Raw genomic sequence first — 113,909 nt, forward strand, 5'->3', positions numbered from 1 at the left:
ATACGCTGTCGAGAGGATCAGAAGCCCGAGTTGCGGTTGCGGCCATAGCGGCCACGATCGATTTCGCGCTGACGGCCTTCGAGGTCGACGAGCGAGGTGGCTTCGTTGAGGTAGGCGGCTTCGCGGTCGCTCTGGCGGGTGGGGCGAAGGGCTTCGCGCAGTCGAGCAGTGAGCTTCATCGTAGGGGGCCTTTGGCTTGCGTGTTGATCCAAGAATAGGATCGGCCGAGCTATGCTGCAATGCAGCGAAGCGCATACTTGCCATGCGACCTATGCAAACCGTTAGAGTCTTGGAGGCTTTCTAAATCTGATCGAAGGGTTTTGGGCGGGAATGAGGCATTGAGTTCTGCATTTGGCGCATGTCTTGGGCAGGTTGCTCAAAGGCGAGGCAGGGCGTGCCGTTCGCCCTCTCGCGAGTGGGGCCGATCACCCAAAGACCCCCTTCACGCAAAAGGGGCCGGTTCGAAAACCGGCCCCCATATGCTGTTTCGGATGGTCTCTATTCCGCCGCTGGCTGAAGCGTGCCGCCGCCGGCGTCCTTCTGGCCGCCGAACTCGGTGACGCGCTTCCAGGTCGGTCCCGCCTCGAACTCGGCCGCGAGCGGCGGCGCTGCGTGATGGGCGTGGGCGGGCGCCTCGCCATCGGCCCGGTTGGGCTTCAGGAGCCTGCCGAAGATGCGCCCCGTCAGGCCGCTCAGATCATCCATCAGCGTATAGAGCGAGGGGATGAAGATCAGCGACAGGACGGTGGAGACGAGCAGGCCGCCGATCACCGCGATGGCCATGGGCGCGCGGAACTCGCCGCCTTCGCCCGTCGCCATGGCCGCCGGCATCATGCCCGCCGCCATGGCGATCGTGGTCATGATGATCGGGCGCGCGCGCTTGCGGCCGGCGTCGATGATCGCGTCGCGCTGGCGCATCCCGTGCCGCTCCTGCTCGACCGCGAAATCCACCAGCATGATCGTGTTCTTGGTCACGATGCCCATCAGCATCAGAATGCCGATGACGACCGGCATGGACACGGCATTCTGCGTCAGCCAGAGCGCGCCGACCACGCCGCCGATGGAGAGCGGCAGGGCGGCGAGAATGGTGATCGGCAGGAAGACCGAGCCGAACAGGAGGATCAGCACCACCAGCACCATCATGATGCCCGCGCCCATGGCCGAGGCGAAGCCGGCGAAGACCTCGCCCTGGATTTCGGCGTCGCCCACCGCCTGAAGCCGCACGCCGGGAGGCAGGCTCTTCACCGTCTCGCTCTGGGCGATCCAGGCCGACCCCTCGCCGATCTCATGGCCGGGGGCCATGGACGTGCCGACCTTGGCGAGGCGCTCGCGGTCGTAGCGGTCGATCGTGGACGGGCCCTGGCCGAAGCCGATCGCGGCGATGGCGTCGAGCGGCACCGTGCCGCCCTTGGCCGTCTGGACGCGCAGGGACTGCACGGCGCCCAGATCCTGCCGCGCCGTTTCGCTGATCTGCACGCGGATCGGGATCTGGCGCGTGCCGATATTGAACTTGGCGAGATTGGCGTCCGCATCGCCGATCGTGGCGACGCGCACGGTCTGCGAGATGGCTTCTGGCGCGATGCCGAGATCGGCGGCCTCGTCCAGGCGCGGCACGATGCGCAGTTCCGGCCGCGCGAAGGACATCATGGCCGACGGATTGGCGAAGATCGGCTCGCGCCGCATCTCGCTTTCCAGCCGCGCGGCCGCCTCGCTCACCGCCGCGCCGTCGCTGCCGAGCAGGCCGACGGAGAGTTCACGCTCGCCTCGGTCGTTGACGAAGAAGGAGCGCAGGTCCGGGATCGCGGCGAGCTTGGCGGCGATGACGGGCTCGAGCTGGGCCTGGCTGCGGTGGCGGTCGAACTTGCGCACGAGATTGACCGTGAGCGCGGCGCGGCGCACCTCCAGCGTGCCGGTGGGTGATGAGCCGCCGATGGCGAGCACGGAACGCACCTCGGGCAGTTCGCGGATGCTGGCCGCCGCCCGGTCCACCGCGCGGCGGGTCGAGTCCAGCGTCGTGCCCGGCGGCAGCTCGACGGAGACCACGATGCGCGAGGCGTCTTCCTTGGGGATGAAGCCGGTCGGCAGATGTTTCGTGGCGTCCATCGACAGGAAGAAGAGCCCGATGCCGACCGCGAGCGTCAGCCAGCGCCAGCGCACGGTGAAGCCCAGAAAGCCCGTATAGGCCCGCATCAGCGGCCCGTCACGCTGCTCGGCGGGATGCGGGCGGTTGAGGAAGGCGAGGAGCACGGCGGCCACCGCCGCGCCGATGGCGATGCGCAGCGACAGCGCGCCGGCCTGATCCCAGGTGACGGCGGGGGCATGGAGCTTCAGCCAGTCCACCGCCGCGTTGCCGCCCGTGGCTTCCGGCAGGGCGGCGAGCGCGAAGAGCGCGCCGATGGCGAGACCCGCCAGCGGCGCGATGCGCAGGACATAGCGGCGCAGGAGCGGGGCGAAGCCCGGTCCTTCGTGTGTTTGCGGGCGGAAGAAATAGGCCGCCAACATGGGCGTGATGAGGCGCGCGACGAGCAACGAGAAGAACACCGCCACCGCGACCGTCAGGCCGAACTGCTTGAAATACTGCCCGGCGACGCCGCCCATGAAGGAGACCGGCGCGAACACGGCCATGATGGTGAGCGTGATGGCGATGACGGCGAGGCCGATCTCGTCCGCCGCTTCCATCGCCGCCTGATAGGGCGGCTTGCCCATGCCCATGTGGCGTTCGATGTTTTCGATCTCGACGATCGCATCGTCCACCAGAATGCCGGTCACGAGCGTGATGGCCAGAAGGCTGACGAGGTTCAGCGAGAACCCCATCATGCTCATGGCCCAGAAGGTCGGGATCGCGGCGAGCGGCAGGGTGATGGCGGCCACCAAGGTCGCGCGCCAGTCCCGCAGAAAGAGCAGCACGACCACGACGGCGAGGAACGCGCCCTCGGCGAGCGTTTCCATGGCCGATTCGAAATTGCCGTAGGTATAGGTCACGCTGTCGTCGATGCGCGTGAAGCGCACGTCGGGATGCGCCTTGGCAAGCTCCGCGATGCGCTCGGCCGCGAGACCCGCGACGGTCGTGTCGCTCGCGCCCTTGGAGCGGTAGATCGAGAAGGCGACGACGGGCTGGCCGTCGAGCCGGGCAAACGAGCGCGGCTCCTGCACCGTGTCGGTGACGGTGCCCAGCTCCGACAGGCGCACCTGACGCCCGCCCGACAGCGCGATGCGTGTATCGGCCAGAGCGCGGACGGTGCCGGCGGAGGAGAGGGTGCGGATCGCCTGTTCCTGGCCGCCGAACTGGCCTCGGCCGCCCGACAGATCGACATTGGTGGCGCGCAACTGCGCGTTCACCTCGGCCGCCGTGATGCCGAGCGCGCCAAGCCGGTCGGGGTCGAGCCGCACCTGGATCTCGCGCTTGACGCCGCCCATGCGATCAACCTTGCCGACGCCCTTGATGCCCTGAAGCGCGCGGATCACGGTGTCGTCCACGAACCAGGAGAGCTGCTCGGGCGTCATGCCCGGCGAGGTCGCGGCATAGGTGACGATCGACTGGTTCTCGACCTCGATGCGCTGGACGATCGGCTCCTCGATCGTGCGGGGGAGATTGCCCCGAATCTTGGCGAGCGCGTCCTTCACGTCGTTGAGCGCGCGGTCGGTGTTGACCTCCAGCCGGAACTCGGCCGCCGTCACGGACTGGCCGTCCGTCACGGTGGAGGTGATGTGCTTGATGCCGGAGACGCCGGCGACGGCGTCCTCGACGAGCTTGGTGACCTGCGTTTCCAGCTCGGCGGGCGCGGCGCCCGACTGGGTGACGGTGACGGAGATCACCGGCACGTCGATATTGGGAAAGCGCGTGATCGGCAGGTTCATGAAGCTGACGATGCCGATGGCCACCAGCACCACGAAGAGAAGGATGGGCGGGACCGGATTGCGGATCGCCCAGGCCGAGATGTTCCAGTTCATCGCTTGGCCTCCGCCGTTTCGAGCGTCTCGGCCGGCACGGGCGTGACCTTATCGCCATCGCGCACGAAGGTGCCGGCGACCGCGACGACGCTCTCGCCCGCCTGAAGGCCGGAGCTGATTTCCACCGCGCTGCCGGTGGAGACGCCCGTGGTGACGGTGCGCGTCGCCACGACGCCGTTCGAGACGACCTGAACGAAATCGCCCGTCGGCCCGGTGTTGACGGCGGTGCGCGGCACGGTGACGCCGGTGCTGCGATCGGTCTCGATCACGGCGCGGGCAAACGCCCCGACGCGCAGGGCAGCCTCCTTGGGCAGGGCGATGCGCACGCGCCCGAGGCGCGAGGCCTGCTCGACGCGCGGCGAGACCAGGCGCACCTCGCCTTGGCTCTTGATGCCCCCCGCTGCTGTCACTTCGGCCGGCTCACCCTTGCGAATAGTGCCGAGCGCGGTTTCCGACACGTCGGCGTCGAGTTCCACCAGCCCGTCGCGCGCGATCTCGAACAGGCCGCCGCCGGCCGCCGAGACGATCTGCCCGAGCTGGGCGACACGGCGCAGAACGAGGCCGTCCGTCGGCGCGCGGATTTCGGCCTTGGAGCGGCGAAGCTCCAGCTCGGCGCGCTCGGCGCGCGTCGCGGCGAGGTCCGCTTCCGAGAGGGCGACGTTCTGGCGTGCGGAGGCAAGGCGGGCCGCAGCCGTCGCGGCGGCCGAGATGCGCGTGTCCAAGACGTCCTGGCCGACAATGCCTTTGTCGTTCAGCGCCCTCGTGCGCTTCAGCGAGGCATCCGCCTCCACCGAGGCAGGCTCGGCTTCCGTGATCGCGGCCTTGGCCTGTGCGATCGCGGCTTCGGCGCGCGCGACCTGCGAGGCGGAGCGCGCCAGATTGACGTCGATCATGTCGGTTTCGAGCCGGGCCAGAACCTGACCGGCCTTCACTTCGTCGCCCTCGTCCACCAGAAGCTCGCGAACGCGCAGGCCATCGACATCCGCGCCGACCGTCACGGTCTCGCGCGGGGTCAGCGTGCCGGTGACGGTGACGCTCGCCACCAGTTCGCGCGGCTCGGCCGTCAGCACCGAGATGTTGGGCGGCGGGGGCGCGGCGACTGGTGCGGCCGGTTCGGCGGCCCATGTGGGAGCGGTCAGGCCGCTCAGCGCGACCGAAGCGGCAAGGGAGAGGGCCAGGCACCGAAGCATGGGAACACTCCGAAAGAAGCGAGGGAGGGGAGAGAGAGGAGCGCGCGCGATCATGCGGGGTCGGCCCCCAGAAGGCTGGCGATCATGCGGTGAAGATAGGGGCGCAGCGTTTCGGCCGGGCGCTCGGGCTCAAGGCGAAGCCGCATGACGAGGCCGTCGCCCATGCCCATGAGAAAGGTCAGCGCGAGGTCGAGGTCAAGGTCGGCGGCGATCTCGCCACGCGAGCGCGCCTCCTCCAGAACCACCTGAAACCGTTGGCGCACTTCGGCCTCGATCGCCTGGAAGCGCTCGCCGACGGCCGTGTTGCGCAGCGATTCCGAGCAAATCTCCACCATGAGATTGCCGGTCTCGGGGTCGCGGGCCTGCGCGAGATAGGTCAGCGCGACATCGGTGATGCGGCGGGCGATCGGGCCGGGCGCGGCGAGTTGGGCGAGGCAGGCGCTCGCGGCCAGCCGCTCCTCCTCGGCGATCGCCTCGATGATCGCGTCCTTGGATGGATAATAGCGATAGAGCGCGCCCGGGCTCATCTTCGCTTCGGCGCAGATTTCGCTCATCGACGCGCGATGAAAGCCCGAGCGCGAGAAGCAAAGCCGCGCGGCGCGAAGGATGTGGTCCTTGCGCGAGAGGGGCGCGCTCGCCGCCTCGGACGGTTCGATCGGTGCAATGATTGTCATGAAATCAGCCAGATGAGAGCGAACGATCGTTCTCATATCAGGCGAGTAAGATGCGGTCTACTGGCGATCACATCTTCGTTAGGTCCAGGCCGCCGTCGCTTGGTCGCTTTCGGATGAGGCCCTTACGATTCGGTCGGTCGGAACTGGTCGAGTATGGCGCGCACCCTGTCGTTGCGCGTCAGCAGCATCTCGATTGATGAGCGCTGGAACATCGTCACCGCCATGAGAACGCGCAGTTCCGGCTGGTTGGGCCCGGACAGGATCATGGGTGCCGGCTTGAGCGGCGGGTCTCGATCGTCGGCTTCCGCGCGCACGTCCGCGTCGGAGGGCCCAGATGGTCCTCCCGACGATCGGACAGTGGGAAAGCGCAGAATGTTCATGGTTCCAGCGTGCGGCGAAGCGAATGTCCGAAGACTACCTTCGGACGCTTAAGAAAGTGGCGACAGCGATGCGTATGAAATGGAATGCAACGCTTCTTCGCTCCAAAACTCTGCGAAAACGTGAACGAACGGGAGGCTTTCGCACGTGGAACGGAGCGAGGTCTTGACTTTTGCCCGCCGTCTCGACTTAAAGACCCAAACCTTGCGACCGTTCCGACCGCAATCCGCCGACCATGTCCCTCGTTTGCCGAGCCGCATGGAGGTCCCCATCCGCCAGCGAGATTCGCCCGCGGATGCGATCCGCTTTGGCGCTGTGGCTTGGAAGGGGCGCTTCCGGTTCCCATTCTTCCGCCGGTCGGAAGAACAAGGACGATGCGATGTTTGAATCCCTCCAGGACCGCCTCGGGTCCATCCTGAACGGCCTGACCGGCCGCGGCGCGCTGTCGGACTCCGACGTGTCGGCCGCGCTGCGCGAGGTTCGTCGGGCGCTTCTGGAAGCGGACGTGTCGCTGGAAGTGGTGCGCTCCTTCACCGACCGCGTGCGCTCCAAGGCCGTGGGCGCCGAGATCGTCAAGTCGATCAAGCCCGGTCAGATGGTGGTCAAGCTCGTTCATGACGAGCTGGTGGCGACGCTCGGCTCCGATCAGGTGGCGATCGACCTGAACGCGCCTTCGCCGGTCACGATCATGATGGTCGGCCTGCAGGGTTCGGGCAAGACCACGACCACGGGCAAGATCGCCAAGCGCCTGACGGAGCGCCAGAAGAAGCGCGTCCTCATGGCCTCGCTCGACACGCGCCGCCCGGCCGCGCAGGAGCAGCTGCGCATTCTGGGCGAGCAGACGGGCGTCGCCACCCTGCCGATCATCGCGGGCCAGGACCCGGTCGAGATCGCGGCCCGCGCCGCGCAGGCCGCCCGCCTCGGCGGTTACGACGTTCTTATCCTCGACACGGCCGGCCGCACGCATATCGACGAGCCGCTGATGGTGGAAATGGCCGAGATCAAGGCCAAGTCCGCCCCGCATGAAATCCTGCTGGTCGCCGATTCGCTGACCGGTCAGGACGCGGTGAATCTCGCCCGCTCCTTTGACGAGCGCGTCGGCATCTCGGGCATCGTCCTGACCCGCGTCGATGGCGACGGGCGCGGCGGCGCCGCGCTCTCCATGCGCGCCGTTACCGGCAAGCCGATCAAGCTGATCGGCACGGGCGAGAAGATGGACGCGCTGGAGGATTTCCATCCCGCGCGCATCGCCGACCGCATCCTCGGCATGGGCGACATCGTCAGCCTTGTCGAGCGGGCCGCCGAAAACATCGACGCGGAAAAGGCCGCGGCGATGGCCAAGAAGATGCAGTCCGGCAAGTTCGATCTGAACGATCTGGCCGACCAGATCGGTCAGATGCAGAAGCTCGGCGGCATGGGCGGCGTCATGGGCATGATGCCCGGCATGGCCAAGATGAAGGATCAGATCTCGGCGGCCGGTCTCGACGACAAGCTGCTCAAGCGCCAGCTCGCGATCATCTCGTCCATGACGAAATGGGAGCGCGAGAACCCGGACCTGCTCAAGCATTCGCGCAAGAAGCGCATCGCGGCGGGCTCGGGCACGGATTCGGCCGACATCAACAAGCTTCTGAAGATGCACCGCCAGATGGCGGACATGATGAAGGCGATGGGCGGCAAGGGCGGCAAGGGCGCCGGCATCATGGGCAAGCTCATGGGCGGCCTCGGCTCCAAGATGGGTCTTCCACCCGGTCTCGGCGGCGGTATGCCGGACCTCTCCAAGATGGACCCCAAGCAGCTCGAGGAAATGGCCAAGTCCCTTCAGAAGGGTGGCCTCGGGGGAATGGGCGGCTTGCCCGGCGGTTTGCCTCCCGGTCTCGGCGGCGGTGGGCTTCCCGGCCTGCCGGTCCTTCCCAAGCTTCCCGGTCTTCCGGGCAAGAAACGATAGGGGCCGGCGCGCCGGCTTCTCCTCGAAACACCAACTCCACTGTCAGACACCACGGCGCGGCCTCAAAAGGCGCCGGGATCAAGAACAAAGGACAAACCCATGCCTCTCAAGATGCGCCTCGCCCGTGCCGGCTCCAAGAAGCGCCCCTACTACCACATCGTCGTCGCCGACGCCCGTTCGCCGCGCGATGGCCGCTTCGTCGAGGCGGTCGGCGCCTGGAACCCGATGCTGCCGAAGGACGCCGAGCGCGTCACCCTTCAGGAAGACCGCATCAAGCATTGGCTCGGTGAAGGCGCTCAGCCGACCGACCGCGTGCTGCGCTTCCTCGACAAGGCCGGCATCGTGAACCGTCCGTCGCGCGAGAACCTCAAGAAGGGCCTGCCGGGCAAGAAGGCCCAGGAGCGCGAAGCCGAGCGCAAGCAGCGCGAGGAAGACGCCCGCGCCGCCGCCGAGCAGGCCGCTGCCGAAGCTTCGGCCGAGTAAGGTTTCGGAGCGGTCACTTGACCGATCTCTTAACATCTCGACTGTAAAAGTAAGGCGCGCTGGCTTTCCAGCGCGCCTTTTTCGTGGGGCAGCGAGTCGGCTTGGCCATGGCCGGAAGCGGCGCGCATCAGACTCTCGGCAGATGCCGCTTGCCCGCGGTCCGCCTTTGCCGTTCGATCCGCGCTTCGTTGGGAGACTGATGCCGATGGACCTGTTCGCCCTTGCCCCGATTCCTCTCTGGCTGGAGGACTGGAGCGGCATCCGCCGGCTCGTGGACCAATGGCGGGCCGAAGGGATGGACGATCCGCGCGCCTTTCTCTCAGCCGATCTCACCCGGGTTCGCGCGTCGGCCCAAGCGATCCGCATCATCGACGTGAACCCCGCGACCCTGCGCCTGTTCGAAGCGCGCGACACGGCCGAACTCGTCAACCGGCTGGGCGAAGTGTTCCAGGGCGCGATGCTGGAAAACCATCTTGAGGAGATCGTTCAGATCGCGGGCGGCTCGCCCGAGTTCACCAGTTCCGCCGTGAACCATACGTTGAGCGGCCGCCCGCTCGATATCCAGCTCAAGGGCCGCATCCTGCCCGGCCACGAAGACACCTGGGACCGGGTTCTGGTCGCGACCGAAGACGTGAGCGAGCGCGAGGGCGCGCGGCGGCGGCTCGCCGAGAGCGAGGTCTATGCCACGGCGCTCTTCGAGAACTCTCCGGTTTCGCTCTGGGTGGAAGACTTCTCGGCCATCCGTGAACTTCTGGAAGACGTGCGCGCGACCGGCGTGTCCGACTTTCGCACCTTTCTCGAAGTGCATCCCGATTTCGTCACACGCTGCGCCAGCGAAATCCGCGTTCTTTCGGTCAACCGGCAGACGCTCCAGCTCTTCCGCGCGCCCGATCTCGACACGCTCCTGTCGCGGCTGGGCGACGTGTTCCGCGACCGGATGCTGCAGCCCTTTCAGGAGCAGCTCATCGATCTCTGGAACGGCAAGCTCTTCCAGAGCCGCGAGGTCGTGAACTACTCGCTGGAGGGCGAGGAGATGCATTTCGTCCTTCAGTTCGACGTCCTGCCGGGGCATGAGAGGGATTGGTCGCTCGTTCAGATCGCGCTGACCGACATCACCGCGCGCAAGAAGGCGGAGGCCTATCTCGAATATCTCGGCAAGCACGACGTTCTGACCAAGCTCTACAACCGCTCCTTCTTCAACGACGAGATGAACCGCATCGAGCGCCGACGTACGGAAACGGTGAGCGTGCTGGTGGCCGATCTCAACGGGCTGAAGGCGCTGAACGACCAACTCGGCCATGCCGCCGGCGACACGCTTCTGCGCCGCGCGGGCGAGGTCTTTACGGAGGCCGTAAGCCGTCCCTGGACCGCCGCGCGTATCGGCGGGGATGAGTTCGCCGTGCTGATGCCGGGCGCGGGAGCCGCCGAGGCGGAGATGCTGATGGCTTCGATCGAGGAACTCTGCGAGGTCAACAACCAGTTCTATCCCGGCGAAGCCCTGTCGCTGTCCATGGGCGTTGCGACCATGCGGGCGGGCGAGCGGCTGGAGGAGGTGGCGCGCCGGGCCGATCTTCTGATGTATCAGGTGAAGCGGCGCTTCTATGAACGGACCCATCAGGATCGGCGTGGGGCGATGTCCTGACGGGTTTTCGGCCGGACGATTCGCGGCCCGTGGTTGACGAAGCCCGTTCGCGCGGTCAAACGATCTCTGGAGTTTTTTGAACTGGCCAGTTCCAATGCCCTCGGGCAGGCTGGCCGATCTTCCGTTCCTTCGCGAGTTCGCTGCCCCGTGTCCGATCCCCAAGCGCCGTCCGATCCCGTTCTTCTCGGCACCGTGGGAGGCGCGCATGGCATCAAGGGCGAAGTGCGCGTCAAATCCTTCACGCAGGACCCCGAGGATCTGGGCGCCTATGGCCCGCTCTTCGACGGCACCGGACGCCGCTTCACCGTCCAGTCGGCGCGGGTGCAGAAGAACGTCGTGGTGGTTCGCTTTGCCGAGGTGAAGGACCGCAACGCCGCCGAACGGTTGAACGGCACCGATCTCTTCGTGGATCGCAGCGCCCTGCCGGACGAAGAGGATGACGAGTTCTATCAGGCCGATCTCGTCGGCCTCGTCGCGCGCACGACGGACGGAACCGTGATCGGCGAAGTCGTCGCCTTTCACGATTTTGGCGCGGGCGACATTCTGGAAATCGCTCCCGACGGCGGCGCCAGCGTGATGATCCCCTTCACCGAGACGGCCGTGCCGGAGGTCGATCTCGATCTCGGCTTCATCCTGGTCGAGCCCGTCGCCGCCGGCTTGTCGGGCGCCGTCGAGGCGCGCGAGGGCGAAGGCGACGAGGATGGCGAGACCGAGGACAAGCCCACCGAGGCGTAAGCCCGGCTGCACGGCGCATCCCCCGGCGCGTTGCCATCCCCCGCGTCGCGCATTATCGCTGACCCACCCAAGAGGGCGAGGGAGGATTCATCATGATCATCGTGTCCGGTACGCTGAAAACCACGGATCAGGCGCTCGACGCGCTCACCGAACCCATGCGCCGCCTGATCGAGGCGACGCGCCAGGAGGCCGGCTGCAAGGTCTATGCCTTTGCGCGGGATGTCTCGGAGCCCGGTCTCGTGCGCATCTACGAGGAATGGGACAGCCGCGAAACACTGACCGCCCATACCAAGGCCGCTCACGTCGGCGCATGGCATGAAGCGCTGGACGCAGCCGGCGGCGCCGCCGTGACGCTTCAGATCGTCAACGTCGCCTCCGTCGAAGCGTTCGGCTGAGCGTCATGGTCTTTCGTGCGTCCATCCTCACGCTTTACCCCGAGATGTTTCCCGGGCCGCTCGGCATGTCGCTCGCCGGCCGTGCCTTGCAGCGTGGGGACTGGACGCTGGAGACGACCTTCATCCGCGAATTCGGCGAGGGGCGGCATCGTCTGGTGGACGATACGCCCGCCGGCGGTTCGCCCGGGATGGTGCTGCGGGCCGATGTTTTGGCCCGCGCCATCGATGCGGCGAGCCCCGAGGGCGATCCGCGCCCCCGGCTCCTGATGAGCCCGCGCGGCCGCCCGCTGACGCAGGGCTTCGTGCGCGACCTCGCTGGAGGGGAGGGGGCCGTGATCGTCTGCGGACGGTTCGAAGGCGTGGACGAGCGCGTGATCGAAGGGCGCGGCCTGATCGAAGTCTCGATCGGCGATTATATTCTCTCGGGCGGCGAAATGGCGGCGCTCGTGCTGCTCGACGCCGTGGTGCGCCTTCTGCCCGGCGTCATGGGCAACAGTTCCTCCGGCGAAACCGAAAGCTTCGAGAACGGGCTGCTGGAGCATCCGCACTACACGCGCCCGGCTCTGTGGGAGGGGCGCTCGATTCCTCCGGTTCTGACGTCGGGCGATCATGGCGCGGTGGAGCGCTGGCGGCGCGCCGAGGCCGAGCGGCTGACACGCGAGCGCCGCCCCGATCTCTGGAGCCGGTTTTCCAACCGGGACGACTGACGGCCAGTTCCTGGCTGCGTCGGGCGCTTCGGGCAGCCAGGAAGGGGCGGTCCCGCCGTCTCTGTTCCCATCCCTTGCCGTGGCGCGTGTCAGCCCAGGCTGATTTGGCATACCGGGCGAGAGGCCGAACAAGCTCTCAGCAATTGGGAACGAGACCGGAACGCTGACGCGAGCGCACGGCTTGGCTGTCGCAACCCTTGTTCTGTCCCGAGCCATAAAGGCCGTTTTCGCGATAGCGGCCGGTGCGCGGCGCGAGCGTGCCGTCGCTGCCTTGGCGCAGTGCGCGCGAGGCCGGGCGCGGCGCGGAAACACCGCCCGAATTCGTCCGGCGCGCGTTCTGCCGGCAGGCGGTATCGCCGGCTTCGCATTGGCGCACGGCTTGGGCGTGAAGCTGGCCGACGGGAAAGATCGTGAGCAGCGCGAGCACTGCAGGCAGGAGTGCGACATACCTCATGATGATCCTTTCGCCGGCTCGGCTCGAAGGTCGGGCCACGTCACGGGAGATAAGAACCGGGGACAGAACCCTTCGGGTCGGCGGACCGTGTCTTGTTCCCGCCTCGCATCGTTGCCGGTGCTCGCTCATGCGCTGCACGGCCTGCGCCCGGCACCTTGCCGGCAGAAACAATCGCTCGCTCGCCCTCCGCCGAATGGTCCTGTCCCCGGTTCACAGCCCGCTGTCGCGGCGCCGCTGGGGTGATATAAAGGTCAGCGAACTCCAAACGAAAGAGCGCATCCCTCTTGTTCGAGACCTTTCGCGCCTTACGGGACTCGGCCGCGGGCGCCATGTTCGTGCGGCTTCTGGTTTTGGTAGCGCTTCTGGGCGGCGCACTCGCCGCGCTCCAGCTTTGGCATCGCAACCGCGAGGCCTCCGGTCCTGTCGTGTCGCATAGCGTTCGCGCGCCGATGCTGATCCCGGTGGCCACACCGTCTCCACCGCCCGCGCCTGGGCCTAGCCTGACGCTCGCGGAGCAGCGGCGCTGGTTTCGTCCTCTGGAACTGGCTCGGATGACCTTCACCTTCCAGCCGAGGCAGGGCATCGCGCCCGGCGAAATCTGCGCCCGCTTGAAAGAACTGGGATGGAAAACGGATCGCGCTGGGGCTGCGCCCCGCAGCGGGCGCGAGGAATGCGCGATGGAGCGAACCTATCCGCGCCCCGGCGACGGGCCGCCGACACGTCTTTTTGCCATGGCCCGCAGCGCGAGGGACGACGATGACAATGCGCTCGACGTCCGTGTGAAGGCCAATCTCCATGACGAAGCGAAAGCCGCAGATACCGGGCGCGACGTCGCTGTCGTTCTTGCGGAACTGTTGTCGCGGGTCGGGCGCGCGCCGGGCGAGGCGCTGCTGGCCAAGGTCGCCGCGTTCGAGACCTTCGAGGCGGAGGTCGCAGGCGCAAAACTCTCGCTGAAACAGGAGCGTGCCGATATCAGACGCTTCAATCTCAGCGTGCTTCTGCCACGCCCGTTCGAGGCGGGCGACCCTTCACGCCTCACGCCCATCCCGCCCGAAGAGAAGCGCTTGATAGGGCGGCAGGGTCTTGTGCCTCAGGGCCTGTCCGCCGACGCCGGGCCGGCGGACAGGCCGTAAGCAAAACGTCAGCGCGCGTTGCGACGCGACAGGTTCTCTTCCCAGGACAGGGCATCGGCGACGATCCGGTCGAGATCGTCGAAGCGCGGTGTCCAGCCGAAGCGCTCGCGCGCGATCGAGGCATCGGCGACGATCGAGGTCGCATCGCCCGGCCGTCGGCCTGCGAAGCGCACGTCGAACTCCTTGCCCACCACGCGGCGCACCGTATCGAGAACCTGAAGCACGGAATAGCCGTGGCCATAGCCGCAATTGGCGATGAGCGACTCGCCTCCGCCGCGCAGATAGCGCAGGGCCTGCGCATGAGCGTCGGCGAGATCGCTCACATGAATGTAGTCGCGCACGCAGGTGCCATCCGGCGTGTCGTAGTCCATGCCGTAGACATCCATATGGGTCCGCTTGCCAAGCGCGGTCTCGCTCGCGACCTTGATCAGATGGGTCGCGCCCTTGGTGGACTGGCCGGTGCGGCCCTTGGGGTCGGCGCCCGCCACGTTGAAATAGCGCAGCGCCGCGAAGGTCAGCGGATGAGCCGCGGCTGTGTCGCGCAGCATCAGCTCCGTCATCCATTTGGACGTGCCATAGGGCGATTCGGGCGCGGGCGGCTGCGTTTCCTGCACCGGCATCTGGCGCGGCGAGCCGTAGACGGCGGCAGTCGAAGAGAAGATGAAATGCTTCACGCCGCAGCGCACCGCGCTTTCGATCAACGCACGGCTGGCCACCGTATTGTTGAGATAGTAGCCGAGCGGATCGGAGACGGATTCCGGCACGACGATCGAACCGGCGAAATGAATGATCTCGGTGACGCCGAATTCGGCGATCACGCGCTCCACGAAGGGCTGGTCGTTGATGTCGCCGACCTGCAACCGCGCTTCCGTGGGCACTGCCCATTCGAAGCCGGTAGACAGGCGGTCGATCACCACCACGTCCTCGCCGGCATCGACGAGATTCCAGACCATGTGGCTGCCGATGTAACCGGCACCGCCCGTCACGAGAACCGTCATGCTTGTCGCCTTTCCCCAGCCACGCTGGCGCCAGAGCTAGAGGCTTTGCCGCAGCGCGGCAAGCAGAGCGTGCATTTTGGGTTAAGAGCCGGGGGCAGAACCCTGCGGCGGAAAGCCGGCGAGGGACTTGCGTTGCCGACGAGGCGCCGAGCGCAGACGATGCAGCGCAGGGCCAAGCATCGGCAACGATGATCGGGGGCGCAAGGACCCGGCGGATCGACCCGCAGGGTTTTGCCCCCGGCTCTAAGCGAACACCCGCCACGCCTCTGCGAAGCGCGCGGGAGCGTCGTCAGGTTTCGCGGAAGGCGCGGCTGAAACTGTCCTCGAGAGGCTTCAGGAGATATTCGAGGAAGGTGCGCTCGCCGGTCTTGATGTAGGTCTCGACCGGCATGCCGGGATAGATCTGCGCGATGGCGACGCCGGGCGGCAAATGGTCCGACAGGCGCAGGCGTGCGACGTAGTAGGGCTGCTCGGTGCGCGGATCCACCAGCCGGTCGGGCGAAACGAAAGTCACGGTGGCGTCCACGGTCGGCGTCAGGCGGTTCAGCGCGGTGAAGCGCAGATCGGCATGCTGGTTGACATGAACCGCGTCGATGTCCTGCGGGGTCAGCCGCGCTTCCACGATCATGTTTTCGCCGGTCGGCAGGATTTCGGCCATGGGCTGGCCGGGCGAGACCACCGCGCCCTTGGCGTTGTAATTGACCTTGACCACGACGCCCGCGCTCGGCGAGCGCACGGTGACGCGCTCCAAGACGGCCTCGGCGGCCTGCAACTGCTCGTCCACGTCGGCGATGCGCGCGCGCGTCTCGTTCAGCTCGGCGGCAGCGGTTTCCACGCGCTTGCTCTGGAGCCGGGCGATCTGCTCCTTCTTTTCCTCGACCTGGGTCTTGGCCGACAGAACGCTGGAGCCGAACTCGCCGATCTGGCCGGTGAGCTGCGCCTGCGACAGGAGGAAGTCGGTATATTCGCGCCGGTTGGCGAGGCCCTTTTCGAGCAGAGCCTTGCGACGCTTCAGCTCTTCCTTGACCACGGCCAGTTGTTCCTGGGCGGCGCTTTTCTGCTCGCCAAGGCCCTGGATCTGCTCGCTCAGCGCGGCGATCTGCTGGCCGATGATCGCAACTTCGCGCCGATGGCCTTCGAGCTTGGTGGTGAATTCCTTCATCTGCTCGGACAGGACATTGGCGAGCGGCGCGTCGTCCGGCTGCTGCCGGAGCTTGGCCGGGAACACGAGGTCCGGCGCGCCGTCGCGCTCGGCCGAGAGACGCGCGGCGCGTGCTTCCAGCGACAGAAGCTGATTGCGCAGCCGGTTGCGCTGCGCTCCGGCCGAGGAGGATTCGAAGCGGAAGAGCGGCTGCTCGGCCGCGATCCGATCGCCCTCGCGCACCAGGATTTCGGAGACGATGCCCCCTTCCAGATGCTGGATCTGGAGGTTGCGCCCGGCCGCGACCACGAAGCCGTGGGCGATCGCCGCGCCCGAGAGAGGAGCTGTGGTGGCCCAGACGCCGAAGCCGCAGAGGAACAAGCCCGACAGGGCAAGGCCCGCCAGCGTCAGCTTGCGCGACTGGGTGGGCACCGCGTCGGCCCAATGGGCACGCGGCGGACGGGCGCGCGGGGCGCTGGGGCCGGCGATGCGTGGGGTCGTGCGGGCCTCGCTCATTGCATCCCTCCCTGCGCGCTGGTCGGCGCCTGACCTTGGCCAAACTGACCCTTCACCACCATGGATTCGATGCGGCGGCGGGCTTCGCCCTCGCGCTGGTCGGCCTCCGCCTTTCGGCGGGCAGCCTGCCTTGCGTAGACATCGGCCTTGGGGCCGACATCGTCGATCGCTCCGTCACGCAGGATCATGATGCTGTCGGCTAGTTCCGCGACATTGCGCCGCTGGGTGACGAGCAGAACGGTCACGCCGTCGCTTTGCGCGTTGCGCAGCGCCTGTTCGAGGGCCATGTCGCCCTCGTTGTCGAGATGGGCGTTTGGCTCGTCCAGGATCAGAAGACGCGGACCGCCGAAAAAGGCGCGGGCCAGCCCGACGCGCTGGCGCTGGCCGCCGGACAATTGATGTCCCGCAGGCCCCAGCAGTGTGTCGTAGCCTTTGGGCAGGCGCTGGATCAGGTCGTGGACCTGCGCCTTCTTGGCCGCTTCCACGATTTCGGCATCGGCGGCGTCCGGTTCGAAGCGGGCGATGTTCTGGGCCACGGTGCCCGGCAGCATTTCGACGTCCTGCGCGAGATAGCCGACGCGCCGGCCGAGCTGTTCGGGGTCCCAGTTGCGGATGTCGGCGCCGTCCACCCTGACGGAGCCTGCATGGATGGGCATGGCGCCGATCAGCGTGCGCGCGAAGGTCGATTTGCCCGCGCCCGACGGGCCGACCACGACCATGCAGGTGCCGGCCGGAATCTGCACCGAGACGCGCTTCAGCAGGGGTTCGGCGGCGGGATTATGCGGGGCGAGCACGACAAGCTGTTGGATCGTCACCAGGCCGGTCGGCTCGGGAAGCTCGGTGGCCTTGGGGCGGGGAGCTGCGCTGGACAGCGCCTTTTGCAGACGCTCCCAAGCCTTGCGCGTTTCCACGAACTGCTTCCAGCCGGCGATCACCTGATCGATCGGCTGAAGGCCGCGCCCGGAAATCAGCGAGGAGGCGAAGATCATGCCGCCCGACATTTCGCGCTGCAGCACGAGATAGCCGCCCGTACCGAGAATGGCGATCTGCAGTCCCAGGCGAAACGCCTTGGAGGCCCCCGCGAACCAGGCATTGGTGCGGTTCATGCGGTCCTGCGCGGCGAGCGAACGCGCTTCGGACGCGCCCCAGGCGTCGATCGTGTTCTCCATCATGCCCATGGCGCGGATGCTTTCGGCATTGCGCACGAAGCTCTGGGCCGACAGCATCGCGGCCATCGAGTTCTCGCTCGCCACGGTCGCGGCACGGGCCGAGGCCTGCTGGTTGCAATAGGCGAGGATGGCCAGAACCACGGCGCCGAACAGGGTCAGGAAGAACAGGGCCGGGTGGAGAAACCACAAAAGCCCGATGAAGAGGGGCGAGAAGGGCAGATCGAGATAGCCGAAGATCGAGCGCCCGCCGACGAAACCGCGCACGGTCTGGAGATCGCGCAGCGGCTGCGTGTCGCCGACGCCCGCGCGCGGCCCGTTCATGGACGCGATCATCGCCTCGTTGGCGGCCGCCACCTCGATCCGCGCGCCGAGGCGGCTGGCGATGGCGTTGCGCACCGCGTCGAGAACGCCGAGCAAGGCCAGCGCCAAGGCGGCCATGATCGAGATATAGATCAGCGTATCGACCGAGCCGGACGAGAGAACGCGGTCATAGACTTGAAGCATGTAGACGGGCTGGGTCAAAAGCAGGAGGTTCACCACGAAGGTGAAGCCCATCAGTCCCGCCAACCCGGCCCAGACCGTGCCGCGCACGCGCTCGATCGCATTCATGGAAAGCCGCAATCCCGATCGACCCGAGCCCAAGCGCGCCGGGTCGCCCTCATTCTCGCCGTAAGGCTGTTGGGGTAATCTTAAATGTCGGGAAAGGCTAGTATTATAGTTAAAATTTTCCGAACGGAAGCAGCCCTGACGGATGAGGTCAAGCCTGTTCTTTCTCGGTTGGTCCGATGGCGTTTACCGCAAAAGACTAAGACCGTGCTAATAACGGCTCAGTCTGTTGCGTTGCGGAAGCAGGTCGCGCACAAGAAGCACCACATAACCCTATCGGTAGCCGGTGATCATCACCCGAAAGGAAATTTATGAGCACCCTTGTGCATCCCATTATCATTGCCGGCGGCTCCGGGACGCGCCTCTGGCCCGTGTCGCGCGACACGATGCCCAAGCAGTTCGTTTCCCTTCTGGGCGAAGGGCGCACGACGTTCGAGGAGACGATGCTGCGCGTCGTCGGCCCGCGTTTTGCCAAGCCCATCGTCGTCACTCACTCCGACTTTCGCTTCACGGTCGCCGAGCAACTGGCGCGCAACGGCATTGAGGCCGACATCGTGCTGGAGCCCGAGCGGCGGGATTCGGCGCTGGCCGTCGCCGTCGGCGCGGTGATCGCCGGCCGGCGCGATGGCGATGCCGTCTGTCTCGTTCTGGCCGCCGACCATGTGATCAACGACGGCGAAGCCTTCACGCGCGACTGCCTGACGGCCGCCGAGGCGGCACGCGGCGGGCGCATCATGATGCTCGGCATTCAGCCGACCTGGCCCGCGACCGGCTATGGCTATATCGCGCCGGGCGCGCCGTTGGACGACAGCGGCCGCCTGTTCGAAGTGTCGCGCTTCGCCGAAAAGCCCGATGCCGAGACGGCCGAGCACTACATTCGCGAAGGCTACAGCTGGAACAGCGGCAATTTCGTCTTCCCGGCGGCGCTCATGGTCGAGGAACTGACCGCCAACGCACCCGACACGCTGAAGGCGGCGGAAGGGGCGGTGGATGGCGCGCAACGCGATCTGGACTTCCTGCGCCTCGACGCCGAGCGTTTCGCGAGCGCCCCGCGCATCTCGATCGACTATGCGGTGATGGAAAAGACCGCGCGCGCGGGCGTCCTGAAAGCCTCCTTCGGCTGGTCGGATGTCGGCTCCTGGGACGCGCTCTACGACATCAAGTCGCAGGATGGCGACCGCAACGTGCTGGAAGGCCCGGTCTCGGTGCTGGGCACGACGGGCAGCTTCGTGCGCTCCGACGAGGTGCTGACGACGGTGGTCGGCCTCGACAATGTCGTCGTCGTCTCGACGCCCGACGCCGTGCTCGTCGCCTCCAAGGACAAGGCGGCCGAGGTCAAGACGCTGGTCGCCAAGCTCCATAGCGAAGGCCGACCGGAAGCGGGGCAGCATCACAAGATCCACCGCCCCTGGGGCTGGTACCAGCGCATCGACATCGGCGAGCGCTTCCAGGTCAAGCATATCTGCGTGAAGCCGGGCGGTATCCTCAGCCTCCAGCGCCATTACCACCGCGCCGAGCACTGGGTCGTCGTGCGCGGCACGGCCGAAGTGACGGTGGACGGCACGGTGAAGCTCTTCCACGAGAACGAGGCCGCCTATCTGCCGATCGGCTGCACGCATCGCCTGCACAATCCCGGTAAGATCGACTTGAAGCTCATCGAAGTGCAGGTCGGCTCCTATACGGGCGAAGACGACATCGTGCGCATCGAGGACATCTACGCCCGCAACTGAGCGGCGCGTCCGGCCTCAAAAAGAAAGGGCCTCCCTCGGGAGGCCCTTTTTCGTTTGCGAAGGAGAAAGCTCAGAGCGCGCGGGCCGCGCGCTCCAGGCCCTCGTTCACCAGCGCCTTCGCGGCTTCGGGCGTCGCGGCCTCGGCATAGCAGCGCAGCTCGGGCGCGTTGCCCGAGGCGCGGAAATGCATGGTTTCGCCGCCCGACAGCGTCACATGAACACCGTCCAGACGATTGACCGCACCGGGCTGGCCCAGCCCTTCGAAGAACCTCGCGCGGAAGCCATCGTCCTCGGCGAGCCGCGCCAGAAACGCGCTGCTCTTCTCGCCCGGCACGTTCTGAAGCCGGTGCGAGGCGGCGGGCTTGGCGCCGACGCGCTCCACCAGAACCGAGAGCGGAACGCCCGCCTTGCGGCTCGCCACCAGCGCGCAGAGGAGCGGAAGCAGCGCGTCGCGCGTCGGCAGGGCGGGGATGGTGCGCCCGTCCACGATCGCGTCCGTGCCCTGAATGAAGCCGCCATTGGCCTCGAACCCGGCGACGCCCTTGCGCCCCTCGGCCAAGGCTTCTTCGATGCCGGCGATCACATAGGGCGAGCCGACGCGGGTGCGCAGAACCTTGTCCACGAGGCCGGAGCTTTCCAGCGCCGAGCCGGAGGTGACGGGCGTCACGATCGTGTCGAAGCCGAGCGTGCCGGCGGCGATCAGGCCGAGCACATCGCCCCGGATCACCTCGCCGCGCTCATCCGCCATGAGCGGCCGGTCGGCATCGCCATCGGTGGAGAGGATCGCGTCGAAACCGCCGGCCGCCGCGTCGCTGAGGATCTGGAGGTCTTCCGGGCGATGGGCCTCGGTGTCCACGGGGATGAAGTGATCGGCCCGCCCGAAGGGCACGGCCTCGCCGCCCAGCGCCTCGACCGCTTCGGCCAGGACATCGCGCGCAACCGAACTATGCTGATAGATGCCGATGCGCGCGCCCTTGAGCGCCTGCGGGCCGAAGGCATCGACCGCGCGCTGGAGATAGCGCGCGCGCGCGTCCGAACTTGCGATCCCGGCCGGGGGCGTCAGGCTTTCGCTCGCCACGGGGCCGAGCGCCTCGAAGGCGGCGAGAATGTCCGTCTCGTCGGCCTTGGTGATCTCGCCCTTGAGCCCGTAGAATTTCAACCCGTTGCGGTCTTCCGGGATATGGCTGCCCGTCACCATCACGGCGGGCAGGCCGAGCCGGGCCGCTTCCAAAGCGAGCGCCGGCGTCGGCACCGCGCCGGCGTCGATCGGCTCGAAGCCGGCGTCCCGCGCGGCCGCGGCGGCAAGCCCCGCGATCTCGGGGCTGCTCGCGCGCAGGTCGCGGCCGATCACGACGCGCTTCGGCGCGCCGCGCTCGCTCATCACCCGCAGAAAGGCGAGCGTATAGCGATAGCTGGGTTCGCCGACGAGATCGGTGACGAGACCGCGCAGGCCGCTGGTTCCGAACTTCAGGCTCATGAAGACCTATCCTGCCGTTGAGTTGGGTGAAGAATGAATGCGGCGCAGCCTTTGCGCCAGAGGGCGCGGAGCCGTTTTGTGAGGGCGTCGAGAAGGGGAGGGATCAGTGCGGCGACCGATCGCCCGAGCTGCCCGGCGGCTCGTCCATCGGCTGATAGGTGATGAAGAAGATCCAGATGCCGTAGGCGCCGATCGCCGCCGTGATCAGCGCCCAGGTCTGGCTGCCGGCATAAAGCTCGACCCCCGCCCAGACGAAGCAGACCGCGACAGTGACGACGCGCCGCCATAGCGGGCGAAAGAAGGGGTGGTGCTGGTCCTTCATGCTCGGCCTTTCCCGAAGGTCGGTTTGGCCGCCCTTATAGCCCATCCCCCGCAAAAGACGACCGCGCCGAGTGCCTGTCTTTCGCGCATTCGCGTGAGCGCTCAGCCGGCCCGGCCGAGCGAGGCGGGCGGCGCGACGGGCTCCGCCACTGCAGGGCGCGCCGGCGCTGGCGCCTTGGCCTTGCCGGCCTGGCTGACGCCGCGCCACCATTCGAGAAACAGGGCGAGCGCGTAGTGAAGCGCAAGGCCGGCTGCGATCAGCAGCGTGTCGAAGAGAAACGAGGGCTCGCGATGCAGGCGCAGGATTTGCGCGAGCAGCGACAGGATCGTGCCGGTCGCGAAGATCGGCAGAGAATGCCGGCCAATCAGGCAGAGCGGGTTCGCAGCGCCGATGCGCCGGAACACCGAGTCATAAGGCGCGTGGACGAAGACATAGACCAGCGCTGCCAGATGCGTGAGGCGCGGCAGCGTCACGAAGGTCTTGTCGAAGCCCGTCATCAGGAAGGGGCCGGGCACCATGGCCGACCAGTGCCAGAGCTGGAACTCCACGAACAGGAAGGACAAAAAGAGATAGGTGAGCGCGACGGCGTAGAGCGTCGGGTGATAGGCGACGAGCGCCCGCCCGCCGGCCTTGGCGAGGCCCGCCGCCAGCCCGATGGCGAAGACCATCTGCCAGGCGAAAGGGTTGAACTGCCAGCCGCCGGGGTTGGGATGGTTCGGCAGGTTGAAGCCCGTCGTGCCCGCCACGGCCCAGAGCGTCGCGGAGACAATCAAAAGCCCATAGACGCCGAAGCGGCGCACCAGCGCCAGCATGAGAGGCAGCATCAGAAGGATGACGCAGTACATCGGCAGGATGTTGAGATAGGCGAGCTGATGCATGAGCGTCGCAACGCCGGCCAGCGTCTCGATCGGCTGGGTCACGAAATAACCGATGCCGAGCTCCATGAGATAGCGCCCGTCGCCGGTAGTCATCGCGGCGATCGCGAAGAGCGCGACGGTGATCATCGTCAGCGTGATATGGACGAGATAGAGCGTGCCAGCGCGGCGCAACGCCTTGAGGCTCGCCACCAGCGCCGAGCCCTGAAGGAAGGACCGGCCATAGGCGAAGGCCGAGGCGAAGCCGGCCAGGAACACGAAAAGCTCGGCCGAATCCGAAAAGCCGTAATTGCGCGAGGTCAGGTGCTCCCACATCACGCCCGGCACGTGGTTGATAAAGATCGTCAACAGGGCGAAGCCGCGAAAGAAGTCGACGCGATGATCGCGTGCCGTGCCCGATACTCCAACCCTTGCCGATGTCATGCCCTGCCATTCCATTCTCTGCGTGGCGAAGCCGTCGCCGCGCTTCAAGCCTGGCCAGCGAACGATCCGCCGTCATGCCTGCGGCAGGCTGTTCGCCGGTCGCTTCGCGTGCCGCCTTCGTCCAAGGCCAGACAGCTCTTTCGCTCGGGGAGCTTTCCCGCAGCTTCCGGCTGCACCCGCGAGCGACCCGGCCTTCCGGCCGCTCGCTCGCTTCATGCGACGATGCGATGGGTGGGTGAGACCCATCGGTCATATAGACTTAGGATTAAGGTCGGCCAGCTGAACCGTTTCTGAACGCCATCTTCACGCAGTCAACCAAACAAAGCGGGCAAGACGGCGTGCGGGGGCGCCTTGGATTTGGCGCAGGCCCAAACGAAAACGCCGGACGGGGAGGGCCCCGCCCGGCGCGCGATCCTTGATAAGGCTTCGATCAGGCCGTGGCGATGGCCGCCGGCGGCAAGGGCGTAGCGCTGGAGTCCTTCGTGACGCTCGGTTCGCGCCCGATGGTCTCGTCGGTCAAGCGGCGGCGCCATTTCTCCGACGAACGGATGACCGGCTCGGGGTCGAGTTCGAAGGGCGTTGCGAAGACGCTCGTCTTGCGAACGAAGTCGCCCAAGGCAGGGTCGCCGGACAGCGAGATGAAGAGCGGCGCGATCAGCAGCGGAATGGCGATCGGGCAGACCCAGAAGAACAGCTCAAACGCATAGAAGAAAGTGAGGAACAGAAGCACCGCACCGGCGATCACCATCCACCAGGACGCTTGGAAGGCGGTTTTCAGCGGCAGGCCCTCGTCGTCGCGGTCGGTGGACGGCCAGCCGCTGTCGAGGCCGAGCAGGATCTCCGCCACCGCCTTGGACTGGAACATCATCATGATCGGCGCAAGCGCGCTGGTCAGGACAAGCTCGACGCCGCCGCCGAGCAACACAGTGAACAGGCCGCCGAAGGCCGTCGAGCGGCGCGTGAAGGCCGTGTAGCAGGCGATCAGCGTCTTGGGCAGAAGAAGCAGCAGCACGATGCCGAGCAGCAGGAGCAGCGCCTTGCCGGTTTCAGGCTGCGGGAAGACGGGGAACAGCGAATCGGCCGGGAAATAGTTCGGCGCGGGGCTGAGGATTGGGTCGAGAAGGCTGACGATCAAGAACAGAAGCCAGATCGGCGAGGCCGCATAGGCCATGATGCCGGAGATCATCGACACCCGGCTCCAGAAGCGGATGTTGGGCGCAGGGACAAGACGCCCGTGCTGAAGATTGCCTTGGCACCAGCGCCGGTCGCGCTTGGCATATTCGATCAGATTGGTCGGCGCTTCCTCGAAGGAGCCCTGAAGATCGGGGTCTACGCGGACCTTGAAGCCCGAGCGCGCGAGAAGCGCGGCTTCCACGAAATCGTGGGAGAGGATGTGCCCGCCGAAAGGCGGCTTGCCCGAGAGATTGGGCAGGCCGCAATGATCGGCGAAGGCGCGGGTGCGGATAATCGCGTTATGGCCCCAGAACGGACCTTCGCGCCCCTGCAGCGAGGCGATGCCGCGCGAGAAGACGGGCGAATAGAGTGCCGCCGAGAATTGCAGCGCGCGGCCGAACAGGGTGCGACGGCCGATGATGAGCGGCTGCGTCTGCAAAAGGGCAAGCTCGGGATCGGCGTCCATGCGCGCGACCATTTCGAGCATGGTCTCGGGCCGCATCAGCGAGTCGGCGTCGAGGATCAGCATATAGTCGTAAGCGCCGCCGCAATTGGTGACGAAGTCGGCGATGTTGCCGGCCTTGCGGCCGATATTCTTCTTGCGGTTGCGATAATAGAGATGACTGCCCGCTTCCAGCGCGGCCGCGACGGAGAAGGTCGCGCGCCGCTCGGCCGCCACGGCCTCGGCCTTGGTGGAGTCCGAGAGGATATGAACGTCGAAATTGTCGAGCCGGCGGATCGCCTGGAGGCCCTCGATCATGGCCGCGACGCGCGCCAGAACGGCGTCGGCGTCCTCGTTGTAGACCGGCATGAGAATGGCCGTGCGGCTCTGCGAGCGCCGCCCGTCGGGCGCTGCCGTCCAGCGCCGGCCGCGGCGCGAGAAGATGCCGACCACCGCCGTGTTGAAGCCCCAGGCGAGCCAGAGGCAGCAGACGATCAGCAAGAGCACCTGCACCACATGGAGCCAGGTCGTGCCATTGGCCGTGATCACCACGGCGAACAGGACGCCGGCCACGACGGCCAGGAGCAGCGCGAACAGCGCGAAGAAGAATCTACCCAATACGATCACGGACGCGCTCGCTGACAAGGATCTCGTGCGGGCGGCGACATCACCACGAGACCTTGACGGAATCATGAGAGGCGCGCCGGCCCGTCTCCGGCGCCAGGACGGATGCAACATCCGCCCGTGACGCCATGGTCTGATGAAATGGCTCGGCCGGGAGGTTGGTCCCGGCCGTCATGCGTTCAATGGCCTTCGCCGACCCCATGGGTCAGATGCTCGCGCAGGATGGGCCGCACGGGCATGGCGAGCGGCGAGCGGGGCTGCGGCAGCACCAGCTTGCGCAGAAAGGCCAGCGCCTTGCGCTTGCCCAGCCGCGCTGCCTCGATCACCACCTGCGGCTCCGGCCCGGTGCGCCCGTCGAAGGCCAGACGCTCGGCGATGGCGGCCAGAACCTCCTCCTCCGAAAGGTCCGGCCGGCCGACGAGATAGCCGACGGGGCGGGAGTCGAAGAACCGCTCGGCCTCGCCCGGAAGCGCAAGGGACGGGTTGCGCGAGATCACGGACGGCCCGTCCATTGGTACAACCATGTTTCGGAGATGATGCGCTGGTTGAAGGAGAGCTTGGCGCGCAGCTCCACCGGGCTGGCGTTCAGCTTTTCCAGTTCGATCGACAGGCGCCAGCCGCCGCCCGGCAGGCGCGACACGCCGCTATGAACGAGGCGTGCCCCATCGGCCGGCACATCGACGATCGGCACGACCATCGCGTCGAGCGGCAGGTTCTGCGCCGTGCCGGCCTCAAAATTGATTTCGAAGCGCCAGAGATTTGTGTCCGCCGTGTCGGCCCCGTTGCCGCCGACGCCCGCATAGGTGCCGCCGACCACGGCGACATGGCTCTGCATCTCGGTCATCGAGCCCCAGTGCATCCGGTAGCGGAACTCGAACTGCGAGCCGGCCTTGGGCTTTTCTTCCGGCACCCAGAAGGCGACGATATTGTCGTTCACCTCGGAATTGGTGGGGATTTCCACCAGCTGGACGCTGCCCCGGCCCCAGTCGCCGAGCGGCTCGATCAGGAGCGAGGGGCGAAGCTCGTAATGGGCCTCGACATCCTCGTAATGGGAGAAGTCGCGATCGCGCTGCAGCAGGCCGAACATTTTCGGCGAGGCTTCGGTGAAATAGGACAGGGCGAGATCGTCCGGGTTCTTGAGCGGACGCCACAGGCGCTCGCCGTTCGGACGCAGGATGAACAAGCCGTCGCTGTCATGCACCTGCGGACGGAAATCCTCGCGCTTGCTGTGGTCGTTCTCGCCGAAATAGAACATCGAGGTCAGCGGCGCGACGCCCAGCCGCTCCACCTCGCCGCGGAAGAACAGGCGCGCGGTGACGTCGATCACCGTCTGCGGGCCGGGCTTGAGCAGGAAGGCGTAAGCGCCCGTCAGGCTCGGGCCTTCCAACTCGGCGAAGATCTGCACCGTCTCGTCGGTGGGCTGCGGCTTCACGATGAAGAAGGAGGTGAAGCGCGGGAACTCTTCCGCCGTGGTGGTCGCCGTGTTGATGGCGAGACCACGGGCCGACAGGCCGTACCGGTTGTTCATGCCGAGCGCGCGGAAATAGGACGCGCCGAGGAACGAGACCAGTTCGTCGAAGAGATCGGGCCGGTCGAGCGGATAGTTCAGCCGGAAACCCGCCACGCCCGGAAGCTGGATGGTCTGAAAGAGCGAGGGATCGAGCGGGGCCAGGAATTCGAAATCGGCGCCCGAGAAGACCTGCGGCTGGAAATGCGTGCCGTCGCCCACATAGATGCGGGTGATCGCCTTGTAGAGAAAGCCCGGGAAATAGGCCTGCATCTGGAAGTTCAGCGGCTCGTTGGCCCAGACGGTCCGGTCCCGCCGGTACAGGATGCGCCGGTAATGGTCGTAGTCGAGATCCTGGATCACCTGGGGCAGTTCGTTGCCGGGATCCTGATAGGGCTGGGCCGCGCGATTGCGCATCGCCGCCGACAGATTGTCGAAGGAGAAGGCGTTCAGATCGACATGAATCGGGGGGGAAGCCGGCGCGGCGGCCGGTTGCGGCTCACCCTGCGGCGCGGGCGCTGCCGGCTGGGCTTGCGGGTCCTGGGCCCGAGCCTGCGTCCAGAGCAGCGTGATCACGCCGCCCAGACCGTATTTCAGAGCCGTGCGTCGGGAAAGATGCGAGGGTCTCGTCACGGGAATGGCGATCTTCTTCTCGTTGAATGCGCACGCCTTTGAGCATATGCGAAAAGCCGTGAATAGCCTAGCTTTCGCGAGAGGCTTCAACAAGTTCGCCGGCTTTCGCTTGGGTTAGGCGTCCACAAGTCCGCGTCGGGCCTGCCGCAACGGGGCCGCAAGCCATGCCAAGGCCCGCTGAACCCCGTTTGGGGCGGAAGTGAGGAAGAGCCTCGACGCCAACCGCGAGCGCCGTGTCGCTTGAGGTCGGCCGCCGCCGCGCTCAGCGCAGGCGGCGCAGTCTCACGCTCAGGAGTTGGTCCACCTGCTGGAGCGAACTCAGGAGCGCCGAGCGTTCGCGCTCCTCCATCGCGTTGCCAAGCTCGGTCTCCAGCCGCATCCACAGGGCGAGCACGCGCTCCTTGGCCGCCTCCCCCGCGCTGGTCAGCGTCACCATGGTGCGGCGCGCATCGCGGCTGTTGGATTCGCGCAGCACGAGATTCTTCTCGATCAGGCGATCCAGCATCTTCGAGACGGTGGACGGGCGCACGGCGAGTTGGTCGGCCAGCATGGATACGCTGACGGACTCGCCGGGCGTCAGGCGCACGAGGAGCTGATCCTGGCCGGGATGCAGATCGATCTGCGCCAGAAGCAGCGCCAGAAAGGCGCGGGTTGATTTGGCGATCGAAAGAAGGGTCGCGACCAGCTGCGCGTCTTCGTTCGTCGACTCGGAAGGTGAGGCCGTCATAGTGTCCGGCACGCCTGAGCCTCGCAGACTGATACGCTCGTTCATGCGAAACGATATGCAAGAACGCATTTCGTTTCGCATTTAAGTAATTATAAGCTGGCTTACGAAAGCGAAAGATGGTCGGGCGCGGATTGTCTCGCTTTTCGAAGGACTTGCGCCGGAAGTGGGGCTAACCCGTTGGTCTGCCTTATTATTGATGTGCGTACCTCGCGCTGGCGGGAGGTCGCCTCTCGTTTCAAACTCGTTTCCGGCCAATCAATGTCCTGAAATTGCCCAGAATCAGGAGGCCATCGGGCGTCAGGACTGATTCGGGGTGGAACTGAATCCCAAAGGTCGGATGCTCGCGGTGACGAAGCGCCATGATCTCGTTTTCTTCCGACCAGGCAGTAACGCGAAGATTCGTCTCCATTTCAACCGTAGATCGAACGATCAAGGAATGATAGCGCCCGACCTCCAAAGGATCGGCAAGGCCGGCGAAGAGATCGGATGCTTCATGGCGCACGGGCGAGGACAGTCCGTGCATGGGGCGCAGCGCTCGGCCCACCTCGCCGCCGAAGGCCGCGCCGATCACCTGATGCCCGAGGCAGACCCCCAGAATCGGAACGCGGCCCGAAAAGGCGCGCACGCAGTCGAGGCTGACGCCCGCTTCCATCGGGCCGCAGGGGCCGGGCGAGATGACGATGGCCTCGGGTTGAAGCGCCTCGATCCCGGCGAGCGTGATCCGGTCGCTGCGGATACTGGTGACGCTGAGATCTAGCCGTTCGAGATAACGGGCGAGATTGGCCGAGAAGCTGTCGTAATTGTCGAGAAGCAGGATCACGTCCGCGCCTTCGCCCCATTCGCATAGGCCTCGAAAGCCGCCAGGATGCGCGCGGCCTTGGTGCAGGTTTCGCGGTATTCGTCGGCACCTTCCGACAGGATGGTGACGCCGCCGCCCGCGCCGAAGCGCGCTTGGGCGCCTTCAAACTCCACTGTGCGAATGGCGATCGACAGATCGGCTGCGCCGTCGAATCCCAGATGCGCGATCGAGCCGCAATAAACGTCCCGCCGCCGCCGTTCCAACTCGGCGATGATGTCGCAGGCCCGGATTTTCGGCGCGCCGGTGATGGAGCCGCCAGGGAAGGTGGCGCGCAGAAGGGCGCCGGGGCCATGCTCCGGCTTCAATCGCGCGCGCACTTGCGAGACGAGATGATGCACGCCGGCAAAGCTCTCCAGCGCGCACAGCGCGGGAACCTCGACACTGTCGGGCTTGGCGACGCGCGAGAGGTCGTTGCGCAGGAGATCGACGATCATGACATTCTCGGCCCGATCCTTGCGTGAGGCGAGAAGCGCGGCGGCGGCGGCGGCATCCTCGGCCGGGTCGCTCGCGCGCCGCGCCGTGCCCTTGATGGGCCGCGTCTCGACCTCGTGGCCATGGAGGCGCAGGAACAGTTCGGGCGAGGCGGAGGCGATGGTGCGGTCCCCCACTTCCAAATAGGCCGCGAAGGGGGCAGGGTTGATGCGCCGCAACACGCGGTAGAAGCCGAACGGATCGAAGCCGTCGGGCAGAGCGGCTGTGAGGCGGCGCGCCACATTGGCCTGATAGATGTCGCCTGCGCGGATGAAGTCGCGCACTCGCTCCACCATGGAGGCGTAGGTGGCTTCGTCGAAGTCGGAGCGCCAGGCGGGCGCGACCGGCGGCGGGGGCGGCAGAGCAGGGGCGGGTCGGCTCAGCGCGTCGCGGAAACAGGCGATGCGCGTGCGCGCTTCGGCCTCTCGCGCCGCGCGGGGGGAGGCCGCGTCCAGCGCGGCGGAGAAGCCGGCGGAGACGAGATCGGCGCGGCCGGTCTCATGATCGAAGACCAGCGCCGTGTCGAAGAGCCCAAGCGCGATCAGTGGCCGGTCCGGGGCCAGGTCCGGCACGGCGCGCAGATGCTCCACGAAATGTCCCGCTTCGAACGCGAAAAAGCCGGCAAGGCCTGGGCCCAGGCGCGAAGCGTCCGTCGCCTCCGCGCGGTAGCGCCCGAGCAGAGCATCCAGCGCCGCGAAGGGCTCGTCCTGGATTCGCGCGCCGGCAAGGCGCGTCTCCTGCAGCGAGGCGGTGAATTCGGCGAAGGGCGCGGCGAGGATGGCCGATCGACGCCCGTTCGGCCCGCCCGGCGCGGCGCTGTCGAGAAAGGCGAGCCGGCCGAGCGGGCGCAGGCGCGCGGCCGCTTCGATCGGATCGCAGCCCTCGAAGGGTTCGGACCACATGGTGGAGCCTTTCCGTTTCAGCCGGTGCGCCGGCCTCGGCCGCAATACCCGCGCAGCGAGGCCGGAAGGCAGGCGCGCCGTATAAAGACAAAGCTCTGCCTTGTCAGCGCCGACCGCCGATCAATCCTCGATCAGGAAGATGTGCAGCGTCGCCGGGCCGTGAACGCCGATCACGAGACTGCCTTCGATGTCGGTCGTACCGCTCGGGCCGGTGACCACCACGAGATTGCGGCTGCGCGCGAGGTCGAAGCGCGCCACCGCCTCTTCCAGATGCGGCACGATATCGGCGGTGCGCACGGCCACGAGGTGATGCAGCGGCAGAAAGGCGTCGAGAATCGCCATATCGGGGCCGGAGCGAATCAGAAGGCTCGCGGTCTCGGCGACGGCGCATTCGGCGAGCGACAGGGCGATCCGGTCGTCCACCTCCTCACGCAAGGCCACGCCGGCCTTAGCGAAGGGCAGCGCCAGAAGCGCGGGCGTCGGCTGGAGTTTCAGCGCCGGCTCTCGGCCGCGCCTGGCGAGATGTGCCGCCACAGTGGCGGGCAGGGCGGCCCAGTTCGCCACGCGTTCCGACGAGGCGCCCGGCGGCAGGCGCGTCACCGCCGCTTCGAACAGGGTCGTGAGATCGCCATCAGGCAGGCGCGGGCGCACCCGCTCCGGCTCCAGGAGAAGCGCATCGGCGTCGGCGCGAATGCGGTCCTGCGCGCGGGCAGGACCGATCGCGTGTCGGATGGCGGCGAAGATGCGCTCGCGGGCGTCGCTCATCGCGCGCCCTCCCGCTGGCGCTTGGCCTCGGCCTGAAGGAAGGTCGGCCCGCTCGGCGGCGCGGGCATCTCGCGATGGCGCGTCCAGGCCCCGCCGACGAGCGGCAGGGACGAAATGCGCCCGCGCGCGCCGCCCATGAGATGCAGCGCCTTGGAGCCGAGCCCCATGGCCAGACGGTAAAGCGGGGGATGGGTCGCAAGCCAGCGCCAGAGCCCGATTCCGATCCGCATCGTGCGCGGCTCCAGTCCCTCGCGCCAGCTCGCCGTGCGCCAGCCCTTGAGCAGGGTCGGGAGCGGAATATCGACCGGGCAGACTTCGCGGCAGCGCCCGTTCAGCGTGCAGGCATGGGCGAGGTCGCGTGTCTTCTCGTTCAGCCCGTCGAAGATCGGCGTCAGCACCGCGCCCATCGGGCCGGGATAGGTGCCACCATAGGCGTGGCCGCCGATCTGGTTGAAGACGGGGCAATGGTTCATGCAGGCACCGCAGCGGATGCAGCGCAGCATCTCGCGCATCTCCTCGCCCGCCAGCATCTTGGTGCGTCCGTTGTCGACCAGCACGATATGGAACTCGTCCGGCCCGTCGAGATCGCCGGCCCGCTTCGGCCCGGTGTGAAAGGTCGTGTATTGCGTCAGCGCCGCGCCCGTGGCCGAACGCACGAGAAGGCGCAGCATCATCGCGGCATGGGCGGCCGAGGGCACGAGCTTTTCGATGCCGGCCGTCGCGATGTGAATGCGCGGCGGCGTGGTGGTCATCTCGGCATTGCCCTCATTGGTCACGGTGCAGACGCTGCCCGTGTCGGCGATGAGGAAGTTCGCGCCCGATATGCCGACATCGGCGTCGAGAAAGCGCTGGCGCAGATGCCGGCGCGCCGACGCCGCCATGGCCTCGGCGGTTTCCTCCCGATGCGGGTCGGCATGGGAGGCGCGGAACAATTCGGAAATCTGCTCGCGCGTCTTGTGCATGGCGGGCCAGATGATGTGGCTCGGCCGCTCGCCGGCGAGCTGCACGATATGTTCGGCGAGATCCGTCTCGACCCGCTCGATGCCGGCGTCCTCCAGCGCGTGCGGCAGGCCGATCTCCTCGCCGAGCATCGACTTGGAGCGCGTCACGCTCTTGGCGCCGGCCTTGCGACAGATGTCCACGACGATACGGCAGGCCTCGTCGGAGGTCTCAGCATAGTGGACCACCGCGCCATTGGCGCGCGCGTTGCGCTCGAACTCGGCGAGGTAATGGCCGAGATTCTCGACCACGTGATCCTTGATCGCCTTGCCGCGCTCGCGCGCCACCGCGAAGTCCGGCCATTGGCCGACGATCGCCGCGCGCTTGGTGCGCGCCGTGCCCGTGGTGCGGTCGATCGCCGTCTTCAGCCAGCGGTCGGCCAGCGCGCCGTCGGCGCGTTGCAGAAAGTCCGGTGTGGGTGTCGGGGCCGGGGCGCTCATGGCTTCTCTCCGGCGGGCGTTTCGCCGATGGCGGGGGTGCTCAGCCGGCCGGCAATGGCCTCCACCGTGTGGAACACGCGCACCGGGGAGCCGCGCCGTTGCAGCTTGCCGGCCATGTTCATGAGGCAGCCGAGATCGCCGCCGAGCAGAATGTCCGCGCCCGTCGATTCCACGGCCACGGCCTTTTCCTCCACCACGGCATTGGCGATGGCGGGATATTTCACGCAGAACGTGCCGCCGAAGCCGCAGCAGACATTGTTGCCGGGCAGGGGCACGAGATCGAGCCCCTCGACGCTGCCCACGAGGCGGCGGGGCTGGTCGTGGACGCCGAGTTCGCGCAGGCCCGAGCAGGTGTCGTGATAGGTCGCCTTCCCCTCGAAGCGCGTCGGCGCGGGGTGGAAGTCCATGACATCGACCAGGAAGCTGGTGATCTCATGGGTGCGGGCCGCCAGGTCTTCGGCGCGGCGCAGCCAAGCGGGATCGTCGCGAAACGTGTGGGGATAGTCGTGGCGGATCGTCCCGGCGCAGGAGCCCGAGGGCGCGACGACATAGGGGTACGACTCCAGAACCTCGATCTGGTGCCGGGCCATGGCGCGCCCGCTGGCTTCGTCGCCCGAATTGAAGGCCGGCTGGCCGCAGCAGGTCTGATCCAGCGGCACCTCGACATCGCAGCCCGCCGCCACCAGAAGATCGCGCGTCGCCTCCGCAATGCCGGGCCGCATGACATTCACGAGGCAGGTCACGAAGAGGGCGACCTTCGGCCGCTCGGATTCGGATTGGGTTTGCATGAAGGCCTCCGCCGCCTTGCCATTCCCTTTCCTATTGGAACTCCCGGCGCGCCGAAGCAAGGCTTCGAGTGCTTCTAAAAACATGGGGGAAAAGACTCGCTTGGCAGAGCGAGGAACTCGTGCTTAACTTTTCAACAATTCGAACGGAGGCCTCAAAAATGTACGTCGTGCGAATTGACTGCGATGATGCCCGCAAGTTCCAGGCCTTTTCGAAGCTGCGCGATGCGCGCGTCTTCGCGCGTGAGGCCGGCGAGTCCGAGGACCTCGAGGAAATGCCCGTTCTGTTCGAGGTGCCCGATACCAACGATGCCGAGATCGCCGTGATGGCGGTGCGCGATGGCATGGGCGTTCCGGTGATCGAGCCCGAGCCGGACGCGGCCGTGATTCTGGCCTCCATGGGCCTCGGAACGGGTCTTCGTATCTGAGGGCTGCCAAGCGCGCCGTCTCTGCCGCTTCCTGAGCGGACGCGGCGGTCTCGTGTCTTGGCGCTCAAGCCGTGAGCGCGAGGCCGAGAAGGAGAAGGCATTCCACGATCTGCTGGGCGGCGCCGAGCGTGTCGCCCGTCGTGCCGCCGAGCCTCTGCGCGATGAAGCGGCGAAACAACCAGAGCCCGCAGAGAGCGAGGGCGGTTGGTGCGAGCGCGCCGGTCCAGCCGCCGATCGCCGCCCCGCCCGCGACCGCGAGGCCGAGAGCTGCAAGCGCGACCTGACGCCCTTCATGCGGGAAGGGCGCTTCCATCCGATTCGACAGGCCCCCCGGCCGCGCCGAGGGCAGGCTGGACCAGAGCCAGGCCATCGCGCCCCGGCTCGCGCCCGCTACGACCAGCACCGCCAGCGCGCCGTGCGCGGGCGCATGGGCCGTGAGATCGGCCAGAAGCGCGGCGCGCAAGGAAAACGCGCCGATCAGCGCCAGCGCGCCATAGGTGCCGATCCGGCTGTCCTTCATGATCTCCAGCGCGCGCTCGCGCGTGGCGTGGCCGAAGAGCCCGTCCGCCGTGTCGGCCAGACCGTCCTCGTGCAGCGCGCCGGTCAGTCCGATGAGAAGAAGAAGAGCGATCAAGGCGCAGGCGAAGGGCTGGAGCCCGAGCGCGGCGAGGCCGAGAAGGATCAGGGCCGGAGGCAGCGCCACGGCCAAACCGACGAACGGAAAGGCGAGGGCATCGCGCCCCAGCGGATGCGGGCCACCCTCGAAGGCGCTGGTGCGCGCGGGGAAGCGCGTCAGAAAGGCGCTCGCGCGAAAGAAGCGATGGGCGGCGCGCTGCATGGATGAAGCCTTTTTCCCCTCTGTGTTCCGGCGCTTCTAACAGAGTTTTGCTGCGATGCTGGCCGTTGCGAAAGGTTGCCACCCTGCGGGTCGCCTCGGTGGATATGGCTCGTCGCTCGCAGAGCCTGTTCGACAACTCGGCCGGGCGTATCCCTTTCCCTCCTGCTTCGGCGCCGCTCTTCATCGATGCTGCTGGCATCGGCGGCGCTGGAGGCTTGTTGGGGCCTGCCATCCTGTCACCGCCCTTCCACGTGCGGATTTTCAAACACGTTCGGAATGCGTTCTCGCTCCGACGCGGGGCACTGGATCTTCGGGCCGGAAAACGCTGGGGGCTTTGGCATGCGCAACGGTTTGCGCGCTGGGGGCTTCTTGCCTATGGAGCTTGGCGTCGAACCCAACGCGCTCGCGCGGGCGTCTGCCTGCTGCGAGGCACGTCGGTTCGGCGCCGGACGCGGGCCCAGCTGTTCCGCCCGGTCCGCATTTCTTCGAGGAACCTCATCCCATGTCCGCCACCGGCCGCCCCTTCGATGACATCCGCGCGCTGCTTGCCCAGATGCCGGGACCCGACATTCGCGCCCGCCACGACGCGCGCCACCGGCAGGAGGAGCTGACCAAGCCCTCCGGCAGTCTCGGTCGGCTGGAGGACATCGCCGAATGGATGGCGGCGTGGCAGGGCCGCGCGCCGAGCGTCAACCGGCCGACGGTCGCGATCTTCGCGGGCAATCACGGCGTCGCCGCGCGCGGCGTCTCGGCCTATCCGACGGCGGTGACGCAGGCCATGGTCGAGAATTTCGCCGCAGGTGGCGCGGCGATCAACCAGATCTGCGCGACCTTCGACCTCGGCCTCAAGGTCTTCGATCTCGCGCTCGACTATCCCACGGCCGACATGTCCAAGGAGCCGGCGCTCAGCGAAAAGGACTGCGCGGCGACCATGGCCTTCGGCATGGAGTGCTTGGCGGGCGAGCCCGATCTCCTGTGCATCGGTGAAATGGGCATCGGCAACACGGCGGTCGCCGCCGCGATGTTCGCGGCCCTGTTCGGCGGCGAGGCGGCGGACTGGGTCGGCCCCGGCACGGGGCATGACGCGGCCGGTATGGAGCGCAAGCGCGCCATCGTGCAGGAGGCGATCGACCTGCACCGCCCACATTTCGGCAATCCGCTCGAAATCCTGCGCCGGCTCGGCGGGCGCGAACTGGCCGCCATGTCGGGCGCGATCCTCGCCGCGCGCCTCCAGCGCGTGCCCGTGATTGTGGACGGCTATGTCGCGACGGCCTCGGCCGCCATTCTTCAGGCGCTGGACCCGACCGCGATCGACCATTGCCTTTTCGGCCATGTCTCGGCCGAGCCGGGCCATCAGGCGGCCTTGGCGCGCATGGGCAAGGTCCCACTTCTGGCGCTGGGGATGCGCCTTGGCGAAGGCACGGGCGCCGCGCTCGCCGCCGCCATGGTAAAGGCGGCCGTCGCCTGCCACAACGGCATGGCGACCTTCGCGCAGGCCGGCGTTCCCGACCGGCAGTAGGCTCTTCCCGCAACACGACGGCATGGCTGGTGCGGCGGTCCGCCGCCAGCCACTGCGGCAAGGTGGGCTTGCGGTCAAGAAGCAGGCGCTACGAGGCTCTTTCGGTCGGCTCCTGCCGCTTGTCCGTGAGCCTGGATCTTAGGCCCTTACAGGAACCACCCTGCCGAGCCGCCGTCTCGCTTCTGAATCGGAGTCATGAGCCGCTCCCGGACGCCGAGCCGTGCCCGGCGGGTGAAGGTCTGTGCCGCCCTCCGCCATGGGCCGAACTCGCCGGGAAGGGATCGCCGAAGAGCGCTCACATCCTATCGCAGAGCGCGGCTGTTCACCGCACCAGCGTGTCATCCTCGTGGGTCAGACGAAGTTCGAGAAGGCGTTCCATGCCTTCCAGTTTCAGAGCGATGGCGGCCGGGTCGCGGGAGCGCTCGCATCGTTCGAGAGGATCGTCGACGAGATCGAAGAGGACCGGCGGCAGCGGGCCAGGGCATCGACGGCGCGAAGCTGGGCAAGAGTGGGCGCCATGCAGATGTCTCCGAGTTCGGCAGGGGGCCTTCCTTAGCATTGGTTCGCGCGCACGCGGAGGCGTTGCCCCCATCCGCCGTCAGGTCCGATCCGCTTGTGGGGCTGAGGCCGTCACGGACCATGGGCAAGGACCGTGATCGGCCTACTCCGTTTGGGCTTGCTTCGCCTCCCGTCAGCCGCTTGTCATCTCCATCGCCTAGGAATCCATCGTCCCGAACCGATCGGCAAAGGTCCCGGCATGGATTCTGCTTGTCAGCCCGAACTGGTGATCTTCGATTGCGATGGCGTTTTGATCGACAGCGAAGCGATCCAGTGCCGGATCGATGCGCAGGAACTGACGAAACTCGGATTTCCGGCCAGTCCCCATGACCTCGCGCGAGCCTTCGTCGGCCGAACCACAAGAGACATGATCGAGCATGTCGAGCGGTCGCTCGGGCGAACGCTGCCCGATCGTTTCGAAGCCGACCGGGATCATCTGGTGGAACAGGCCTACCGCACCGAGCTGCGGGCCATCGAGGGCGTCGTGGAGGTGTTGGAGGGCGTCGGTATCCCGACCTGCGTGGCATCGAACGCCGCGATGGGGCACCTGCGATATGTCCTGGAGTTGACCCGTCTTTTGCCTCATTTCGAGGGGCGATTGTTCGGTGTCGATCTGGTACCCCGTCCCAAGCCCGCGCCGGACCTCTTTCTCCTGGCCGCCAGAACCATGAATGTCGCGCCGGCCAGATGCCTCGTTATCGAAGACAGCGAAACCGGCGTTCGGGCCGCGGTCGCGGCCGGTATGCCGGTCTTCGGCTTTCACGGGGGAGGGCATTGCTACCCCGGCTATGAGGCGCGGCTGATGGATGCCGGGGCGATGCGGGTCTTTTCGGACATGAGAGAGCTGCCTGCCCTTTTGCGGCTTTAGGGCACGCGACGTCACGCCGTTCCCCTCGTCGCGCCGAGGGATCCGGCCGCTATCGCGCCTCTGTCATATGGGCGCGCTACGATCTCTCGTTCACAACTTCGAGAGGGATCATGACGATCACCGCTGAACGGACCGCCGCAGACGTCGCAGTAAGACGCCCCGATCTCGATCGTGGTCTGGGAGCCGCCGGACGATGGGGCTTCGTGGTGGCGACAGGGGCCGCCATCGCCTATGTCGCCTATAGCATCTACGCCGACGCCAGCGCCGCCGGAGTCCAGCCGACCACCTATCTGCCTTTCATTCTCCTGTTCGTCTCGCTGCTGATCGCATTGGGCTTCGAGTTCGTGAACGGCTTCCACGACACGGCCAACGCGGTCGCAACCGTGATCTACACCCATTCGCTGCCCGCCCATGTCGCGGTCGTCTGGTCCGGGGTCTTCAACTTCCTGGGCGTGCTCGTGTCGAGCGGCGCGGTGGCCTATTCGATCATCTCGCTTCTGCCGGTCGAACTCATCCTGCGCGTCGGGTCGCAGGCCGGGTTCGCGATGGTCTTCGCGCTCCTGATCGCCGCCATCGTCTGGAATCTTGCCACCTGGTATTTCGGCCTGCCCTCATCCTCGTCCCACACTTTGGTGGGCTCGATCATCGGCGTCGGTGTCGCCAACGCGGTCTTGAGCGGTCACGGCGGCACCGCCGGGGTCGAGTGGGGCGAGGCGGCCAAGGTCGGCTATTCCCTGCTTCTTTCGCCAATTCTTGGTTTTGCCCTGGCCGCCATCCTGTTCAAGGTCATGCGTGTCCTCGTGCGCAACGAGGCGCTCTATCGCGAGCCGAGCGCGAACACGCCGCCTCCGGCCTGGATTCGCGGACTTCTGATCTTTACCTGCACGGGCGTGAGCTTCCTGCACGGCTCCAACGACGGGCAGAAGGGCATGGGTCTCATTATGCTCATCCTCATCGGAACGGTGCCGACCGCCTATGCCCTGAACCGGGCCGTGCCCGAAAGCTACATGCCTGAGTTCCACCAGCGCGCCGAGGCCGTCGTCTCCGCGCTGGCCCCGCGCGGCCCCTACCGCGTCGACGCCGCGGTGACGGCCGAGGCGGCCTTGCAGCGCTATATTGCGCAGAAGACCCTTCAGCCCGACACGCTGCCGGCGCTTGCCTCGCTCGCCACCGACATCGACAACGAGGTCTCGCGCTACGGCTCGCTTCAGGCCGTGCCTGCGGCCGTCACGAAGAACGTGCGCAACGCCATGTATCTCGCGTCGGAAGCGATCAAGCGTCTTCAGGCCGACGAGACGGTTTCCCTGACTCCCGACGAGACCTCGGCCCTGTCGGCCTTCAAGGCCTCGCTGGATGCCGGCACACGCTTCATCCCAACCTGGGTCAAGGTCGCCGTGGCCTTTGCGCTCGGCCTCGGCACGATGGTTGGCTGGAAGCGCATCGTCGTGACGGTGGGCGAGAAGATCGGCAAGCAGCACCTCACCTATGGACAGGGCGCATCCGCCGAGCTGGTCGCCATGGCGACGATCGGCCTGGCGGACCGGTTCGGCCTGCCGGTTTCGACGACGCATGTCCTGTCGTCGGGCGTCGCAGGCACGATGGTCGCCAACGGCACCGGCCTGCAGATGAGCACGGTGCGCAATCTCGGCGCGGCCTGGCTCCTGACCCTGCCGATCTCGATGCTGCTGTCGGCGGGCCTCTACGCCCTGTTCCTGCAACTGGCCTGATCCCCGCGGGCCCGGCGGGTCGCCAAGGCCGATCGTGCCGCAGCACCGCCGGGCCAACCCCTGATCGACATCGGCCTTTCACGCCAAGCGGGCTTTCTGGCCCAAGAAAGCCGGAGCATTTCCCGCGAAAGCCGGGTCGGTTTTCGCGCCGGGACACTGCGAGAAACGGGCGCCGGGACTTAGAACCGGAAACAGAACACTCGGCCGATCCGAAGTGTTCTGTTCCCGGTCCCTAGACCCCGTTTCAGGCGAACACGTGGTGATCCGTCAGATCCTTGATCGTCTCGTTCAGGATCGTCACCTTGTCGCCGCCGTCGAAGAGCAGCACGACCGAGCTGCCGGACTGGATCATGCTTGGCAACTGCGCGCCATGGCCATAGGCGGACCAATCGATCCGGTCTTCGGCGGCGTTGAAGTCGCTGATCGTGTCCTGACCGCCGCCGGGGGCGAAGACGAAGAGATCGCGCCCTTCGCCGCCGGTCAGCCAGTCGTTGCCGCCGCCGCCCCGGATCGTGTCGTCGCCGGCCTTGCCGTCGATCACGTCGTTGCCCGCGCCCCCGGTCAGCATATTGCCGAGCCCGTTGCCGATCAGCGTCGCCGCTGTGGAGCCGGCTGTGGCGCGAAGGGCCGAGCCGGTGAGGACGAGCTGTTCCACATTGGCTGGCAGCGTGTAATCGATCGAGGCATAGATCGTGTCGCGGCCTTCGCCGGCATTTTCGATCACGCGGTCGCCGGGATTGTCGACATAATAGGTGTCGTCGCCCGTGCCGCCGATCATCGTGTCGGCCCCGGCCTTGCCGTCGAGAACGTCGTTGCCCGCCCCGCCCGACAGGATGTTGTCGAGCCCATTGCCGAGAAGCGTGTTGTTCAGGGCGTTGCCGGTGCCCCGGATGGCATTGCCTTCCAGAACCAGCATCTCGACATTGTCTGTCAGCGTGTAGTCGATCGAGGCGCGAACGGTGTCATAGCCTTCGTTCGGTGCTTCCACGACCTTGTCGCCGGGATTGTCGACGTAATAGCTATCATTGCCCGTACCGCCGATCATCGTGTCGGCCCCGGCCTTGCCGTCCAGAATATCGTTGCCCGCGCCGCCCGACAGGATATTGTCCATGGCATTGCCCGTCAGCGCATTGTCCAGCTCGTTGCCGGTGCCCCGGATCGCCTTGCCTTCCAGCGTCAGGTACTCGACATTGTCGGGCAGGGTGTAGTCGACCGAGGAGCCGATGCCGTCGCGCCCCTCGCCGGCCTTCTCGATGACGACATCGTCCACATTGTCCACGGAATAGAAGTCGTTGCCGGTGCCCCCGATCATCGTGTCGGCGCCCGCCCCGCCGATGATCGTGTCGTTGCCGCCGCCGCCGATCAGCGTGTTGGCCTCCGCATTGCCGAACATCTGGTTGGCGAGATCGTTGCCCGTGGCCTTCAGCGCGCCCGCCAGAAGCGTGATGTTCTCGACATGGTCGGGCAGGACGTAATCGACGCTGGCGCGTACCATGTCCTTGCCGCCATTGGCCTGCTCGACGATCGTGTCCTTCGAACTGGTGATCGTATAGGTGTCGTCGCCCTGCGTGCCCACGAAGGCCTGAGCGACCGGCTCCTTGACGACCACGGTCTGCTCGGCGGCGGGGTGGGCGAGGGGGCTCCCGTCGAGACTGTAGGCCCTGATATAATCCACCTTCAGGTCCGCCGCCTTGAAGGTCGAGAGATCGGCCGTCTTGTCGATCGCGAGATTCACCAGCATGTACATGGGGCCGTGCATGTCGGCCGGGGTCGCGATGGACTTCACCGCCGCGCCGTCGAGATACCAGGTGACGGTGGAGGCCGTCCACATCACGCCATAGGTGTGGAAGCCGGCGGTGAGGTCGGGCGTGAAGATCGTGCTCGACAGCGGCACGTCCTTGCCGGTGGAATAATCGTGGGTAGTGGCTCCCCAGGCGTCGGTGCCATGGCTTTCCATCACGTCCAGCTCGGAGCCGTTCTTGCCGGTCGTGTAGAGCCAGAAGGCGGGCCAGACGCCCTGGCCGGCGGGCACTTCCATGCGCGCTTCGAAGTAGCCGTAGGTCTGGGTGAAGCTGTTGCGCGTCGTCAGAAGGCCCGACGTATACTGATAGCCGTAGAGCGCGCCGAGCTGCGCATCGGGCGTCTTGTCGGCATGGATGCTGAGAATGCCGTCCTTGACGCTGAACGGGTTGGTCGTGACGGCCTGCCCATTCTTATCGAGCATCGCGGTGTCGACATAGAGCTGCTTCTCGCCATTGCCCGGCAGCGTGCGCGCCATCACGGCGTTTCGATCGCCGCCCCAGCCATAGTCGGTGCGCCAGGTGCCGCTGTCCTTGCCGTTCCACAGATTCAGCGAGTTGAAGTCGTCGTTGAAGGTCTGCTTGAACTGCGAGGTGTCGAGCTTGAGGTGGAAGTTGTCGGCGGTGAAATCCTTCACCTGCGTGTTCAGGATCTTGACCGCGTCCGTCTCGGTCAGTTTCAGGATCACGTCCGACCCGACCTGGGTCATCGCCGCCTTCACCTGCGCGAAGGACTTGAAGTCGTAGCCGCTCAGCCGGATCGTGTCCGGGATGATCGAAGGGCCGGACGTGCCGCCGGGGTGGAAGTCGGTGATGACATCGTAGCCCGACTTGGCGCTGAAATCGAAAATGTCGCCGCCGCCGCCGCCCGTCAGGACGTCGTTGCCCATGCCGCCATTGATGATCTGGAAGCGGGCATTGCCGACGATATAGTTGGCGAGCGCGTTGCCGAACACGCCGTCGGCATAGCCGACCACGGCGTTCTCGACATGATCGGCCATGACATAGCTGCCGACGAGGTTGACCGTATCGATGCCGCCCGTCGCGGTTTCCACGATCTTGGTTCTTTGATCGACCTGATAATATCGGTCGTCGCCGTCTCCGCCGATCAGCGTATAACGACCCATGCCGACCGAGAAGGCGTCGTTCTCGGCCGTTCCCGTCGCAACTCCATTGATCAGCTTGGAGCTGTTGTAGGCATTGGCCGTCTTAACGTATCCGCCGCTGAGCTTGACGGGATTTCCGAAGAAGTCCTGAAGCGCCATGATGCATCCCCTTGATTTATCAGGATGCTACGCGGCGAGTTCCTAACTCCTGTAGAGGTTGATCTTTATGATTTTAATGAAGACCGCTTTCGCACGATCTGTCGCAGCTTTGTGATCGGCGAATGGTGAATCATGAGATGCTGCAACAAAGACAGTTCTTTTAGCTGGGCGTTGTTGTGCCGCCCGGCTCGGCCGTGTTCAGCCGCCGGGCCGCAGCGCCCGCGCCAGCACATCCGATAGCGCCAGCGCGCCACTTCGGCTGAGATGGTTGTCGTCGGCATAGAGCACCACGCCCTCGCGCTGCATCGGGCAGCCCTGCGCCACCGAGCACAGGCTCGCGCCGACATCCACGAGTTGAAAGGACTGCGTGCGCGCCAGATCGGCGAAGGCCGCGCGCAGCGGGGCCTGGCGGGCTTCGTGCAGGGCCAGCGGCAGGCTGGCCTGCGCGGGATGGCCGTAGAGATCATGCAGCATCAGGGCGCGGGGCACATCGTATCGCTGCTCGGGAATGAAGGCGACGAGGCTCACCTGCATCGGCGCCAACCCGTCCATCAGGCGGGCGAGGCCGCGCCGGAACACCGCGCGGTTTTCCGCAAGGCTCGGCGCCGGCGAGGCATCGTCCGTGATGAGCCAGTTTTCGCCCTTGCTCTGGCCGAAACGATTGCCGAGGAGCGCGCTGGTCCAGCGGGCGGTGAGAACCGCTTGTTTCAATTCGGGATGGCGCTTGGCAAAAGCCAGCGCCGCGTCCACGAAAGCACGGCAGTCCGGGTCGGGCTGATCGACACCGGCCAGCGCGAAGCAGCCGCTATGAACCAGCGCATAGCCCTTGCGCCCCATCCGGCGCGCCGCTTCGCTCATGCCGGGCAGGCTGGCGTCGGCGAAACTGTCGCCCATGAACATGAAGTCCGCCTCGGCGGCATGGGGATCGCCGATCACGCAGGCCTCGCCGGCCCGAAGGCGCTCGGGCGCGAGGCGGTCGCATGCGGCGCGGCGCGGATTGGTGTCGAGCGCGGCGGCGGCATCGGCGCGGGCGCGTTCCGGCAAGCGTCCGGGAAAGCCCGCCGTGACCTGCCCGAGGCCCGCGAACAGAACCACCAGCGCGCCGAGCGCGGCCGTGCCGAGAAACAGACGCCCGCGCGTTTCGGGCCGCTCATGGCGGAAGGGCCGTTCCACGAAGCGCCAGGAGAGAACTGCGCAGGCGAACATGGCGACGAGCGCCAAACCTGTCTCGATACCCTCCGGCTCGCGCATCAGGACATATCGCAGCGCGACGATGATCGGCCAGTGCCAGAGATAGAGCGAATAGGAGATGAGCCCGACGAAGACCAGCGGGCGGAGCGACAGAAGGGCGCTGACCCGATGGCGCTCGCCCCGTCCGCCATAGAGGATCAGGGCCGCGCCGATCACCGGCGGCAAGGCGCTTTCGCCGGGAAACAGCATCCCTTCGTGATACAGGGCAAGCGAACCTGCCAGCAGAGCAAGACCGAGAAGGCTCGAGGCTTCGGCGCGCGCGCGAGAAGGCGGCGCGTGCGAGGCCAGCGCCACCAAGGCCCCCGCCAGGATTTCCCAGAAGCGCGTGAAGGGCAGGTAGAAGGCGAGCGTCGCATCGACCCGCACCAGCCAGATCGACAGCGCCAGGGACAGGACGAAGCCGATCAGCACGACCGCGCGGCGGCGCGAGGCCCCAGCGCGCCCGATCGCCATCGCGACCAGCGGAAACAGAAGATAATACTGCTCTTCCACCGCCAGTGACCATGTGTGCAGAAGAGGCGCGAGTTCGCTGGACGGGTCGAAATAGCCGGTCTTGGTGAGGAAGTAGATGTTGGAGAGGAAGGCCACGGTCGCGGCCATGCTCTGGCCCAGCGACTTGTAATCCACCGGCGTCAGCACGAAGGCGAAGCCGATCACTGTGGCCAGCATCACCACTGTGAGCGCGGGAACGATGCGCCGGATGCGCCGCTCGTAGAAGCGCGCGATCGAGAACGTGCCCGCGTCCACTTCCGAGAAGATGATGCGCGAGATCAGAAAACCGGAGATGACGAAGAAAATGTCGACGCCGACGAAGCCGCCGGGCAGAAGGCCGAGATGGAAGAAGACGACGGCCAGAACCGCGATCGCACGCAGTCCGTCGATATCGGCGCGGTAGCTCGGACGAGCGTTCACCTGCGCCTGCGAAGCGCCCGCGCGCCGCGCGATCTGATCAAGCATGGCGAACCGAATGTCGATCGAGGGCGCTGAAACAGGTCTGCATGGCCGTGTCGTCGCCTTTGAAGCGGTGGAACACATGCCGTATAAGGCTTCGACGCCCCCAAACCAAGTGCTTCATACTTTATAGGAATGGACGGTCGGCCGGCACTTCGGAAGCGGCTGCGCGGCTGCGGTGTCGCGCAATCCATGCAACGGGCCGATTTCTAGACCGACAGAATTCTCACCCCATCGGCCGCGATGCGCGCCACGCTGAGTTTGCCGCCCCGGCAGGCATTGGTGTCGAGGCCGATGCGATAGCGCGAGACGAAGGGCTTCTTGCTCGGCGTGTGCCCGTGGATGATGGTGCGCTCGAAGGGCGCTCCCTTGTGCTCCAGAAAGGGCGCGCGCACCCAGAGAAGATCCTCGTCGCTCTGCTCCTCCAGCGAAACGCCGGGGCGCACGCCGGCATGGCAGAAGAAGTAGCGCGGCGTGGTCAGCGCGGCCGGCAAGCGCTTCAGGAAGGCCAGATGCGTGGGCGGCATCTCGCGCGCGAAGCGGCGGATGATGTCCGACACAGCCCGGCGCCGGTCGCCCGCCAGATGCTGGAGGTCGTAGCCGTAGGAAAACAGCGTTTCCGCGCCGCCGAATTCCAGCCACCATTCGGGATCGACCGTGCCTTCCACGAGGCGCAGGAGCATGTCGTCGTGATTGCCGCGCAGGCACAGCCGCCGGAAGCCGTCGGGCGCGGGCGCGATCAGGTGATCCAGCACGCCCGCGCTGTTCGGACCCCGGTCCACATAATCGCCCAGCATCACGATCAGCTTGAGGCCGGGCGTCAGACGACCGTCCGCGACGATGCGCTGTTCCAGAAGGCGCAGATGGTCGATGCAGCCATGCACGTCGCCGATCGCGTAGATCAGCGTCGGCTCGCCCGGCAGTGTCAGGCGGGGAAAGGGGGCTTCGTTCGGAGCCAGCCGCGAGGGCTTGCCGCGCGCGCCGGACAAGGGGCCCAGCGCCTTTTCGATCCAACCCGTCATTCCCTGTTTCATGCCGCTCGCCAAAGGCCTGTTCCCTCCGTTCGAGGGTGTTATAGGCAAGAGCGGGGGAGTGTGCGACGAATTTGGGGCGCGATCCTCGACGAAGGACGCGACACATGATCCCTCCTGCCTTCAAGTGCCTGTTTCGAAAGCGCGTCGGCTCGGCTCGGCGGTTCTTGTCCGGCTCCCGAAGGCGAGCCACTTGTCTCGCCCGTCCGCATGGACTTTGGTCCATGTCAGCCGATGCCGCCGGCATCGACTGCGCTTCGCTCTTGGCGTGCGAACGAAAATCTCTCGATCATGCTCCGCCCGGAGGTTTCGTTTCCGGTTTCCAGCCCGCCCGGCGGGCTCTGTCTGCCGACCGGAGCCATTGGTGATCGGCGCGCTGGGGCAGGGGAGCCGCCCGGTTGTCGCCGCCCGTCTCGCGCTGATGGGCGTGCTGGTCTTCGCCTTCGTCTGGAAGGCGGCGACGCCGCCGATTCCCGCGCTTCTGACCGCTCTCGGCTTCGGCCTGATCGGGATCGCCGCCGCCTTTCGCCGCCCGGCCGACCGGCGCGCCGCCCGCTGGTTCGACACGGCGATGGGGCTGGCCGGCGCGCTGGCGCTTCTGGGGCTCGCGCAGGCGCTGCGGCTTGGCCATCATCCGCTCGCCAACCCCGCATGGGAGGAGGCTGCCGCGCTGCTCGGACCCTTGCCCGGCGCGATCTCCGTCGCCCCCTTCGACACGCTTCAGGCGCTGCCCGCCGTGATCGCGCCGTTTCTGGCCTTTGTCGGCACGCTCGCCTTTTTCGACGAAGATCGCTCGGCCACGGCCTTGATCCGATGCCTCGCGCTGCTCGGCGGTGCTTTCGCGCTGTTCGGCCTCGTGCAGATCACGCTCCTGCCGGGCAGCCTGTTTCTGTTCGAAAAAGCCTATTACATCGACAGTCTCACCGGCTTCTGGGTCAACCGGAACGTGGCCGGTGCGCTTTTGGGCGTCGCAAGCTTCGCCGCTCTGGTCTGGCTTCTGGACGTGGTGAAGGGGATCGACCGGCCGCGCCGGGTCGCGCTTCTCTTGCGCGAGGGCGATACGGGGCTTTCCTCGGGGCAGCTTCTGCCCGCCGCGCTTCTGGCGCTCTGTCTTCTGGCGCTGTTCCTTACCAAGTCTCGCGGCGCGCTGGTGGCGACCGGGGCGGCCTATGGCGTGGTGCTGCCGCTCCTGATGCAGGATGCGGCGGGCCGTCTTTGGCGTGGTGGAGGGGCAGGCGTGGGCCGCCGCATCGTCTGGCTTCGGATCGCCGCCGTCGTGGCGGGGCTTCTCAGCGTCGGTCTCGTCGTTCTCCTGTTCGGCGGGTTGGCCAGCGCGCGCCTGATGCAGGAGGGCGTGGACGAGGGCCGCCTGTGTTTCTATCGCGCTGCTTGGGCCGCTTTCCGCGCGCAGCCTTGGCTCGGCTGGGGCCTCGGCACGTTCGACAGCGTGTTTCCGCTGTTTCGCGAGCCTGATTGCGGCGCGCTGTCCATGTCGGTCTCGCGCGCCCACAATGCGTATCTGCAAGGGCTGGTGGAACTCGGCCTGCCCTTCGCGCTCTTCGTGGTGGCGCTGGTCGGCTCGCTTCTGGCCCTGATCCGCTCGGGCACGCGCAATCGCATCCGCCGCCGCCATGTGCCGATCGCCGGGCTCGGCGTCGTGATTCTGCTGGCCTGCCACGGGCTGGTGGATTTCTCACCGCAGATTCCGGGAATGGCGATCTATACTGCCGTCTTTCTGGGCGCGGTCGCGACCATCGGCCTGCGCCGTCGCAGGGCAGCGCCTCATCGCCCCCGGCCCGTCGATCAGGATGGAGCCTGGGCGGACGCCTGAAGAAAGCGCACCGGCCGCAGCGGCGGTGGTGTCAGCTCATGGCTCTCGGTGAAGCCGCAATCCTCGATCGGACGCGGCGGCGCGGCGTCGGCGGCCTGCAGAAGCTCGGCGAGCGCGGCCGGGCGCTCGGGCGCGGCGGTCTGCTTCCTGCCATTCCGGTTGATCCAGGCGTCGCGCCGATCCTGCGGCACGGCGCGCAACACGTCCTGAAGTGCCCCTCGCGTCTGCGGCCGGTCCAGCGCCGCCAGAAGCGTCAGCGCGTCATCGGGCGCGCTCCCGGCCAGAAACCGGCAGAGGTCGATCCGCAGCGCGGGCTCGCCCAGCCGGGCCGGCAGGTCGGGGGTCTGCGACAGCGACACCCAGCGTACCGCCATGGCCGCGCCCTCGAAGGGCGACTGGCGGGCGGAGAGGGCCATCATTGCGCCGTAGCGTGTGGGTTCGAAGGCGGCGAGGCGGTCGAGCGCGGCAAGTCTCGCCCAGACGCCTCCGTCCAGCGGAGCGCAGCGCAGGAGGGCGGTGGCCGCGCCTTGCGCCGCCGCGAAACGATCGAGCCGCTCGGCCAGCGGCGTTTCATCCGCGACGTCGCGATCCAGAAGAAACAGCGCGGCGCTCAGCCGCGCCCGAAGCGGACGTGTGGTGCAATCCGGCCCGGCCGTCCCGGCCGCCTCCAGCATGGCGCGCGAGGCGGGCGCGATCCGGGGCAGGGCCTTGGCGACCTCCAGCGCCTCGGCCGTGCGCGTCAGCGGCAGAGCGGCGATCTCGGCGCGCAGGAACGCCAGCGAAAGCCCCGCCGCGAGGGCTCCCAGAGCCAGCGCGGGAAGGCTGATGCGGCGGCGGGGCCGCGCGGCTGCGGGGCGGGGCGTCGCGCGGCGCATCGTGAGGCGCTCAGTTCTGATAATAGGCTTCGTAGCGCGAGGCGTAGAATTCCGACGATCCGTAGGCGCGATAGAGCTTCATCTTGGACGAATCGGACTTGGTGAGGATGATGCCGAGGCACTTGGCGCGCACGCTCGGATTGTCGCGCAGGATGCTGCGCACGACATGGCGCGCCGTGCGGCCCCATTCCACCACGAAGACAAAGGCATCGACCCGGTGCGCGAAGGCCTTGGCGTCCACGATGGCGCCAAGCGGGGGCAGATCCACCAGCACATAGTGGAAGTGCGGGCGTACGGCGTTCATCAGCGCGCCCATGCTGGCCGAGCTCAGCAACTCGCTCGAATGCGACACGCGCTGGCGCATCACGGCCGGCAGCACCGCGAGTTGACCCGAAGCGTCCCACAGGAGATGCGGCTTGGCATCGCCATTTCCGTCCAGAAGGGCCTCGATCAGCCCGGTTTGCGGGCGCACGGCGAGGCTGCGCGTCAGGCCGGGATTGCGCAGGTCCGCGTCGATCAGGAGCGTGCGCCGCTCGGGCGTGCTGAGCAGCATGGCGAGGTTGGAGGCCGTGGTCGACTTGCCCTCGGAGGGCAGGCAGGAGACCACGCCGATCACCTTGGTGGTTTCATTGGCGAGGCTGACATCGGCCGCGATGCGCGTGTTGCGCAGCGTTTCGGCGAACGAGGACATCGGATGGTCGCGCCCATAGGCGGCGATGGCGCCGGGCGCCCAAAGGCCGGTGCCCGCCATGAGCGGCGCGGCGGCCGTCGCCTTGCCGACGTCGCCTTCGCCCGGCCGCACGAGCGGGAGATAGCCCAGGAACTCGAGCCCGGTTTCGCGCCCGATCTGGTCGGCCACGCGGAAGAAGCGGTCGCGGAACTCGCGCCAGGCACCCGCGCCGGCCCCGACGCCGACACCCAGCATCATGAAGAGGGCGAGCATCAGCGGCTTCTTGGGCGCGCTGGGGGCGGTGGGCGCTTCGGCGCGCGTGATGATGCGCGCCTGCGTCACGGGGAAGGACTGCTGCTGGATGGTTTCCTGATAGCGCTTCAGGAAGCTCTCGTAGAGCGTCTTGAAGGCCTCGGCCTGCCGCTCCAGCTCGCGCAGGCGAACCTGCGTGGTGTTGGCGTCGGCGCTGACCGCCAGTGACTGCGTGAGATTGGCTTCCAGCGACTGCTCGCGGCTGAGCGCCACCTTGTAGGCGTTCTGGTAGCTGTCGGCGATGCGGCCGAGCTCGGCGAAGATCAGCCGTTCGTATTCGGCCATCTGGTCGCGCAGGCGCACGGCTTGAATATGGGTGGAGCCGAGCTTGGCCGAGATTTCGGCTTCGCGGCGCGAGGCGGAGAGATATTGCTCGCGCAAATTGTTGATCGTGGAACTGACCAGCGCGTCGTTCACCACGGCGTCGGTCCGGCCGCTGTCGATCAGCTGCCGGATCTGATCGTAGCGCGCCTTGGCCTGCGCCGTCTCGGCCTTGGCGGTGACGAGCTGGGCGCTGACGCCCGTCAACTGCTGCTCGCTGACGAGCTGGCCGTTGGTGGCGATCAGGTTGTTTTCGGTGCGGAACTTCTCGACGGCGAGATCGGCGTCGAAGGATTGTTTCTGCAACTCGGCGATGCGGTCCTGCAGCCAGCTTCCGGCGCGCTTGGTGGCGTCGTATTTGGCCTCCAGCTGGTCGTCCAGATAGGCTTCGGCATAGCCCTGCGCGATCTGCTGGGCCAGAACCGGCGTGCCGGCCTTATAGGAAATGCTGAGCACATAGGTGCGCCCGACGCGCTCCACCGCGACATTGCGCGCCAGAATGGCGGCAGCGGCCGCGATGCGATCGGTCTCGTTCGTGTCGTCGATCTCGGGCGACCAGAACAGGCTGGGGACGAAGGCTATGAGGCTCTTCACGCCGCCCACCAAGCGCCCCACCAAGGACGGTGAGGCACTCATGAAGGCCTCGTTCTGATCGAGCTTGAGACGACGCGCGACGGCTTCGGCCAGATTGGTGGATTTGAGCACCTCCACCTGGCTCAACATCTGCACCTCGTCCTGCAACAGGGCGGTCGGCTCGCTGTATTCGCTCATGACCTGGGGCGCGCCCTTGTCGATGAAGATGTCGGCCGAGGCGGTGTAAACGGGAACCGCCGTCAGGACATAGAGCATCCCCAGAACGAGGCCGCCCAGCGCGCCCGCCAGAACCAGCCGGTACTGGCGGCGGGCGATCGCCAGAATACGCTCGAAATCGATCAACCCGTTGGCCTGATGGGGCTCCCCCGCTTCGGGAACGCGAGAATCGACGGCGCGGGGCTCGGGAAAATGCAGCACGTGGCAATCCTGTTCGAAGCGGCCAGATCGACCCCAGCCGTTTTGGGCGCATTCGCACATGCGATAGAGTTTAAAATATGGAGGATTTGAACGATCCATTGATGATCGCTCAAATCCGAAGGGGGCTCGTTCTACGACGTGGGCGTTTCTATTCGGCGGGACTGCACAGGGGCACCGCTCCGGCCGCCATCATACCTGCCGATGGGGGGGGTGATTGCCGCTCATCAGCCATTCAACCTTTCAGGATCGAAAGCCCACATCGCGGCCGGCCGCATCGTCCGCTCATGTGCGGCCAAGGCGCGAAGGCTCCTAGCCTCAGCGTGCCGGGCTCGCGTCGCGGCTTTCCGTCACGGACGGCAGTGTGGTCGTGTTGGTGGTGATGAAGTTGTTCGTCACCGAATTGGTGACGAAGAAATTGCTTGTGCCGGCCGCGCCGTTTCCGTCCGTCACGGACAGCGAGGTGCCGCCGCGCGACACGCCCGGGACAGCCTCGCCATTGGCAAAGGCGCTGGGGCTGTCGGTGGCCGCCCTGTTGGTGCCGCCCGTGCCGCCGCCCGACAGCGAGCCGGCACCGCCACCCGCCGCGCCGCCTGCTGCTCCGCCGCCGGCACCACCGCCACCGCCCGCCGCGCCCAGCGCGGCCGTGGCCGGCTGGGCCAGCGCGGCGGTGTAGGCACTGATCACGGCCGGGTTGTTCGACGCGGCGACCGCTTCCTGAATAAAGGCGGCATAGGTCGGCGCGACGCCTTGGCCGGCCTGCGCGGCACGCGCCAGACCCGCGCCGATGGCGGCGCGCTGCACCGCGCTCGTCGCGTCCTGCGAGGCAAGCGACAGAAGCTGCGGCACGGCGCGGTTGTTGGAGGCCGCAAGCAGACGCACCTGATTGGCGAGCGCCGCGCCCCCCTGCGGATAGGCGGACAGGAGCGCTGGAGGATTGGCGAGGAAGGCCAGCATGTCCGCTTCCGACACGCGGCTCGGGCCCGATAGATAGGCGGCGGGCGCGGTGAGGCCGCCCGTGCCGGGCGCGAGCGCCGCGACCTCCTGCGACGTGGGCGCGCTGGCGGGGGCCTGAGTCACGGGGGCCTGAGCCACCGGCTCCGGCGAAGCGGCGGGTGTCGCAACGGGGGGCGTAGCCTGCGGAGAGGCGGCGGGGGCGGTGGGGGCTGCCGCGTCCTGCGCTTGCGCGGCGGCGGCCAGCCCGAGCGACAGGGCGAGCGTGGTGGAGGCAGCCGTCAGAAGGGAGCGGAACATCGGGGCCATCGTCCTTGGAAGTTTAACAGAAGGCGGACCCGGCGCATCGGCGCCGGGCTGGCATGAGAGTGCGGGGCGAGGCCTCGCGAGGGCGGATGGGCGAGAAGCTTCGCCCGTCGCCATTCCGCCCAGACCGCGCCATGCCATCGACATGAACCGGGCTTGGCGTGCTGCGACGTGACGACAACCGCTCGTCCATCCTGCGCCCGCAGGCTTCGTCAAAGGCTTTAGCCCCCACACCTTGCCTGCGCCCGCTTTAGCGCAGCGTCCGCTCGGCGCCGCGGATCAGCGCGGCGTCGGTGGCGGGGCCGGCGACGCCCGAGGTGACGGAGTTGACGACGGCCAGGAACTTCGTGACCTCGGTCGAGTCCGAGTTCGAGACGTAGAGAATATCCTTGTCGTGCATTGCGAATTTCTGCGCGAGGAACAATCCGTCCGGCTTGCGCAGGTTGAGGCGGAAGATGACCGGATACTGACCGCCCGCCTTGCCCGCGTTGCCTTCGACCTGCACGCCCATGCGGGCCAGCGTGGCCGTGTCCACCAGGCGATACAGGAAGATCTGCGCGGCGTCGGCGCGGCTGTCGAGCAGGCCGCCGACCTTGCCCAGCGCTTCGGCGAGCGTCAGGTTCGATTCGTCGAAATCCACCCGGCCCGAAAGGCCCGACGCGCCGAAGGCGAGATAGGTGCGGCGCTCGCGGTTCACGTAGACCACGTCGCCCGGATAAAGGAAGATGTTCTCGCGCGGGTTGGACAGCAGCTCTTCGAAGGGCACGGTGGCCGTCGTGCTGCCGCGCTGAAGCGTGACATAGACTTCGCGACCCGGCGCACTGAGACCACCGGCCGCCGAGATCGCGTCCAGAACGCGCTCGCCGCTCGGATTGATCTCGATCTTGGCGGCCGAGTTCACGTCGCCCAGAACCGAAATCTGGCTGGACCGGCTCTGCACGAGATTGATCACGACCTGCGGCTCGATGGCGCGGTCGGCGAGGCGCTGCTCGATATCGGCGCGAATTTCCTCGGGCAGGCGGCCGGCGGCGCGGATCGAGCCGGCATAGGGCACGTTGATCAGGCCGCGCGTGTCCACCGTCTGGTTCGGCAGGGTGATGAAATTGCCGGGGCGGCTGCCGGCGTCGGCCGGAATGAACAGGCCGCCGGCGGCCGATTCGAACAGCGTGATCGACACGACGTCGCCGACGCCCAAGGGCAGCGCCGGTGGGCCCTTCCGGCTCGGCCCGAAGCCCGAGCTGAGGCTCTTGCGGCTTTCCAGAGGAAAGAACGCCAGGACATTGGGCGTCAGATCGACCAGCGCATAGGGCGCCTGTTCCTGCTTCTGCGCGGCCAGATAGACGGAGGCTTGGCTCTCGATCGCGCGATTGTCCGGCCCGGAATGCGGCAGGGTGGAGCAGCCGCTCAATGCCAGCAAGGTTGCGGTAAGGCTTACAAGATAGGCTTTGCCGGAAGGCCGCATGTAAAATCCCTTGATCCTCGCGCGCCGCTCGGCACGGTCCATCGTGTTGCAGTGCGATGGACGATGGACACGCCGCGGGACGCCTCGATCCGCAATTTCGTCGGAGCCAGCCGGGATGGCATGGATCGCGAGCGGTTGCAGGGCAAGGGACCGACCTCACGTCGCGTCACTTTCGAGCTTTCGAGATACCTAAAAAACCGTCTGTAAGCGAATCTTCTCACCCGATGTGGTGAAGAAGCCTGTGGGTGATGCCGCATCGCAACAGATTTGATCAACGGAAAGAACGGCTTGCGCGTCCGGGCCCAGGCCTTTTCTCCCCAATCTATCCCCATCTTATCCCCGCCCGGCGTGGAGCGGTTAGGCATGAGCGTCCTTGTCTGGAGGTTCCCATGCGATCGTTCATCGAGAATTTTCCCCATAGTTCCAACCGTTTGGCTTTGGCGCCCCTGTTTCCCGACTATGTCGAGGAGATCAAGCTCGCGGCCGAGACCTCGACCCTCGTTCCCATCCCGGATGGAGCCCGATTCGCGCTGTTTTCCTTCGACGCCTCCGTGCGGGTGAAGCTGGGCACGAAAACCACGGTTCTGGCCGATCCGCGCCAGACCACCGACGGATCGGGTGGGGAATGGAACCCGGCCGCGCGGCGCATTCCCGAATTTCTGCCCGATGGCGTCACGCGCCCGACGCATCTGTGCCTGCGCGCGGCGACGGCCGCCCTCGGCTCGGTCTCGTTCTACGCATGAACGCGCTGTTCCGCTCCCCTTCGTCCCGCGCCGGTTTCGGTGCGGGGCTCTTGACGCGCCGCCCGCGCGCGCCTCTCGCCTCGCTGCCCGACGTGGCGGGCCTGCCGAGCTATACGTCCTACGGGTTCGGCTCGGCCAACCATCTGGAAGACGCCGACCAGCGCGGCCTTCTGTTCCCGGCGGGGGCGTCCGCGCTGCCTCTGGTGACGCAGGACTGGGTGCAGGGTTTCTTCTTCAGCGTCGACGAGATGCTGCGCCAGCAGGCCTCGACCTATGTCCTGGCGGCCAAGGGCGCGGGAACGGCGGCCGATACGTCCCGCATCACGCTGCGCGGCGGTTTCGACGTGTCCGGCATCACGCCGCTCAGCCTTCTCGTCTCGGCGCAGAATTCGGGAATGCGCTCGTGGGGCACGGGTCTGTCGCGCAGTCCCTCGCTGGAGCGCGGCGCCGATTATCTCCTGGTCTACGGTCAGAAGGGCAATCTGCCGTTCCAATGTGTGGTGCGCGTCGCCGCCGATGGCGAGGTCGCGCCCGAACTGGTGTCCAACCAGGTGGGCACGGCCAATGACGGGCCGACCTCCTGGCGCTATCTCGATCGAAACGCCAGCCAGCCGGCCTGGGGCAGCGCGGGCAGCTACGACTTCCTGTCGGGGCTCGGCGGCGTGGTGGACGCGGCCGACGGGGCGAACCGGCAGGCAGCCGGCGGCACGATGGCGGGCTTCTTCAATATCTGGGGCTCGTTCCCGTTTTCGGGCGGGGCGCCCGATGCGGCTCTCCTGATCGAACTGGCCGAAGGGCTTCTCGATCCGGCGGGCCTTGCCGAGCGCCTGTCCGGCCGGCTGCGCTTTGCCGCCGATCTGAAAGGGCCCGGCGATGTCGGGGCCGATCCGCGCGGCGAGATCACCGCCGCCCTGAGCGAGATCGGGACGAATGCCTTCGCCCAGCCGTTTGCCGCCGCTCCGCTGCGCCGCCCGCCGGCCCTGCGGCTGCGGGCCTATGGCGACCGCTTCGTTCTGCCGCTTGGGAACAGGGCGCGCCTCGGCTCCGTTCCCTTTGCCGGAACCTATACCGGCTCTGCCGGGGAGGAGAGTTTCGAGGTTCGGCTTCTGCGCGCCGACACAGGGGCCGAGCTCGTCGGCTGGACGCCGATCTCCGTGCGGATCGATGCCGGCGCGCGGCGCTTTTCGGGCGCGCTCGCCCAGGTGCCGGCCGGCATCGCCTTTCGCCGCGAAATCCGCCGCCGGGGACGACCCGCCAGCGCGGTCAATGGCGGCGACCGGGTCGCCATCGGCTTGGTGATCGTGGATATCGGCCAGTCGCAGCTGGCCTATCAGTCCTATGCGATGGACGATACGGCGGGCGGCGGCGGCGGGCGTCAGCTCGCGCCGGTGCAGGACGCCAACCTGTTCTTCTCCGTTCTCAAGCAGCCTTCCTTCGTCAACGCGCAATCCACCGGCTACGGCGGGCCGAAGGGCTCGGTTGCACTGTTCCAGCCCTATCGCGCCGACCAGCATGGCGACGGCAACATCGTGAGCTTCGAGACGATCCGCCGTCTGGCCGGCTTGCCGGTGATGATTGTGGACACGGCGGTTCCCGGCAGCCATCCCAATGCCTGGAGCCTCGATCGCAAGCGCTTCAGCTACGCCTCGCTGTTCACGCCCGACGGAGCGACCAGCAGCTTCACCTTCACGCCCGTCGCGGCCGGCCTGTCCGGCGAGGGCTTCAATCCCGCCCCCGCCGTGGTGCCGGGCTCCTTCTCGATCAAGGTGGGAGAGGCCACGATCGCGGACGATGGCGCGGGCAATCTTGCGGGGGCGGGCGTCACCTCGGGCACGATCGACTATGCCTCGGGCAAGATTTCCAATCTGACCTTCGCCGCGCCCCCGGCGGCGGGCACGTCCACGTCCGGCTCGTTCCGCTTCTTCGCCACGGCCCCCGAAACCTCGCAAGCCATCTCGGCCGGCCGCTGGTCGATCTGGGGCGAGGACGGGTTGCCGCTCGACCGCACCAATCGCAGCGGGCGACTGATGGTGCATCTGGCGCGCCTGCGCGGCCTCGCGCCCTCGCTCTATCGCCTGTACTGGTACACATCGATGGAAAGCCCCGCCGGTATGTCCGCCTTCGGCGCGATCATGGATCGCTTCAAGGCGCGGCTCGACGCCCTTTATCCCGCCGGCGCGGACGCGCCTTGGGGGCTCGCGCTGCCGGGCCGCTCGGCCGCGAGCGAAGAGCGTCTGACCTACCGGCCGATGGGGCCGCGCCAGCGCCAGTGGGCTGCTACCCGTCCCTTCGTGCGCCTCATCGGCGAAACGCTCGATCTGGAACTGGCGGACAATTTCGGGCCGCATCCTTCGGCCAAGATCGGCAGTCGCACGCTGGGCGAGCGGCTGGGCGTCGGCTGCGCCTCGCTCTTCACGCCCGGCCTTGTGGCGGAGGGGCCGGTGTTGCGTTCGGCGCGCTTCACCAGCGCCGGCCGGCAGGCGATCGAGCTGCGCTTCGATCTCGGTGCGGCGGCCAAGCTGGCGACGTCCGACGGTTCGACCTCGGGTCTGACGGGCTTTCGTGTCGCCCCGCCGGTCGGCGGTTCGGTCACGGTCGGCTCGGGCTGGCTGGACTCCGGCTTCACCGCGGCGATCACCGGCGCCGATCGCATCACCCTGACCTCCACCGGCGCAGCCTTCTCGGCCGGGCAGCGCGTCGCCTTCGGCAACGGCTCGACGGTTTTCACCGGCAAGGGATCGACGCAGGAGGCGATCGACAATGCGGCGCTCCTCAAGATGCCGGGCGACGACGATCGGATGTTCGGCGACATCGACAAGTTCGCCCGCACGGGCCGGTGCGGCAATCTCCTGCGCGCCTTCGACGACGTGACCGTCTCCGAGGTTTGATCTTGTGAGGTGGGAGGGCGCGTCAGCCCTCCCGCTTCACCGCATTCGCTTTCAATTTAAGGTAAATGCCCGTTCGTTTTGAAATGAATTCGGGCCAAACCTAAGATAAATACATATGTCGAAGGTATAGGTCTGTTGCTTATGCCGAGCGCAATACTTCGAGTTGGCGCAGTTTAATCAAATGCCAATGTTCGTTTCAACCCGCTTAAGGGGGCGGGCGTGGTGCCATCGGGTCGATCCAAACGGAAGGACCCGACATGTCTCGCCCCTCGCTCGCAGCCCTGGCCGGTCTTGCGCTGCTGTGTGTTCCGGCTCTGTCCAGTCAAGCCACGGCCTTGGAGGCGCGGCCGATGCGCGTCTCGGAGCGCGCGTCCCATGTGCCGGCCGGCGCCGGCGCTTTGGCACCGTTTCCCTATATCCAGTTCTGCCTCGCCAATGCCGCCGATTGTCAGACATCGAAAGGCCCGGCCGTGGTCGAGTGGTCGCCCGCCAACCGCACCTTGATCCAGACCGTCAATCTCAGCGTCAATCGCGGCATTCGCCCGGTGAAGGACGCGGTGGACATCTGGCGCGCCGATGTCGCGCAGGGGGACTGCAACGATTACGCGCTGACCAAGCGTCGCGCGCTTCTAAGAAAGGGCCTGCCGGCCGGGGCCCTGCGCATGGCGGTTGCCACGACGGCCGAGGGCGAGTGGCACGCCGTTCTGGTGGTCTCCACCAGCGCCGGCGATATGGTGCTCGACAACCGCTTCGGGCAGGTGAAGCTTTGGAGCCAGACCGACCTGCACTGGTCCACCATCGCCTCGGCTGCGGACCCGCGTGTGTGGCGCGCGGTGGCGCGCTGAGCATCTCGTGCGAAAGCTGCGTCGGCTTTCGCAGGCGAGCCTTGCAAGAGTTAAAGAGCGTGGATCGTTTTCTGCCGCCCCTTGCTCAACCGGCTCGCCCTAACGTGGCACTCGTGCCTTGACGGCGGCGACCGCCGCCCGGCGTTCCTCGATCGCAATGGGGTGGGTGGACTGGATGTGCAGCGCGACATGCTGTGGCTGCGTGCCGGCCGCGATCGCCTCGACATCGATCCTCTCGTCCGGCAGCCAGACCGAATTATAGAGCTTGCGATCGGCCGCGATATGGCCGCTCGGCTCGGCCAGCCCTTCCGCGACGAACTCACCATAGAGGATATATTCGGAGACGGTGGCCGCTTTCGCGATGGCGCGCTGCCAGCCCTGGCCCGTCTGCGCCTCGATCCGTTCGAGAAGACGCTCCAGCACCGGGCGCCGCCAGGTGACGAACTGGCCGATATAGTTGAAGGACTCGACACTGGCCTGCGTGACGCCCAACAGGCGATGCGCTGTGGCGCGCCAGGTCCGATGCGTTTCGAGATCGCGCCCCTCCACATGCCGCTGGAGGTGCAGGCCGTCGCCGTTCTGGAGCATGTCGGCGGTGAAGGGGCGAAACAGAAGCACGTCGCTGTCGGCGAAGACGAAGACCTCCGCATCGCTGAACTCCGCCGCCGAGAGCTTTACGATCTGCTGCACCAGCCAGCCACTGACACGCCCGAGCCCCTTCAAGTGATACTGCTCGCGCAGCCGCATCGTCCGGCCGAAGGGGAGGGGGATCAGCGTCGGCACGGGAAGCCGGCGGAAACCGTGACGGCCGATGATCTCCTCGCGCACCAGAACGCGCCGTTTCGGCCCCGCGAGCGGGGCGAACAGCGCGCGGTCGCGCGCCGGCACGATCAGGATATGCTCGTGGTCGAAGCGGGCGAACTCGTCGAGGCTGCGGCAAAGGTCTCGCGCCAGCTCGAAATCGTTGCGATAGGATGGGGTGATGAGGGCGACGCGGGGGCTCGTCATGCAGGCAGGCTCTTCGTGTGCGGCATGGCGCGGCCTACCAAATCTTCTGGAACGTATAGTCGCCGTCCCCCTCGCGCGCCTTGATGACGCGAGCCGGCACGCCGCCGATCACGACATCGGTTTCAGTGAAGGACTTGGTGACCACCGAACCCAGAGCGACGATCGTGCGATCCGCCACGCCGCTGCCGGGCGCAAAGCGCACGGCCGAGCCGAGGAAACAGTCGCGGCCGATATGAATGTCGCGGTTCATCGTGCCCGCGCCGTGGGTCAGGAATTGCGAGGCGAAGCCCGCGAGCCACGAGCCGTCGCCGATCGAGACGAGGCCAAGCACGTCGATCAGGTGGCTGTCGTTGATGAGGCAGTTGCGCCCCGTCACGAAGCGTCGGCGGTAGTTCATGCCCGCTTGCGAAGGGTCGGCGGCGGCATCACCGCATTCGATCCGATTGGCGCGGCCGATGAACGTGCCATCGCCCAGCTCGACATCGATCGGGCCGACGAAGCTCGTGCCGCGACGGATCGTCACGCCGCTGCCGCAGGTGAAGCGATCCACCGCAATGAGGACGCGGTGGCCGATCGAGGCGTCGCGCGCGATCTGGATGCCGGGCAACAGCGAATAAAGCGCGCGGCGGATGGGCTTGCCCGGCAGGCTCGAAATCAGGAGAGCCAGGGCCAGTCGGAGCTTGCGGTTCATGGGGCGCGTCTGCTTGAGATCGATGGGGCGGGAAGCGAAGCGAGCGGCAGGGTCATGCCCGCCGGCTCCGTTCCGCGATCGCCTCGTCATACAGGCGGCGGGTCGCCGCGCCAATCGCCGCCCAGCTTTCGCTGTTCGGCCGGGGCGGCGGGGCAGGGCGGCGTGTGAAGGCCTCGGCCATGGCCTCGCTCAGCGCGTGGACGTCGCCGGCCGCGACGAGCGCTCCGTCCGCGCCCTCGCGCAAATCCTCGGCGAAGATGCCGACACGGCTCGCCACCATCCATTTGCCGAGCGGCTTCAAGAGGAAGTAGACGCCGCTCGCGTCGATCTGCCGATACGGGAAAACGAAGCCATCCGCCTCGTGAAACAGGTCCGCCATGGCCTGATGGTCGAGCCGGCCGAGGCGGAACTCGAGAGCCGGCCCGAGGCCGAGCGCCTCGGCCCGCGCCATCAAGGGGGCGATATCCATCATCGGCGCGCCGGCGACGATGACGCGGCCCTGCTCCCGCTCGTGGGCGGGCATCTGGCCCAGCGCTTCTATGAGCAGATCGACGCCCTTGTAGGGCTTGATCTGGCCGAACAGAACCAGCGTGAAGCGCTTCGATCTCGCCCGCGCCAGCGCGGCCACGCTGGGCTCGGCCTTCAAGGGCAGCGGCCCATGGGGGATAAGATGGATTTTGTGCGCGTCGAGGCCGCGCGCCCGCAGCGTGTCGAGCGCGGCCCTTGTGTGGACGATAAGCCGATCGGCGGCGCGAAGCGGCAGGTCGAACCCTTTGTTTTGTAGGAGCGAAATGCGCTCGCCATTGAAGGGCACGGTGTCGTGCACCGTCATGACGACAGGGCAATGGCGGCGCATGGCGAGGATCGCCGCCGCGTCGAAGGCCGGCAGAACCGCCCATTGAAGATGCACCACATCCGCCTCGTTGCGGCCGAGACGGCGCAGGAGCGCTGCCAGATCCACGAGATGGGACGCGCCCTTGGCCACGGCGCGCAGACGCCGGCGAGCGGGCGCGATCGCTTCCACGCGTCGATAGAATGCGGCTTCGCATTCGGCCGGGTCGAGTTCGGCTTCCTCGCGCTCGCGCAAGGGGCGCGTCAGCCAGAGCGGCCGCACCCCGGCCTGCCGCAGGCCGCCGGACAGGCCGGCATCATAGGCGGGCGTGAAGAGCGAAGGGTCGAGGAGCAGCGCGGACAGTGTGGCCGGCGCATCGTCATCCGCGACGGCACCGCCCGCCTGCGCCCATGTCATACAGCTTCCGCCTGGGCAGGCTGACGCTCGGGGCTCCAGCGCATGTCGCGCGCGCCGGCCAGCCCTAGAAGAAAGCCTGACGCCCAAGCTGTGTGCATGACCCCGGCAACCGGACCGGACAGAAGCCCACAAGCGGTGCGATGGCGCAGCGCGATCTGACAGGAGGTCAGGGCGAGCGCGAAAAGGTAGAGAAACGGCACCACCAGGACATGGGGAAGAGCCGGCGCGATCGCGAGGCAGGCGAAAAAGACCACCATGAAGCTCGGCACTGCGAACTGACGCAGGCGCAGCGAGGTCGGATGCCGGCGCAAGGTGCGCGAGCGGCCCCTTCCATAGTTGAAATATTGCCGCCAGATGCCTTGGAAACTGTCGCGCGGATGATATTCCAGCCGTGTTTCGCCATCGAGATAGATCGTGCCAGCCAGCGCCCGCAGACGGCAGTCGAACTCGGCGTCCTCGTTATGGGTGAAGCTTTCCTCGTAGCCGCCGACGCGCTTGAACATGTCGAGGGCGATCAGCGCATGGTGGCCGTGATCCACGAAGCCGCTTTTGCGCCCGCCCCGGTGGGCCGATCCGCCCGAGCCGATCAGGCTGTCGGAGACCCAGGCGACCGCCTTCTGGAACGGAATGCAGCCGACCGAATCCATCGGAACCACGACGGAGGTGGCACCCGTGCGTCGCTGCGTGCGCAGCAGCGAGGCGATATAGCCACGCGGGTAGTTGGCATGGGCGTCGCAGCGCACGAGCCATGTCGCGCCCTCGCCATGGCGGGCGACCGCCAGATTGATCCCGGCGCTCTGGATGCGCCGTCCATTGTGCTCCAGAAAGACCTGAGAGCGGTGCCGGGCATAGGCGCGAACGAGTTCCACCGTTCCGTCCGTGCTGCCACCATCCACCACGCAGATGCGCAGATCGAACTCGCCATCCTGATCGGCGGTCAGCCGCTCCAGAACGGGAATGATGGTTCTGGCTTCGTTGAGGGTCGGTATCGCGAGCAAAACGACATCGCGACGCGGCGAATGGCCATGGGTCATCCGTACGCTCCGGCATGGGGAATTGGGGGGGCTAAAGAAGACCGCGGCTCACATCACGGAGGCCGGCGGAAGAACCTCATTGGCGTCATGCCATGATCTGCTGTCTCATTTTTTCTTCACCCAAACATACGTAGGATATAAGACAAATGTCAACGGATTGCAGGAGCCTGATCTCAGTTTGACTCACTCTCGGCCTCTGACGTCCTCGCCTTTCGCGCTTGTTGCTGCGGCGCAACATGATCTCTAAGCTTCCGGAACGATGACCGCCCATGCCGACCTGCCCGCGCCTCCCGAACGCGACAACCGAAGTCCTTTCGGTCTTGCGCCGCTCTCCAGAGCGCTTTCCCGACGCCCTTCTTGAAGCGGAGCTTCGCCCATGACCGTCTCGTCTCCTCCCGGCTCCTCGCAGTCCGGGCTCGCCGTCGGCCTTTGCACCTACAAGCGTCTGCCCTCGCTTCTGCGCCTGCTCGACCACATCGCCGAAAGCGCAAAACCGCTGGCCGAGCCACCGGTGATCATCGTCGTGGACAATGACGGACAGGACCCCGCCGTGGGGCTGGCCGTTGGCGCGTTTGCCGCCCGCACGGGGCTGGAGCTGCGCTATCGCATCGAAAGCCATCCCGGCATTTCGGCCGCGCGCAACGCGGTCTTCGACGAAGCCGAAAAGCGGGGGGTCCGCTTCGTCGCGATGATCGACGACGACGAATGGCCCTCGCCCGTCTGGCTCGCCGAGCTCCTGTCCTGTCAGGCGCGGGAAGGGGCAGCCGTGGTCGGTGGGCCGGTGCGGCCCGTGTTTCCCGAGAAGGCCGCGCATCTGGAGCGCTACGCGCGCTATTGGTCCGTGCAGAAGCAGTTTCTGGAGGGGCGTCCCTTCGTCTTCTGCACCTGCAATTTCCTGATCGATCTGGAGGCCACGGGCTCGATCCCGCGCCCCTTCTTCGATGAAGCCTTCGGTCTCAGCGGCGGCGGCGATACGGTGTTCTTCCGCCGCCTCTTCTATGCCGGCCTCAAAATGGCCTGGGCCGAGGAAGCCTTCGTCTGGGAGGAGGTGCCCGATTCTCGCGCGTCGCTCGCCTGGATGCGCCAGCGCCGCTTTCGCGTCGGCAATCATGCGGTGCGCTGGGAAAGCCTCGATGCGGGCGCGCGCAAAAGCCTGGCCAAGACGCTGGGCCTCACCGCGCGCCTGGCGATCTATCCGCTGTTCCGGCGCGAGCCCGAATCCCCCTTCCTCGGCTGGCTCTTGGAGATGGACAAGGTGCGCGGCCGCTACAAGGCGCATCTGGGCGGCGTCTTCGTGGAATATGCGCGGCCCAAGCCCGCCGAGGCGGCCCCGGCGGGCCGGCGCGAGGACGATCATGTCTGCGGTTGAGGCAAGCGCGTCGTGATCGGGCTACGTTCGCGAGCCGGGGCCTTCGCCCGGCATCTGGAGGCGCGCTTTCGGATCGTCACCTTCGCCGGAACGCTGGTGCCCACCGTCTCGGCGCTGGGCGTGCAACTCGTGGCCTTCGCCCTGACGGCACGCGGGCTGGGGCTCGAAGCCTTCGGCATCTACACCGCGCTTCTGGCCGTCTCGGCCTTGAGCGTGGAACTGGTGGGGCTGGGCGGGGCCGATCTTCTGGTGCGCGGCGTGGCGCGCGAGCCCGAGCGCTTTGCGTCCTATTTCGGCAATCTCCTGATCCTGACGGGGCTGACGCTGCCGCTCGTGGTTCTTGGCGGCGTCTGGGTGGCCCATGGCGTGATGGAATCGCCGCTGCCGGTTCTGTTCGTCGCGTTGGTGATCGGCGGCGAAATCCTAATCGGGCGCGCGGCCGCCTCGCTCGAACTGGTCATGGTCGCCCATCGCCAGACGGTGCGCGCCGGGGCGGTGCGCTTTACCACCGCCTTCGTGCGCCTTCTGGCGGCGGCGATCTTCTTCGCAGCGCTGGGCCGCTCCGATCTCGAAGGCTGGATCGAGGTGGCCTTCCTCCAATCGGTGATCACCACCGCGCTCTACCTCGCCTTGTCGATCCGGCTTTATGGGCGGCCGCGCGCCGTGTTGCTGACACGCGATCTCTGGACCGGCCTGTCCTTCTGCCTCAATCAGGCGTCGCGCTCGTCGCAAGGAAGCCTCGATCGCATCGTGCTCAGTCGCTTCGCGGATGCGGCGAGCGTCGGCATCTACGGCGCGGCCTCACGCGTTCTGACCCTGGGCCTGTTTCCGCTCCAGGTCGTCACGCGCATGACCTATCCGAATTTCTTCGTGCATGGCGGGCGCGGTGGCATCGCCGCCAGCCGGCGCTATGCGCTGAGCGTCGTGCCGGTCATGCTGGGCGTCGGTCTTGCGGCCTGCGGGGCCGTCAGCCTCGCGGGCTTCCTCGCACCCGCCGTTCTCGGCCGGGACTTCGAATCCATGGTGGGCGTGACGGCGGCGTTGTCCTTCAGCCTGCCCCTGATGGCGCTGCAATATCCCGCCGCCGATGCGCTGACCGGGGCGGGGTATCAGGGGCTGCGCGCGGTCCTGTCGGTGACCTCGGCCTTCGGCTTCGGCATCATCATGGCCTTTGGCGCGCGGCTGGACGGGATCGAAGGGCTGGTGATCGCCTTCCTCTCCTGCCACGCGCTGTTCGCTGCCGTTCTCTGGACGGCTGCATTCCGCGTGCGAGACAGGCCGGAGGGGCGCGAGATGGCGCCGGCCTGAACACGATCCGGCCTGGCGGGGAGGGCGGTCTCGTCGGGAAAAGGTCGGGACGCTATGAATGGGCGGAACGCGCGTGTTTCACCGCGTTCCGCCCATTTTCTTTCACGGCGCCGCGAGCGCGGTTATCGGATGGGGTCAGGCCCCGCGGCCGTCGTTTTCTTCCTCGAAGGATACGGCGACGTCGCCATTGGCGGACAGACGCACCTTGTCTCCTTCGACCTCGGCCACGAGACCGCCGGGAATGAAGTGGTGATGACCCTGATGGTGGCCTTCGCCGCTGTCCTTCTTGGTCAGCTTGATGCGGTCGCCCTCGACCCGGTCCACGGTGCCGACATGAACGCCGTCAGCGCCGATCACTTCCATATGTTCCTTGATCCGATCGAGCATGATGGTCTTCCCTGATGGTGATGAAAGGGGAAACGCATATGTCCCGGCCGGGATGCACGGGCATCGGAAAAAGCCCGCCGGCCCGCAAAGCTCGTCAGCGCACGAAGCGTGTCAGCGCGCCACGAAGCGATTGCGCTGCTGAACCGTGGCGCAGGGCTGTTCCGTTTCGACCCGGCGCGCGGCTTCCGCCCAGAAGTCGTGCTCCTGTCCGCTGGGGCGTCCCGCCTTCTCCCACAGGAAATACGCCAGGTTGCGGATTTCCTGGTCCCTGTCATCGGAAATGATCATACCGTCCTCGACTTTCCTCCCGCCGATTCTTGTTGTCGGGTCCCACGAGCGGTTCGTTCGAGAACGAATCGTTCGCCTAACATAAAGGCAGGTTATAGGCTGTAGATACCGCTGCAAATGCGAAGGAAAAGCCACGAAGGGAGAGCCTTCGAAAATTTTCTTGAAACCGTTTCTAGCGCGGCCACCTTTCGCGAAAATTTTCTCGACGGTTGTGGCGGTGTGGCCGCTGCGGCAGGGGGTGGACTTTGCCTCCCTCGCGTTCCGTGCTAGACGCTCGCGACTTTATCGCTGGGTTTCGGGCTACTGGACCCGAAATTCGTCTTTCAAAAGACTATGGTTGTCGCTGATTCTGGGCGGCCATGGATTCGACGCTGCGCTTTTCTGCTCCATGATACCCATACCACCGGAGGCCTCGTCAGAGGAATGATCAGCGGCGAACACGCCCCCACGGCCGAGACGGCAACGTCCCCGCACGAGGGTCACCCGCGCAAGAGCCTTCCCGTTGTCGTCCTCGGCAGCATCGGCGTCGTTTACGGCGATATCGGGACGAGCCCGCTCTATGCCATGAAAGAATCCCTGCTGCATGTCGGGGGCATTCCCTCGGCCAGCGAAATCATCGGCATCGTCTCGCTGCTGGTCTGGTCGCTGGTGATCGTCGTCACGGTGAAATACGTGATGCTGGTGCTCAGGGCCGACAATCAGGGCGAGGGCGGCGCGCTGTCGCTCATGGCGCTGGCGCAGACCGCGCTGCAGCGGCCCAACCGCGTGATCCTGACGCTCGGCATGATCGGCGCGGCGCTGTTCTATGGCGACGCGATCCTGACGCCGGCGGTCTCGGTTCTCTCGGCCGTCGAGGGTCTCAAGGTCACGACGCCTGGGCTCGACCCTTATATCGTGCCCATCGCCATCGCCATCATCGTGGCGCTCTATGCCGTGCAGTCCTTCGGCACGGCCAAGGTCGCCGTGTTCTTCGGCCCGATCATGGCGCTCTGGTTCATCACGCTGGCGCTGATCGGCCTTTCGCATATCGGCGACGCGCCGCAGATCCTGCACGCGCTCAATCCCATCAACGGCTTCTGGTTCATGACGTCGCATGGGATCCTCGGCTTCACCGTTCTGGGGTCGGTCTTCCTCGCGGTGACGGGGGCCGAGGCGCTCTATGCCGATATGGGCCATTTCGGCAAACGGCCGATCCGCATCGCCTGGCTGGGCTTCGTCGGCCCGGCGCTGCTGCTCAACTATCTCGGCCAGGGCGCCTTCGCGCTCAACGACGCGTCGGCCCTGCCCAATCTCTTCTTTCTGTCGGCGCCCGAATGGGGGCGTCTGCCGCTCGTGATTCTCGCCACGCTCGCCACGATCATCGCGGGACAGGCGGTCATCACCGGCGCCTTCTCGCTGACGCAGCAGGCCATCCAGCTGGGTCTCCTGCCGCGCCTTCAGATCGAGCATACGTCCGAGTCCGAGCGCGGGCAGATCTATCTGCCGACGGTCAACTGGCTGATGCTGATCGGCGTCGTCATGTTGATCATCTTCTTTCAGGATTCCTCCTCGCTCGCCGCCGCCTACGGCATCGCCGTCACCGGCACGATGATCATCACCAGCCTGCTCGGCATCGTCGTCTTCGCCTATGGCTGGGGTTGGGGTTTGGGGCTCGCGGTCGCGGTGGTCGCGCCGCTCATGGTAATCGACAGCGCGTTCCTGGCCGCCAATCTTCTGAAGCTCGCCGATGGCGGCTACCTGCCGCTGGTGATCGGCGGCTGCATCATGCTGCTGATGGCCGTCTGGGTGCGTGGCACGCGCCTTCTCAACACCAAGGCGCAGCAGCAGAACCTGTCGCTCGACACGTTCATCAAGGCGATGGAAACCTCGTCCGTCACCCATGTGTCGGGCACGGCGATGTATCTGACCTCGACGCCCGAGACCGTACCGTCGGCGCTTCTGCACAATCTCAAGCACAATCGCGTGCTGCACGAGAAGAACGTCATCGTGACGATCCGCACGGCCGACGTGCCCTATGTCTCGAACGCCAACCGCCTGACCTATCACCCCCTGTCGCCCGCCTTTGCGCGGGTGGAGCTGAACTACGGCTTCCTGGATGAGCCCAATCTGCTTCAGGCGCTGATCCAGCTGCGCGAGCTGGGCGTCAAGTTCGACGTCATGTCCACCACCTTCTTCGTCGGCCGGCGGCGGATCAAATCGGCCGCGCGCAGCGACATGCCGAGCTGGCAAAGCCAGATCTTCATCAAGATGGCGCGCCACTCCTACGACGCGATCGACTACTATCGCATCCCCGCCAACCGCGTCGTTGAACTCGGAACCTACGTGACGCTTTGATGATGTTGGCTTGAGACAGGTCGTCACACTCGCTTAACGTCACGCTCGCCCTAGTTTCTTTTTGGAAGCGGCCCGTTCGGGTCGCGCTGCCGGGCTTGGCCGACGCATGATGCGCCGGCCAGCCGGACCCGGCCAGCGGAGGGCGATTTCCATGGATGCGCACAATTCGACTGAACATCGCGAAAACGCGCGCCTCGGCGATATTGCCAATCGTTCCGAGAAGGGGACGGCTCTAACCTTGATTCGCGCCGAAACCCGCGCGCGCGATGAAAAAACCGCGCGGCTGAAGGCCCTTCGCCTGGCGCAGGAAGCGGAAGGCGGCGCGCCGAGCGAAGCCAAGACAGCGCTGCCACTGCAGCGCGCGAGCCGCGCGACCGCCAAGAAGCCGGCGGCTCGCAAGGCGCCCGCGAAAAAGGCGGCCCAGCTCAAGGCCTGATCGGGCTCTTTGGTCGGACACGGTGCGTCGGCGAAGGGGGCTTGAGTGGACCTTTCGTCGCGCCTTTCTGCGCTCAACCTCTAATTGGATGGTAAGTTTTGTGAAGTTATGCTGCATCGTTTCTTGGGGGAAGAGCCGATGCACATGCGTACCGATCTCGCTGAGCGTCTCCAGTTTCTGAAAATCGACGACGCTGCGCTGGAGCGGATCGCGCCGAAATCCGAAATGATCAGCCATGCGGTCGAGGGTGGCATCTCGGCCTTCTACGACCAACTCGCCAAAGTGCCCGAACTGCAATCCTTCTTTGCGTCCGAGACCATGCGCCAAAAGGCGGAGACGGCGCAGAACAAGCATTGGGCTCATCTGGCCGGCGGCCATATCGACGATAGCTATGTCAGCGAGGTCGAACGCATCGGGCGCACCCATGCGCGTATCGGACTGGAGCCCCGCTGGTATCTCGGCGGCTATGCCCTGATCCTCGAAGGCATGATCAAGGACCTTCTTCCACGGCTTCTCGGCCGGGGCCTGATGCGTGGCGCCAAGATCGACGAGGCTGCGGAGCTTCTCGGTATTCTGGTGAAGGTCGCCATCCTCGATATGGATTACGGCGTGTCGACCTATCTGGACACGTTGGCGGCCGAAAAGACGCGCATGGAAACGGATCGCGCTCGGGTCGCGAGTGAGCAAGCGCGTTCGCTGGGCGACGCCTCGGCGGCCATGGAAGAGATGACCGCCAACATCCGCCAGAACGCCGAGAACGCCTCAACCACAGAAAAGATCGCGGACAAGGCCTCGATCAACGCCGATCGCGGTGGCGAGGCTGTGGAGAAGTCGGTGGAGGCCATGCGTTCCATCGCGACCAAGATTCAGGTCGTGCAGGAGATTGCGCGCCAGACCGACCTACTCGCGCTGAACGCGGCCATCGAGGCGGCGCGCGCGGGCACGCATGGCAAGGGTTTTGCCGTGGTGGCGTCCGAAGTGCGCAAGCTCGCCGAGCGCGTGACCATTGCCGCGGGCGAGATCGGAGCCTTGTCGAACCGCTCCCTGTCCGTATCGGAAGAGGCGGGCCAAGCTCTGAAAGCGCTGGTGCCCGATATCCGGCGCACCGCCGAACTCGTGTCCGAAATCTCGGCCGCCTGCCGCGAGCAGTCGATCGGCGTCGAACAGATCAGCGAGGCGATCAACCGTCTCGACCGGATGGGGCAGGAACTCGCCAGTTCCGCCAGCGCGTCCCGCGCGCCGCACGGACTGCGCAACGCCGCCTGAGCCCGGCCGAAGCGGGCGGAGCGCCAGACGAAGACGGGATGGCACGTGCCGGATTGGCCTTCGCCCACGTTTCGAGGCGACCGGCTGGCCCGCGGGTGTTGGGATGGCCGGCGGCCATTCCTGAGTGAGGCGATGCTCCCGTCCGCAGACTCAACCGCGCCCACGCGGGCAGCGATGCGTCGCGGGCGGAATGGCTCTGTATCCTCATCCGAAAGCGAAAAGCCGCGACGCAAGGGGGACTCGCGTCGCGGCTTTCGATGGAACGCGGCCTGTAAGCGTGCTTATTTCGTCCAGGCAGCGACCTTGTCCGGGTTGGCGGCGACCCAGGCCTTGGCGTTCGCGGCCGGGTTGGCGCCCTTTTCCTCGTTCTGCAGCATCATCTTCTGCTCGTCATCGAGCGAAAGCTTGAAGTTCTTCAGGACTTTGTAGACTTCGGGCATGTCCTTGTCCAAGCCCTTGCGGGCGACGGTGTTGACCGTTTCCTCGCCGCCGAAGGAGCCCTTGGGGTCGGCGAGATATTTCAGGTCCCAGCGCCCGAACATCCAGTGCGGTGTCCAGGTCGTCACCACGATGGGCTGCTTGCGGTCGATCGCGTCCTTCAGCGCGGCGGTCATGGTCGCGTCCGAACCGTCCACCAGATTGATGTTCGTCAGGCCGTAATCCTTGATGGCCTTTTCGGAGGCCTGCATCAGGCCGGCGCCCGGATCGATGCCGATCACCTTGTTGCCGACTTCGGCCCCTTTGGTTTTCAGATCCTCGACCGAGGTGAGATCGACATAGGCGGGCACGGCCCAGCCGATCTTGGCGCCGGAGACGTTGGGGCCGACCAGATCGACCTTGTCCTTCAGCTTGGCGTAATAGGCGGCATGGGTCGCCGGAAGCCAAGCGGCCACCATGGCGTCGGCCTCGCCCGTCGCCACGGCCTGCCACATGGCGGCGGCCGGCAGCGGCGTCAGCGTCACGTTGTAGCCTTCCTTCTTCAGCGTCTCGGCCAGAAGATTGGTCGCCACCACGGCGTCGGACCATTCGACATAGGCCAAATTCACCTTCTTCTCGGCGGCCGAGGCAAGGCCCGTCATGAGGGTCGTGGCGAGAGCGGCGGCTGCAAGGATTTTCAGCATGGGTCTCGGAACTCCGTTGAGAGGAAAGGGAAGGGTTGGAAAGGGACGGATCAGGCCGAGCGCGCGCGGCGCGCCATGGCCTGGGTGACACGGTCGAGCACGACCGCAAGGATGACGATGGCGATGCCCGCCTGGAAGCCGGAGCCCGCGTCGAGCCGCTGGATCGAGCGCCAGACCTCGCGGCCAAGGCCGCCCGCGCCGATCATCGAGGCGATCACCACCATTGAGAGGCCGAGCATGATGGTCTGGTTGATGCCGGCCATGATGGTCGGCAGGGCCAAGGGAAGCTGGACCTTCAGAAGCTTCTGGACCGGGGTCGTGCCGAAGGCATCGGCGGCCTCGGTCAGATCATGCGGCACGCCGCGAATGCCGAGCGCCGTCAGACGGATCACCGGCGGCATGGAGAAGATCACGGTGGCGAACACCGCCGATACCGAACCGAGCCCGAAAAACGGGATGGCGGGAATGAGATACACGAAGCTCGGCATGGTCTGCATCATGTCGAGCGCGGGCGAGACGGTCTTCCAGGCCCGCTCCGACAGGGCGCAGCCGATGCCGATCGGCAGGCCGATCAGAAGCGCGGCAAGGGTGGACAGCGTCACCAGAACGAGGGTTTCCACCGTCGCGTCCCAGAGACGCAGGTTCCACAGGAACAGGAAGCCGAACAGGGCCAGCAGGCCGACGCGGCGTCCGGCCAGGGCGAAGGCTCCGCCGGCCAGGGCGAGGATCAGCGCCCAGGCGGGAATGTGAAGCAGAAACTCCGTTCCCGTCGAGATCCAGCCCGCCACGAAGGCGGACAGGCCGCGCGTCAGTGACGCGAGATGGAGGGTGAGCCAATCGAGGGCGCTGCTGGCGTATTCGTCCAGAGGGAACTTGCGGATGCTGCCGTCGTCGTTGAGGAGCCATTCCATGCCATGTTCCTTTCCTCGTTGGGCTGCTTGCCCGCCAGCGCGCGCAGGGCGACTTCGCGGGTGAGAAGGCCGACGAAGCGGCCCGTCTCGTCCACCACAGCCAGGCCGTGGGGCTCGCTCGCCAGAAGCGGGAGCACGCTTTTCAGGACCGCTCCGGCGGGCGCGCGGGCGATGCCGCCGTCCATCAGCTTGTCGAGCCGCTGCCCGCGAGAGTCGGGGGCGGAGAGCCGGCCCCGGTCGATGCGACCGATCGGCATATCGCGATCGCAGGTGACGACGAAGACCTCGTCGGCGCGGCTCTGCGCGGGTTCCACGAGGGGCCAGGCCTCCTCGGCCGCCGCGCCCTGAAACAGGCGTGGCTGCGGGCGCACGAGGCGCCCGAGCGTGACGACCGACGACACGTCGATATTTTCCACGAAGCGGCGGACATAGTCGCCCTGCGGGTCGAGGAGGATTTCTTCGGCCGTGCCGCTTTGCGCGATGGCGCCGTCCTTCATGAGGACGATGCGCCCGCCCAGATGAATGGCCTCGTCGAGATCGTGGCTGACGAAGACGATGGTCTTGCGCAGCTTCTGCTGTAGCGAGCGGAGCTCGTTCTGCATGTCGCGCCGGATCAGCGGATCGAGCGCGGAGAAGGCTTCATCCATCAGGAGAATGTCGGCATCGGCGCACAGGGCGCGGGCAAGGCCCGCCCGCTGCTGCATCCCGCCCGACAACTGGCGCGGGAACTTAGTGTCCCAGCCCTTGAGGCCGACCAGTTCGACCGCCTCCAGCGCGCGCTCGCGCCGCGTCTTGCGATCGACGCCCTGAACTTCCAAGCCGTATTCGACATTTTCCGCGATCGTGCGGTTGGGAAACAGGGCGAAGTGCTGGAACACCATGCCAAAGGTTTCGCGGCGGAACTCGCGCAGCGCCTTGGTGGACAGCTCGGTCACTTCGGTTCCGCCGATGCGGATCGATCCGGCGGTGGGCTCCACCAAGCGGTTGAGGCAGCGCAGCATGGTGGACTTGCCCGAGCCCGAGAGGCCCATGACCACGAGGATTTCACCCTCGTTGACCGAGAAGGACACATTATCGAGCCCGAGCACGGCGCCTGTCTCGGCCAGGATATCCGCCTTGCCGGCCCCCTCCTTCAAGCGGCGCAGGGCTGTTTTCTCGTTGTCGCCAAAGAGCTTGACGATCTGGGATACGCGAATGCGCTCGGCATTCGGGGGGGCGGGGGATTGCGTGATCGAACCATCCTCCATCGCGGTAAGGGCTCTTAAGTCTGGAGCCGCTCCAAAAATGCGATGACGGATCGTGACCTCAGCTTAACCGTGTGACGATGCGAATCCAGACATCGCCTTGTAGGAAGGCGACATGGCGTCTTTCTACATGACGGTTTCTTGGGCCATGGTCATCTCACAGGCAGACCGAACCGTCGCCTGCGACGTCATCTCCAGCACGGCGGATTCGGGCGCGCGCAGGTCGCGCGGGGCGATGCCAAAATGCGCGCGAAACTGCCGGGCGAAATGCGCGCCGTCGCAGAAACCGGCCTCGATGGCGATATCGGTGACGCTCTTGCGCGTTGTCTGAAGCAGGCGTTTGGCATAACCGAGGCGCAACTGACGATAGGCAACGGCCGGGCTGACGGACAGCGTGTCCTGAAACAGGCGTTCCAACTGGCGCGAGGAGAGTTGCAGCCGATGCGCGATCGTCTCGACCGATAAGGGCTCGGCCACATGCTGCTCCATCAGGAGAATGGCGCGCCGCACCCGGTCGTCGCCGCCCGCCGTGCCGGTGGCTGCATGGGGCTGAGCGTCGCTGCCCTGCCGGCGGTTCTGGAGCTGGAGCACATGCAGGCTCTTCTGCGCGGCGGAGGCGCCGACATGGCGCTCGATCAGGAAGGCTGCCAGATCGGCAACGCCCGAGCCCCCCGCGCAGGTGATGCGGTCGCGGTCCACCATGAAGAGCTGGTCGGCTTCCGGCTTGATGTCGGGAAATTCGGCCTCGAAATCGGCATGGTGATACCAGGAAATGCAACAGCGCCGCCCGCGCATCAGCCCCGCGCGCGCCAGCACGAAGGAGCCGGTGCACACGCCCACCAGCGGCACGCCGGCGCTGGCGGCCGTGCGCAAATAGGCGATGGAGGCATCGTCCATCTGCTCTCCCGAATGGAGCAGGCCACCCACCACGACGATATAATCGAACTGTTTGGGGTCTGTGAGCGGCGCGGTGCGCGAGACCGTGACGCCACAGGACGAGCGGATCGGCTCGGGCCGGGCCGCCATCACGCTCCAGGAGCAGCGAATCGGGCGGGATCGGTCGCCTTCGTCGGCGGCCAGCCGTAGCGCGTCCATGAACAGCGACAGGGCCGAGATCGTGAACTGATGCGCCAGAAGAAAGCCGACCTTGAGCGAGGGCGTTTCGCAAGGCGTGGCGCGACCGAACGGCAGTCGTGACATGAAAGAATCCTCCCGTTTCGCCATGCTATGGGTTTGATCATGGCGAAAATAACGGCACGGGCCAAGCGTTTCCTTCGACCCTGGCTTGTGCGGCGCGAAAACGGAATGGATGCGTGAGGCCCGCCCTCAAGCAAAGGCGGGCCTCGTCAGTGTTCCCCTCAAGCCGCCATCTTCTGCCAGATGGAGGGTGGGATGGGCACGAGATTGCTTTCGAACTCGCGCGAGCAGCGCTCCCAGCTATAGGTCTCGGCATGGCGGCGGCAGCCGGCGCGGTCGATGGTGAGCGCTTGGAGCGCGGCCGAGCGCAGGTCTTCCGACAGGACCGCATGGGGCGTGCCGCCCACGATGTCCATCGGGCCGGGAACGGGGAGGGCGGCCACCGGGGTGCCGCAGGCGAGCGATTCCAGAACCACGAGGCCGAAGGTCTCGAAGCGCGAGGGGAAGACGAAGACGTCGGCCGCCGAGAAATGCTCGGCGAGCGCCCGGCCCGTTCGCCGGCCCAGGAAATGCGCCTGCGGGTAGCGGCTTTTCAGCCCGTCCAGCGATGGCCCGTCGCCCACCAGAACCTTGGAGCCCGGCAGGTCGAGCGTCAGGAAGGCGTCGAGATTCTTTTCCGGCGAGATGCGGCCGAGATAAAGAAAGATCGGGCGCGGCAGGGACAAAAAATCCGGGTCGAAGCCCGGTTCCTCGCGGCAAGGGGTGAAGAGGTCGGTATCCACCGCGCGGCCCCAGCGGCGGATGTTGTTGTATCCGCGCTCGGCGAGTTCGTGCTCCAGCGTCTCGGTCTGCACCATGATGCCGTTGCCGCCATTGTGGAACCAGCGCTGGAACCCGTAGGCCAGCGGCGAGCCGACGCCGATCCGCTTCTCGAAATAATCCCCGAAGCGCGTGTGGAAGGATGTGGTGAAGGGAATGCCGCGCCGGCGGCAATAATGGCGCGCGGCAAGGCCGATCGTGCCTTCCACCGGAATATGGATCGTGTCGGGCTGGAAGTCCTCGATGATCCGGCCGAGGCGGCGGCCGAGCGTCATGGCGAGGCGCACTTCGGGATAGCCGGGGGCTGGCAGGCTGGCGGAGAAGTCGGAGGGTGTGACCATCCGAACCTCGTGGCCGAAGCGCCTCAGCCATTCGGCCGTCGTGTCGAGCACGCGGACCACGCCATTGATTTGAGGGGGGGCTGCATCAGAAGCTATCAGAATACGCATGTCGCGCTCTTTCGGCCTGAGAAAATGCCGGTCCGATTCCTGCCGGACCTACGCAATGCTAGACCTTGCGCCAGATACTAGCGTCAAGACGCATCCGGGAGAAATGTTCGAGGTGTTCCGGTCATGAAGGTAATCGTTCTCGGCGGTGATGGATTCTGCGGCTGGGCGACCTCGCTCCACCTTTCGGCCGAAGGCCACGAGGTGACGATCGTGGACAATCTCGTGCGCCGGCGCACCGACGAGGAACTGGGTGTCCAGAGCCTCACCCCGATCCGTCCCATGCCCGAGCGGCTCCAGGCTTGGCGCGAAACGCGCAACTCGCCGATCGAGTTCGTGGAACTCGACGTCGCCAAGGATTACGACCGGCTGGAGGCGCTGTTCCGACGCGTCGCGCCGGACGCGATCGTTCATTTCGCCGAGCAGCGCGCCGCGCCCTATTCGATGAAATCGCCCTGGCACAAGCGCTACACGGTGGACAACAATGTCAACGCCACGAGCGCGGTGCTCTGCGCCATGGTGGAGGCCTGTCCCGAAGCGCATCTGGTGCATCTGGGCACGATGGGCGTCTATGGCTACGGCAAGACCAAGGGCATGACGATCCCCGAAGGCTATATCGAGGCGACGCTGCGCTCGGCCGGCCAGGAGGCCAATGTCGAGATTCTCTATCCCGTCGATCCCGGCTCGATCTACCATATGACCAAGACGCTGGATCAACTTCTGTTCCAGTATTACGCCAAGAATGACGGGCTCAAGATCACCGATCTGCATCAGGGCATCGTCTGGGGCACTTCGACGCCCGAGACCGATCTCGACGAACGCCTCGTCAACCGCTTCGACTATGATGGCGATTACGGCACGGTTCTGAACCGCTTCCTGATGCAGGCGGCCATCGGCCATCCGCTGACGGTGCATGGCTCGGGCGGTCAGACGCGCGCCTTCATTCATATCCGGGACACGGTGCGCTGCATCGCGCTTGCCATCCGCTCGGCGCCCGAGCGCGGCGCGCGCGTCCGCATTATGAACCAGATGACCGAAACCCACCGCGTGCGCGATCTCGCCGAGATGATTTCGCGCATGACCGGCGTTCCCGTGGAGCACCGCGACAATCCGCGCAACGAGATGGCGGAGAACGATCTCGTGGTCGCCAACGACACGCTGATCAAGCTGGGCCTGGAGCCGACGCGCCTGTCGGACGGCTTGATGGACGAGGTGGTGCGCGTGGCCGAGAAGCATCGCGAGCGCTGCGACACGAGCCGCATCGTCTGCTCCAGCCTCTGGATCAAGCCGCTCGCGGCGGAATAGGCCGGCATACCCTCGGGGGATTTCCGGCGACGCTGAGCGGGTCGGCAATTCGACCCTTGTTACAAAAAATGGGCCAGCCGAAGCCTGTCCGCTTCGGCTGGCCTTTGTTTCATTCCGCCGGGCGTCCCACCGCGCCGGAGGGCTCGCCGTCGCGCTCCACCCGGCGCAGGGCGCTGGGCACGATGCCGAGCGCGGCAAGGCCGGTGGCGCAGCCGAGCGCCGCGCCGATCGCATGATCGGGCACGAGACCGAAGATCACCGCCAGCAGCGCGACGCCCATGGACTGGCCGACGAGACGCGCGGTCGCCTGAATGCCGCTCGCGCCCCCGGAGCGCTCGCGCGGCGCGCTGGAAATCAGGATCTTGTTGTTGGGCGACTGGAACAGGCCGAAGCCGAGGCCGGCGAGCGCCAGACGCCAGATCAGATCGAGATTGCTCGGATTGGCGGGCAGCAGCGTCAGCGACAGGAGGCCCGAGGCGAAGATGGCAAGGCCCAGCGCGGAAAGGCGGCCGGGCTCGCGCATCCGATCCGCCAACCGGCCCGAGACGAAGGCGGCGAGTGCCGTCGTGATGGGCCAAGGCGTCATCAGAAGCCCGGTCTCGGACGCGCTGCGCCCGAGCGTGTCGTGCAGGAAGAAGGGCAGGGCGACGAAGGCCAGCATCTGCGCGGCGAAGGAGAGGATCGAAGTCGTGGCCGAGAGCGCGAAGATGGGACGGCGCAGGAGGTCGATCGGCAGCATGGGCGCGGGCAGCGAAAGCTGCGTGCGCGTGAAGACGATGCCGACGAGGATGCCGGCCCCGATCAGCGCCAGCGCCAGCAGGGGCCCTTCCGAATGGCCGAGCGCGTTGACGCCCGAAATCACGAGGCCGAAGGTCGCGGCGCTGAGCAGCGTGCTGCGCAGGTCGAAGCGCTCGCCCGACAGGGGCGTGGCGGGCAGCGTGCGCGCGCCCACCAGAAGCGCCACGAGGCCGATCGGCACATTCACCAGAAACAGCGCCTGCCAGGGCGCAACGGCGAGGATCAGGCCGGCGATGGTCGGCCCCGTCGCGGAGGCGACGCCGACAATGACCGCGACATTGCCCACCGCCCCGCCCAGCATGGCGCGCGGAAAGATGAAGCGCACCAGCGCGATATTGACGGACATGATGCCGGCCGCCCCGAGGCCCTGCACGGCGCGCGCGGCGATCAGCAGGTCGAGCGAGTTCGACACCGCGCAAAGCAGCGAGGAGACGGTGAACAGCGCCAGCCCACTGAGGTAGACGCGCTTGTAGCCGATGATCTCGCCGAGCTTGGCCAGCGGCAGGAGCACCATGGTGACGGCGAGCTGGTAGGCATTGACGATCCAGACCGCATCGGCCGGCTGGATGCCGAAATCGCTGGTGATGGGCGGCAGCGCGATATTGGCGATCGCTCCGTCGAGCACGCCCACGAAGAGCGTCAGCGCCACGGTCGCGAAAGCGAGCGAGCGCTGGGGTTGGGGAAGTCCGTCGGCTGGCTGCATGGGGAATGATCCGCGAAGGTTTGACCTCGCGGGTCGCGTCGCGGCCCGTGGGGCGTCAGATGTAAGCGTCAGATATAAAGGCTGACGCGATGCGTCCAGATCGGACACACCGCCCGCAGCCGGAAAGCGGCCGGCCCGTGGGTCAGGCGGCCTCGTCGCGGCTGATGGTCTGGATCACCTCGAAGCCCTCGAATTCGGGATGGCCGAGATAAAGCGGCCTGGTGCCACCCGCGCCGCGATGCGAGGCACGAAAGGCCTCCGAGCGCGTCCAGCCTTCGAAATCCTCCCGGCTCGCCCAGATCGTGTGGGAGGAATACAGGTGATGGTCCTCCCGCTCCGGGCCTTTCAGGAGGTGGAATTCGACGAAGCCGGGCACCTCGTTCAGATGCGATTCCCGGTTCTTCCACAGCGTCTCGAAATCCTCCGCCGCGTCCTTGATGACCTTGAAGCGGTTCATGGCGATATACATCGTTTGGCTCCGGCTGGTGCTGCGGGTCTCACATAGGGCAGACCGCCCGTGGCCCAAGTCCGTGTCGGTTCCTGCCCCATCCTCGCGCGATCGTGAGGACCGGCAAAACTTCGATAACCCTACGCAAACCTTTCCATGTCCTTTATGAGGCGGACTGACGACCTTATGCGAGCGCCCATGGCTGCCCCTTGTTCGTGGGATGGCCGGGCCTTTTGCGGCGCTCGCGAGCGAACACTAGATATGGGAACAGCCATTTTGCGCGTCCTCCACACACTGAAAGCCGCGGCGCTGGGTGCCGCCGTTCTCCTTTCGGCCTCGCCCGCTTTCGCGCAGGCCTGCGGCAACGGCCCCGGCGGCTTTCCGACCTGGCTCGAAAGCTTCAAGCGTCAGGCCGCCTCGCAAGGCATTTCGCAGAACACGCTCCAGACCGCGCTCGGCGGCGTCACCTATGACAGCAAGGTCATCGGCCTCGACCGCAACCAGAAGAGCTTCAAGCTCTCGCTGGACCAGTTCATGGAGCGCCGCGCACCCTCGTCCTTCGTCAAGAAGGGCAAGGGCATCATCGCGCAGAACCGCGATCTCCTGAATCGGATCGAGCAGCGCTTCGGCGTCCAGAAGGAAATCCTCGTCGCGATCTGGGGCATGGAAACGGGCTTCGGCGCCAATTCCGGCAACATGAACATCTTCCGCTCGCTCGCGACCCTGTCCTACGACTGCCGCCGCTCGGACTTCTTCACGGAAGAACTCCTGGCCGCGCTTCAGATCGTCGAGCGGGGTGACAAGAAGGCGTCCGACATGAAGGGCGCCTGGGCCGGCGAGATCGGCCAGACGCAGTTTCTGGCCAAGAACTACCTGCGCTACGCCGTGGATTTCGACGGCGACGGCCGGCGCGACCTCATCCGCTCCAAGGCGGACGTTCTGGCCTCCACCGCCAATTTCCTCAAGCAGCACGGCTGGATCGCGGGCGCGGGCTACAATCCGGGCGAGCCGAACTTCGCGCGTCTGGAAGACTGGAACCGTGCCGTGGTCTATCAGCAGGGCCTCGCGCTCTTCGCCTCCAAGCTCGCGAACTGAAGTCGGCCTGTCGCCCGTCTTTCGCGCGGCGAGGGCGGGCGACGCGGACGCGCTTCTTCGCATCCGCACGAGTGTGACCGAAAACGCCCTGTCGATCGCAGAAATGGCCGCGATCGGCCCGACATCAGACGCTCTGGCCGCGATGCTGCGCGGCGAGCCGCCCTGCCCTTGGAAACGGCCGCGGCCAGCTGCGCCTGCGACTTTGACCGCCATGGCTGGGCACGGGATGGCTCGGCCGGGCCGGGCGATGTCGGCATGGTCGAGCGACGGCCGGCCGGTCAGTCCGCATCGAGTTCGGGATAGCGACGGAAAATGCCGTTCTCGTTGAACGGGATGCGCCGGGAACTCGCGAGGTAGCGGGCGACGGGGGGATGTTGCGCGACCCGGTTTCGGATGTCCCAAATGTGCCGGTAGCGGCTTTCGATGTTCACCATCCGCCGGGGGAAGGCATAGCGCAGCCCTTCCAGCACCTGAAACAGGCCGAGATCGGCTTGGCTCATGCGCTCGCCTACGAGCCAGCCGGAGCGCTGGGGATTGCCGGCGGCAATGCTCTCGAACCAGCCGAGAAATTTGGGGATACGCTCTTCGCGGAACTCCTGAGAGCGCCGCCGGGCTTCGAGGGTCTGGTCCTCGTAGTAGAGGCCGACGCCCATCGGGTGATGCGTGTCATGCGCCTCCGCCACGAGATCGGCCGTGGTGAGGGCGATCGAGCGCGCGAAGAGCCGGTCGCTCTCGTCCTGCGGCGCGAGCCCCAGTTCCTCGGCGCAATAGCTGCTGATTTCGGCCGCCTGCGACACGAGACGATTTCCGTGGATCAGGAACGGCGGCGCGAAGGGGCGTCGCTCGGCCTTTTCCATCAGCCGCATCATGGCCGCAACCCCGCCGCCTTCGGCGTCTGCCAAGCGCGCGACATCGCGATAATCGGCCTCGGCCGCTTCCAGAACGAGGCGCGGAAATTCGCCGCGTCCCTGAATTTGCGGCCAGTAATAAAGATCGAACCGTTGGCCCATCATAAAGCCTCCCATGATGGGCCGCCAATGCGCAGCCGGCGGGCCGGGTTGCAGGGGGAGTCGCCCGTATCAGGCAGTTCTCGTCAAAGGAAGGGGCGAATTCCCTAAGCTTAGAATTGCTTATCACAAGATGCCTGAAATTACGACAGCACTGCTGACCGATCAAAATGTCATCATAATGCTGCTGGACAGAGCCATATCGGATATGATTGAAGGCCCGCTTCCAGGCCGTCAGCCGGCCACATTCCGGGGAGGTTCTCCTTTGACGATTCATGTCCGCACCCTTCTGGGCGCCGCTTCGCTGGCCGCTCTCATGGCCATGGGCTCGGCCCATGCCGCCACGCTTAACGTGCAGAATGGCGGCGACGTCACCTCGCTCGACCCGCAGCAGATGTCGGGCGACTGGGAAAACCGCGTGGCGGGCGATATTTTCGAAGGGCTCGTGACGGAAGACGCACAGGCGCACCCCATCCCCGGCATGGCGGAAAGCTGGACGATCTCGGACGACGGCCTCGTCTACACGTTCAAGCTGCGCGACGGCGTGAAGTGGTCGGACGGCGAGCCGGTCAAGGCGTCGGACTTCGTCTTTGCCTTTCAGCGCCTGATGGACCCCAAGCGCGCGGCGAAATACGCCTATCTCCAGTACCCGATCAAGAACGCGCAGGCGATCAACAAGGGCAAGCTGGACGATATGAGCCAGCTCGGCGTCAAGGCGCTGGACGACAAGACGCTTCAGATCACGCTGGAAAACCCGACGCCCTTCTATCTCGGCGCGCTCACCCACTACACCGCCTATCCGCTGCCCGAGCATGTGGTGAAGGCCAAGGGCGATGCCTGGGTGCAGGTCGGCAACATCGTCACCAACGGCCCGTACAAGCCGGTGGAATGGGTGCCGGGCAGCTACGTGCTGACCGAAAAGAATCCGAACTGGTACGACACCGCCTCGCTGAAGATCGACGGCACCAAGTTCTTCACGCTCGAAGACCTGCCGGCCGGCCTGCGCCGCTATCGCGCGGGCGAGTTCGACATTCTGACCCAGTTCCCCGGCGACCAGTACAAGTGGCTGCAGGAGAACATGCCGGGCCAGGCGCATGTGACGCCCTTCGCCGGCCTTTATTATTACGTCCTGAACAGCTCCAAGCCGCCGCTCGACAATGCCAATGTGCGCAAGGCGCTGTCCATGGCCGTGGTGCGCGAGGCGATCGGCCCGCAGATTCTGGGCACCGGCGAATTGCCCGCCTATAGCTGGGTTCCGCCCGGCATCGCCAATTACGAGGGCGGCCCGGCCTATGTCGAGTGGAAGGACATGCCGCAGGGCCAGAAGATCGCGGAAGCCAAGAAGCTCCTGGAAGCGGAAGGCTATGGCCCGTCCAACCCCTTGAAGCTCCAGCTGCGCTACAACACGGACGAGAACCACAAGCGCGTCGCCGTCGCCATCGCTTCCATGTGGAAGCCGCTCGGCGTCGAGGTTGAACTCGTCAACAGCGAGGTGAAGGTTCACTACGCCGATCTGCGCGCCGGCGAGTTCCAGGTCGGCCGCGCGGGCTGGCTGGCCGATTACGACGATCCGACCAACTTCCTCGACCTGCTCAAGGGCGGGATCGAGATGAACTACGGCAAGTGGAAGAACGCCGAATACGACAAGCTGCTCGATCAGGCCCAGACGACGCTCGATCTCAAGGCGCGCGCCGGCCTCCTGAAGCAGGCCGAGACCATCGCCCTCAAGGACTCGGCGGCGATCCCGATCTACTACTATGTCACCAAGAACGTCGTTTCCCCGAAGATCTCCGGCTTCGAGGACAATGTGAAGGACATTCACCGCACGCGCTGGCTCTCCAAGGCCGAGTAAGGCTCAGGACCAGTGAGGGGAGGGCGCTGTGCGCTCTCTTCTCGCGCCGCGCGAAGCGGGACCGGCGGCTGCCGATCGATCGGGCGGCCACGGAGCCGAGCCAGGGCCGCTTCTTCTTCGGCGCGATGCCGCGCTTCTTGCCCTTTCAGGCCACCTTCGCGGGCCTCCCGGGCCGAGCTTCATATCTGGAAAACGACGCATCCCGCTGCGCGGCCACCATCCCGCCGCACCGGCCGATGCCCTTTTGGAAACCTTTGAGCGATGCTGTCCTTCGCCCTTCGGCGTCTTCTGACGTCGATCCCGGTGGTGCTGATCGCGGTCACCGCCTGCTTCTTCATTCTGCGACTGGCGCCGGGCGGCCCGTTCGATCAGGAACGCGCCCTGCCGCCCGACATTCTGGCCAATCTGCGCGCCCACTACAATCTCGACCTGCCGCTGTTCCAGCAGTACCTCATGTATCTGGGCGGCCTCCTGCGGGGCGATCTCGGCCCCTCCTTCGTCACCAAGGACTTCACGGTCGGCCAGCAGATCCTCATCGGCCTGCCCTATACGCTGGTGCTCGGCGGCTCTGCCTTTCTGGTGGCGCTCGTGGTCGGCACCGTTGCCGGCGTCTATGGCGCGCTGCATCAGAACAAGGCGTCCGACTACTGGATCGCCGGCATCATCATGATCGGCGTCGTGGTGCCCAACTTCCTCGTGGCCCCGATCCTTCAGCTCCTCTTCGGCATCAAGCTCGGCTGGTTGCCGGTGGGCGGCTGGGGCGACGGGTCCTGGCCGCATCTCGTCTTGCCGGTCTTCGTGCTCGCCTTTCCCCATGCGGGCCGCATCTCGCGCCTCATGCGCGGCTCGATGATCGAAGTGTTGAACTCCAACTATATCCGCACCGCGCGGGCCAAGGGCGTCGGGGCCCGGCTCATGGTGACGCGCCACGCCATCAAGCCGGCGCTCACCCCGGTCGTCTCCTATCTCGGCCCCGCCGCCGGCCATCTCCTGACCGGTTCCATCGTTGTGGAGCAGATCTTCGGCATTCCCGGCATCGGCCGCTACTTCATCCAGGCCGCCCTGAACCGCGACTATGGCATGGTTCTGGGAACGGTCGTCTTCTACATGGTGCTGATCGTGGTTCTGAATCTGCTCGTCGATCTCGCCTATGCCTGGCTCGATCCGAGGGTGCGCGCCCGATGACCCTTTACGTCGACAAGCGCGAGGCGCTCGAACCCTTCGTGAACCACGAGACGGAAGCCCTTCACGGCAAGCCGCGCTCGCTGATGCTCGACGCCATGCGCCGGTTCCGCTCCAACAAGGCGGCCATGTTCTCGCTGGCCGTTCTCGTCTTCATCGTGCTGGCGGCCGTGATCGGCCCCTGGCTCATTCCTTTCGACTACGAAACGCCGGACTGGGCCGCCTTCCGCGCCCCGCCCTCGATCGAGACGGGGCACTATTTCGGCACCGACCAGAACGGGCGCGACCTTCTCGCCCGCACGCTCTACGGCACGCGCGTCTCGCTTCTCGTGGCGCTGATCGCCACCAGCGTCTCGGTCGTCGTCGGCATTCTCTACGGCGCGACGGCGGGGTTCCTCGGCGGGCGCATCGACGCGGCCATGATGCGCTTCGTCGATGTCATGTACGCGCTGCCCTACATCCTCTTCGTCATCCTTCTGATGGTGATCTTCGGGCGCAACGTCTATCTGCTCTTTGCCGCCATCGGCCTTCTGGAATGGCTGACCATGGCGCGCATCGTGCGCGGGCAGACGCTTTCGCTGAAGGAGCGGGAATTCGTGGAAGCGGCGCGCGCTTCGGGCGTCTCGTCCTTCGCCATCATCCGCCGCCATATCGTGCCCAATCTCGTCGGCCCGGTGGTGATCTTCGCGACCCTCACCATCCCCGAGATCATCGCGACGGAAAGCTTCCTGTCCTATCTCGGCTTCGGCGTTCAGGAGCCGCTGACCTCGCTCGGCACGCTCATCTCCGAAGGGGCGGACACGCTGGAGATCATGCCCTGGCTGCTTCTCTTCCCCGGCGGCGTCCTCGTCTCGCTTCTGCTCTCGCTCGCCTTTATCGGCGACGGGCTGCGCGATGCCTTCGATCCGAAGGACCGGTAATCCCATGACACCAGACACACCCACACCCGTCCTGTCCCTGTCGAACTACTCGATCCGCTTCGCCACGCCCGATGGCGAGGTGCAGGCGGTCAGCGATCTCAGTTTCGACGTCCATCCCGGCGAGACGCTGGCGATCGTCGGAGAATCGGGCTCGGGCAAGTCGCAGACTTTCAATGGCGTCTTCGGGCTTCTGGCCAAGAACGGGCGCACCGAAGGCTTGGCGAAGCTGGAGGGCACGGACCTTCTGACGCTGCGCGCGCGCGATCTCGACCGCGTGCGCGGGCGCGACATGGCCATGGTCTTCCAGGACCCGATGACCGCGCTCAACCCGGTCCTCAAGATCAAGCGGCAGCTGGCCGAGACGCTGGAAGTCCACAAGGGCCTGAAGCGGCGCGCGGCGGAAGCCGAGGCGCTGGCGATGCTGAAGCGCGTCGGCATTCCCGACGCCGAGCGGCGCATCGAGCAATATCCGCACGAATTGTCGGGCGGCATGCGCCAACGCGTCGTGATCGCCATGGCGCTTCTCTGCCGGCCCAAGGTCATCGTCGCCGACGAGCCGACGACGGCTCTGGACGTCACCATTCAGGCGCAGATCCTGGACCTTTTCGCGGAGCTGACGGGCGACAAGACGGCGCTGGTTCTCATCACGCATGATCTCGGCGTGGTGGCGGGCGTCGCCGATCGCATCGCCGTCATGTATGCCGGGCGCATCGTGGAGGAGGGGCGCGTGGAGGATGTTTTCGCCGCGCCCGCCCATCCCTATACGGCCGCGCTGCTCGGCTCCATCCCGCGTGTGGACCGGGACGCCGGGGCCGTCGAGCCCATTCCCGGGCGCCCGCCCAACCTGATCCGCCCCCCATCCGGCTGCGCCTTCCATCCGCGCTGCGGCTTTGCGGTGGATCGCTGCAAGGCCGAGCGCCCGCCTTTGGAGCGTGTGGCGCGCGAGGGCGCGGGGCCGCGCCGGGCCGCCTGCTGGCGCGCCTTCGTGGACGCCGCCAAGGGCACGGCCGCGCAAGGAGACCTCGCCCATGTCTGAGATCAAGACGGAATTCCTCGACGTTCGTCATCTCTCGACCGAGTTCAAACTCAAGGGCAAGGGCTTCTTCCCGAAGGTTCAGACGGTGAAGGCCGTGCGCGACGTGTCCTTCACGGTGCGCGAGGGCGAGACGCTCGGCATCGTCGGCGAGTCCGGCTGCGGCAAGTCCACGCTGGGCCGCTCGATCCTGCGGCTGGTCGAGCCGACCGCCGGTCAGGTCGTCTGGCAGGGGCGCAATCTCGCCGAACTCTCCGAGGCCGAGATGCGCCGGGCCCGGCGCGACCTCTCGATCATCTTTCAGGACCCGATCGCCTCGCTCGACCCGCGCATGACGGTGGGCGAGATCATCGCCGAGCCGCTGCGCGTCGCCGAGCCCGGCCTGTCGCGCGCGGAGCGCCGCGCGCGGGTGGAAAAGGTCATGGGCGAGGTCGGGCTGGTCTCCGACATGATCAATCGCTACCCGCATGAATTCTCGGGCGGGCAGGCGCAGCGCATCGGCATCGCGCGCGCCATCATCACCGAGCCCAAGCTCATCGTCTGCGACGAGCCGGTCTCGGCGCTCGATGTCTCGATCCAGGCGCAGATCGTCAATCTTCTGGCCGACTTGCGCCGGCGGCGCGGCCTGACGCTGCTCTTCATCAGCCACGATCTCTCGGTCGTGCGCCTCGTCTCGGACCGTATCCTCGTGCTTTATCTCGGCCGCGTGGTCGAGGAGGGGACGCGGGCCGAGGTCTTCGAGAATCCCGCGCATCCTTATGCGCGGGCGCTTCTCTCGGCCGCGCCGATCCCGGACCCGGCCATCGCGCGCACGCGCCGGCGCACCGTCCTGCAAGGCGATCCGCCGTCGCCGGTCAACCCGCCGTCCGGCTGCGCCTTCCGCACGCGCTGCCCGATTGCCGAAAGCGTCTGCGCCGAAGTTCCGCCGGAACTCGCGTCCGTCTCCGACACGCACCGCGCCGCCTGCCATTTCGCGGGCGAAGAGGCCGCCCGGCGGATGAAAGCGAAGGAAGCGTCGGGGCTGGTGGCTTTGGCGGGGTGAGTGCGGAGCCGAAGGCCATCGAAGCTTGATGCCTTAAAAGGCCTTCGGCAATCCGGCTTGTTTCAAGATCGCATTGGCCGTGTGCCGACTGGCGACGCCGATCTGAACGGGAAACGAATGGTTCGTGACCGGACTATGCCAGATTTCGTGGCTGCCCTTCCCCTGTCGCAGGAGATGGCAACCTGCCGCCAGAAGGAGGTGGCGAAGGTCTCGGTCGAAGGTTCTGGGTGCCATCAAGCGGCCGCAGCATGAGACCCGATATCCTGCAGGACGCTCAATTGCAGGAAGACGGAGGACGGGTCGAGACCCGGATGATTGTCCGGCAGGAGATCGGCGGCCATTTCCGACAGGCGAACCAAAAGAAGGTCGAGGCTTTCGGCTTCCGCCGTCATGGGAACGGCATCGCAGGTGCCGACCCACACATCCGCCTCTTCGTCCCGAAAGGCCGTTACCGTGAAGATGGTCGGGCGCTGGCTCATGGTGCGATCCTCATGAAAACGGCTCCGAAGATAGAAACTTCGGAGCCGCAATCCTAGAGCCGTTCAGTCGTCGGGCGATCAGGCCGCCATCATCTCCGCTTCCGGCGTCTTCGCGCCGGTCATCAGCGCCACGGCGTCGGACATGGAGATGGACTTCGGGTCCACCACGCAGAGGCGCTTGGACAGGCGGTGGATGTGGATGCGGTCGGCGATCTCGAAGACATGGGGCATGTTGTGCGAGATGAGCACGATGGGCAGGCCCCGCGAGCGCACTTCGAGGATGAGGTCGAGAACCTTGCGGGACTCCTTCACGCCGAGCGCGGCGGTGGGCTCATCGAGGATCAGCACCTTGGAGCCGAAGGCGGCGGCGCGGGCGACCGCCACGCCCTGACGCTGGCCGCCCGAGAGCGTTTCCACCGCCTGGTCGATGTTCTGGATCGTCATGAGGCCGAGTTCGGAGAGCTTCTCACGGGCGATCTTGCGCATCTTGGGCTTGTCGAGCATCCGCAGCCATTGGCCGAGCGGGCCGGTGCGGCGGATTTCGCGCCCCAGGAACATGTTGTCGGCGATCGAGAGGGCCGGCGACAGCGCGAGCTGCTGGTAGACCGTCTCGATGCCGGCGTCGCGCGCGGCCTGCGGGTTGGCGAAGGAGACCGGCTTGCCGTCGAGAAGGATTTCGCCGGCGTCCGGCGTCACCGCGCCGGACAGGGCCTTGATCAGGGTCGACTTGCCGGCGCCGTTGTCGCCGATCACGGCGAGGATTTCGCCGGGATAGAGGTCGAAATCGGCGTTGTCGATGGCCACCACGCGGCCATAGCTCTTGCGAAGATTGCGGGCGCGCAGAACGGGTTGGGTGCCGAGATGGGACATGGTCAGGCCGATACCTTCCGGATCCACTGATCGGCCGCGACGGCCGCGATGATGAGGGCGCCCACGGTGAGGCGGGTCCATTGCGGGTCGGTGCCGTAGATGCGCAGGCCCATGGCGAAGACGCCGACGATGAGAGCGCCGACCAGCGTTCCGATCACCGAGCCGCGACCGCCGAAGAGCGAGGTGCCGCCGATGACCACCGCCGTGATGGCCTGGATATTCGCTTCATAGCCCGAAGTCGGCGAGACCGAGCCGATGCGCCCGATCAGGGCCCAGCCGGCGAAGGCGCAGATCAGCCCGGATACGGCGTAGACGGAGATCAGAACCTTGTTGGAGCGGATGCCCGACAGGCGCGCCGCGTCCTCGTCGTCGCCAATGGCGTAGACATGCCGGCCCCAGGCCGTGTTGTTGAGGATGTAGTAGAAGAGCGCGACGAGCAGCAGGACGGACACCACCGCATAGGTGAAGACCGCGCCGCCGATCTGGAACGTGTTGCCGAGGAACTGGAGAAGCGGAGCGGCCGCTTCCACGTCCTGCGCGCGGATCGTGGCGTTCTGCGTGTAGATGAAGTTCACCGCCTCGAACACGAACCACATGCCGAGCGTCACGATGAAGGGCGGCAGGCGCACCTTGGCGACCAGAACGCCGTTGATCGCGCCGCACAGCGTGCCGACCGCAAAGCCGATCAGGAGCGCGAGCGGGGCGGGAACGCCGTTCACCACGGCGAGATTGCCCATGATGACCGAGGACAGGACCATGATCGCGCCGACCGAGAGGTCGATGCCGGCGGTCAGGATGATCAGCGTCTGCGCGACGCCGACGATGCCGACGATCGCCACCTGCTGAAGGATCAGCGTCATGGTGAAGGCGTTGAAGAAGCGCCCGCCGATCAGCGATCCGAAAATGCCGATGCCGACCAGAAGCACGATCACCGGCACCATGGTCGGGTTGCCGTGCAGGAAATGCTGGAGATGCTGAAGGGGCGTGCGCTTGTGTCCGCTGAACTCGGCGACGCGCGTGTCGCTCTTGTTCAGCTGGGACTCGAATTCGCTGCCCTTGGGAGTGGTCGTCTCGCTCATGCGCCAAGGCCTCCGGAAGGGTGTGAGATCGCTCGAAGCGGGGCTAGCGCCCCGAGCCCCCGCTATCCTTCAAGACGCGTCCCGAATCGAACGGGACCGAGCGCCTCGACCGATCCGGGGCACGCCGTCAAAGGAGGAGGGGACCAAGGGGCATCGGCCCCTTGGCAAAGGTTGCGGGGGAGCGAACGCCCCCCGCGATGGGCGCTCTTAGCCCCAGCAGGCCTTGGACGCGGCGGCCGAGTCCATGGACTTCACGCCGTCCACCGGCTTGTCGGTGACGAGATCGACGCCCGTGTTGGTGATGTCGAGACCGGCCGAGGCTTCCGGCTTCTTGCCCGATTCCGCGAAGGTCTTGACGGCTTCGACGCCCATCGCAGCCATTTTCAGCGGATACTGCATGGAGGTCGCGCCGATGACGCCGGCCTTGACGTTGGCGATGCCGGGGCAGCCGCCGTCCACCGAGACGATCGTCACCTTGTCGGCGACGCCCAGGCTCTTGAGAGCCTCGTAGGCGCCGGCGGCGGCCGGCTCGTTGATCGTGTAGACGAGGTTGATCGAAGGATCCTTCTGAAGAAGATTCTCCATGGCCTGACGGCCGCCTTCCTCGTTGCCGTTGGTGATGTCGTGGCCGACGATGCGCTTGTCGCTTTCGTCACCGACGATGGCCTTGTCCTTCACGTCGATGCCGAACCCTTCCATGAAGCCCTGGTCGCGCAGGACGGCGACGGAGGGCTGCTGCGGGGTGAGGTCGAGGAAGGCGATCTTGGCGTTGGCCGCTTCCGCGCCCATCTTGGCCTTGGCCCACTGGCCGATCAGCACGCCGGCTTCGTAATTGTCGGTGGCGAAGGTCGCGTCGGCCGAGTTCAGCGGCTCCAGCGGCGTGTCCAGCGCGATCACGATGAGGCCCGCGTCGCGCGCCTTCTTGACGGCGGGCACGATGCCCTTGGTGTCGGACGCGGCGATCAGAATGCCCTTGGCACCGCCCGCGATGCAGCTTTCGATCGCCTGCACCTGGCTGTCGGAATCGCCGTCGACGCGGCCGGCATAGGACTGCAGCTTGATGCCGAGTTCCTTGGCTTTGGCCTCGGCGCCTTCCTTCATCTTGACGAAGAACGGGTTGGTGTCGGTCTTGGTGATGAGACAGACGGTCATCGGGCTCTGGGCCGAGGCCGAGCCGGACAGCGCGAGAAGACCGAAGGCGCCCACGGCGGCGGACGCAAAGAGATGACGCAGATTCACCAGAAACCCTCCCGAGAATGACCAGCCGCTCTCCGGGCTGGCCCGAACCGGCCTCCTCGCCGTGTTCGAATAGCTGGATCAGACACGATCTCGAACGGGCTGTCAATCAATAACTCACCGAGATTTATTTATTGACAGTTCGGCAAAGTCTCCGTCATGGTCGCGTCACGAACCCGCAGGGACAGGGCGGGCGTCGACGGGGAGGGTCGACAGGTGGTGATGGAAATGTCGACGTCGGTGGCAGATAGCCGGACGGCCGAGCGGGACGAGTCCCTTCGAGGATCGAACCAGGCGGGCCTGCGCGCTCATAATGAGCGCGCCGTGCTGTCGCTCATCCGCCGCCATGGAGAATTGGCGAAATCCGAGATCGCGCGTTTGTCGCGCCTCTCGCCGCAGACGGCCTCCGTGATCATGCGCTCGCTGGAAGCGGACGGGCTGGTTCTGGCGGGCGAGCCGCGTCGCGGGCGCGTCGGCCAGCCCTCCGTCCCGATGCGTCTCAACCCGGACGGGGCCTTCGCCTTCGGCCTCAAGCTCGGCCGGCGCACCAGCGAAATGGTGCTGATGGATTTCGTCGGCCGCGTGCGCGAAAGCCGGGCGATTCTCTATCGCTTTCCGCGCCGTGCCGAGGTGATGCGCTTCGTGGAGGAGGCGAGCACCGAGCTGCGCCAGTCGCTCGGCCCGGCCCTGCGGCGGCGCATCGTCGGCCTGGGCGTCGGGATGCCCTATGAAATCTGGTCCTGGGCGGAGGCGAACGGCGCGCCGCCCGGCGAGATGGACGAGTGGAGCACGGTGGATTTCGGCGCGGAGCTGGAGCGCGCCACCGGCGAAGCCGTGTTCATCGCCAATGACGTGACCGCCGCCTGCGGCGCTGAACAGGCCTTCGGTACCGACGTCTCGGCCAATTTCGTGTATTTCTTCGTCGGCGCCTTCGTGGGCGGCGGCATCGTCATGGACGGGGCGCTGGTGCCCGGCCGGGTCGGCAATGCCGGCGCGCTGGGCTCCATGCCCGTGCCGACGCGGCTCGGCGAGCGCCGTCAGCTCATCCATGTCGCCTCCGTGCATGTGCTGGAGCGCATGGTGGAAGCCTCCGGGCGCTCGGCGGTCGAACTCTGGCGGCACGAGGCGGACTGGACGGGGCTGGGGCCGCTTCTGGACGAGTGGGTCGAAACATCGGCCGAAGGGCTCGCCTATGCGATCGCCTCCTCGCTGGCGGTCTATGATTTCGAGCGCGCGGTGATCGACGGCAGTTTCCCGCCGCCTGTGCGCGCTCGTCTCGTGGAGGCGACACGCGCGGCCTTGGAGCGCTTCGACTTTCAGGGCCTCCAGCCGATCGCGGTCACGCAAGGCTCGATCGGCCGCTCGGCGCGCGAGGTCGGCTCGGCGAGCCTGCCCTTCTTCGCCAAGTTCCTTCTGGATCACCGCGTGCTTCTGGCCGAGCGGTAAGCGCCGCTGGGCTCAAACGGGTGTCTTTGGCTCGGCCGGGCGCACGCGCAGGATCGAGCCGTCCGCCGCCTCGATCACGACCGGGGCGCCGGCGGCGAGGTCCGGCCCTTCGGCGCTCCACCAGCCATCGTCCACCGCCACGCGCCCGCGCCCGTTGCGGATTTCCTCGCTGACCACGGCCCGCCGCCCGACGAGCCGCGCCGTGCGCTCGTTCAGCGGCGCCTCGCCCGCCGGCTTGGCGCGGCGCCCATAGAGCCGATGGCCGAGAAGGGTGGCGACGCCCGTCACCAGCGCGAAGCCAATCCATTGGCTCTGCCAGCTGAAGGCGGGCAGCCAGAGCGCGTTGATGCCGATGACCAGCGCGCCGATGCCGGGAAACAGGAGATAGACACCCGGCAGGAGAAGCTCTCCCATGAGCAGCGCGAGGCCCGCGATCAGCCAGGCATAGCTCAACGTGAACCCATCCATTCCGATTACGCCCCGGCGCGTGGGGGAACGGTGGCGGGCGGACGCCGCGTGCTGGCCTGCGGCACGGCGGAGGCAGGCGCGGCGTCGGGAAAGCTCGCACGGGCCAATTCCGCGATGCCGCCGATCGAGCCGATCAGCGAGGAGGCTTCCAGCGGCATGAAGACGACGCGTTGATTGGGCGCGGAGGCGATCTTGGCCAGCGCCTCGGTGTAGCGCTGCGCCACGAAATAATTGATCGCCTGCACGTCGCCCGCCGCAATGGCTTCGGAGACCATGCGCGTCGCCTTGGCTTCGGCTTCCGCCAGTCGCTCGCGCGCTTCGGCCTCGCGATAGGCGGCCTCGCGCTTGCCTTCGGCTTCCAGAATCTGCGCCTGCTTCTCGCCCTCGGCGCGCAGGATCTTGGCGTTGCGCGCGCCTTCGGCCTCGAGGATTTCGGCCCGCTTCTCGCGCTCGGCCATCATCTGCCGCGCCATGGAATCCACGAGATTCTTCGGCGGGTTGATGTCCTTGATCTCGATACGCGTGATCTTGATGCCCCAGCCATGGGCCGCCTGATCCACCACGCGCAGGATGCGCTCGGAGATCGTGTCGCGGTTGGACAGGAGGTCGTCGAGGTCCATCGAGCCCATGACCGAGCGCAGATTGGTCATGACGAGATTGAGGATGGCATATTGCAGGTTCGACACCTCGTAGGCCGCCGAGGAGGCGTCGAGAATCTGGTAGAAGGCGACGCCATCGGCGGCGACGGAGGCGTTGTCGCGGGTGATGACCTCCTGCGTCGGGACGTCGAGCACCTGCTCCATCATGTTCATCTTGTGCCCGATCCGCTCCACGAAGGGCGTGATGAGGTTGAGGCCGGGCGTCAGCGTGCGCACGTAGCGGCCGAAGTTCTCGACCGTGTAATTATAGCCCTGCGGCACGATCTTCACCGTCGAGGCAAGCACGAAGAGCACCGCCACGACGACAACCACGACCAGAATGCTGCCAGGTCCGAACCCGAGTTGCGCCAAGCCGTCCATCTCGCCTCCCTTGCTTCTTGCAAAGGGACTTTAGGCCCTGACGCCGCCGGGTCGAGCGAATTCCATGCGCTGGTGGAAGAAGGAACCCGCGCCAGCAGGCCGGAGCACCGGCGCGGGTTCCCTCATGCTGCGATGCGCCTGAGCGCGGTTTGCCTACTCGACTTCGTGGATGCGCCCGTCCGTGTAAGGCTTGTAGGCCGTGCCTTTCGCCTGGAGATAGGCGATCACGGCGTCCTCCATGTTGGGGCCGTAGTCGTAGGCATTCTGAGCCTTTTCGGCGAAGACCTTGTAGCCGTCTCCACCTTGGCGCAGGAAGTTGTTGGAGACGACCGTATAGGTGGCCGCCGGATCGATCGGCACCCATTCGCCCGCGGCATTCTTGACGCGCACGGCCTTGATGCGATCGACGCCCGCCTGCCCCTTGCGCGACCAGTCGAACTGGAGGCCCGCCACCTGCGGGAAGCGACCGGCGCCGTCCTCCACCTGGCTGACGCCGTTTTCCAGCGCGGCCTTGATGTCCGCTCCGGTCAGCTGGAAGGTCGCGATCGTGTTCTGGAACGGCAGGACGGTGAGAATCTCGCCCATGGTCACGTCGCCCGCGTCGATCGAGGCGCGCACATTGCCGCCATTGCCGATGGCGATGGTGACGCCCTGATCCTTGGTGCGGTCGAGAAGCGCATCGGCGACGAGATTGCCCATGGCGCATTCGGCCTTCCGGCAGACCTCGCGCGTGCCGTCGATCGGCTCCGCCGTCTGGGCGACGACCTTATTGCGGATTTCCGCCAGAGGCTTGGCAAGCTCCGCGACACGCGCCACGAAGCTTGCGTCCTCCGGCACGGAGGCATCGAGCAGGATCGGCGCGCCTTCCGCCTTGGTGACATGGCCCTGATCATCGAAGGTGACGTCCAGCTTGCCGAGATATTTCGAATAGGCATAGGCCTGCACGATCGGCACCTCGCGTCCGTCCGGCCCCTTCACCAGGGTCGGGTAGGGGCCGGCGGCCTTGGGGTCGGTGGAAGAAAGAAGCGTGTGCGAATGGCCGCCGACGATCACGTCTAGCCCCGGCACTTCGGCCGCGAGGCGCTTGTCCACCTCATAGCCGGAATGGCTGAGAAGGATGATCTTATTGACGCCCTCCTTCGTCAGTTTCTCCGCCTCGCGCTTGGCCGCTTCCACCGGATCGGTGAAATTGATCGACTTGCCGGCCGCCGTCAGCTCCTGATTGTCGCGCGGGGTGAGGCCGATAATGCCGATCTTCTCTCCGTCCTTCTCGATGATGGTGGAGGGCTTGATCAGCTTGGCGAGTTCGGGCTCGCGCGACAGGTCGGCATTGGCCATCAGCATCGGGAACTTCACCGCGCTCGCGAAGCTCTGTGCCACCGGCACGCCGTCGTCGAACTCGTGATTGCCGACCGCCATGGCCTCGAAGCCGAGCCGGTTCATGAACTCGGCCGAATCCTTGTCCTTGTAATAGGTGTAGAAGAGCGAGCCCTGGCTCTGGTCCCCCGCATCCAGCAGGAGGACCGGGCGGCTGCCGGCCGCCTTGCGCTCGGCCTCGATGGCGGAGGCGATGCGCGCGATGCCGCCGAAGCAGCTCTTCTCGGCCGCTTCCTTGGCCGAGCAGGGACCGTCATATTTGTTGATCGGCTCCACGCGGCTGTGGAAATCGTTGATGTGCAGGATCGTCAGGTCGAATGCCCCGGCGGGCAGGGCGGTGCCGGCGAGAAGAATCGCGGCAAGGCCGAAGAGGGACGATTTCATGGGCAAGCCTTCCTCATGGATCGGAGCGGCGCCGGGACGCGCCGGTCAGCATGTTTCCCGACCGGCACCCGGTTTGGGAAGCCCGTTCCCTGCCATCTCTTGATAAAGTCCGTTTGACAGCGGCCCCTCGCATGGCCGACACAGCTTGCCGACCCGTCTTTTTTCGACGACGCATTCGAGGGGAGCGCCGTATGAGCGATTATGTCGAGCTTCATGGCCTGAAGGTTTCGTCCATCCTCAAGGAGTTCGCCGAGACCGAGGCGCTGCCCGGCACCGGCATCGAGCCCGACCGCTTCTGGCAGGCCCTGGCCGATCTTCTGACCGACCTGACCCCGCGCAATCGCGAGCTTCTGGCGCGCCGCGACGCGCTTCAACTCCAGATCGACGCCTGGTGCCGCGACCACAAGGGCGCGGCGGTGGACGGCGCGGAGGCCGAGGCTTATCTGCGCGAGATCGGCTATCTCGTGCCCGAAGGCCCGGCCTTCTCGGTCGAGACGGAGAATGTCGATCCCGAGATCGCGACCAAGGCCGGCCCGCAGCTCGTCGTGCCCGTTCTCAATGCCCGCTTCGCGCTGAACGCGGCGAACGCGCGCTGGGGCTCGCTCTATGACGCGCTCTACGGCACGGACGCGATCTCCGAAGAGGACGGCGCCGAGCGCGGGCGCGGCTACAACGCCAAGCGCGGCGCGAAGGTCGTGGCCTGGGCGCGCGCGTTCCTCGACCGCGCCGTGCCGCTGAACGGCGCGTCCTGGACGGACGCCAAGAGCTTCGAGATCGAGAATGGCCGGCTTTGCGCGCGTCTGGGCGACGCGCGCCTCGTGCCGCTGGCCGAGCCGCAGCAGTTCGCCGGCTATCGCGGCGAGGTCGGCCAGCCGACCGCGCTGCTCTTCAACAACAATGGCCTCTATCTCGAAATCGTCATCGACCGGACCTCGCCGATCGGCAAGACCGATCACGCCGGGATCAGCGACGTCATCCTCGAAAGCGCGATCACGACGATCCAGGATTGCGAGGATTCCGTCGCCGCCGTGGACGCCGAGGACAAGGCGGCCGTCTACCGCAACTGGCTGGGCCTGATGAAGGGCGACCTTCAGGAGACCTTCCAGAAGGGCGGCGAGACCGTCACCCGCCGGCTTGAGGACGACCGCGCCTATACTGCGCCCGATGGCTCCGCGCTGACGCTGCCCGGCCGCTCGCTCATGCTGGTGCGCAATGTCGGCCACCTCATGACCAACCCGGCCGTGCTCCTGTCCGATGGCTCGGAAGCCCCCGAAGGGCTGCTCGACGCGCTCTTCACCGTCACCATCGCCCTGCACGACTTGAAGAAGACCGAAGGTCTGCGCAACTCGCGCGCCGGCTCGGTCTATATCGTCAAGCCCAAGATGCACGGGCCGGACGAGGTGGAGTTCGCCGACGAGATCTTCGCCCGCGTCGAGGCCGCGCTCGGCCTTCAGCCCAACACGGTGAAGATGGGCATCATGGACGAGGAGCGCCGCACCACGGCCAACCTCAAGGAATGCATTCGCCGCGCCCGCAAGCGCGTGGTCTTCATCAACACCGGCTTCCTCGACCGCACCGGCGACGAGATGCACACGTCGATGGAACTCGGGCCGATGATCCGCAAGGGGGACATGAAGGCCTCCACCTGGATCAAGGCCTATGAGGACCGCAACGTCGACACGGGCCTCGCCTGCGGCCTCAAGGGCCACGCGCAGATCGGCAAGGGCATGTGGGCTATGCCCGACAAGATGGCCGCCATGCTGGAGCAGAAGGTCGGCCATCCCAAGGCGGGCGCCAACACGGCCTGGGTGCCCTCGCCCACGGCCGCGACCCTTCACGCCACGCATTATCACGAGGTGGATGTCGCCGAGGTTCAAGCCAAGCTGGAGGGCCATCCGCGCACCCAGCTCACCGACATCCTGACCATTCCCGTCGCCGTGCGCCCGAACTGGACGCCGGAGGACGTGCAGGCTGAACTCGACAACAATGCGCAGGGGATTCTAGGCTATGTCGTGCGCTGGGTGGATGCCGGCGTCGGCTGCTCCAAGGTGCCCGACATCAACAATGTCGGCCTAATGGAAGACCGCGCGACCTGCCGCATCTCCTCGCAGCACATCGCCAACTGGCTGCTGCACGGCGTCGTGAGCGAGGCCCAGGTGGTCGAGACCATGCAGCGCATGGCGGCCGTCGTGGACAAGCAGAACGCGGGCGACCCGGCCTACCAGCCGATGGCGCCGAATTTCGATGGCTCCATCGCCTTCCAGGCCGCGCTCGATCTCGTGCTCAAGGGCCGCGAGCAGCCGAACGGCTATACCGAGCCCGTCCTGCATCGCCGCCGCCTCGAAAAGAAGGCCGAGGCGCGCCGCGCCTGATCACTGGCCGGGCCTCCCACCCTGCTCCTACATTTCGCCAAGACCCGGCCGGCGGCCTCTCGCCCCCGCCGGGTCTTGTCCTGTCCGGCCACGCCCCATGTCCGCGATGATCACCGAAGTCTGGCCCTATCTGGCGCTCTTTTCCTCCGCCTTCATCGCGGCAACGCTGTTTCCGGCTTCGTCCGAGGCGGTACTGGTGGGGCTTCTGGCGAGCGGAACGGGGCATCCCGTGCCACTCGTCATCGTCGCGACCGCCGGCAACACGCTGGGGGCCGTGGTCAATTGGCTCTGCGGGCGCTCGCTCGCGCATTACCGGGATCGAAGCTGGTTTCCCGCCGATGGCCCGCAACTGGCGCGGGCCGAGCGTTGGTTCACGCGATTCGGCCTGCCTTCGCTTCTCTTCACCTGGCTGCCGGTCGTGGGCGACGCGCTGACCGTGATCGCCGGGCTTCTGCACGTGCCGCTGCGCTGGTTCGTGCCGCTCGTGGCGCTGGGCAAGGGCGCGCGCTATGTGGTTCTGGCCTTGGCGACGCTGGGCCTCTGGGGCGGTTGACCGCTCGGCACCCGTCGTCCCCCCTGAAAGGAGGCGGCATGGACTGGGCCACCCCGATCGACGCCTATTGCGAGCGGACCAGCGCGGCGTTCTGGTCCGAGCCCGTCAACGCGCTGACCAATCTCGCCTTTCTTCTGGCCGCGCTCTGGGCCTTCCGGCGCTGGCGGGCGAGGGGCGGAGGCGACCGGGCCACGCTGGCTCTGATCGGGCTCGTCGGCGTGATCGGTGTCGGCTCCTTCCTGTTCCATACCTTTGCCAACCGCTGGTCGGCTCTGGCCGATGTCCTGCCCATCGCGCTCTTCATCTTCGGCTTTTTCACGCTGGCGCTGCGGCGGCTCATCGGCCTGTCCTGGCCGCTGACGCTGCTGGGGCTTCTCGCCTTTGTCGCCTTCGACCAGTTCGTAGCACCCTTGGCCGAGCCGCTTCTCGGATCGTCGGAAGCCTATCTGCCGGCGCTTCTGGCGCTCTACGGCATGGCGCTCTGGCTGATGGGAATCGGCCGAAAGGCGTCGGGGCTAGGACTCTTAAGCGCCGGCGCGGTCTTCACACTCTCGCTTCTCTTCCGCATGGCGGACGGGGCGGTCTGCCCCTCTTGGCCCTTGGGCACGCACTTCCTCTGGCATGGGTTGAACGCGGTCACGCTTGCGCTCTGCCTGCGTGTTGGGATGGCGCATGAGGGCCGCGCGACGGCGCAAAACCCAGCGTGATTCGGCTTGCAAGCCTTCGCGCGCAGAGGGGCCGGCTGCGGCGCGGGCAGCGGAAACCCCGTCCGCTGCCCCGAGCGCGAGACACGCGGCAGCAAGGGGAACCGTAGCCTGAACAGCCCGGCGCGTCGGGTGAGACGGGCTCCGAGACCAGCCGAGAGCGCACAAAAAAGGCCGGGCGCTTCCCCCGAAGCGCCCGGCCGGAGCGGTCCCCCGCTCTTGAAACTGTTTAGCTCTGCGGTGCCGTGCGGCGGTGATCTTCCAGCGTTTCCTTGCCCTGGAGCACGATCACGCGGGCGTTCATCGGAACGCGGTCGTAGAGATCGACGATGTCTTGGTTCATCAGACGGATGCAGCCCGACGAGACCGACTTGCCGATCGACCACCATTCCGGCGTGCCGTGCAGACGGAACAGCGTGTCCTTCTTGCCTTGGTAGAGGTAGAGCGCGCGCGCGCCGAGCGGGTTGTTGAGGCCCGGATTCATGCCGACCTCATTGCCGTAAGGCTTGAGTTCGGGGCGGCGCGCAATCATCTCGACCGGCGGAAACCACTTCGGCCAGTGCTGCTTGTCCTTGATCTGCGCTTCGCCGGACCAGGCAAAACCGGCCTTGCCGACGCCGATGCCGTAGCGCATCGCGGTGCCCTGCGGCTCGACCACGTAAAGGAAGTGGTTGTTCGTGTCGACGACGACGGTGCCGGGCTCCAGCCCTTCGCCATTGTAGACCACGCGCTGGCGCAGGAACTGTGCGTTGATCTTGTTCGCCGGGATCTTCGGAAGCTTGAAGCCGCCATCCTCGAAGGAATCATAGGCCGTCAACTCGACCGGGCCGAGCGGACCGCCCGACTTGATCTCTTCCGTCGGTGCGACATAGGCCTGGGCCATCGGCGCGACTTTGACGATGGAGGCGCGCTGCTGCTGCGTGGTCGTGCAGGCACCGAGGGCAGCCATGGCGGCGAGGCAAACGCCGAGGAGAAGCGGATTCGAGCGGGTCTTCATGAAACGTCCGGTGCAGGCTGCGGGGCGGGCGGGCAGATCATGTCGCAAGCCCCGGACAAGCAATCCCATTGAGGGTGCCCGATCCGTACGCCTCCGACCCATGTCTGGCAACGTGAAGATTAGACCGGTGCGTGGTTAAGAATTCATTGTTGCGGTGCGAGCACAGTTGACGATCCACAGGGCGGCGACATGTCTGTGCCGATCCTGTGGATACAGGGTAACACTCCGGGGGTTCGGATGAATATCGGGGAGGCTTCGCGGCGGTCCGGCCTGCCGCCGAAAACCATACGCTATTACGAGGATGTGGGTCTCGTGCGGCCCGCCCGCGCGGCCAACGGCTATCGCGACTATGGCGAGCGCGACGTGCATGTCCTGCGCTTTCTCCAGCGCTCGCGCTCGCTCGGCTTTTCGATCGACGAGGCGCGCAAGCTGCTGGCGCTCTATGGCGGGGAGGGGAGCCAGCGCGACGAAGTCCGCCGGCTGGCCAGTCGGCGCCTGATCGAGATCGACCGTAAGATCGAGGAACTTCAGACCCTTAAGCGTTCACTCGCCTCCCTGACGCAGGATTGCGAAAAGGGACGAGGCCCCGATTGTCCGATTCTGGACGAGATCAGCGGTGAGCGCGTTCGCCTGCCCACGCGTTTGACAGGGGTCTGAGAGGCAGGCCGACCAACGGCCAAACCGGCTCGACCAAAGTGGGTCTTGTCTCACGGGCTAGGCGAAGATCGATCAGGGCTGTGCTCTCAGGTTGTGGGTGCGGGAACCTGCCTGTTTTCTCACCGTGACGATGCTTGTTTGCGCATGCGCGATGGCGATGATGCGGTCATCGATCCGGATTTATTGATGCGGAGGGTGTTCTATTTCAACCGCACAATAAAGGATCGCTCGTGTTATTGTGGCGCGCGCCGGGTGCTCACCCAATCGGGTGAAAATTTATCTGGATGGCTGATCAAAAATCATTGACGAAATGCGTCCAAACGCGGACGTTTTGATTCAGAATTTACGCGTCCAAGGCGAATATCATGCCCCATTCCGCCCTCCGTACGTCTCTCGGTTGGGTTCCGACGATTGCCTTGTCCTGGTTCTGGGGGCTCGGCTTCTTCTACGCGATCCATGTGACGCGAACCTATGGCTGGACGGGGTTCTTCGCCTTCGCGCTGGCCAACGCCTCGGGCTTCTTTTTGTTCGGGTGGGTTCTCGGCCGGCCGGGGCGTGATCCAGCAATGCTCTGGCCCCGCCTTCAAGGGCCGTTCACCGGCCTTTTCCTGCTGACCCAGATCGCCGCCGTCGCGGTGAGCCTTCAGGCTTTCGTCGCCTATCTCGCGCCGCTGGGCGGAGTTCCGGCCATGGCGCTTCTGGCGGGGCTCGTGGTTCTGGCCGCTTGCGCCATCGGCCACGCCGTTTCGATCGGCATGATCCGACGCCTTCATGCCCTCTACCTTCCGCTGGGTGTCGGCGCTGCGCTGGTCGCCCTTGTCACGCTGCGAGGGGGAGGTCAGCCGCTTCCTGGGGCGATCAACGGGCTGGATGGCCGCTTCTTCGGTCTCGTCCTGCCGACGCTGGTGGGTTTTCTTCTCGGACCCTGGACCGATGTGCAGCAATGGCAGCGCGCGGTGGAAATCCGCAAGGCCGGCGGCTCGGTGAGGCTGGCTTACGGTCTGGGGGCGGCCCTGTTCTTCGGGCTTCTGCTTCTCAATGCCGGGCTCGCGGTCGCGGCCGGGATGGTGACGCCGCCTGCGGCGTCCTCCGGGTTCTGGGAGCCGGCCTCGGTGGCGGGCGCGCTGGCCGAACGGGGCGGGGGGCTCGCAGGCAGCGCCTTTCTGGTCTGGGCGTCGATCGCGCTCCTGTCGACGGTGGATGGCGCTTACGCCGCGCTCCGCTGGCTTCTGGCCGGGGTGACGGCGCGCAGCAGCAGCCCGCTTCTGGCCATCGTGCCAGCCTCGCTCGTTGCCTCGCCGCTCTGGGTTCTGGCGCTGGCCGTCGCTCTCGCTGCCCTTGCGGTGCAGGCGCAACTCCCGATGATCTATCTCATGATGCCCTTCGCCACGCTTCTTGCGGGGCCGGCGGCCTGTCTTCTGGCGCGGGTGCTGGGGCGTCGCGGGCGCTACGACAGCGTCCTGTGCTATCTGATCGGCTTCGCCTCCATGCTGCTCTTCGTGATCGGCTATGCCGGGCCGGTGCCCAGCCTTCTCGCGCTCTCGGCGCTTGTCGCGCTGATCGGCGCGCTGCCCATGCTGTTGCAGCCCGGCGAGCCTGAAACACAGCCGAGCAAGGCGGACGCGCCTTCGGAGCCGGCAAACCAACCGGTTCAGCTCGCGCCGCTTGCGCCTGCGGGCAAGGTCGCCGAGCTTTCGGCCGCGCATGGCTTCGATGGCGACTGGTTCGTGATGCGCATGGTGCCGACCTACGACGACACCAATTCGGTCGGAAATGTCTATTTCGCCAATTACATGCGCTGGGTGGGCAAGGCGCGGGAGCTGTTCTTCAACCAGTGCATGCCCGAGTTCGATCTCGCCTCGACCTCGTTCTATGTGCTGACGCGCTCGTTCCAGCACGACTTCCGCCGCGAGGCGCAGGAGTTCGAGCCCATCATCGTGCGCATCCGCATCGAAACGCACAATCGCAAATTCGTCACCCTCGCGCACGAGATTCATAGCGAGAATCAGGGACTTCTCGGCCGGGGCTCGCAGTCGCTGATGTTCGTGGACACGAAGGATTATCGTCCGCTCGACATTCCTGCCAGCATCATTCGAGGCTTCCTGCCTTATTGGCCGAAGACCTCCGGCCTGAATGCCCGTGGGGCAGGGGCAGCCAGCCTGTCGGAAGCGCTCTAGGCGTTTCCCTGCGAAGGCTCAGTCAGCGTTGACGCTTGTGTCAGCGTTGACGCTTGGCGAGGCCTCCGTCGGCGGGCCTCTTCGTCAGCTCACCAACCGCAGATCGGGTGCGGGGAAAGCCGTGCGCACCAGAGCGTTGGCGGCGTCCGCCGTCATGGCGCGGCCGAACAGGAAGCCCTGGCATTCGTCGCAACCGAGATCGATGAGGCAGGCCTGCTGCTCCTTGAACTCGACCCCTTCCGCGATCACCACCATGCCCAGCGCCTTGGCGAGCGAGACGATGGAGCGCACGATGGGCATATCCGCCCCCTCGCCATTGAGATCGGTGACGAAGCTGCGGTCGATCTTGAGCTTGTCGAAGGCGATGCGGCGCAGATAGGCCAGACTGGAATAGCCGGTGCCGAAATCGTCCAGCGCCAGACGCACGCCCAGCGCGCGCAGGCGCGCCAGCTTGGTGTTGACCTGAGTGGCCGCCTCCAGAAGCACGGATTCGGTGATTTCCAGTTCCAGCCTCGCAGGCGACAAACCGAACGTCTGGAGCGCGTCCTCCACGTGTTTCGGCACGTCGGTATGGCGCAGCTGGATGGGCGAGAGATTGACCGCGATGCCGATCTCCTCGGGCCAGTTGGCGGCCGTGCGGCAGGCCTCGCGCAGCGCCCAATTCCCGAGAGGCATGATGACGCCCGTTTCCTCGGCAATCGGAATGAACTCCGAAGGCGGCACCTCGCCGCGCTTGGGATGGTTCCAGCGCAAAAGCGCCTCGAAACCGCAGATCGCGCCGGAGCGGGCGTGGACCTGCGGCTGGTAGTGAAGCTGGAACTCGCCCCGCTCCAGCGCCCCGCGCAGGTCCGCCGCCAAGGCGCGCTGGCGAACGAGGCGCTCGTCCATCTCGGCCTCGTAGAAACGATAGCCATTGCGGCCCTCGCTCTTCGTTCGGTAGAGCGCGAGATCGGCGCGCCGCACCAGATCCTCCCCGCCGTCGCAAGGCGAGACCGCGATGCCGATGCTGACGCCGATGCCCAGATGAATGTCGCCCAGACGGCAGGGCCGGGCGATGGTGGCGAGGATGCGCTCGGCCAGCCGCGCGACGGCGCGACGGTCGCCATTGTCGTAAAGCACCATGAACTCGTCGCCCGCGAGCCGCGCGACGAATGTGTGGGGCCCGACGAAGCTGCGCAACCGGTTCGCCACTTCCCGCAGCAGCGCATCGCCGACCGCATGGCCGAACGTGTCGTTGGCGTTTTTGAACTCGTCGAGATCGAGACACATGACCGCGAATCCGCTCGACTCGCCGCGCGCCCTATAGCTGTCCAGCGTCTGCTGAAACAGGGCGCGGTTCGGAAGGTCTGTGAGTGGGTCGTGCGTGGCGAGATAGGAGAGATGCTCCTGCGAGCGCCGCTGCGCCGTGATATCGGAGCCCACGCCCCGATAGCCCGCAAAGGCGCCGTCCTCGTCCTCGATCGGCTTGCCGCTGAGGCTCCACCAGCGCTCTTCGCCCGAAAAGCGCAGGCGGATCGCGACGCCATGGAACTCGCGCTTGTCGGCCATGGTCTGGAACAGGGCCGCCAGCTCCTTTTCCTGCGGGTTTGCGCCCGCCGCGCCGAACAGGCGCGCCATGGTCAGCCCGTGCAGGACGCTTTCGGGGAGGTCCAGCACTTCCGCCAGCCGGGGCGAGACATGCTGCATCCGCAACTCGGCGTCGGTTTCCCAAAGCCAGTCGCTGGCATGAGCCTCGAAATCGTTGAGCAGGAGATTGGTCAGCTCCTGCTGGCGCGTCAGTTCGATTTGGGTGAGGACGCGCTTGGTTACGAGGCGGCGCAGATGGAACATCGCCGTGAAGATGAAGAGCGCGTAGAAGGCCAGGAGAACGGCGACATAGAGATTGACCGGCTCGCCCGTCATGGCGAGCGCCAGGAACGAGCCGCAGACGATCGGCCCGACATAGGCCATCGAGGCGCGCGGCACGGTGGCCAGACACATGCCCGTCGCGATCAGCCCGGCACAGGTGGAGGCGATGAGGAGTCGGCCCTGCATATCGCTTTGCGCGAAGAGCACCACTGGCACCGATGCCAGAAGCAGGCCGGCGAGAAGAGCCGTCGCCGTCATCGCCTGACGAAACCGATGGGTGATGGGCTGCGCGTCGCCGCGCCCACGCCAGCGCCAGCAGCTCTCCAGCGTCAGGATGGCCAGCGCGACGCTGCCGATCTGAAGGCCGAGGAGATAGACCCCATAGCCGCTACGCCAGTAGAGAACGATGATGACCTGAACCACCATGAAAGCGGTGATGGCCGTCAGCGGTGCCAGGCGCAGCGCGAAATCCACGCGCTCGGTCTGCACGCTGTCCGGCAGGGGGCCGTCGCGCGCGTCGCGCGGATCGAAATCGATCAGAAACGCAGCGAGCCGCCGGAACGGGGTCATCCAGTCCAATCGGTTCATTGGTGTCCACTCCGCACGCTTTTGGGAAGCCGTGCAGCCTCGTGTCTCGCTCGCCTTCGCGTCCCGTCTGTTTGATGCAAGAGGAACCAAACCGGATCGGGACCGCATCGGCGGCCTTTCAATTGCAGAGGTCTAACGCGCGAGGCAACGCTTGGACGACTGGTAAGGTGGACACCCCTAAATCGTACTGAATGCTCTCTTAACGGCAGGTAACGAAATGCGTTCATTCTAGCTCGCCGATGCCCTGGGGCAGAAAGGCGCGTGAGGCCGTGAACCAACGTATCGCGTCGGGGCCGGTCAGTGAAGGCGCGCGGGGCGCGAGCCGATAATGTCGAGCGCCACCATGCAGGCGTCGAGAAAGGCCTGATGCGGCAGGTCGGGATGCGTCTCACGGAAGAGCTGTGTCAGCTCGTCCGGATCGTCCGTCTCTTCCGACAAACGAAGCACCGTGATGATCGGATCTTCGTCCGATGCCATGTATTCCCTCCGACCCCTATAAGGACTGACTTATAGCCAGAGAGCGGTTTGAAAAGTCCTTCGGCGCGCAAGGGCTCTGCGCGCCATCGCCGCGCGCGCCGTCAACGCTCTGTGACAACACGAAAAGGCCCGCCACGGCTTTCGCCGGGCGAGCCTTTCGAAGGGGATCGTGTGGGGAGCGCGATCCCCGCCGTATCAGTTGAAGCGGTAGGAGAGCTTCGCCGTAACGGTGTGGAAGTCGAAGTCGCCCTGGCTCCGGAAGTCGGTGAACTGGCCGGGCACCACGGCGGCGGCCGCGCCGTCGAACGGGCCGCCGTTCAGGCGAGTGAAGGAGCCGCTGTCACCGAGATTGGTGTAGAGATATTCGGCGCCGAAGGAGATGTTCTGCGTCACCTTCACTTCCATGCCACCGCCGACCGAGTAACCCCACTCGTCCTCGTTCGTGTTGACGAGGGCCGGGAAGGCGGCGGTGACGGCCGGGCTGTTGGTGCCGAAGCGATAGTCCACCTCGCCATAGGCGAAGCCGCCCGTGGCGTAGAGCAGCGCGCTTTCGGTGACGAGGTAACCCGCGCGCAGGCGGCCGGTCACGAGATAGTCGAGGCTGCGCTCGGCGGTGTAGACGGCCGGCGTGTTGGAGAAGGCGCTGGCGCGCTGGGCGATGTCGAGCGCGTTGATGTCGGCCAGAGCGCCGACCACGAAATTGCCGGCCTGATAGTCGTAGCCGATATGCGCGCCGCCGATGAAGCTCGACTGGAACTCGGTCGAGAAGTTCGAGCCGAAGGCGTTGGTCAGGAAGGTCGCGCCGGCGCCGGTAAAGTTCGGCACGATGGCGAGATTGTCGCCATTGTCCGGGTTGAACGCGCCGCCGCCCTGAACGCCGAGATAGAGGCCGGTCCAGTTGACGACGGGCGCGACGGCGATGGGCGCGGCCGGCTCCTGATACACGACGTCGGCGGCCAGAGCCTGCGAGGCGAGGCCGAGCGTGGCGGCGGAAGCGAGAAGGAGGGCGATGGTCTTCATGGCACAGGCTCCAGTTGCGAGGAGGCTCTTTCGGCCTCTCGTGTCAGAGGGGCATGGGCGACAGGGAAACTCGAAATCTCCCCGGCTGCTCGTGCCGTTGTGCTTCAAGATGACAGCTTATCCCCCCCACTCAAGAGGCTGCTCGTGGGCATTTTCTAAGTGTTGCAGGAGGGTGACGTGTATTGTCACGTCAATCCTTAGATGATGACTGCGACAACCTGTCAGTTTGAGGCGCTCAGGAGGATGAAAAGACCGAGTTTGCCGGGTTTGTCTCTCGGGAATCTACGAGAGATTACGCCGCTATAACGGTTTCGTGAGATGAGCTTGTCGCGGGCGCGAAAGTGTCTTGAAGCTTGTGGTTGCAATGCGGTGGATCGCAACAACACGAAAAGCCCGCTCCCACAACGGGACGCGAGCTTTGCAAAGGAATGGTCCGCGAGCGAGCCCGCTCAGCTGATGGCGGATGGAGCGCCTGATATCAGCGCGCGTTGCGCGGCTTGGGGCTCTTGTCGCCCGAAAGCTGAAGCGCGACGGAGACGAGCACCGCGAAACCGCCCATGGTCAGGATGAAGGAGAACAGGGTCGTGACGATATCCATGGCTCGAACCTTCGCTCGTATCGGAAGGTTTCAGAAACCATGCGCGCGGTTAACGAAAGCTTTCCGCGCGCCCTGCTATTGATCCTACCAAAGCACATGGTTAACCGGGCGCACGGGCGGCGGCACGTCCGGCTCGCCGCACAATTGCTCCAGATCGATCTGGATCGTGCGGCAGATCGAGGTCAGCGGCACGTCGTGGGCGCGGTTCTCGAACGGGTCCTGCAGATCGCCCCCGATCCGGTCCATGGCCAGCATCATGAATCCGACGATGGTGGAGGCGAGCGGCGTGTAGATGCCCAAGCTGTCGACGAGGCCGACCGGCAGCAGGATACAGAAGACCTGCACGAAGAGCGTCGGGAAATAGGCGTATTCGCGCGGCAGCGGCGTGTTCTTGATCCGCTCCATACCCCCTTGGGCATTGCTCATATCGACCAGCAACTGCTCGATCTGGGTGCGGCGGATCGAGTCCATCCAGCCCTGGCGCATCGCGTCCGACAAGAGCGCGGCCGTTTCGTTGAGGATGACATTGGGCACATTGGCGGCGGATTTCAGCCCCTCGGCCTCGCCTTCCCCCAGAAAGGGACGGATTTCCTCGAGCGCGGGCTGGCGGCGCAGATGGCAGCGCAAGGCGTTGACATAGGCGACCTGCCGCATAACGAGCGCATGGCGCAGGTCGTGGCTTTCCGGCCGCTTGTCGATGAGGTGGATCACGGCCCTGCCATAGGAGCGCGAGGCGTTGACCATGGCGCCCCAGAGCGTACGGGCTTCCCACCATCGGTTGTAGGCGTTGTTGTTGCGAAAGCCGAGGAACAGCGCCAGCGCCGAGCCCAGCAGCGTCATGGGCAGGATCGGCAGTTCGAACTCGGGATGGGGCAGATAGACATAGGCGAGCGTGACGAGGACGTCCCAGACCAAAAGCAGGGCGAGCGGCCAGCCGATGTAGCGCAGCATTCGGGGCAGGCGGGCGGATTCAGGCAGGACCATAGGCGTTTCCTTGTCGTTAGCCGGGCAACGACGAGGGTCGGTTGAGGTTGCACCGCAACAAGGGGCGATGGCGGGCGATGAAGGGCTCGACCTACGGCAGGCGCCTCGGGCTGTTGACGCCTTATCTTGCTGTTAGGTCTCGGGATTTTTACGAAATGGAAAGGATTTGTCGGGCCGCCAGGGAACCCCAGCCATCATCACGCGATTGTTGACCTGACGATTTCATGGATGGACGCCTATGCGCAGCCGCAGCCCTTTTCACGTTCGCTTTCTTCGATACGGCCTTTTGACCCTCAGCCTGCTCTTTGCGGGCGGCATCGTGTTTCTGGGCGTGACTAACATGACCAAGGTCGAGGCCGACCCTCTGGTGGACTATCGCCCCGTCTCGCAGAACTGACATCGCGACATGAAAAAGCCCTCCCCGCCGGCGGGCGGGGAGGGCTTTGCTGGACGAGGGGCGCAGGTCGAAATTGACCGCGCCGCCAGACTCAAGCCGCCTTGGCGGTCTCTGCCGGGGCCTCGTCCATCGCGCGCAGATACAGGTCGAGCAGCGTTTCGTGTTCGTCGCGCTCGTCCTTGTCCTGCTTGCGCAGCTTGATGATTTCTTTCAGAATTTTGACGTCGAAGCCTTCGCCCTTCGCTTCGGCGAAGACGTCCTTCTTGCCTTCCATCAGATCCTGGATTTCCTGATCCAGTTGTTCCACGCGCTCCACGAACGAGCGGATGCGGCTTCCGCCGATCCCAACCGTGTCCAACATGGTGACTCCTTCTTGAATGAATGAGCGCACTATCGCCGGCAGACGTAATCACTTCCTTAATCGTAACGGCAGGATTCACTGCTCGAATGCAGCGTGGTTTCGGAAGGCGACATTGCCGAGCCCGGTGCCGATCGTCACCGCCGCCCAGCGCGAGACATCCCGCATCGAGGGCGCTTCGCTGAGGCCCTGGATGACAGCGTCATTGTGAAGGAGCACCACGCTCGGCTGCCCGGCGAGCAGGGGCACGGCGCGCCGGATGTGCTCATGGAGAAAGAACCCATCCTCGCTCCAGTCCCCCGGCAGGTTCTGCACGCCGCTCGCAATCGAGCCGTCCGGGCGGATCAGGCCGGGGCAGGCCAGACCGATCACGGGCGAGAGACGCAGCCCGTGCCGCTCCGCCTCGCCGGCCATGTCGCGCAGCAGGGCGGCGATGTGCTCCACCATCTCGTCCCGGCTCGGCGTCTCGTCGGCATGGCACCATTTTTCGCGGGCGACGACGTCCGGCGCGCCAACGCCGCTCGGCAACGACACGAGGCCGCAGCGAAGATTCGTGCCACCGATATCGACGGCCAGAAACCCGTTGCCCTGCGACAGAAGCTCGGACGGCGCGGCATAGGCCCAGCCGATCATGCCGCCATCGTCGGGCTCGTGGCTGAGCGGGGTGAGGGCGACATTCCAATTCGCCTCGCGGAGATGGGCCTGGGCGCGCCGCAAGACCTCCTGTCCGATCTCGGCCGATTGCAGCCCGCCGCCGCAGACAATGCGCTGCGTGCCGCGCCATGAGGGCGTCTGCAGGAAACGGATGAGCACGTCGGTCAGGTCGCGGGAGAACTCGGCAAGGGAGCGCTCCAGCGTCTCCGCCTCGGCCGCTTCATTCGGATGCCGCGCGGGGCCGCGCAAGGCTTCGTCCAACTCGTCGCGCTCCAGCTCTTCGGTCGGCTCCTCGCCGAAGGGCTTGATGCCCCGGCCGGACAGGCGCTCGCGCCATTCGTCCAGAAGCTCGCGAAAGGCGGTCTCGCTGGCCTTGTCGCCGACGAAGCCGTCCTCCTCTCGCAGGTCGAGACTGTAGCTTTCAACGCGCAAGGAGGGGAGGTCGGCCGCGCCGTGGGGGATGTCGTCGCAGGAGAGAGGAACGTCCAAGCTGTCGGCCATCGTCTCGTCCCTCATCCTTGCGCCACGAGGTCACAATGGCGAAGGTGCGCCGGGGTTCGCCGGCTCGGCCCTCTCTCGCGGCAACGTGAAGCGGCCGTCAGCCCAGCCGCTTCAGCGTTTCCTTGTCCGCCTCGCCGCAGAAGAAGCGCGCGAGCGCCTCGTCGAAGGCTTGCGCCTCATCGCCCTCGGCCGCCTCGCGGAACAGCGTCAGGGAGGAGCGCAGCTTCATGTCGTCGGGCGAGCCGAACAGGGCGCGGGGTGAGGTGACGCCCGACGCCATGGCGGCCGCCACGGCCTCGCGCAGTCGGGGGCCGAGCACAGGATGGGCGAGATAGGCGCGCGCTTCGGCCAACGAGCGGATCGCGTAATGGCGCGCCGTTTCGCTGCGCCCCAGTCCCGCGAGTTGCGGAAAGACGAACCACATCCAATGGCTTTCCTTGCGCCCGCGTCGGAGTTCGGCGAGGGCTCGGGCCTGTGTCGTCTCCTGCGCCGAGAGAAACCGGCCGAGATCGAACGGATCGGCTTCTGAGCTCACGCCGCTCATGTCTTGGCCGAGCCCGGTTCGGCCAGCTTGCGGTTCATCTCCGCCAGCATCGGGGCAGGCGTGACATTGGCGAGCGCGGCCTGAAGCTTGTTCGACCAGCCGCTCACGACGTCGCCCTCGCCCTTCTTCAAGGCCTCGTAGCCGGTGCGCGCGACCTTGGCGGGGTCTTCCTTCGGCACATCCCGCGCCATGCTCGTGTCCTGCATGTCGCCGCGCGCGAAGATCTCCGTGTCGGTCGGCCCCGGCATGAGACAGGATACGGTGACACCCGTACCCTTCAGCTCGTTGCGCAGCGCGAAGGAGAAGCTGTTCAGGAAGGCTTTCGTGCCGTTGTAGACGGCCATGAAGGCCCCCGGCATGAAGCCGGCGATGGAGCCCGTGATCAGGATATGCCCTTCGCCCCGCGCCCGCATCGCGTTGCCGACGTGGTGGATCAGCGCCAGCGTGCCGGTGATGTTGGTGTTCATCATCTCCAGCGCACGATGGAGGTCCTGATCCAGGAAGCCCTTGCCGAGCGCCTGGCCCGCATTGGCGAAGAGAGAATGCACCGGGCGCTCTCCAATGACGGCGACGAGCTGGCCGACGCCTTCCAGGCTGGAGAGATCGGCGGTCACGGCCTCGACCGCGACGCCCGAGCGCCGCAGCTCGGTGGCCACCGTCTCGATCTCGGCCTCGTCGGCGGCGATGACGAGATCGAACCCGTCGGCCGCGCAGAGACGCGCCAGTTCCAGCCCGATGCCGCTGGACGCGCCGGTGACGACGGCGAGCGGACGGCTTTGCGAATGCACGGTCTCGCTCATGGCTTCAGCACCACCTTGATGCAGGAATCCTGCTTGTCACGAAAGGTCTTGTAGAGATCCGGCCCGTCTTCCAGCGTGCCCGTATGAGTGATCACGAAGGACGGGTCGATCTCGCCCTTCACGATGCGCTCCATCAAAAGCGGCAGGTAGCGCTGCACGGGCGTCTGCGCCATGCGGAAGGTCAGGCCGCGATTGATGGCCGAGCCCATCGGGATCTTGTCCACGAAGCCGCCATAGACGCCGACGATCGAAACCGTGCCGAAATTGCGGGTGCAATGGATGGCCTGACGCACAACATGCGGCCGGTCGGTGCCCATGAAGGTCGCCTGTTTCACGCGGTCGATCAACGAGTCGAACGAGGCCATGCCATGCGCTTCGGACCCCACCGCATCGATCGAGGCATCCGCGCCGCGCCCGTTGGTGAGATCCTGAATGCGGTCGTAGATGTCCTCGTCCATGAAGTTCAGCGTGATCGCGCCGCTCGCCTGGGCCATCGCCAGACGCTCGGGCACCGTGTCGATCGCGATGACGCGCTCGGCGCCGAGCAGGAACGCGCTCTTGATCGCCATCTGGCCGACCGGGCCGCAACCCCAGACGGCAATCGTGTCGCCCGGCTGGATGTCGCAGAAATCGGCCGCCATGTAGCCGGTCGGGAAAATGTCGGACAGGAAGAGGACCTGCTCGTCGGTGAGCCCGTCCGGCACCTTGATCGGCCCGACATCGGCATAGGGCACGCGTAAGTATTCCGCCTGCCCGCCGGGATAGCCGCCCAAGAGATGCGAATAGCCGAACAGGCCGGCGGGCGAATGGCCCCAGAGCTTTTCGGCCTTGGCCTTGTCCGGGTTGGAGCGTTCGCAAGCCGAGAAGAAGCCGCGCTTGCAGAAGAAGCACTCGCCGCAGGAAATGGTGAAGGGCACGACCACCCGGTCGCCAACCTTGAGGTTTTTGGTGCCCGAGCCGACCTCGACGACCTCGCCCATCGTCTCGTGGCCGACGATATCGCCCGAATGCATGTCGGGGATCACGCCGTCATAGATATGCAGATCGGAGCCGCAGATGGCGCAGGACGTTACCTTGATGATGACGTCCTGCGCGTCCTCGATCCGAGGATCGGGCACGCTTTCGCAGCGGATGTCGCTCTTTCCGTGCCAGGTCAGCGCTTTCATGGAAATCTCCTCTCGGGCTGCGGGGAGGGCGCGCCGCGATGCGGACCGGCTCGTTCGAGGGATCGAAGCGAAGCCGGATCGCCGTTGCGCTCTCTTCAAGCTTAACCGGAGGTTTCGAAGTCCAGTTCCTGAGAGTTCGTTTGGGTGGCGAACGACACCGAAGGGAGCATCAGCCCTTCGTCTCGCCCAGCGTGTCGGCCATGGTCGCGCCGCGCTGGCCCATGGGGCGGGCGGCGTGGGTGGTGGAATCGATCGCCGTCTGATGCTCCATCTCGGCGTTGAGTTCGGCCCCGATCAACACCACGATGGTGGAAATCCAGATCCAGGTCATGAAGCCGATGGCCGCGCCAAGCGATCCATAGGTCTCGTCATAGGAGCCGAAATTCTGGGCGTACCAGGAGAAGAGCAGGGAGAACACGACCCAGAGCGCGGCGGCGAACAGGCTGCCCGGCGCGATCCAGCGCCAGCGCGCGGCCGAGCGGCTGGGGCCGACGCGGTAGATGATCGAAAGCCCGAGCGCGACGAGCACGAGCAGGATCGGCCAGCGCAGAACCAGAAGCACGGTTTCCAGACTGCCCAGATGCAGGAACTCCAGGACGATCGGCAGGACGACGACGCCCATCAGCGCCACGATGAGCGCGACGATCGTGCCGAGCGTGAAGCCGAGCGTGATGAGAGTCAGCTTGATGAAGCCGCGCTTTTCCTCTTCCTCGTAGACGATGTTCATGGCGTCGAAGAGCGTCTTCATGCCGGCATTGGCGCTCCAGAGCGCGACGCCGAGGCCGAAGATCATGCCGAAGCCGAGCTTGGCGCTTTCCTGCGAGGTGATGCGCTGCAACTGCTCGCCGATGATCTGGAGCGCGCCGCCGGGCAGGACGCCTTGCAGGCCCTGCAACTGATCGCGCACGCTGGCCGGATCGCTGAACAGACCATAGATCGAGATGAAGGCGGTGATGGCGGGAAACAGCGCCAGAAGCACGTAGAAGGTGACGCCGGCGGCGACCAGCATCAGCCGGTCGTTCGAGAATTCCTCATAGGTGCGCCAGAGAACGTCCTTCCAGCCCTTGGCCGGAATGGCTGTCGGCTTCTGGGCGGCGCGCCCGTGCGCGCTGTCGCCCATGGCCACCGACGTTTTCCCGCCTTGGCCCGAGGCCGGATCGTCGGACCAAGCGGCGGAGGCGTCCTTGCCGCCGGCCTCGCCCGGCCAGCCGCGCTCGCGCGCCACGCCCGACTTGCCGGCGATGAAGCCCAGGACGGTCAGCGCGCCCGCCGAGGCGAGGCCGAGGATGATGTCCCCTGTCGCCGAATGTTTCCGCTGCGTGTCTCCGCTCATCGCCCTTCGCGCCCCTCGCTGCTCTTCCGCGAGGCCGGCGCCGCTTCGCCGCCCTCAAAAGGGCAAACGCGGCGAAGCGGCTTTGCGATCCTCAGGGGGCGAAGTCGTGGCAAAAGGATGGCGGCTCGCGGGTGCGTCAGTAGCCGATGGCTGCCCCCGAGCCGGCCCGCGCGTCGATGGCGCCGAAGAAGCGGTTGGGGCTCTGCGGATCGCGCTTGGCCAGACTCGGGCCGCCGACGAGGATGCCCGCCGCCTCGCCCCAGACCGGCCAGTTCGGGTCTTCGCGCACCACATGGCCCTTGGCGGCGAGAAGTCGGATCGTGTCGGGCGAGAGGGCGCGGGGTTCCATCGTGATTCGGTCGGGCTGCCATTGATGGTGGATGCGCGGCGCGTCCACCGCTTCCTGAATATCCATGCCGTGATCCACCACGTTCATGATGGCTTCCGCGACGATGGTGATGATGCGCGAGCCGCCGGGCGAGCCGATCACCATGACGGGCTCGCCCTTCTGCGTGATGATCGTCGGGCTCATGGAAGACAGCGGCGTCTTGCCGGGCGCGATGGCATTGGCCTCGCCCTGCACCAGCCCATAGAGATTGGGCACACCGGGTTTCTGCGTGAAATCGTCCATCTCGTTGTTCAGGAGAACGCCCGTGCCGGGCGCGACCA

The 113,909-nt window shown here is 66.3% G+C and carries 98 protein-coding genes (1 of these 98 only partly in view); 35 read left to right on the forward strand and 63 right to left on the reverse strand.

Annotated elements, in window-relative coordinates; all coding sequences use genetic code 11:
• Positions 1-17: 17 nt before the first annotated feature.
• The 5 genes from AUL28_RS22185 to AUL28_RS14835 form a co-directional block, all read right to left on the reverse strand.
• Positions 18-179, reverse strand: a complete 162-nt coding sequence (locus AUL28_RS22185) for a DUF3563 family protein (RefSeq protein WP_082640486.1) — start codon at positions 177-179, stop codon at positions 18-20.
• A 319-nt stretch (positions 180-498) separates the two neighbouring features.
• The gene (locus AUL28_RS14820; protein ID WP_062233999.1) at positions 499-3,951 is read right to left on the reverse strand and encodes an efflux RND transporter permease subunit; all 3,453 of its coding nucleotides are present in this window, start codon (positions 3,949-3,951) and stop codon (positions 499-501) included.
• Complete coding sequence (locus AUL28_RS14825) at positions 3,948-5,141, reverse strand: efflux RND transporter periplasmic adaptor subunit (protein WP_062234002.1); 1,194 nt, start codon at positions 5,139-5,141, stop codon at positions 3,948-3,950. Before AUL28_RS14825 ends, AUL28_RS14820 begins: the two co-directional genes overlap by 4 nt.
• A gap of 50 nt (positions 5,142-5,191) precedes the next feature.
• Positions 5,192-5,815 (reverse strand): TetR/AcrR family transcriptional regulator, encoded by a 624-nt coding sequence (locus tag AUL28_RS14830; RefSeq protein ID WP_062223022.1) that lies wholly within the window; start codon positions 5,813-5,815, stop codon positions 5,192-5,194.
• A gap of 122 nt (positions 5,816-5,937) precedes the next feature.
• Positions 5,938-6,081: a hypothetical protein gene (locus tag AUL28_RS14835; protein ID WP_156420026.1), complete on the reverse strand. Its 144-nt coding sequence runs from the start codon at positions 6,079-6,081 to the stop codon at positions 5,938-5,940.
• 491 nt (positions 6,082-6,572) lie between these two features.
• On the opposite strand from AUL28_RS14835, the gene ffh reads away from it, so the two are divergent.
• The 6 genes from ffh to trmD all read left to right on the forward strand — a co-directional run bounded on the left by ffh (position 6,573) and on the right by trmD (position 12,100).
• On the forward strand, positions 6,573-8,138 hold the full coding sequence (gene ffh, locus AUL28_RS14840; RefSeq protein ID WP_062234006.1) for a signal recognition particle protein: 1,566 nt from the start codon (positions 6,573-6,575) through the stop codon (positions 8,136-8,138).
• A 99-nt stretch (positions 8,139-8,237) separates the two neighbouring features.
• Positions 8,238-8,621 (forward strand): 30S ribosomal protein S16, encoded by a 384-nt coding sequence (gene rpsP / locus AUL28_RS14845; protein WP_058601906.1) that lies wholly within the window; start codon positions 8,238-8,240, stop codon positions 8,619-8,621.
• A gap of 205 nt (positions 8,622-8,826) precedes the next feature.
• Entirely contained in the window at positions 8,827-10,263 is a 1,437-nt protein-coding gene (locus AUL28_RS14850; protein ID WP_244493533.1) for a sensor domain-containing diguanylate cyclase, read from the forward strand.
• Positions 10,264-10,410: 147 nt separating this feature from the next.
• Complete coding sequence (gene rimM / locus AUL28_RS14855) at positions 10,411-10,998, forward strand: ribosome maturation factor RimM (RefSeq protein ID WP_062234023.1); 588 nt, start codon at positions 10,411-10,413, stop codon at positions 10,996-10,998.
• Between the two features lie 92 nt (positions 10,999-11,090).
• Positions 11,091-11,393 carry a putative quinol monooxygenase gene (locus AUL28_RS14860; RefSeq protein WP_062234027.1) on the forward strand — a complete coding sequence of 101 codons (303 nt, stop codon included), beginning with the start codon at positions 11,091-11,093 and terminating at the stop codon, positions 11,391-11,393.
• 5 nt (positions 11,394-11,398) lie between these two features.
• Complete coding sequence (trmD, locus tag AUL28_RS14865) at positions 11,399-12,100, forward strand: tRNA (guanosine(37)-N1)-methyltransferase TrmD (protein WP_062234029.1); 702 nt, start codon at positions 11,399-11,401, stop codon at positions 12,098-12,100.
• Positions 12,101-12,236: 136 nt separating this feature from the next.
• On the opposite strand, the gene AUL28_RS14870 is transcribed toward trmD, so the two are convergent.
• Entirely contained in the window at positions 12,237-12,554 is a 318-nt protein-coding gene (locus AUL28_RS14870; RefSeq protein ID WP_156418449.1) for a hypothetical protein, read from the reverse strand.
• A 284-nt stretch (positions 12,555-12,838) separates the two neighbouring features.
• Between AUL28_RS14870 and AUL28_RS14875 the strand changes: the two genes are divergently transcribed.
• The gene (locus AUL28_RS14875; protein ID WP_062222840.1) at positions 12,839-13,687 is read left to right on the forward strand and encodes a DUF6030 family protein; all 849 of its coding nucleotides are present in this window, start codon (positions 12,839-12,841) and stop codon (positions 13,685-13,687) included.
• An 8-nt stretch (positions 13,688-13,695) separates the two neighbouring features.
• On the opposite strand, the gene galE is transcribed toward AUL28_RS14875, so the two are convergent.
• The 3 genes from galE to AUL28_RS14890 form a co-directional block, all read right to left on the reverse strand.
• Positions 13,696-14,685 (reverse strand): UDP-glucose 4-epimerase GalE, encoded by a 990-nt coding sequence (gene galE, locus AUL28_RS14880; protein ID WP_062222838.1) that lies wholly within the window; start codon positions 14,683-14,685, stop codon positions 13,696-13,698.
• 289 nt (positions 14,686-14,974) lie between these two features.
• Positions 14,975-16,342, reverse strand: a complete 1,368-nt coding sequence (locus tag AUL28_RS14885; RefSeq protein WP_062222836.1) for an HlyD family type I secretion periplasmic adaptor subunit — start codon at positions 16,340-16,342, stop codon at positions 14,975-14,977.
• On the reverse strand, positions 16,339-18,120 hold the full coding sequence (locus AUL28_RS14890; RefSeq protein ID WP_058635223.1) for a type I secretion system permease/ATPase: 1,782 nt from the start codon (positions 18,118-18,120) through the stop codon (positions 16,339-16,341). The genes AUL28_RS14885 and AUL28_RS14890 overlap by 4 nt, the downstream gene beginning before the upstream one ends.
• A gap of 308 nt (positions 18,121-18,428) precedes the next feature.
• Between AUL28_RS14890 and AUL28_RS14895 the strand changes: the two genes are divergently transcribed.
• Positions 18,429-19,847, forward strand: coding sequence for a mannose-1-phosphate guanylyltransferase/mannose-6-phosphate isomerase (locus AUL28_RS14895; protein WP_062234032.1), 1,419 nt, complete (start codon positions 18,429-18,431; stop codon positions 19,845-19,847).
• A 70-nt stretch (positions 19,848-19,917) separates the two neighbouring features.
• Here the strand turns inward: AUL28_RS14895 and AUL28_RS14900 are convergent, their stop codons facing one another.
• The 12 genes from AUL28_RS14900 to AUL28_RS14955 form a co-directional block, all read right to left on the reverse strand.
• Positions 19,918-21,324, reverse strand: a complete 1,407-nt coding sequence (locus tag AUL28_RS14900) for a phosphomannomutase (protein WP_062234035.1) — start codon at positions 21,322-21,324, stop codon at positions 19,918-19,920.
• Positions 21,325-21,427: 103 nt separating this feature from the next.
• A complete protein-coding gene (locus AUL28_RS14905) occupies positions 21,428-21,646 on the reverse strand; it encodes a hypothetical protein (protein ID WP_062223018.1) in 219 nt (72 codons plus the stop codon).
• 101 nt (positions 21,647-21,747) lie between these two features.
• The gene (locus tag AUL28_RS14910) at positions 21,748-22,944 is read right to left on the reverse strand and encodes an OpgC family protein (protein WP_062234315.1); all 1,197 of its coding nucleotides are present in this window, start codon (positions 22,942-22,944) and stop codon (positions 21,748-21,750) included.
• Between the two features lie 430 nt (positions 22,945-23,374).
• Positions 23,375-25,297, reverse strand: a complete 1,923-nt coding sequence (gene mdoH, locus AUL28_RS14915) for a glucans biosynthesis glucosyltransferase MdoH (RefSeq protein WP_306302763.1) — start codon at positions 25,295-25,297, stop codon at positions 23,375-23,377.
• A 65-nt stretch (positions 25,298-25,362) separates the two neighbouring features.
• Positions 25,363-25,695 carry a hypothetical protein gene (locus AUL28_RS14920; RefSeq protein WP_058635220.1) on the reverse strand — a complete coding sequence of 111 codons (333 nt, stop codon included), beginning with the start codon at positions 25,693-25,695 and terminating at the stop codon, positions 25,363-25,365.
• Positions 25,677-27,323, reverse strand: a complete 1,647-nt coding sequence (locus AUL28_RS14925) for a glucan biosynthesis protein (protein WP_244493534.1) — start codon at positions 27,321-27,323, stop codon at positions 25,677-25,679. Before AUL28_RS14925 ends, AUL28_RS14920 begins: the two co-directional genes overlap by 19 nt.
• A 262-nt stretch (positions 27,324-27,585) precedes the next feature.
• The gene (locus tag AUL28_RS14930; protein WP_058601961.1) at positions 27,586-28,050 is read right to left on the reverse strand and encodes a MarR family winged helix-turn-helix transcriptional regulator; all 465 of its coding nucleotides are present in this window, start codon (positions 28,048-28,050) and stop codon (positions 27,586-27,588) included.
• Positions 28,051-28,285: 235 nt separating this feature from the next.
• Complete coding sequence (locus tag AUL28_RS14935) at positions 28,286-28,870, reverse strand: anthranilate synthase component II (protein WP_062234042.1); 585 nt, start codon at positions 28,868-28,870, stop codon at positions 28,286-28,288.
• Positions 28,867-30,282 (reverse strand): aminodeoxychorismate synthase component I, encoded by a 1,416-nt coding sequence (gene pabB, locus AUL28_RS14940; RefSeq protein WP_062234045.1) that lies wholly within the window; start codon positions 30,280-30,282, stop codon positions 28,867-28,869. Before pabB ends, AUL28_RS14935 begins: the two co-directional genes overlap by 4 nt.
• A gap of 120 nt (positions 30,283-30,402) precedes the next feature.
• The gene (locus AUL28_RS14945) at positions 30,403-31,047 is read right to left on the reverse strand and encodes a LutC/YkgG family protein (RefSeq protein ID WP_062234048.1); all 645 of its coding nucleotides are present in this window, start codon (positions 31,045-31,047) and stop codon (positions 30,403-30,405) included.
• A complete protein-coding gene (locus AUL28_RS14950) occupies positions 31,044-32,486 on the reverse strand; it encodes a LutB/LldF family L-lactate oxidation iron-sulfur protein (protein ID WP_058635216.1) in 1,443 nt (480 codons plus the stop codon). The genes AUL28_RS14945 and AUL28_RS14950 overlap by 4 nt, the downstream gene beginning before the upstream one ends.
• Positions 32,483-33,274: a (Fe-S)-binding protein gene (locus tag AUL28_RS14955; RefSeq protein WP_062234052.1), complete on the reverse strand. Its 792-nt coding sequence runs from the start codon at positions 33,272-33,274 to the stop codon at positions 32,483-32,485. Before AUL28_RS14955 ends, AUL28_RS14950 begins: the two co-directional genes overlap by 4 nt.
• A gap of 158 nt (positions 33,275-33,432) precedes the next feature.
• On the opposite strand from AUL28_RS14955, the gene AUL28_RS14960 reads away from it, so the two are divergent.
• Complete coding sequence (locus AUL28_RS14960) at positions 33,433-33,699, forward strand: hypothetical protein (RefSeq protein ID WP_062222825.1); 267 nt, start codon at positions 33,433-33,435, stop codon at positions 33,697-33,699.
• Positions 33,700-33,763: 64 nt separating this feature from the next.
• On the opposite strand, the gene cobS is transcribed toward AUL28_RS14960, so the two are convergent.
• Positions 33,764-34,537 (reverse strand): adenosylcobinamide-GDP ribazoletransferase, encoded by a 774-nt coding sequence (gene cobS, locus AUL28_RS14965; RefSeq protein ID WP_062234055.1) that lies wholly within the window; start codon positions 34,535-34,537, stop codon positions 33,764-33,766.
• A gap of 502 nt (positions 34,538-35,039) precedes the next feature.
• Here cobS and cobT point away from each other — a divergent pair.
• The 3 genes from cobT (at position 35,040) to AUL28_RS14985 (ending at position 39,209) form a co-directional block, all read left to right on the forward strand.
• Complete coding sequence (gene cobT, locus AUL28_RS14970) at positions 35,040-36,056, forward strand: nicotinate-nucleotide--dimethylbenzimidazole phosphoribosyltransferase (RefSeq protein ID WP_058601927.1); 1,017 nt, start codon at positions 35,040-35,042, stop codon at positions 36,054-36,056.
• 757 nt (positions 36,057-36,813) lie between these two features.
• Positions 36,814-37,482: an HAD family hydrolase gene (locus AUL28_RS14980; RefSeq protein WP_062234061.1), complete on the forward strand. Its 669-nt coding sequence runs from the start codon at positions 36,814-36,816 to the stop codon at positions 37,480-37,482.
• A 110-nt stretch (positions 37,483-37,592) separates the two neighbouring features.
• Positions 37,593-39,209: an inorganic phosphate transporter gene (locus AUL28_RS14985; protein ID WP_062234064.1), complete on the forward strand. Its 1,617-nt coding sequence runs from the start codon at positions 37,593-37,595 to the stop codon at positions 39,207-39,209.
• A gap of 244 nt (positions 39,210-39,453) precedes the next feature.
• On the opposite strand, the gene AUL28_RS14990 is transcribed toward AUL28_RS14985, so the two are convergent.
• The 3 genes from AUL28_RS14990 to AUL28_RS15000 form a co-directional block, all read right to left on the reverse strand.
• On the reverse strand, positions 39,454-42,273 hold the full coding sequence (locus tag AUL28_RS14990; protein ID WP_062234067.1) for a family 16 glycosylhydrolase: 2,820 nt from the start codon (positions 42,271-42,273) through the stop codon (positions 39,454-39,456).
• A 198-nt stretch (positions 42,274-42,471) separates the two neighbouring features.
• Positions 42,472-44,481, reverse strand: coding sequence for an acyltransferase family protein (locus AUL28_RS14995; protein ID WP_062234069.1), 2,010 nt, complete (start codon positions 44,479-44,481; stop codon positions 42,472-42,474).
• A gap of 203 nt (positions 44,482-44,684) precedes the next feature.
• Positions 44,685-45,497 carry a metallophosphoesterase family protein gene (locus tag AUL28_RS15000; protein ID WP_058601940.1) on the reverse strand — a complete coding sequence of 271 codons (813 nt, stop codon included), beginning with the start codon at positions 45,495-45,497 and terminating at the stop codon, positions 44,685-44,687.
• Positions 45,498-45,870: 373 nt separating this feature from the next.
• On the opposite strand from AUL28_RS15000, the gene AUL28_RS15005 reads away from it, so the two are divergent.
• Positions 45,871-47,337, forward strand: coding sequence for an O-antigen ligase family protein (locus tag AUL28_RS15005; protein WP_062234072.1), 1,467 nt, complete (start codon positions 45,871-45,873; stop codon positions 47,335-47,337).
• Here AUL28_RS15005 and AUL28_RS15010 read toward each other — a convergent pair.
• From AUL28_RS15010 to AUL28_RS15025, 4 genes are all read right to left on the reverse strand, one after another.
• Positions 47,310-48,212 carry a hypothetical protein gene (locus AUL28_RS15010; RefSeq protein ID WP_062234075.1) on the reverse strand — a complete coding sequence of 301 codons (903 nt, stop codon included), beginning with the start codon at positions 48,210-48,212 and terminating at the stop codon, positions 47,310-47,312. The genes AUL28_RS15005 and AUL28_RS15010 overlap by 28 nt on opposite strands.
• Before the next feature lie 10 nt (positions 48,213-48,222).
• Positions 48,223-50,526: a polysaccharide biosynthesis tyrosine autokinase gene (locus tag AUL28_RS15015; protein WP_192843471.1), complete on the reverse strand. Its 2,304-nt coding sequence runs from the start codon at positions 50,524-50,526 to the stop codon at positions 48,223-48,225.
• Between the two features lie 315 nt (positions 50,527-50,841).
• Positions 50,842-51,777, reverse strand: coding sequence for a hypothetical protein (locus AUL28_RS15020; protein ID WP_062234078.1), 936 nt, complete (start codon positions 51,775-51,777; stop codon positions 50,842-50,844).
• 256 nt (positions 51,778-52,033) lie between these two features.
• Positions 52,034-53,245: a polysaccharide biosynthesis/export family protein gene (locus tag AUL28_RS15025; RefSeq protein ID WP_058635204.1), complete on the reverse strand. Its 1,212-nt coding sequence runs from the start codon at positions 53,243-53,245 to the stop codon at positions 52,034-52,036.
• A gap of 389 nt (positions 53,246-53,634) precedes the next feature.
• On the opposite strand from AUL28_RS15025, the gene AUL28_RS15030 reads away from it, so the two are divergent.
• The 3 genes from AUL28_RS15030 to AUL28_RS15040 all read left to right on the forward strand — a co-directional run bounded on the left by AUL28_RS15030 (position 53,635) and on the right by AUL28_RS15040 (position 57,721).
• Positions 53,635-53,988 (forward strand): hypothetical protein, encoded by a 354-nt coding sequence (locus tag AUL28_RS15030; protein ID WP_062218576.1) that lies wholly within the window; start codon positions 53,635-53,637, stop codon positions 53,986-53,988.
• Complete coding sequence (locus AUL28_RS15035) at positions 53,985-56,876, forward strand: hypothetical protein (protein ID WP_062234081.1); 2,892 nt, start codon at positions 53,985-53,987, stop codon at positions 56,874-56,876. The genes AUL28_RS15030 and AUL28_RS15035 overlap by 4 nt, the downstream gene beginning before the upstream one ends.
• A gap of 257 nt (positions 56,877-57,133) precedes the next feature.
• Positions 57,134-57,721: a transglutaminase-like cysteine peptidase gene (locus AUL28_RS15040; RefSeq protein WP_062234083.1), complete on the forward strand. Its 588-nt coding sequence runs from the start codon at positions 57,134-57,136 to the stop codon at positions 57,719-57,721.
• Between the two features lie 99 nt (positions 57,722-57,820).
• Here the strand turns inward: AUL28_RS15040 and AUL28_RS15045 are convergent, their stop codons facing one another.
• The 4 genes from AUL28_RS15045 to AUL28_RS15060 are packed head-to-tail and all read right to left on the reverse strand — an operon-like array spanning position 57,821 to position 61,703.
• A complete protein-coding gene (locus AUL28_RS15045) occupies positions 57,821-58,729 on the reverse strand; it encodes a DUF6492 family protein (RefSeq protein WP_062218571.1) in 909 nt (302 codons plus the stop codon).
• A gap of 34 nt (positions 58,730-58,763) precedes the next feature.
• A complete protein-coding gene (locus tag AUL28_RS15050) occupies positions 58,764-59,420 on the reverse strand; it encodes an acyltransferase (RefSeq protein ID WP_156420028.1) in 657 nt (218 codons plus the stop codon).
• Positions 59,421-59,472: 52 nt separating this feature from the next.
• Positions 59,473-60,669, reverse strand: coding sequence for a glycosyltransferase (locus AUL28_RS15055; RefSeq protein ID WP_062234089.1), 1,197 nt, complete (start codon positions 60,667-60,669; stop codon positions 59,473-59,475).
• Positions 60,666-61,703: a glycosyltransferase family 2 protein gene (locus tag AUL28_RS15060; protein WP_062234092.1), complete on the reverse strand. Its 1,038-nt coding sequence runs from the start codon at positions 61,701-61,703 to the stop codon at positions 60,666-60,668. The genes AUL28_RS15055 and AUL28_RS15060 overlap by 4 nt, the downstream gene beginning before the upstream one ends.
• 376 nt (positions 61,704-62,079) lie before the next feature.
• On the opposite strand from AUL28_RS15060, the gene AUL28_RS15065 reads away from it, so the two are divergent.
• Positions 62,080-63,072, forward strand: coding sequence for a glycosyltransferase family 2 protein (locus AUL28_RS15065; protein ID WP_062234095.1), 993 nt, complete (start codon positions 62,080-62,082; stop codon positions 63,070-63,072).
• Between the two features lie 12 nt (positions 63,073-63,084).
• Positions 63,085-64,380 (forward strand): lipopolysaccharide biosynthesis protein, encoded by a 1,296-nt coding sequence (locus AUL28_RS15070; RefSeq protein ID WP_062234099.1) that lies wholly within the window; start codon positions 63,085-63,087, stop codon positions 64,378-64,380.
• A 135-nt stretch (positions 64,381-64,515) separates the two neighbouring features.
• Here the strand turns inward: AUL28_RS15070 and AUL28_RS15075 are convergent, their stop codons facing one another.
• Together AUL28_RS15075 and AUL28_RS22190 are read right to left on the reverse strand one after the other, a co-directional pair.
• Complete coding sequence (locus AUL28_RS15075) at positions 64,516-64,767, reverse strand: DUF2171 domain-containing protein (protein ID WP_062234102.1); 252 nt, start codon at positions 64,765-64,767, stop codon at positions 64,516-64,518.
• Positions 64,768-64,878: 111 nt separating this feature from the next.
• On the reverse strand, positions 64,879-65,055 hold the full coding sequence (locus AUL28_RS22190; RefSeq protein WP_082640491.1) for a DUF2934 domain-containing protein: 177 nt from the start codon (positions 65,053-65,055) through the stop codon (positions 64,879-64,881).
• A gap of 423 nt (positions 65,056-65,478) precedes the next feature.
• Here AUL28_RS22190 and AUL28_RS15080 point away from each other — a divergent pair, with 423 nt between their 5' ends.
• From AUL28_RS15080 to AUL28_RS15090, 3 genes are all read left to right on the forward strand, one after another.
• On the forward strand, positions 65,479-67,389 hold the full coding sequence (locus AUL28_RS15080) for a potassium transporter Kup (protein WP_058601955.1): 1,911 nt from the start codon (positions 65,479-65,481) through the stop codon (positions 67,387-67,389).
• Positions 67,390-67,540: 151 nt separating this feature from the next.
• On the forward strand, positions 67,541-67,825 hold the full coding sequence (locus AUL28_RS15085) for a hypothetical protein (protein WP_058635196.1): 285 nt from the start codon (positions 67,541-67,543) through the stop codon (positions 67,823-67,825).
• Positions 67,826-67,969: 144 nt separating this feature from the next.
• The gene (locus AUL28_RS15090; protein WP_058635273.1) at positions 67,970-69,091 is read left to right on the forward strand and encodes a globin-coupled sensor protein; all 1,122 of its coding nucleotides are present in this window, start codon (positions 67,970-67,972) and stop codon (positions 69,089-69,091) included.
• A gap of 281 nt (positions 69,092-69,372) precedes the next feature.
• Here AUL28_RS15090 and AUL28_RS15095 read toward each other — a convergent pair whose 3' ends face one another.
• The 5 genes from AUL28_RS15095 to AUL28_RS15115 all read right to left on the reverse strand — a co-directional run bounded on the left by AUL28_RS15095 (position 69,373) and on the right by AUL28_RS15115 (position 74,772).
• Entirely contained in the window at positions 69,373-70,212 is an 840-nt protein-coding gene (locus AUL28_RS15095) for a glycine betaine ABC transporter substrate-binding protein (protein ID WP_062234105.1), read from the reverse strand.
• Positions 70,213-70,262: 50 nt separating this feature from the next.
• Positions 70,263-71,123, reverse strand: coding sequence for an ABC transporter permease (locus AUL28_RS15100; protein ID WP_062234108.1), 861 nt, complete (start codon positions 71,121-71,123; stop codon positions 70,263-70,265).
• Positions 71,021-72,370: a quaternary amine ABC transporter ATP-binding protein gene (locus AUL28_RS15105; RefSeq protein ID WP_062234111.1), complete on the reverse strand. Its 1,350-nt coding sequence runs from the start codon at positions 72,368-72,370 to the stop codon at positions 71,021-71,023. The genes AUL28_RS15100 and AUL28_RS15105 overlap by 103 nt, the downstream gene beginning before the upstream one ends.
• 123 nt (positions 72,371-72,493) lie before the next feature.
• Positions 72,494-73,567 (reverse strand): GlxA family transcriptional regulator, encoded by a 1,074-nt coding sequence (locus AUL28_RS15110; protein ID WP_062234114.1) that lies wholly within the window; start codon positions 73,565-73,567, stop codon positions 72,494-72,496.
• 158 nt (positions 73,568-73,725) lie between these two features.
• On the reverse strand, positions 73,726-74,772 hold the full coding sequence (locus AUL28_RS15115; protein WP_062234117.1) for a glycosyltransferase family 4 protein: 1,047 nt from the start codon (positions 74,770-74,772) through the stop codon (positions 73,726-73,728).
• A gap of 123 nt (positions 74,773-74,895) precedes the next feature.
• Between AUL28_RS15115 and AUL28_RS15120 the strand changes: the two genes are divergently transcribed.
• Entirely contained in the window at positions 74,896-76,074 is a 1,179-nt protein-coding gene (locus AUL28_RS15120; protein WP_062218552.1) for an NAD-dependent epimerase/dehydratase family protein, read from the forward strand.
• Between the two features lie 109 nt (positions 76,075-76,183).
• Here the strand turns inward: AUL28_RS15120 and AUL28_RS15125 are convergent, their stop codons facing one another.
• Together AUL28_RS15125 and AUL28_RS15130 are read right to left on the reverse strand one after the other, a co-directional pair.
• A complete protein-coding gene (locus AUL28_RS15125) occupies positions 76,184-77,575 on the reverse strand; it encodes an MFS transporter (protein ID WP_058635189.1) in 1,392 nt (463 codons plus the stop codon).
• Positions 77,576-77,717: 142 nt separating this feature from the next.
• Complete coding sequence (locus AUL28_RS15130) at positions 77,718-78,044, reverse strand: antibiotic biosynthesis monooxygenase family protein (protein ID WP_062234118.1); 327 nt, start codon at positions 78,042-78,044, stop codon at positions 77,718-77,720.
• Between the two features lie 240 nt (positions 78,045-78,284).
• Here AUL28_RS15130 and AUL28_RS15135 point away from each other — a divergent pair, with 240 nt between their 5' ends.
• The gene (locus AUL28_RS15135) at positions 78,285-79,118 is read left to right on the forward strand and encodes a lytic murein transglycosylase (RefSeq protein ID WP_058635187.1); all 834 of its coding nucleotides are present in this window, start codon (positions 78,285-78,287) and stop codon (positions 79,116-79,118) included.
• Between the two features lie 278 nt (positions 79,119-79,396).
• Here AUL28_RS15135 and AUL28_RS15140 read toward each other — a convergent pair whose 3' ends face one another.
• On the reverse strand, positions 79,397-80,128 hold the full coding sequence (locus AUL28_RS15140) for a glutathione S-transferase (RefSeq protein ID WP_062234321.1): 732 nt from the start codon (positions 80,126-80,128) through the stop codon (positions 79,397-79,399).
• A 262-nt stretch (positions 80,129-80,390) separates the two neighbouring features.
• On the opposite strand from AUL28_RS15140, the gene AUL28_RS15145 reads away from it, so the two are divergent.
• From AUL28_RS15145 to AUL28_RS15165, 5 genes are all read left to right on the forward strand, one after another.
• On the forward strand, positions 80,391-81,977 hold the full coding sequence (locus AUL28_RS15145; RefSeq protein ID WP_374701425.1) for a peptide ABC transporter substrate-binding protein: 1,587 nt from the start codon (positions 80,391-80,393) through the stop codon (positions 81,975-81,977).
• Between the two features lie 261 nt (positions 81,978-82,238).
• Positions 82,239-83,162 (forward strand): ABC transporter permease subunit, encoded by a 924-nt coding sequence (locus AUL28_RS15150; RefSeq protein WP_062234121.1) that lies wholly within the window; start codon positions 82,239-82,241, stop codon positions 83,160-83,162.
• Complete coding sequence (locus tag AUL28_RS15155; protein ID WP_062234124.1) at positions 83,159-84,079, forward strand: ABC transporter permease; 921 nt, start codon at positions 83,159-83,161, stop codon at positions 84,077-84,079. Before AUL28_RS15150 ends, AUL28_RS15155 begins: the two co-directional genes overlap by 4 nt.
• 4 nt (positions 84,080-84,083) lie before the next feature.
• Positions 84,084-85,115, forward strand: a complete 1,032-nt coding sequence (locus AUL28_RS15160) for an ABC transporter ATP-binding protein (RefSeq protein WP_062234127.1) — start codon at positions 84,084-84,086, stop codon at positions 85,113-85,115.
• Entirely contained in the window at positions 85,108-86,154 is a 1,047-nt protein-coding gene (locus AUL28_RS15165) for an ABC transporter ATP-binding protein (protein WP_062234130.1), read from the forward strand. The genes AUL28_RS15160 and AUL28_RS15165 overlap by 8 nt, the downstream gene beginning before the upstream one ends.
• A gap of 33 nt (positions 86,155-86,187) precedes the next feature.
• Here the strand turns inward: AUL28_RS15165 and AUL28_RS15170 are convergent, their stop codons facing one another.
• The 5 genes from AUL28_RS15170 to AUL28_RS15190 form a co-directional block, all read right to left on the reverse strand.
• Positions 86,188-86,388, reverse strand: coding sequence for a type II toxin-antitoxin system HicA family toxin (locus AUL28_RS15170; protein WP_062234133.1), 201 nt, complete (start codon positions 86,386-86,388; stop codon positions 86,188-86,190).
• Positions 86,388-86,633: a DUF1902 domain-containing protein gene (locus AUL28_RS15175; RefSeq protein ID WP_062234136.1), complete on the reverse strand. Its 246-nt coding sequence runs from the start codon at positions 86,631-86,633 to the stop codon at positions 86,388-86,390. The genes AUL28_RS15170 and AUL28_RS15175 overlap by 1 nt, the downstream gene beginning before the upstream one ends.
• Positions 86,634-86,711: 78 nt before the next feature.
• Positions 86,712-87,503 carry an ATP-binding cassette domain-containing protein gene (locus tag AUL28_RS15180; protein WP_058601373.1) on the reverse strand — a complete coding sequence of 264 codons (792 nt, stop codon included), beginning with the start codon at positions 87,501-87,503 and terminating at the stop codon, positions 86,712-86,714.
• 2 nt (positions 87,504-87,505) lie between these two features.
• Complete coding sequence (locus AUL28_RS15185) at positions 87,506-88,582, reverse strand: ABC transporter permease (protein WP_062234139.1); 1,077 nt, start codon at positions 88,580-88,582, stop codon at positions 87,506-87,508.
• A gap of 207 nt (positions 88,583-88,789) precedes the next feature.
• Positions 88,790-89,815 carry a sugar ABC transporter substrate-binding protein gene (locus AUL28_RS15190; protein WP_058635272.1) on the reverse strand — a complete coding sequence of 342 codons (1,026 nt, stop codon included), beginning with the start codon at positions 89,813-89,815 and terminating at the stop codon, positions 88,790-88,792.
• Between the two features lie 243 nt (positions 89,816-90,058).
• Here AUL28_RS15190 and AUL28_RS15195 point away from each other — a divergent pair, with 243 nt between their 5' ends.
• The gene (locus tag AUL28_RS15195) at positions 90,059-91,264 is read left to right on the forward strand and encodes an ROK family transcriptional regulator (RefSeq protein WP_306302764.1); all 1,206 of its coding nucleotides are present in this window, start codon (positions 90,059-90,061) and stop codon (positions 91,262-91,264) included.
• 12 nt (positions 91,265-91,276) lie between these two features.
• On the opposite strand, the gene AUL28_RS15200 is transcribed toward AUL28_RS15195, so the two are convergent.
• The 3 genes from AUL28_RS15200 to AUL28_RS15210 all read right to left on the reverse strand — a co-directional run bounded on the left by AUL28_RS15200 (position 91,277) and on the right by AUL28_RS15210 (position 94,512).
• Positions 91,277-91,732, reverse strand: a complete 456-nt coding sequence (locus tag AUL28_RS15200) for an NfeD family protein (protein WP_062234142.1) — start codon at positions 91,730-91,732, stop codon at positions 91,277-91,279.
• Positions 91,733-91,737: 5 nt separating this feature from the next.
• Positions 91,738-92,751, reverse strand: a complete 1,014-nt coding sequence (locus AUL28_RS15205) for an SPFH domain-containing protein (protein ID WP_062234144.1) — start codon at positions 92,749-92,751, stop codon at positions 91,738-91,740.
• A 153-nt stretch (positions 92,752-92,904) separates the two neighbouring features.
• The gene (locus tag AUL28_RS15210; protein WP_062234146.1) at positions 92,905-94,512 is read right to left on the reverse strand and encodes a bifunctional metallophosphatase/5'-nucleotidase; all 1,608 of its coding nucleotides are present in this window, start codon (positions 94,510-94,512) and stop codon (positions 92,905-92,907) included.
• 191 nt (positions 94,513-94,703) lie between these two features.
• On the opposite strand from AUL28_RS15210, the gene AUL28_RS15215 reads away from it, so the two are divergent.
• The 3 genes from AUL28_RS15215 (at position 94,704) to AUL28_RS15225 (ending at position 98,144) form a co-directional block, all read left to right on the forward strand.
• Complete coding sequence (locus tag AUL28_RS15215) at positions 94,704-96,884, forward strand: malate synthase G (RefSeq protein WP_062234148.1); 2,181 nt, start codon at positions 94,704-94,706, stop codon at positions 96,882-96,884.
• A 97-nt stretch (positions 96,885-96,981) separates the two neighbouring features.
• On the forward strand, positions 96,982-97,437 hold the full coding sequence (locus tag AUL28_RS15220; protein WP_374701427.1) for a YqaA family protein: 456 nt from the start codon (positions 96,982-96,984) through the stop codon (positions 97,435-97,437).
• Positions 97,438-97,475: 38 nt separating this feature from the next.
• Positions 97,476-98,144, forward strand: coding sequence for a ceramidase domain-containing protein (locus tag AUL28_RS15225; protein ID WP_062234150.1), 669 nt, complete (start codon positions 97,476-97,478; stop codon positions 98,142-98,144).
• Positions 98,145-98,370: 226 nt separating this feature from the next.
• Here AUL28_RS15225 and AUL28_RS15230 read toward each other — a convergent pair whose 3' ends face one another.
• A complete protein-coding gene (locus AUL28_RS15230; protein WP_062234152.1) occupies positions 98,371-99,138 on the reverse strand; it encodes a L,D-transpeptidase in 768 nt (255 codons plus the stop codon).
• 237 nt (positions 99,139-99,375) lie between these two features.
• Between AUL28_RS15230 and AUL28_RS15235 the strand changes: the two genes are divergently transcribed.
• Together AUL28_RS15235 and AUL28_RS15240 are read left to right on the forward strand one after the other, a co-directional pair.
• Positions 99,376-99,795 (forward strand): MerR family transcriptional regulator, encoded by a 420-nt coding sequence (locus AUL28_RS15235; RefSeq protein WP_058635176.1) that lies wholly within the window; start codon positions 99,376-99,378, stop codon positions 99,793-99,795.
• Between the two features lie 365 nt (positions 99,796-100,160).
• On the forward strand, positions 100,161-101,972 hold the full coding sequence (locus tag AUL28_RS15240; protein WP_062234156.1) for an acyl-CoA thioesterase: 1,812 nt from the start codon (positions 100,161-100,163) through the stop codon (positions 101,970-101,972).
• Positions 101,973-102,056: 84 nt separating this feature from the next.
• Here AUL28_RS15240 and AUL28_RS15245 read toward each other — a convergent pair whose 3' ends face one another.
• The 4 genes from AUL28_RS15245 to AUL28_RS15260 all read right to left on the reverse strand — a co-directional run bounded on the left by AUL28_RS15245 (position 102,057) and on the right by AUL28_RS15260 (position 107,487).
• Positions 102,057-104,408 carry a putative bifunctional diguanylate cyclase/phosphodiesterase gene (locus AUL28_RS15245; RefSeq protein WP_244493535.1) on the reverse strand — a complete coding sequence of 784 codons (2,352 nt, stop codon included), beginning with the start codon at positions 104,406-104,408 and terminating at the stop codon, positions 102,057-102,059.
• 297 nt (positions 104,409-104,705) lie between these two features.
• Positions 104,706-104,885, reverse strand: a complete 180-nt coding sequence (locus AUL28_RS15250; RefSeq protein ID WP_062218523.1) for a hypothetical protein — start codon at positions 104,883-104,885, stop codon at positions 104,706-104,708.
• 195 nt (positions 104,886-105,080) lie between these two features.
• Positions 105,081-105,905 carry an outer membrane protein gene (locus AUL28_RS15255; protein ID WP_058601361.1) on the reverse strand — a complete coding sequence of 275 codons (825 nt, stop codon included), beginning with the start codon at positions 105,903-105,905 and terminating at the stop codon, positions 105,081-105,083.
• A gap of 682 nt (positions 105,906-106,587) precedes the next feature.
• On the reverse strand, positions 106,588-107,487 hold the full coding sequence (locus AUL28_RS15260) for a bestrophin family protein (RefSeq protein WP_062234162.1): 900 nt from the start codon (positions 107,485-107,487) through the stop codon (positions 106,588-106,590).
• A 238-nt stretch (positions 107,488-107,725) separates the two neighbouring features.
• On the opposite strand from AUL28_RS15260, the gene AUL28_RS22730 reads away from it, so the two are divergent.
• Positions 107,726-107,884: a hypothetical protein gene (locus tag AUL28_RS22730; RefSeq protein ID WP_156418258.1), complete on the forward strand. Its 159-nt coding sequence runs from the start codon at positions 107,726-107,728 to the stop codon at positions 107,882-107,884.
• A 91-nt stretch (positions 107,885-107,975) separates the two neighbouring features.
• On the opposite strand, the gene AUL28_RS15265 is transcribed toward AUL28_RS22730, so the two are convergent.
• From AUL28_RS15265 to ggt, 7 genes are all read right to left on the reverse strand, one after another.
• Positions 107,976-108,245 (reverse strand): DUF2312 domain-containing protein, encoded by a 270-nt coding sequence (locus AUL28_RS15265; protein WP_062234165.1) that lies wholly within the window; start codon positions 108,243-108,245, stop codon positions 107,976-107,978.
• A 75-nt stretch (positions 108,246-108,320) separates the two neighbouring features.
• Complete coding sequence (locus AUL28_RS15270) at positions 108,321-109,397, reverse strand: ROK family protein (RefSeq protein WP_062234168.1); 1,077 nt, start codon at positions 109,395-109,397, stop codon at positions 108,321-108,323.
• 97 nt (positions 109,398-109,494) lie between these two features.
• On the reverse strand, positions 109,495-109,941 hold the full coding sequence (locus AUL28_RS15275) for a DUF1810 domain-containing protein (RefSeq protein ID WP_062234172.1): 447 nt from the start codon (positions 109,939-109,941) through the stop codon (positions 109,495-109,497).
• The gene (locus AUL28_RS15280) at positions 109,938-110,741 is read right to left on the reverse strand and encodes an SDR family NAD(P)-dependent oxidoreductase (protein WP_062234175.1); all 804 of its coding nucleotides are present in this window, start codon (positions 110,739-110,741) and stop codon (positions 109,938-109,940) included. Before AUL28_RS15280 ends, AUL28_RS15275 begins: the two co-directional genes overlap by 4 nt.
• Positions 110,738-111,907 carry a zinc-dependent alcohol dehydrogenase gene (locus tag AUL28_RS15285; protein WP_062234179.1) on the reverse strand — a complete coding sequence of 390 codons (1,170 nt, stop codon included), beginning with the start codon at positions 111,905-111,907 and terminating at the stop codon, positions 110,738-110,740. The genes AUL28_RS15280 and AUL28_RS15285 overlap by 4 nt, the downstream gene beginning before the upstream one ends.
• 169 nt (positions 111,908-112,076) lie before the next feature.
• A complete protein-coding gene (locus tag AUL28_RS15290) occupies positions 112,077-113,240 on the reverse strand; it encodes a YihY/virulence factor BrkB family protein (RefSeq protein WP_062234183.1) in 1,164 nt (387 codons plus the stop codon).
• Between the two features lie 136 nt (positions 113,241-113,376).
• Positions 113,377-113,909 carry the final stretch of a gamma-glutamyltransferase gene (gene ggt / locus AUL28_RS15295; RefSeq protein WP_062234185.1) on the reverse strand. It continues 1,198 nt past the right edge of the window, so 533 of the gene's 1,731 nt are visible here — the last part of the coding sequence; its start codon lies beyond the right edge, outside the window — the gene reads right to left on this strand; the stop codon is at positions 113,377-113,379.

Origin of the sequence: Aureimonas sp. N4 (assembly GCF_001463925.1) — a bacterium.
Classification (GTDB): Bacteria; Pseudomonadota; Alphaproteobacteria; order Rhizobiales; family Rhizobiaceae; genus Aureimonas; species Aureimonas ureilytica_A.

Bases quoted from the DNA above. Each gene is read 5' to 3' on its own strand.
- AUL28_RS22185 (WP_082640486.1), bottom strand. From the start codon at position 179: ATGAAGCTCACTGCTCGACTGCGCGAAGCCCTTCGCCCCACCCGCCAG.
- AUL28_RS14820 (WP_062233999.1), bottom strand. From the start codon at position 3,951: ATGAACTGGAACATCTCGGCCTGGGCGATCCGCAATCCGGTCCCGCCC.
- AUL28_RS14825 (WP_062234002.1), bottom strand. From the start codon at position 5,141: ATGCTTCGGTGCCTGGCCCTCTCCCTTGCCGCTTCGGTCGCGCTGAGC.
- AUL28_RS14830 (WP_062223022.1), bottom strand. From the start codon at position 5,815: ATGACAATCATTGCACCGATCGAACCGTCCGAGGCGGCGAGCGCGCCC.
- AUL28_RS14835 (WP_156420026.1), bottom strand. From the start codon at position 6,081: ATGATCCTGTCCGGGCCCAACCAGCCGGAACTGCGCGTTCTCATGGCG.
- ffh (WP_062234006.1), top strand. From the start codon at position 6,573: ATGTTTGAATCCCTCCAGGACCGCCTCGGGTCCATCCTGAACGGCCTG.
- rpsP (WP_058601906.1), top strand. From the start codon at position 8,238: ATGCCTCTCAAGATGCGCCTCGCCCGTGCCGGCTCCAAGAAGCGCCCC.
- AUL28_RS14850 (WP_244493533.1), top strand. From the start codon at position 8,827: ATGGACCTGTTCGCCCTTGCCCCGATTCCTCTCTGGCTGGAGGACTGG.
- AUL28_RS14860 (WP_062234027.1), top strand. From the start codon at position 11,091: ATGATCATCGTGTCCGGTACGCTGAAAACCACGGATCAGGCGCTCGAC.
- trmD (WP_062234029.1), top strand. From the start codon at position 11,399: ATGGTCTTTCGTGCGTCCATCCTCACGCTTTACCCCGAGATGTTTCCC.
- AUL28_RS14870 (WP_156418449.1), bottom strand. From the start codon at position 12,554: ATGAGGTATGTCGCACTCCTGCCTGCAGTGCTCGCGCTGCTCACGATC.
- galE (WP_062222838.1), bottom strand. From the start codon at position 14,685: ATGACGGTTCTCGTGACGGGCGGTGCCGGTTACATCGGCAGCCACATG.
- AUL28_RS14885 (WP_062222836.1), bottom strand. From the start codon at position 16,342: ATGAGCGAGGCCCGCACGACCCCACGCATCGCCGGCCCCAGCGCCCCG.
- AUL28_RS14890 (WP_058635223.1), bottom strand. From the start codon at position 18,120: ATGAATGCGATCGAGCGCGTGCGCGGCACGGTCTGGGCCGGGTTGGCG.
- AUL28_RS14895 (WP_062234032.1), top strand. From the start codon at position 18,429: ATGAGCACCCTTGTGCATCCCATTATCATTGCCGGCGGCTCCGGGACG.
- AUL28_RS14900 (WP_062234035.1), bottom strand. From the start codon at position 21,324: ATGAGCCTGAAGTTCGGAACCAGCGGCCTGCGCGGTCTCGTCACCGAT.
- AUL28_RS14905 (WP_062223018.1), bottom strand. From the start codon at position 21,646: ATGAAGGACCAGCACCACCCCTTCTTTCGCCCGCTATGGCGGCGCGTC.
- AUL28_RS14910 (WP_062234315.1), bottom strand. From the start codon at position 22,944: ATGACATCGGCAAGGGTTGGAGTATCGGGCACGGCACGCGATCATCGC.
- mdoH (WP_306302763.1), bottom strand. From the start codon at position 25,297: ATGTTGCATCCGTCCTGGCGCCGGAGACGGGCCGGCGCGCCTCTCATG.
- AUL28_RS14920 (WP_058635220.1), bottom strand. From the start codon at position 25,695: ATGGACGGGCCGTCCGTGATCTCGCGCAACCCGTCCCTTGCGCTTCCG.
- AUL28_RS14930 (WP_058601961.1), bottom strand. From the start codon at position 28,050: ATGACGGCCTCACCTTCCGAGTCGACGAACGAAGACGCGCAGCTGGTC.
- pabB (WP_062234045.1), bottom strand. From the start codon at position 30,282: ATGTGGTCCGAACCCTTCGAGGGCTGCGATCCGATCGAAGCGGCCGCG.
- AUL28_RS14945 (WP_062234048.1), bottom strand. From the start codon at position 31,047: ATGAGCGACGCCCGCGAGCGCATCTTCGCCGCCATCCGACACGCGATC.
- AUL28_RS14950 (WP_058635216.1), bottom strand. From the start codon at position 32,486: ATGAGCGCCCCGGCCCCGACACCCACACCGGACTTTCTGCAACGCGCC.
- AUL28_RS14955 (WP_062234052.1), bottom strand. From the start codon at position 33,274: ATGCAAACCCAATCCGAATCCGAGCGGCCGAAGGTCGCCCTCTTCGTG.
- AUL28_RS14960 (WP_062222825.1), top strand. From the start codon at position 33,433: ATGTACGTCGTGCGAATTGACTGCGATGATGCCCGCAAGTTCCAGGCC.
- cobS (WP_062234055.1), bottom strand. From the start codon at position 34,537: ATGCAGCGCGCCGCCCATCGCTTCTTTCGCGCGAGCGCCTTTCTGACG.
- cobT (WP_058601927.1), top strand. From the start codon at position 35,040: ATGTCCGCCACCGGCCGCCCCTTCGATGACATCCGCGCGCTGCTTGCC.
- AUL28_RS14980 (WP_062234061.1), top strand. From the start codon at position 36,814: ATGGATTCTGCTTGTCAGCCCGAACTGGTGATCTTCGATTGCGATGGC.
- AUL28_RS14985 (WP_062234064.1), top strand. From the start codon at position 37,593: ATGACGATCACCGCTGAACGGACCGCCGCAGACGTCGCAGTAAGACGC.
- AUL28_RS14990 (WP_062234067.1), bottom strand. From the start codon at position 42,273: ATGGCGCTTCAGGACTTCTTCGGAAATCCCGTCAAGCTCAGCGGCGGA.
- AUL28_RS14995 (WP_062234069.1), bottom strand. From the start codon at position 44,481: ATGCTTGATCAGATCGCGCGGCGCGCGGGCGCTTCGCAGGCGCAGGTG.
- AUL28_RS15000 (WP_058601940.1), bottom strand. From the start codon at position 45,497: ATGACGGGTTGGATCGAAAAGGCGCTGGGCCCCTTGTCCGGCGCGCGC.
- AUL28_RS15010 (WP_062234075.1), bottom strand. From the start codon at position 48,212: ATGCGCCGCGCGACGCCCCGCCCCGCAGCCGCGCGGCCCCGCCGCCGC.
- AUL28_RS15020 (WP_062234078.1), bottom strand. From the start codon at position 51,777: ATGTTCCGCTCCCTTCTGACGGCTGCCTCCACCACGCTCGCCCTGTCG.
- AUL28_RS15025 (WP_058635204.1), bottom strand. From the start codon at position 53,245: ATGCGGCCTTCCGGCAAAGCCTATCTTGTAAGCCTTACCGCAACCTTG.
- AUL28_RS15030 (WP_062218576.1), top strand. From the start codon at position 53,635: ATGCGATCGTTCATCGAGAATTTTCCCCATAGTTCCAACCGTTTGGCT.
- AUL28_RS15035 (WP_062234081.1), top strand. From the start codon at position 53,985: ATGAACGCGCTGTTCCGCTCCCCTTCGTCCCGCGCCGGTTTCGGTGCG.
- AUL28_RS15040 (WP_062234083.1), top strand. From the start codon at position 57,134: ATGTCTCGCCCCTCGCTCGCAGCCCTGGCCGGTCTTGCGCTGCTGTGT.
- AUL28_RS15045 (WP_062218571.1), bottom strand. From the start codon at position 58,729: ATGACGAGCCCCCGCGTCGCCCTCATCACCCCATCCTATCGCAACGAT.
- AUL28_RS15050 (WP_156420028.1), bottom strand. From the start codon at position 59,420: ATGAACCGCAAGCTCCGACTGGCCCTGGCTCTCCTGATTTCGAGCCTG.
- AUL28_RS15055 (WP_062234089.1), bottom strand. From the start codon at position 60,669: ATGACATGGGCGCAGGCGGGCGGTGCCGTCGCGGATGACGATGCGCCG.
- AUL28_RS15060 (WP_062234092.1), bottom strand. From the start codon at position 61,703: ATGACCCATGGCCATTCGCCGCGTCGCGATGTCGTTTTGCTCGCGATA.
- AUL28_RS15065 (WP_062234095.1), top strand. From the start codon at position 62,080: ATGACCGTCTCGTCTCCTCCCGGCTCCTCGCAGTCCGGGCTCGCCGTC.
- AUL28_RS15075 (WP_062234102.1), bottom strand. From the start codon at position 64,767: ATGCTCGATCGGATCAAGGAACATATGGAAGTGATCGGCGCTGACGGC.
- AUL28_RS22190 (WP_082640491.1), bottom strand. From the start codon at position 65,055: ATGATCATTTCCGATGACAGGGACCAGGAAATCCGCAACCTGGCGTAT.
- AUL28_RS15080 (WP_058601955.1), top strand. From the start codon at position 65,479: ATGATCAGCGGCGAACACGCCCCCACGGCCGAGACGGCAACGTCCCCG.
- AUL28_RS15085 (WP_058635196.1), top strand. From the start codon at position 67,541: ATGGATGCGCACAATTCGACTGAACATCGCGAAAACGCGCGCCTCGGC.
- AUL28_RS15090 (WP_058635273.1), top strand. From the start codon at position 67,970: ATGCGTACCGATCTCGCTGAGCGTCTCCAGTTTCTGAAAATCGACGAC.
- AUL28_RS15095 (WP_062234105.1), bottom strand. From the start codon at position 70,212: ATGCTGAAAATCCTTGCAGCCGCCGCTCTCGCCACGACCCTCATGACG.
- AUL28_RS15100 (WP_062234108.1), bottom strand. From the start codon at position 71,123: ATGGAATGGCTCCTCAACGACGACGGCAGCATCCGCAAGTTCCCTCTG.
- AUL28_RS15105 (WP_062234111.1), bottom strand. From the start codon at position 72,370: ATGGAGGATGGTTCGATCACGCAATCCCCCGCCCCCCCGAATGCCGAG.
- AUL28_RS15110 (WP_062234114.1), bottom strand. From the start codon at position 73,567: ATGTCACGACTGCCGTTCGGTCGCGCCACGCCTTGCGAAACGCCCTCG.
- AUL28_RS15115 (WP_062234117.1), bottom strand. From the start codon at position 74,772: ATGCGTATTCTGATAGCTTCTGATGCAGCCCCCCCTCAAATCAATGGC.
- AUL28_RS15120 (WP_062218552.1), top strand. From the start codon at position 74,896: ATGAAGGTAATCGTTCTCGGCGGTGATGGATTCTGCGGCTGGGCGACC.
- AUL28_RS15125 (WP_058635189.1), bottom strand. From the start codon at position 77,575: ATGCAGCCAGCCGACGGACTTCCCCAACCCCAGCGCTCGCTCGCTTTC.
- AUL28_RS15130 (WP_062234118.1), bottom strand. From the start codon at position 78,044: ATGTATATCGCCATGAACCGCTTCAAGGTCATCAAGGACGCGGCGGAG.
- AUL28_RS15135 (WP_058635187.1), top strand. From the start codon at position 78,285: ATGGGAACAGCCATTTTGCGCGTCCTCCACACACTGAAAGCCGCGGCG.
- AUL28_RS15140 (WP_062234321.1), bottom strand. From the start codon at position 80,128: ATGGGCCAACGGTTCGATCTTTATTACTGGCCGCAAATTCAGGGACGC.
- AUL28_RS15150 (WP_062234121.1), top strand. From the start codon at position 82,239: ATGCTGTCCTTCGCCCTTCGGCGTCTTCTGACGTCGATCCCGGTGGTG.
- AUL28_RS15155 (WP_062234124.1), top strand. From the start codon at position 83,159: ATGACCCTTTACGTCGACAAGCGCGAGGCGCTCGAACCCTTCGTGAAC.
- AUL28_RS15160 (WP_062234127.1), top strand. From the start codon at position 84,084: ATGACACCAGACACACCCACACCCGTCCTGTCCCTGTCGAACTACTCG.
- AUL28_RS15165 (WP_062234130.1), top strand. From the start codon at position 85,108: ATGTCTGAGATCAAGACGGAATTCCTCGACGTTCGTCATCTCTCGACC.
- AUL28_RS15170 (WP_062234133.1), bottom strand. From the start codon at position 86,388: ATGGCACCCAGAACCTTCGACCGAGACCTTCGCCACCTCCTTCTGGCG.
- AUL28_RS15175 (WP_062234136.1), bottom strand. From the start codon at position 86,633: ATGAGCCAGCGCCCGACCATCTTCACGGTAACGGCCTTTCGGGACGAA.
- AUL28_RS15180 (WP_058601373.1), bottom strand. From the start codon at position 87,503: ATGTCCCATCTCGGCACCCAACCCGTTCTGCGCGCCCGCAATCTTCGC.
- AUL28_RS15185 (WP_062234139.1), bottom strand. From the start codon at position 88,582: ATGAGCGAGACGACCACTCCCAAGGGCAGCGAATTCGAGTCCCAGCTG.
- AUL28_RS15200 (WP_062234142.1), bottom strand. From the start codon at position 91,732: ATGGATGGGTTCACGTTGAGCTATGCCTGGCTGATCGCGGGCCTCGCG.
- AUL28_RS15205 (WP_062234144.1), bottom strand. From the start codon at position 92,751: ATGGACGGCTTGGCGCAACTCGGGTTCGGACCTGGCAGCATTCTGGTC.
- AUL28_RS15210 (WP_062234146.1), bottom strand. From the start codon at position 94,512: ATGAAATCGTCCCTCTTCGGCCTTGCCGCGATTCTTCTCGCCGGCACC.
- AUL28_RS15215 (WP_062234148.1), top strand. From the start codon at position 94,704: ATGAGCGATTATGTCGAGCTTCATGGCCTGAAGGTTTCGTCCATCCTC.
- AUL28_RS15220 (WP_374701427.1), top strand. From the start codon at position 96,982: ATGTCCGCGATGATCACCGAAGTCTGGCCCTATCTGGCGCTCTTTTCC.
- AUL28_RS15225 (WP_062234150.1), top strand. From the start codon at position 97,476: ATGGACTGGGCCACCCCGATCGACGCCTATTGCGAGCGGACCAGCGCG.
- AUL28_RS15230 (WP_062234152.1), bottom strand. From the start codon at position 99,138: ATGAAGACCCGCTCGAATCCGCTTCTCCTCGGCGTTTGCCTCGCCGCC.
- AUL28_RS15235 (WP_058635176.1), top strand. From the start codon at position 99,376: ATGAATATCGGGGAGGCTTCGCGGCGGTCCGGCCTGCCGCCGAAAACC.
- AUL28_RS15240 (WP_062234156.1), top strand. From the start codon at position 100,161: ATGCCCCATTCCGCCCTCCGTACGTCTCTCGGTTGGGTTCCGACGATT.
- AUL28_RS15245 (WP_244493535.1), bottom strand. From the start codon at position 104,408: ATGAACCGATTGGACTGGATGACCCCGTTCCGGCGGCTCGCTGCGTTT.
- AUL28_RS15250 (WP_062218523.1), bottom strand. From the start codon at position 104,885: ATGGCATCGGACGAAGATCCGATCATCACGGTGCTTCGTTTGTCGGAA.
- AUL28_RS15255 (WP_058601361.1), bottom strand. From the start codon at position 105,905: ATGAAGACCATCGCCCTCCTTCTCGCTTCCGCCGCCACGCTCGGCCTC.
- AUL28_RS15260 (WP_062234162.1), bottom strand. From the start codon at position 107,487: ATGGTCCTGCCTGAATCCGCCCGCCTGCCCCGAATGCTGCGCTACATC.
- AUL28_RS22730 (WP_156418258.1), top strand. From the start codon at position 107,726: ATGCGCAGCCGCAGCCCTTTTCACGTTCGCTTTCTTCGATACGGCCTT.
- AUL28_RS15265 (WP_062234165.1), bottom strand. From the start codon at position 108,245: ATGTTGGACACGGTTGGGATCGGCGGAAGCCGCATCCGCTCGTTCGTG.
- AUL28_RS15270 (WP_062234168.1), bottom strand. From the start codon at position 109,397: ATGGCCGACAGCTTGGACGTTCCTCTCTCCTGCGACGACATCCCCCAC.
- AUL28_RS15275 (WP_062234172.1), bottom strand. From the start codon at position 109,941: ATGAGCGGCGTGAGCTCAGAAGCCGATCCGTTCGATCTCGGCCGGTTT.
- AUL28_RS15280 (WP_062234175.1), bottom strand. From the start codon at position 110,741: ATGAGCGAGACCGTGCATTCGCAAAGCCGTCCGCTCGCCGTCGTCACC.
- AUL28_RS15285 (WP_062234179.1), bottom strand. From the start codon at position 111,907: ATGAAAGCGCTGACCTGGCACGGAAAGAGCGACATCCGCTGCGAAAGC.
- AUL28_RS15290 (WP_062234183.1), bottom strand. From the start codon at position 113,240: ATGAGCGGAGACACGCAGCGGAAACATTCGGCGACAGGGGACATCATC.